The organism is Corticibacter populi (assembly GCF_004217315.1).
Lineage (GTDB): Bacteria > Pseudomonadota > Gammaproteobacteria > Burkholderiales > Burkholderiaceae_C > Lampropedia > Lampropedia populi.
Map to the genome: position 1 here is coordinate 171,131 of NZ_SGWR01000001.1, position 115,343 is coordinate 286,473.

Here is a 115,343-nt window from a genome sequence, read left to right on the forward strand (position 1 = left end):
AAAAAAGCGCCCCGCGCCGCCAGGAGCGGGCGCGGGGCTGCAGGGCATCGATCATCGCGGAATCAGGTCCGATGCATGGATGCGTGCGGCATTCACGGCAGGTTGCGCGCCGCTTCCGGCGTCAGCTCGTGCACGTGGGGCATCATGTTGGCGTCGAGGTGGTTCATGACCCACAGCGATCCGACCAGTGCGATCACCAGCACGATGACGGTGAAGATCAGCGACAGGAAGATCCAGCCGTGCTCGGACTTGGTGTTCATGTGCAGGAAGAACACCATGTGCACCAGGATCTGCACCACGGCAAGGCCCAGGATCCAGGCCACGGTGGCGGTCTTGCTGTCGAGCACATCCGCCATCACCAGCCAGAACGGGATGACGGTGAGGATGACCGATAGCACGAAGCCGATCACATATTCCTTGAAGGTGCCATGGGCGGCGCCGGTGTGAGCCGGCTGGGTGTGTTGTGCGTGGCTCATCTCACGACTCCCATCAGATAGACATACGAGAAAACGGCGATCCAGATCACGTCCAGGAAGTGCCAGAACATCGACAGGCACATCAGGCGGCGGCCGTTGGCCTCGATCAGGCCGTGCTTGCGGATCTGGAACACCAGCACGATCAGCCAGATGATGCCGAAGGTCACGTGCAGGCCGTGCGTGCCGACCAGCGTGAAGAAGGCCGAGAGGAAGGCGCTGCGTTGCGGTGTGGCACCCAGGTGTATCAGGTGGTTGAACTCATAGAGTTCGATGCACAGGAAGGCCAGGCCGAACAAGGCGGTCACCAGCAGCCATGCGATGGTGCCCTTGGTGTCGCCCTTGTAGGAGCGCAGCATCGCAAAACCGAAGGTGATCGAGGAGAACAACAGCATGAAGGTGTTGACCAGGATCAGCCAGAGGTTTTCCTCGAACAGCGCGGCAGGGGAGGGACCCGCCGCGTAGTTGGTGCCGACGACGGCGAAGACGGCGAACAGGATGGCGAAGATGAGGCAGTCGCTCATCAGGTACATCCAGAAGCCCAGTGCCGTGCCGTTGTTGGAGTGGGCGTGCTCGTCGTGGCCATGGGCCGCGTCGTGCGCGTGCGGGTCTTCCGCCACGTGGTAGATGCGCTCACCGGTGGTGGCGCTTGCGGTAGCCGATGTCATTGCTAGGTTCACTCCATGCGGTTCAGTTGGCGGAAGCGGGCGCGGAGGCCAGCAGGCGCGTGCGTTCTTCTTCGGTCCTGGCGACTTCGTCGGCCGGGATGTAGTAGTCCCGCTTGTAGTCGAAGGTGTGGTAGATCGCATAGCCGATCAAGGCCACGAAGGACACCGCAGCGAGCCACCAGACATACCAGATCAGCGCGAAGCCCAGCACGATGCTCAGGCCCGAGAGGATGATCCCGGCGCTGGTGTTCTTGGGCATGTGGATCGGCACGAAGCCTGTCAGTGGCCGCTTGTAGCCGTGCTTCTTCATGTCCCACCAGGCGTCGATGTCATGCACTACCGGGGTGAAGGCGAAGTTGTAGGCAGGCGGCGGCGAGGAGGTGGACCACTCCAGCGTGCGGCCATCGCCCCAGGAGTCGCCGGTGAGGTCGCGCGTTTCGTTGCGCTTGAGCCAGCCGACTACGATCGAGAGCACGAAGGCTCCGATGCCTGCAGCCACCAGCAGCGCACCGCCCAGCGCGATGACGAAGTAGATGTTCAGCGAGGTGTCCTCGAACTGGCTGATGCGGCGCGTCACGCCCATCAGGCCCATGATGTACAGCGGCGTGAAGGCAACCCAGAAGCCGACGAACCAGCACCAGAACGAAACCTTGCCCCAGAACGCATTGAGCTTGAAGCCAAAGGCCTTGGGGAACCAGTAGACGATGCCGGCGAACAGGCCGAATACCACGCCGCCGATGATGGTGTTGTGGAAGTGGGCCACCAGGAACAGGCTGTTGTGCAGCACGAAGTCGGCAGCCGGCACGGCCAGCATCACGCCGGTCATGCCGCCGATCACGAAGGTGAGCATGAAACCGATGGTCCAGTACATCGGCACTTCCATGCGGATGCGGCCCTTGTACATGGTGAACAGCCAGTTGAAGATCTTCGCGCCCGTGGGGATCGAGATGATCATGGTCATGATGCCGAAGAAGGCATTGACGCTCGCGCCCGAACCCATGGTGAAGAAGTGGTGCAGCCAGACCAGGTAGGAGAGCACCGTGATGGTCATGGTGGCCCACACCATGGAGGTGTAGCCGAACAGGCGCTTCTTCGTGAAGGCGGGCACGATTTCCGAGAAGATGCCGAAGGCCGGCAGCACCAGGATGTACACCTCGGGGTGGCCCCAGATCCAGATGAGGTTCACGAACATCATCGGGTTGCCGCCAAGCTGGTTGGTGAAGAAGTTGGTGCCCAGGTAGCGATCCAGCGTCAGCAGCACCAGGGTGGCCGTCAGGATCGGGAAGGTCGCCACGATCAGGATGTTGGCGCCCACGGCTGTCCAGGTGAACACCGGCAGACGCATCCAGTGCATGCCCGGCGCGCGCATCTTGACGATGGTCACCAGCATGTTGATGGCCGAGAGGGTCGTGCCGACGCCGGCGATGTTGAGCGACCAGAGGTAGTAGTCGACCCCGGTTCCCGGACTGTAGTCGATGCCCGAGAGCGGCGGATAGACCAGCCAGCCGGTCTGCGCGAACTCACCGACGAACAGCGAGATCATCACCAGCACGGCACCAGCGGTGGTCATCCAGAAGCTGAAGTTGTTCAGGAACGGGAAGGCCACGTCGCGCGCACCGATCTGCAGCGGCACCAGGTAGTTGAAGAACCCGGTCACCAGCGGCATGGCCACGAAGAAGATCATGATCACCGCGTGAACGGTGAAGACCTGGTCGTAGTGGTGTGCGTTGAGGTAGCCCTCGGTGCCGCCAGAGGCCATGGCCTGGTGCAGGCGCATCATGAAGGCGTCTGCGAAGCCGCGCAGCAGCATGATGATGCCCAGCACCATGTACATGATGCCGATCTTCTTGTGGTCGATGGTGGTGAACCATTCGCGCCACAGGTAGCCCCAGACGCGGAACTTGGTCAGCAGCGCCAGAACCGCCAGACCCCCCAGTGCCACCGCGATGAAGGTGTACAGGATCACCGGCTCGTGAAGCATGGGGAAGGTGTTGTGATCAAACGTGATCCGCCCCAGCAAAGGATGCGTGTTGTACTCGATTGCAGACATTATTGACTTCCGGAAAATCAGAGTGTTGGTGTGCCCGCGGCGGCATCGCTGCTGAGGCTGATGCGCAAGGTCCTGCCGGCCGCGGCATCCAGGTCCGATGCCACCGAGCGGCTGGTGCAGACGTAGTCGCCGGGCATCACGCCGGAGAACTCGGCCAGATCGATCTGGGCCTGCTGTGTGCGGCGGCGGTCATAGCGCAGGCGCTTGACGTTGTCGATGCCTTCCACACCGGCGCCGCCGGCCATGTCGATGTGCATCATCTCGTCCATGCACATAGCGCCAGGCGTCACGCACATGTTCAGGATGGCGTAGTAGAGCTGCGGGTCGACCTGGCCATAGTGGCGTGTGCCGAAGTACTTGACGTGGCCCTTCTCGTCCTTCTGGTCGAACTGGTCGAGCGCCAGGTATTCGGCACGGTCGAGCACGTCGCCGGAGCCGCGCACCTTGGCGGCCCAGTCGTCGAAGCCGGCCTGGCTCAGGCCATGAAACTGGAAGTGCATCTGGCTGAAGCCATGGCCGGTGTAGTTGGCCGAGAAGCCCTTGAACGCGCCCTCGTCGTTGATGACGGCGTGCAGGCGCGTCTGCATGCCTGGCATGGCGTAGATCTGGCCTGCCAGCGCCGGGATGTAGAAGGAGTTCATCATCGAGGCCGAGGTCAGCTTGAACTCGATCGGCACATTGACGGGCGCAGCCACTTCATTGATGGTGGCAATGCCTTGCTCGGGGTAGATGAACAGCCACTTCCAGTCCAGTGCAGCGACCTCAATGACCAGCGTTTCGACATTGGCGGTCGCCGGGCTGTCACTGCGCTTGGGGTCGATGACGGCGTTGGTCAGGCGCTTGACGGCGCCGAGGTTTTCCTCGGTGCCGGCGATCTGCGTGGCGCTGTCGATGCGCGTGAGCGGACGATACGGATCGAGCAGGTGGGTCGAACCCCAGGTGATGGTGCCCAGCACCAGGATGATGGCGATGGGTACGCCCCATACCATGAACTCCAGCTTGTTGGAGTGGTAGAACTCGGGGTCGTACTCGGCCTGCTGGTTGCCGGCGCGGTACTTCCATGCGTAGTAGCAGGTGAAGAACATCACCGGCACGATGATCAGCAGCATCAGCACCACCGAGAAGATCAGTAGATTGCTTTGCTGCTTGGCGACGTAGCCGGAGGGGTTGATCACTGTCCAGTTACAGCCGGACAGCAATACCCCGGCCAGCAGGGCAGGCAGTGGGGAACACAGTTTTTTCATGCACACCTCGGGTTCAGGTTCAAGTCGTTGGCAGGGCGGGCGCTGCGGCACAGGCGTTTCCTATGCTGGGCAAAGGCGGCCGATCCATTGGCTGGCTGCTGGTGCTGTCGCAGCAAGAACAGCGTGGCTCTGGAACGGTTCGCGCAGAAATGCGGCACCCGCCGTGGGCGCGCCAAAGCGCACGCGCGGCAGAGGTGCGGCAAGCGGTGCAATTCTATAGCTTTTCGAGATTTCAGGATTTAATGAAGGCTCCGCGCAGCCGATAAAACGGGAAATTTGTCCTTGCGTGTCGTCAAGAAAACAAACCGGTCAGGCAAATGTTAACCGTCGACCGTGGATCGGGCTCCGGTGCCTGTATGGCGCAGCTTGGGAGGGCGTCATCCGCAGGAACTCATTCGTTCCAGTGCTCGGCGATCCAGCGCGCCGGCTCGATGTGCCGCCAGCGACGGTTGCGCCGGCCAGCCAGCGCGTCTGGCGGATTGCACTCGCCATGGAAGATCACCACCCTCGCGCCATCGGGGATGAAAGGCGGCTTCCAGTAATTGCTGGGCCAGGCCGGGATACCGTGGTACTTGAAGCTCGGGCACCATGCCTCGGGCCAGTAAGCCAGCAGGCCCTGGCGGTGGAGGAAGTCCGACAGGTAGGCCTGTTCGTTGCGAAAGCGCTGCTGCACCTCGACCACATGTTGCTGGAAATATTCCAGCACGTCGGGGTGGGCACCGAGCTCGAAGCGGTACACCGAGGAGTTCCCGGTGATGCGGCGCTTCTTCCAGGGTCGCGCATAGTCATGGATGATGCGAAAGGCCCCCGGCAGCTCGAAGAACCCATCCAGGCTGCCGACCACCACCACGTCCAGGTCCAGAAACAGCGCCGTGCCTTGCAGCCCGTATTTCTCATGGAGGTCGGGCGAGAAGGTCGCGAGTTTCTTCCAGGCGCGGTCGGGCTGGTCGGGGTAGCGCTGCCAGTCCAATTCGGGAATCGGGAAGCACTCGACCTCGGCGCGGATGCCGCGCGTGTCGTCGGTCAGGCAGACGAAGCGAAAAGGCCCCCCTTGCAGGTGGCGGCGTGCCATGGCATAGAGCCGGTTGACGTATTCGGGCCCGTACTTGGTGCCCCACTTCATGCACAGGATGTGGCGTGTGCCCGCCACGGCGGCGTTCTGCAACTCGGGCATGGCAGGGGTCAGCCCAGATTCCGCTTCTTGACCGACGTCTTGCGGGGCTTGGCCTTCTTGACATTGCCGCCAGCAGTCAGGCGCTGGTTGCCCAGCACGCGCAGGTACTGGATCTCGGGCTTCTGACCGGGCAGCTTGCTGTTCTTGACGACCTTGACCTCGCTGGGGCCGCGGCCACGTTCACCGCCCTCAGCCTTGGTCTTGGGCGGGATCGGGCGCCACAACACCAGCAGCTTCCCGATGTGCTGCACGGACGCGGCATTGAGGGTGTCGGTCAGCGTGGCCAGGATGGCCTCGCGGTTGCTGCGCTCATCGCTGAAGACGCGCACCTTGATCAGGCCATGGGCATTGAGGGCCGCATCCACCTCCTTGGTGACGGCGGGAGTGAGGCCATCACTGCCGATCAGCACGACAGGATTGAGATGGTGGGCGTCAGCGCGCAGGCTGCGGCGCTGGGAGGGATTCAAAGGGATTTGCGGCATGGGGCTATTATCCGTGATGCGCCGCCGGTCGCCGCTTTTGCGCGCTGGTGAAGATGCGTCCGAAGGGTTATGCGGGCCTGGCACATCCCTACAATGGCGCCTCGCCGGTCAGTCGGTCATTGCTGCTGCTGTGGCCGCGGTGGGCGCCGATCGACCGTACCACAGGACAAGTGTGTGAACAGGTTCTAACAGGCTCTGAACGGACGGCAAGGCAACGCATGACAGGTAAAGGCAAGAGTGGCAAGGTGGGCGGCAAGGTCAACAAGACGTGGCTGCACGACCACATCAATGACCCCTACGTCAAGCTCGCGCAGAAAGAGGGCTACCGCGCCCGGGCGGTGTACAAGCTGCAGGAGATCGACCAGACTTTCCACATGCTGCAGCAGGCACGCACGGTGGTCGACCTGGGCTGCGCGCCGGGGGCCTGGTGCCAGTATCTGAGCCGCAGTCTGAAACTCGGCGAAGGCGCTGGCGGTGATGCGCTGGTCGTCGGAGTCGATCTGCTGCCGATGGAGCCGGTGCCAGGCGTGCACTTCATCCAGGGCGATTTTCAGGACGACGCGGTGCTGGCACAGATGCAGGTGCTGCTGGACGGACGCACTGTCGATGCGGTGGTCTCGGACATGGCGCCCAACCTCAGCGGCCATGCTGCCACCGATGGTGCGCGGGTGGCCAACCTGGTCGAGTTGGCCGTGGACTTCGCTCGCCACCACCTGCGGCCGCAAGGGGTGATGGTGGCCAAGGTATTCCACGGGCCCGGCTATGATGACCTGGCCGCGCTGTTTCGCGAGACCTTCGTGCAAAGCCGGCCCTACAAGCCCAAGGCCTCGCGCAGCCGCTCGTCCGAGGTCTTTCTGGTGGGCCAGGGTCTCAGAGCGTGATCGCGCGGGCAGGGGGAGCGGCGCGGCGGCAGCGACCGCAATAACCCAGCGGGCCAATAACCATTCAGGGCGTCCCCCTGCTTGAAAGTCATAAAATGAGCCGCATATCTACCTGCATCCGCAGGGCATGCCGCATGCGTTGGGCCTCCGGGGCTGGCGTGGAGTGTCAGGCTTTCCATGCCAGGGTGGTGTTTCAGGTATCGCATACCGCAGGTGCAAAGGGAGCAAAGGCTTGAACAATCAATGGATTTCCAAGATCGCGATGTGGCTGGTTTTCATCGTGGTCTTGTTCACTGTTTTCAAACAGTTCGATGGCGGCAGCAGTGCCGGCGCCAACCAGGTTCCCTATTCGGAGTTCCTGAACGCGGTGCACAACCGCCAGATACGGAACGTCGTGATCCAGGAAACCGGGGTCGGCGGGGCCGAGATCATGGCGACCACCAGCGATGACCGCCGCATCCGCACGACGGGAACCTACTTCGACCGCAGCCTGATCGACGATCTGGTCAACAACGACGTGGAGTTCAGCGTCAAGGAACGCGAACAACGCTCGTTGCTGAGTTCCATCCTGATCAGCTGGGGGCCGATGCTGCTGTTGATCGGCGTGTGGATCTATTTCATGCGGCAGATGCAGGGCGGCGGCAAGGGCGGCGCCTTCAGCTTCGGCAAGAGCAAGGCGCGCATGCTCGACGAGAGCAACAACACCGTGACCTTCGCCGACGTCGCTGGTGCCGACGAGGCCAAGGAAGAGGTCAAGGAAGTCGTCGACTTCCTCAAGGATCCGCAGAAATTCCAGCGACTGGGCGGTCGCATCCCGCGCGGCCTCCTGCTGGTGGGCCCGCCGGGCACCGGCAAGACGCTGCTGGCCAAGTCGATTGCCGGTGAGGCCAAGGTGCCGTTCTTCAGCATCTCCGGCTCCGATTTCGTCGAGATGTTCGTGGGCGTGGGCGCGGCCCGTGTGCGCGACATGTTCGAGAACGCCAAGAAGAACGCACCCTGCATCATCTTCATCGATGAAATCGACGCGGTCGGTCGCCAGCGGGGTGCGGGCCTGGGCGGCGGCAATGACGAACGCGAGCAGACCCTCAACCAGATGCTGGTCGAGATGGATGGCTTCGAGACCAATCTCGGCGTCATCGTTGTGGCCGCCACCAACCGGCCGGACATCCTGGATGCCGCGCTGCTGCGCCCTGGCCGCTTCGATCGCCAGGTCTACGTGACGCTGCCGGACGTGAAGGGCCGTGAGCAGATCCTGACTGTGCACATGCGCAAGATCCCGGTTGGCCAGGACGTCAATGCCAACATAATCGCACGTGGCACGCCAGGCATGTCCGGCGCCGATCTGGCCAACCTCTGCAACGAGGCCGCGCTGATGGCTGCACGCCGCAACGCCCGCGTCGTCGAGATGCAGGACTTCGAGTCTGCCAAGGACAAGATCTTCATGGGACCGGAGCGCCGCTCCGCCGTGATGGATCCCGAGGAGCTCAAGAACACGGCCTACCACGAGTCCGGCCACGCCCTGATCGGCCGCTTGCTGCCCAAGTCTGATCCGGTGCACAAGGTCACCATCGTGCCGCGTGGCCGCGCCCTGGGCGTGACCTTCACGCTGCCAGAGAAGGATCGCTACGGCTATGACAAGGAGTGGGCGCTGAACCGCATCGCCATGCTGTTTGGCGGCCGCATCGCCGAAGAGGTGTTCATGAACCAGATGACCACCGGCGCCTCGGACGACTTCAACAAGGCCACCCAGCTGGCGCGTGACATGGTGACGCGCTATGGCATGTCCGACGAGTTGGGGCCGATGGTCTACGCCGAGAACGAGGGCGAGGTGTTCCTGGGCCGCTCGGTCACCAAGACCACCAACGTCAGCGAGGCGACGATGCAGAAGGTCGACACCGAGGTGCGCCGCATCATCGACGAGCAGTACGCGCTGGCGCGCCGCCTGATCGAGGACAACAAGGACAAGATGCACGCCATGGCCAAGGCCCTGCTGGAGTGGGAGACCATCGACGCCGAGCAGCTCGACGACATCATGGCCGGGCGCGAACCCAAGCCGCCCAAGGGCTGGGTGCCCAAGCACCCCTCGGTCGGTGGCGGCAATTCCGATGGTGGTTCGCCCTCGGTGAAGACCGATCCTTCGCCTTCGGCTGCCTGATCCGGCGCGACGCAACCAACCACGGGGCCATTGGCCCCGTTTTTTCGCATGACAGCATCCTCTTCCATTCCTTTCGCGGCGAGTCAGGCGGAGCCACCTGTCTGGCAGACCAGCCGCTTTCGCATCGATCTGGCCACCCCGGTGGTCATGGGCATCGTCAACCTCACGCCCGACTCGTTCTCCGATGGTGGCCGGCATGCCTCGGTGCCCGCAGCGCTGCGGCATGCCGAGCAGTTGCTCCAGGAGGGCGCCGCGATCCTGGACCTGGGCGCGGAGTCTACCCGCCCGGGCAGCCCTGCGGTGCCGCTGGAGGAGGAACTGCAGCGTTTGATGCCGGTGCTGCGCGAAGTGGTGCGGCTGGGGGTGCCGGTGTCGATAGACACCTACAAGCCCGAGGTGATGCGGCAGGCGCTGGAGGCGGGCGCGGACATCATCAATGACATCTGGGCGCTGCGCCAGCCCGGGGCGCTGGAGGCAGTGGTTGCGCACCCACGCTGCGGCATCTGCCTGATGCACATGCACCGCACGCCGCAGTCGATGCAGGTCCAGCCGATGGCGGGCGATGTGCTGGAGCCGGTGCGCAGCTTCCTGGCTGAGCGGACACAGGTGCTGCACCAACATGGCATTGCGCGCGAGCGCGTGGTGTTGGACCCCGGCATCGGCTTTGGTAAGACGGTGGCACAGAACTTCAGCCTGCTGGCGCGGCAGCAGGCCTTGCTGGCGCTGGGCTACCCACTGCTGGCGGGCTGGTCGCGCAAGTCCTCGCTGGGGGCTGCGACCGGGCGCGACGTGGCAGAACGACAGGCAGCCAGCGTGGCCGCAGCGCTGATCGCCGTGCAGCGCGGCGCTGCGGTGGTACGGGTGCATGACGTGGCCGCCACGGTGGATGCACTCAAGGTCTGGCAGAGCGTGCAGGCGGCCGATGCCGTTCCTCGGGCGGACGCATCCTGAGCGGCTGAGCCGCGCGGCCCGCGGAGACTGTTGCCGCGGAGGACGCCGCCGTCATGCGCGATCTTTCCCATGCCGATGCGCTGGCGGGATGGCGCTCAGGCCATCGAATAGGCGGTCTTAACGGTGGTATAGAACTCCTGCGCATAGCGGCCCTGCTCGCGCGAACCGTAGCTGGAGCCTTTGCGCCCGCCAAATGGCACGTGGTAGTCCACGCCCGCGGTGGGCAGATTCACCATCACCATGCCGGCCTGGCTGTGGCGCTTGAAATGGCTGGCGTACTTCAGGCTGGTGGTGGCAATGCCCGCGGAGAGGCCGAACGGGGTGTCGTTGGCCACGGCCAGCGCTTCTTCGTAATCCCTGACGCGGATCACGCTGGCTACGGGGCCAAAGACTTCCTCGCGGTTGATGCGCATCGCCGGTGAGGTATCGGCAATCAGGGCAGGACGCATGAAATAGCCCTCGTCGCCGCTGCCGGTATGGCAGGCCACACGCTCGCCGCCCGAGAGCAGCGCGCCGCCCTCGGCCTGGGCGATGGCGACGTAGCTGAGATCCTGCTCCAGCTGCGCCTCACTCACCACCGGCCCGATGTCGGTGCCCGCAGCCAGCGCGGCACCGACCTTGATTCTGGCCAGCCGCTCCTGCATGGCCTGGATGAACGCGGGGTAGATCCCGTCGGTGACGATCAGCCGGCTTGATGCCGTGCAACGCTGGCCGGTGGAGTAGAACGCGCTCTGCGCGCTCAGTTCGACGGCTTGGGCCAGGTCGGCATCGTCGAGCACCACCTGCGGATTCTTGCCGCCCATCTCCAACTGCACCTTCTTGCCTGCTTCCACGGCCTTTTGCGCAATGCCGCGGCCCACGCCGACCGAGCCGGTGAAGCTGATGGCGGCCACGTCGGGGTGATTCACCAGCGCCTCACCGATCACGCGGCCCCGGCCCATGACGAGGTTGAAGACGCCCGCCGGAATGCCGCTGCGATGGATGATCTCGGCCAGCGCCCAGGCCGAGCCGGGCACCAGATCGGCGGGCTTGAGCACCACGCAATTGCCATAGGCCAGTGCCGGCGCAATCTTCCAGGCCGGAATGGCGATGGGGAAGTTCCAGGGCGTGATCAGGCCGACGACGCCGATGGGCTCGCGGGTGATCTCCACGCCGACGCCCGGGCGCACGGAAGGCAGCACTTCGCCGGCACCACGCAGGCACTCGCCGGCGAAGAACTTGAAGATCTGGCCGGCGCGGGCGACTTCGCCAATGGCCTCGGGGCGGGTCTTGCCCTCCTCGCGGGCCAGCAATTCACCAAGCTCTTCCTTGCGCGCGAGGATTTCATTGCCGATCTTGTCTAGGGCATCGTGGCGGGCTTGGATGCCGCTGGTGGACCAGGCGGGAAAGGCGGCTTTGGCAGCGGCGACTGCGGCATCGACGTCGCTGGCGTCGCCCTGGGCGTATGCACCGATCACGTCGGCGAGGTTGCTGGGGTTGATGTTGGCGGCGGTGCTCTTGCCGGCGACCCAGTCGCCGTTGATCAGGTTGGAGTGTGTCATGCGGTCTTTCTGTGACGGGTTCAGGGCGTTCAAGGCGTTCAGCGCACCATGCACGGGCGCTTGTTGTCGAAGGTCCAGTTGGGGATCAGGTACTGCATGGCGATGGCGTCGTCGCGTGCGCCCAGGCCGTGCTCCAGGTAAAGGCGGTTGGCGCGCTCCAGCGCAGCGCGGTCGATGGTCACGCCCAGGCCCGGCGTCTTCGGTACCTCGACGAAGCCGCCCTTGATCTGCAACGGGTTCTGCGTGAGGAACTGGCCGTCCTGCCAGATCCAGTGCGTGTCGATGGCCGTCACCTTGCCCGGCACGGCGGCGGCCACGTGCGTGAACATGGCCAGCGAGACGTCGAAGTGGTTGTTGGAGTGCGAGCCCCAGGTCAGGCCCCAGTCGCGGCAGGTCTGGCCCACGCGCACGCTGCCGGCCATGGTCCAGAAATGCGGGTCGGCCAGTGGAATGTCCACCGATTGCAGCGACAGTGCGTGCACCAGTTGGCGCCAGTCGGTGGCGATCATGTTGGTGGCGGTCGGCAGGCCGGTGGCGCGGCGGAATTCGGCTATCACCTCGCGGCCCGAGAAGCCGCCTTCGGCGCCGCAGGGGTCTTCGGCGTAAGCCACCACACCGCGCATGCGCTGGCCCAGGCGGATGGCGTCCTTGAGCAGCCAGCCGCCGTTCGGGTCGAGCGTGACGCGCGCTTGCGGAAAGCGCTGGTGCAGCGCGACGACGGCGTCGACTTCGTCGTCGCCGGCCAGCACGCCGCCCTTGAGCTTGAAGTCGTTGAAGCCGTAGCGCGCATGGGCGGCTTCGGCCTGGCGCACGATGGCCTCGGGCGTGAGGGCGCTTTGGTGGCGTACCTGCGCCCAGTCGTCCGTGCCAGGGTCTTCGCCGGGTTTGACGTAGGGCAGATCGGTCTTGTCGCTGGGGCCGACGAAGAACAGGTAGCCCAGCATCTCCACGCGCTCGCGCTGCTGGCCTTCGCCCAGCAAGGCCGCCACCGGCACGCCCAGGTGCTGGCCCAGCAGGTCCAGCAGCGCCGATTCGACGGCGGTGACGGCGTGGATGGCGATGCGCAGATCGAAGGTCTGCAGGCCGCGCCCGCCGACGTCGCGTTCGGACAGGGCGCTCTGCACCTGTTGCAGCAGTTGCAGGTGGTTGCCGACGCTTTGCCCGAGCAGCAGCGGCTTGGCGTCTTCCAGCGCCTGGCGGATGCCTTCGCCACCCGGTACCTCACCGACGCCGGTGCGTCCGGCGCTGTCGTGGATCAGCAGGATGTTGCGGGTGAAGTAGGGGCCGTGCGCGCCGCTGAGGTTGAGCAGCATGCCATCACGGCCTGCGACGGGGATGACTTCGATGGACTGGATGGTGGGAGTGGTGGCCATGGCAGGAAGGGCGGGCAATGGGAATGAGGGAGAGGACAGGGATCGTGGCCGGTCAGTTTGCGGTGATGCCGCGTGCCTGGATCAGGTCTTTCCAGCGCTGGAATTCCTGCGCCTGGAAGGCGGTGAACGCTTCCGGCGAGTTGGCCAGCACTTCCATGCCCTGTTCCTCGAAACGCGCCCTGATGGTGGGCTCCTGGATGGCGGCGATGGCGGCTTCGGCCAGCTTCGCCTTGACATCCGCCGGCAGCCCTTTTGGCGCCGCCATGCCTTGCCAGGAATACATGTCGGCACCTTGTACGCCTGCCTCGGCCAGCGTTGGCACTTCTGGCAAAACGGCAGAGCGCTTGGTGCCGGTCACCGCGATGGCCTTGAGGCGACCAGCCTTGATGTAGGGCAGCACGGCATTGACGTTCTGAAAGGAGAAGTCCACCTGTCCGCCCAGCAGGTCGTTGATGGCCGGTGCACCGCCGCGATAGGGAATGTGCATGCCGGAGGTGCCGGTTTGCTGCCAGAACAGCTCGGCCGAGAGGTGGTCTGAGGAACCACTGCCTGACGAGGCAAAGCTGACGGAGCCGGGCTTGGCTTGCAGCAGTGCGATGACCTTCTCGACCGTGTCGGCTGCTTGCGCGGGCGGCGCCACGAGGACGTTGGGCGCCTGCACCGGAATGCTGATGTAGTCGAAGTCGGTCAAGGCGTTGTAGGGGGTGTTGGACAGCAGATGGGGGGCGACCACGTAGGTGCCCAGCGATGCCACCATGATCGTGTAGCCATCTGGCGCAGCGCGCGCGACCTGGTTGGCGCCGATGGTGCCGGTGGCGCCAGGGCGGTTGTCGACAACGAAGGACTGGCCCAGGTTTTCACCCATCTTTTGGGCCAGCGCTCGCGCCACCGTGTCGGTGGAGCCGCCGGCGGGAAAGGGCACGACCAGGCTGACGGGTTTGGTGGGCCAGGCCTGGGCGAAGGCGGACTGCGCCAGCACACCAGTGGCGGCCAGGGCAATGAGCAGTTTTTTCATGGTGTTGTCTCCTTGCAAGGATGGAAAGGGCGCCGCTTGCCGCTGGGCATTGCGGCGCAGGTGGCGTCAGGCCTTCTCGACCTTGCGCACCAGTTCGGCCAGCAGCTCGACTTCCTCGCCGGTCAGGTCGCTCAATGGCGGGCGCACCGGGCCGGCGTCGTGGCCAGCGATCTTGGCGCCGGCCTTGACGATGGAGACGGCGTAGCCTTCCTTGCGGTTGCGGATCGCCAGGTAGGGGAGGAAGAATTCCTTGAGCAACTGGTGCTGGGTGGCGGTGTCGTCGTCGCGCACGGCTTCGTAGAAGCGGATGGCGGTGGCAGGGATGAAGTTGAACACTGCCGACGAATACACCGGCGTGCCCAGCGCCTTGTAGGCGGCGGCATACACTTCGGCCGTGGGCAGGCCGCCCAGGTAGGCCAGCCGGTCGCCCAATGTCAGGTACATGGCCGACATCGCTTCGATGTCGCCCACGCCGTCCTTGAAGCCGACCAGGTTGGGGTTGCGCTCGGCCAGGCGTGCGACGGTTTCGGGCTTGAACTTGCTGATGCCGCGGTTGTAGATGATGACGCCGAATTTCACGCTCTTGCAGACGGCCTCGACGTGCGCGGCCAGGCCTTCCTGGCTGGCCTCGGTCAGGTAGTGCGGCAGCAGCAGGATGCCGTGTGCGCCAGCCTTTTCGGCGGCCTGGGCGCATTCGATGGCAAAGCGGGTGGTGCCGCCGGCGCCGGCGATGATGGGCACTTTGCCCTTGCAGGTGTCGACCGCCGTTTTGATGATGCTGGGATATTCCTTGCTGTCGAGCGAGAAGAATTCGCCCGTGCCGCCTGCGGCGAACAGGGCGCTGGCGCCGAACGGAGCCAGCCACTCCAGGCGCTCGGCATAGCCCTTGGGGTTGAAGTTGAGGTCCTTGTCGAAGTCCGTCACCGGGAAGGACAGCAGGCCGGAGCTCATCACGTCTTTGAGGATTTGCGGTTCCATGGTCATAGTGCTTTCAATGCAAAAGAGAGGGTGGGGGGAGGCGGAGAAAGGGGCAGCCAGGAAGGCGAAAAGCGGTGTTCAGTCCAGCGTCAGGCCGCTGTCTTGCACCACTTTCTGCCAGCGGGCGCGCTCTTGGTTGAAGAAATCGTTGGTTTGCGCCGGCGTCATCGATGCGATCTCGGCGCCTTGCTCTGTCAGGCGCTTGGCGGTCGCGGGGTCTTGCGTGGCCTTGGCGAAGGCGTCGTGGATGCGCTGCACGACGGTGGCAGGCGTGCCGGCGGGCACCATCAGGCCTTGCCAACTGCCGGTCTCGAAGCCGTCGGCGCCCTGCGAGGCGAGCGTGGGCAAGTCCTCGAAGCCTTGCATCGGGGTCTTTTTCGACAGGCCGATCAGGCGCAGATTGCCGCTTTTGACCTGCGGGTACGTGGCCAGCATGCCGTTCATCAGCACTTGCGTCTGGCCTGCCACCGTGTCCTGCACCGATTGGGCGCCGCCTTTGTAGGGCACGTACACCCATTCGCCGCCTGCGATCTGCTGCAGTGCGATGCCCGCCAGGTGCGGCGCGCTGCCGCTGGCGGTCACGGCGAAGTTGAGATCGTTTTGCTTGGAGTGGGCAATCAGCTCCGGCAGCGTCGTTGCCGGCACCGAAGGGTGCACCACCAGCAAGTGTGGCGTGTACACCAGCATCGACACGCCGGTCAGATCTTTGGACGGATCGAAGCGCAGGTCCTTGTACAGCGACGGCGAGATCGCCAGCGCGCCCAGATCGGCCAGCAGCACGGTGTAGCCGTCGGGCTTGGCGCGGGCGACCTGGCCGGCGCCGAGATTGCCGTTGGCGCCGGGGCGGTTTTCCACCACCACCGTCTGGCCGATTTCCATGGAGACCAGCGGCGCCAGCACACGCGCAATCAGGTCGGAGCTGCCGCCGGGCGGATAGGGCACGATCACCTGCACCGGTTGCTGGGTGGGCCAGTCGCTGGCCAACGCCGCCGCCGGGGTGATGGCAATGGCCGCCAACATGGCGAGCGCGCAGCGGGTAAAGGTCTTGCGGGTAATCACGTTGCGTCTCCTTGATATATGTTGTCTGACAACTATAGCGAGACGTAGTGCCGATGGAGGTTTTTTCTTCTAAGTGTTTTCCCTTGGTTTGGCGCGGCGCGTGCTCAGCCGTTGGTGGGTGGTGTGCTCAGTTGTTGCGCCAGCCGCAGGCGCTCGCGTGAGTTGGTCAGGTGGATGCGCATGGCGGCGCGGGCGGAGTCGGCGTCCTGGCGCTTGATGGCGTTGTAGATCTCCTCGTGTTCGCGGTTGACGCGGCGCAGGTAGTCTGGTTCGTGTTCCGAGGCCTGGATGGAGGGGATGCGCGTGCGTGGAATCAGCAATGTGCCGAAATGCGCAAGGATGTCGCGGAAGTATGGGTTTCCGCTCGCCTGCGCGATGCCTAAGTGGAAAGCCATGTCGTGCGCAATGGTGTCGTCACCGGATACCGCGTTGCGCTCGAAGGCGGTCAGAGCCTCCCGTAGCGTCTGCAGGTTTTCCGTGCTGCGCCGCTGTGCGGCGAGGGCGGCGGCCCCGGTCTCCAGGCTGATGCGCAACTCCAGCATGGCCAGTACGTCGACGGATTCGCTGAACTCGCGCGCGTTGAGCGTCAGGCTGGCGTTCTTGTGCGTGGGCTGCACGAAGGTGCCGATGCCGTGGCGTGTTTCCACCAGGCCGGCGGCCTGCAGCTTGGAGATCGCCTCGCGCACCACGGTGCGGCTGACGTCGTAGCTGCGCACCAGCTCCGATTCGGTGGGGAGTTGGTCGCCCTCGCTGAGCAGGCCTTGACGAATCTTGTGGGCGAACTCCTCCGAAAGGAGATTGGCCAGGCTGCGCCCGTTGCGGCCCGCCTTGCCCCGCAGCGACGAGGTGAATGGGGTGGCGGCTGTGCGGGCTTCGGGTAATTCCGTGGACGGCATTTTCATGCCTGCCATGATAATGCCTGCCTAGTTGTAATATGACATATGTCATGTTGGCGGGCTTGTGGCCTTTATGGTGGCGCGCTTTATCTACCTTGCCTGTCCATGACAACCACTTCGCACGCGATCAGCCACATCCGCATCACCCCCATTTGTCTTTCGCGACCCCCTCGTTCTGGCTGTCGAGTTCGCGCTGGCAGAAGGAGGCTTCGCGCGGTCTGCGGCAGAATCTGTTGCAGTTCCGGTGCCAGGGCCGCAAAGCGTTTGTGGTTCATCACGACATGATCTGCATGACCGCGTAGGCATGGCGGCTGAGTGTCAGGTGCTTCTGGGCCTCGTGACACTGCCCGCCCATGTGGCGGAGATCGGGTGTTCCTGCTGTCGACCGTGTCGCCCTCCAGCGCATGGTGCGGCCCGCCGTATGGCCGCGGCTTCGGGTTCGCTTCCAGCAGGCGGAAGGCCAGAATGTGAGACGGATTGGGCGGGATGCGAATTTTCAGCCCGCATACATCCTCGGGCACGCGCACCGGTCGGTTGCGCGTGGTGATGCAGAGAACGCCCATTTCGAACCAGCCCAACCCCTGCAACTGATGCGCCTGCACGCGCTGCAGCAGTCCGTCGCCGATGCAGCCGCCCAGCGCAATCAGATCGGGCAGCTTGCCGGCCGCGTCCGCAGGCTCCATCTTGAAGTAGGCCATGTGCTCGATTTCCCGTGCCATGCGTGCCAGCAATGCGGGCGGCAGCGGCGTGCCTGCGGCGGGCGTGTCCTGATGCAGGATGAGAATATCCACCGCATCCGACAGGCGGGTGATGAACTCAAACACCCGTGCTTCGCCGAAGCGGTGGTAGCGCCGTGGTAGGGTGGCTGCAGCCGCTGGCGACGGCTTTGCTCGCAACAGCCATCCAAAGCCTTTAATCCGGATCCACAGGCCGGCGACATCTGCAGAAGGTCATCCGGGCCGATCGCCGTTTGAGTTCCAGACGGAATGCCGCACTACACTAGGAGGGCTCTGTCCAACCTATGGTGACGCATCGTCCGACAGTTGCTGTGGTCCATCGCTGCGGCATAAACCGCAACAACTGCCGCGCATGGCATCGACTGCGGAGGCTCACACCCTCTGTCGTAGTCGGCAGGGCTTGCCTGGGCATGCCATCCATTGGCATGTGCCTGGCTGGTATACGTCTTTCAAGAATCACCGTGATCATGACAAAACAGTACTTTGGCACCGACGGCATTCGGGGCACGGTGGGCTTGTCGCCCATCACACCGGATTTCATGCTGCAGCTTGGCCACACGGTTGGGCGCGTCCTCCGGCGGGCCAATGGCGCGGCGCCGGCGACGGTGCTGATCGGCAAGGACACACGCATCTCCGGTTACATGCTCGAGAGTGCGCTCGAGTCGGGCTTCAACTCGGCCGGTGTGGATGTGGTCCTGCTCGGCCCGATCCCCACGCCGGCGGTGGCCTACCTCACGCGGGCCCTGCGGGCCGACCTTGGCGTGGTTATCAGTGCCAGCCACAACCCGTTCGAGGACAACGGCATCAAGTTCTTCAGTGCGATGGGCACCAAGCTGCCCGACGAATGGGAGGAAACCGTCGAGGCCGGGCTGTCCGAGCCTCCGCAATGGGCGCACTCGGCCGGGCTGGGCAAGGCGCGGCGCCTCAATGATGCGGTGGGACGGTACATCGAATTCTGCAAGAGCACCTTTCCGCATGCGCTCAGCCTCAAGGGGTTGAAGCTGGTGGTCGATGCTGCCAATGGCGCCGCCTACCAGTGCGCGCCCTGGGTCTTCCACGAGCTGGGTGCGGATGTGCACACCATCGGCTGCGAGCCTGATGGCTTCAACATCAACAAGGGCTGCGGTGCCACCGCGCCGGCGGCTTTGGTGGCGCGGGTGCGTGAGCTGGGGGCCGATTACGGCATTGCCCTCGACGGCGACGCCGACCGGCTGCAGATGGTCGATGCCAGCGGGCGCCTCTTCAATGGCGATGAGCTGCTCTACCTGATGGCCACCGACCGGCTGGCGGCCGGACAGCCCGTGACGGGGGTGGTGGGCACGCTGATGACGAACCTGGCCATCGAGAAGGCCTTCGAACGTCTGGGCATTCCGCTGTTGCGTGCCAAGGTCGGCGACCGCTACGTGCTCGAGGCGCTGGAGCAGCATGGCTGGGTGCTGGGAGGGGAGAGCTCGGGCCATTTGCTGGCGCTGGACAAGCACACCACGGGGGACGGCATCATCAGTGCCCTGCAGGTGCTGCAGGCGGTGGTGCGCAGTGGGCAGCCGATGGCCGCTGCGCTCGCCGGTGTGCCGCTTTATCCGCAGACCATGATCAATGTCCGCCTGGCCGAGCGCGATAGCTGGCGCAGCGATGCCGCGTTCGCGGCCCGGATGCGGGAAGCCGAGGCCGCCTTGCAGGGGCGCGGCCGCCTGCTGGTGCGCCCCAGTGGCACCGAGCCGGTGCTGCGCATCATGGTTGAGGCCGAGGATGCGGCCACGGCCCGGCAATGGGCCGAGGCGCTGGCAGCCACGCTGCAGCCGGGTTGACGCGCCGGGCATCGGGGGCGAAGGCCCGATGCGCATGCATGTGATGCGCGCATGTCTGCAGGCCGTCTGAATGGTTGCCGCCCTGCCGGTTGCAAAAGATCGTAAAGAGTTTGCAGTAGGTCATGCAGGCGGTGCCCAGAGCCTCCGGAATTTTTCGCTTTGTGGCACACTCGGGCGCTTTGCAGAACAGCAGAGTCTCATGTCCGCGGCGCTTCAAGATCCCAGCATCCAGCAGAAAATCAACCAGGTCATCGCCAGGGAACTGGGCGCAGTCAGCCGGCAGGTCGATGCGGCGGTGGCCTTGCTCGACGACGGAGCCACCGTCCCCTTCATCGCGCGCTACCGCAAGGAGGTCACCGGAGGCCTCGATGATGTGCAGCTGCGCACGCTGCACGAGCGCCTGGGCTATCTGCGCGAACTGGAAGAGCGCCGCAGCGCGGTGCTCAAGAGCATCGACGAGCAGGGCAAGCTCAGCCCGGCGCTGCAGGCAGCTATCGGCCAGGCTGGCACCAAGCAGGAGCTCGAGGATTTGTACCTGCCTTACAAGCCCAAGCGCCGTACCAAGGGACAGATCGCCCGCGAGGCCGGGCTGGAACCGTTGGCGGAGCTGCTGTTTGCCGAGCCGGGACGCGATCCGCAGCAGGAGGCCCGGGCCTTCGTCCAGCCAGCCAAGGGCGAGGACGGCAGCGATTTCACTAGTGTGCCTGCGGTGCTCGATGGCGCGCGCGACATTCTGGCCGAGCGCTGGGCCGAGGACAGCGCGCTGCTGCAGGCCATGCGCCAATGGCTCTGGCAGACCGGCCTGCTGCTCAGCCGCCTGGCCGATGGCAAGAATCAGGAGGATCCGGAGATTGCCAAGTTCAAGGACTATTTCGAGTACGACGAGCCGATTCACCAGGTGCCTTCACACCGCGCGCTGGCGGTGTTCCGCGGCCGCGGCCTGGACATCCTGACTGTGCGCCTGGCGCAGGAAATCGAACCCGAGCCCGGCAAGCCGAGCCTGGCTGAGGGCCGCATCGCCGGCCACCTGGGCTGGAGCCATGCCCAGCGGCCGGCCGACGACTGGATCCGCAAGGTGGTGGCCTGGACCTGGCGCGTCAAGCTCAGCCTCTCGCTCGAGCGCGACCTGTTCGCGCGCCTGCGCGAGAGTGCCGAGACCGTGGCCATCAAGGTCTTCGGGGACAACCTGCGCGACCTGCTGCTGGCCGCGCCGGCCGGCCAGCGCGCCGTGATGGGGCTGGACCCGGGCATTCGCACCGGTGTGAAGGTGGCGGTGGTCGATGCCACCGGCAAGCTATTGGAGACGGCGACCGTGTACCCGCACGAGCCGCGCCGCGACTGGAATGGCGCACTCCACACCCTGGCCGCGCTGTGCGCCAGGCACAAGGTCGAGCTGGTGGCGATCGGCAATGGCACGGCCAGCCGCGAGACCGACCGGCTTGCCGGCGAAGTGCTCAAGCTGCTGGCCGACAAGGCGGACCATGCGATGCAGAAGGTGGTGGTCAGCGAGGCCGGAGCCTCGGTGTATTCGGCCAGCGCCTATGCCAGCGAGGAAATGCCGGATGTGGACGTGAGCCTGCGCGGCGCTGTCAGCATTGCGCGGCGCCTGCAGGACCCGCTGGCCGAGCTGGTCAAGATCGATCCCAAGTCGATCGGCGTCGGCCAGTACCAGCACGATGTCAACCAGGCCGAACTCGCGCGCACGCTCGACGCCGTGGTGGAGGATTGCGTCAACGGCGTCGGCGTTGATCTCAACACCGCCAGCGCGCCACTGCTGGCGCGTGTCTCGGGGCTCTCGAACACCGTCGCGCGTGCCGTGGTGCGCTGGCGCGAGTCCAACGGCGCGTTTCGCAACCGTCAGCAATTACTCAAGGTCTCCGGCCTGGGCCCGAAGGCTTTCGAGCAGAGCGCTGGGTTTCTGCGCATTCGCGGCGGTGACAACCCGCTGGACATCACCGGCGTGCACCCGGAAACCTATCCGGTGGTCGAATCCATCCTGCAGGCCACTGGCCAGCGTGTCGATGAGCTGATGGGCCATTCGGCACTGCTGCAGAGTCTCAAGCCCGAGCAGTTCGCCCGCGATGGTTTTGGCGCCATCACGGTCAGCGATATCCTCGGCGAGCTGGAAAAGCCCGGCCGCGATCCAAGGCCCGATTTCGTCGTGGCCCGCTTCAACGAAGGCATCGAGGACATCGCCGACCTCAAGCCGGACATGGTGCTTGAAGGCACCGTGAGCAATGTGGCGCAGTTCGGTGCCTTCATCGACCTGGGTGTGCATCAGGATGGCTTGGTGCATGTCAGCCAGCTGTCGAACCGGTTCGTCAACGATGCGCGCGAAGTTGTCAAGACCGGTCAGATCGTCAAGGTGAAGGTGCTGGAGGTGGACGTGCCGCGCAAGCGCATCAGCCTGAGCATGCGGCTCGACGTGAGTGCGGCGCGTCATGCCCAGGGGCAGGACAACCGCTTCGAGAGTGCCGGACGCAATGCCCGCCATGCCGGCAAGGGCCGCGGCCAGGAAGCGGCGGCACCATCGGCCATGCAATCGGCCTTTGCCAAACTGCAGCAGCTCAAGCGCTGAGCATGAACGAAACAGGCATTCCATCCGCTTCTGCTGGCCAGCCTGCATCAACCTCCTGGTCCGATGCCGGGATGGTGGTCTCGAACGCCGCGCTGCAGGTGCTGCAGCTGCCGTTCCTGGCCCGGCTGATGGGCCTGTTGCTGCAGGAGCTGGCGCAGCCCGAGCCACGCTTGGGTGTGGTCAATGCCCTGCTCGGGCACGATCCGGCCTTGACGGCGCTGATCCTGCAGCGCGTCAATGCAGACCATCCTGGCGAGACTTCCTGCACGGCGATGGCGCTGGGGCAGCTCAGCTGTGCCGAAATCGTGCAGACGTTGCGCTCGACCACTGCCTTCCCGTATACCCGCAAGCCCGAGCAGGGTTTCGACCTGATGGGCTGGTGCCAATACAGCGTGCAGGTGGCACGCATCACGCGCTCGCTCGCCGGCGGCCTGCACCTGGATGCCCGTTCGGCCTATACCGCCGGCCTGTTGCACGCGGTGGGCATGTTGCCGATGCACCGCCAACTGATCGTGGCGGGACAGGCAAAGACCAGTTCGCCGGTGCTCGATTGGGGCCATTGGCTGGTCGAGAAGAAGGTGCTGGGTTATTCGGCCGCGGCCCTGAGTGCGCACATGGCCCGGCAGTGGCAACTGCCGGCGCTGCTGGTGCAGTGCATTGCCGACCATGAGGAGCCGTTTGTCCAGGGCAATTTCGAGCCGCTCTCCAGCGTCTTGCACTTGGCGGTCTGGCGCGTCAGAACCGAGCAGAGCAGGCGCCGGGATGCGCTGCGAGCCAGTACCTACCCCGCCGAGGTGGCATTGGCCCTTGGCCTGGACATGGACATGGTGCTGCAGCGCGACCCATTCGACTGGATGCAGCAGGCGGGCGAGGGTGGCGCGCCGGGCTGAGCGATGCTCCGGTCGGAACGGGGCACCAGACAGACCAAGCATGCCGCAGCATGCAGAACAAAGCCGCCCATTGGGGCGGCTTTGCTGTTCTTGAGGGGAAAGACCGGCAGCAATTGCCGCCGGTTTCGTTTCAGCGCTTGAGCAGAGCCTTGAGCGCCGCCTGCAGGCGGCGGGCGCTGGCATCGTCGGCCGCACCGGCCAACACCTGAGCCGTATCGGCCTGCCAAGTCTCGAGCGGCGTGGCGGCGTGCTTTTGCGTCAGCAACTGCAGTTGCAGGGCGCGCCGATCGATCAGGGCCTCGGCCGGGGTCGGCACTTCGGCAGCAATCTCGAGCCGCAGCAAGGCCTGCGCCGCGCCGGCCGAGGCGGTGGCTGGCGCGCCCAGTGCCGTTTGCCAGGCCGACCATTGGGACGCGCTGACGCGCTTGCCGAGCTGGCTGGCCGGGGGCAGGGCTGCGGCATCCCGCTGGCGCCAGGCTTCCAGCAACTGCACCAGGGCTTCGCCGTGCGCCTGCGAAGAGAGCTTGCGCAAGGCTTGCTGGGCGGCCTCGAGGGCCTGACGCTGGGCCCGGAAGGCTTTGTCGCCCAGGCGGGGGACATTGCCGCGTTCAGCCCGCTCGACACGTTCCGGGCGCTCCGGACGGCGTTCGCGGTCACGCGGCCCAGGCCGGGTGCTGCCCTTGGCTGCGGAGGCGGCGACAGCGGCATCGCGGCGCTGCGCACCAGGCCGGTCATCGCCGCGCACGGCAATGACGGGTTTGGCAGCGGGTGGAGGCGGGGCCACCGGAGCGGGTGTGCTGTCTGCCGCCGGGCTTTCATCCGCTTCCGGCACTTCGGCCGGTTCGTTCGACTCGGCGGCCGGAGCCGTGTCTGCGCCGGTCGCGACTGCCGCATCGGCCTCGGCCGAGTTGGTGGCAGCCGTCGCATCCGCGCGGGCTGCGGGTGCGCCAGCGCCAGGCGTGGCAGGAACCTGGCGAACCGCCTGTTCCAGCGCATCCATGGCAGCGCGGATGGCTGCGGCATCGCTGGCGTGGGAGGCCTGTTCAAGCTGTTCGGCCGCCTGCAGCACGGCCTGGTCGTGTGCGGAGAGGGCTGCGCTGGCCTTGCTGCGCTGCTCGCTCTTGCGATTGAAAGCGGCATCGAGCGGCTGGCGGAAGCTGTCCCAGAGTTTTTGTTCGAGCTTGCGCTCGAGCGGCACCCCCTGGGCTTCGGCCTGCCAGCGTTGCTGCAGGCGCTTGACGGCGTTGATGTCGAGCTCGGCGGCTGCGGCGAGTTCCTGGGCCTCGGCGATCAGGGCGCGGCGCGCGGCCACGCTGGCCTTGCGGGCCTGGTCCAGCGGCGCGGCCACGGCGTCGTAGGCGCTCTTCCACTGCTCCTGCAACTGGGTGTAGAGCTTGTCGCTGACGTGGCCGGCATTGCGCCAGCGGTTGGCAAACTGCTGCAGACCGCGCTGGAGGTCCTTGAGACTGCCTTTGAGGTCGTCACCGGCCTGCTGGGCGTGGGCCTGGCCCCATTGCTGCAACTCGTCGATCAGGGCCTGGCGCTCGGCCTTGTGGGCCTGGGTCTCGGCCTTGACCTTGCCAAGCCATTCCTCGACTACGGCATGGGCCTTGTTGGCGGCTTCGTCGAAGCGCTTCCAGAGATGCGCGTTGGGCGGGCTGGAGCGGTCGACCTGGCGCCACTGTTCGCGCAGTTCGCGCAGCAGGGTCTGCAATTGCTTGCCGGCTGCAACGGCGCGGCCGCTTTCGGGCTGCAACAGCTTCTCGGCGCGGGCGATGAGTTCCTCGCGTACCTGGTTGGCACCCCAGCGCTGCCAGCCCTGCAGGTCGCCGGCGTCGATCAGCGCGCGGTTGATGCGCTGCTCCAGCCCGGCATCGGCGACGCCACCGATGGCCTTGAGCTGTTCGCGCAAGGCGGCTGCTGCACGGTTGCTTTGCTTGGCCTGACCGCTCTTGACGCTGGCCTCGAGCTCGGCCAGCGCCGTCTCGATGCCGGCGAGCTGCTCGGGACTCAGGGGCGCGGCGGCTGGCGCGTCGGCAACGGCGGCGGGCACTTCCTGGTGGCCATGCAGAGCGCGCAGTTCATCGGCCCAGACCTGCACCTTGGGCAGTGGTGCCTTGGGGTCTTCGGCAGCGGCCTTGGCCTGTGCCAGCGCCTCGGAGAAGGCTTCGAAAACCTGCACCAGCTGCGTTTCAGAGCTTTGCAGCGCGTTGGCGTGGCGCGGCTCGACGCTGCTCCACAGCGCGGCGCCGGTGAGTTCGGCGGCGTTGGCACGCCACTTGTCGATGTCCTGCGCCAGGCCGGCGGCGGCCTCGGCGGCATGCTGCCAGGGCTTGGTCGAGAGCACGTCGATGCGCTGTGCCAGCAGCACCGCCGCCTCCTTCTGCACCATGGCCTTGTGCTGCAGGTCTTCGAGGGATTTGATGGCCTCGGCAATGCGGCCGCGCAGGGAGGCCAGCGGCTCCTTGGAGAGCGGCGCGCCGGCCTTGGCGGCGTCGCGCTGCCAGGCCATGCCGTCGGCCAGGTGGAAGGTGGGAGCGGCGAGGATCTTCTCGGCCTTGGCGGCCCAGTCCTGGCTGGTGGCTTCCTGTTGCTTGTCTTGGCGGATGTCGTTCATACGTTGGCGAATCGGTTTGGCAGCGCCTTTGTCACGGGCGCTGAGGGCTTTGTAGACTTTCTGGAGCGAATCCATGTCGGGCTGGCTGGCCAGCCACTGCTCCACGCGCAACTGGCGTTCGGCCGAGTTGGCGGCGGAGAACACGCCGCCACTGAGCGCATCGAGTGGATGCGGGGCTTGGGGCTCGGCAGGGGCGGTGGGCGGCGTGTCAGGCTCGGCCGGCGTCTTGTTGCGGGACAGGAAGGCGAACATGAGCAATTCACACGGGGTTGCAAAAACCACTGTCCGGGCTGGACGTGGTCCATGGACTGCGGGGCAGGTGGCTCCAAGTATAGGCAGTTCATCGCCGGCGCGGCAGACTTCCGTCCGATCAAGGCGCGGTGTGCGCGCTGCCGATGTGACTGCCGGCTGATTCGTTGGCGGCTCCGGGGCGGCTTGCATGATGGCCGGGCAGGGCGTCGGGCCGCCCGTTTGCCACAACTCGGCCGCCCGCCTTATTCCGCCGCTGCCGCCGGTGGGCGCAATGACAGCACCTGCTGCAGTTGCTGGCTGCGCTCGCGCACCAGGGCCTTGTCGCCCGCACCGGCGAACTTGCTGTACTTGCCGAGGATGGGCACGAGCTGGCCATAGATGCGCGGCGGCGCGGCCATGCATTCGCGCTGCTCCATGAAGTCGGCCTCGCCGGTGAAGTTGCCGACCAGGCCGCCCGCCTCGGTCACCAGCAGGCTGCCGGCGGCCACGTCCCAGATGTTCAGGCCGGTTTCGAAGAAGCCGTCGGAAAAGCCCGCGGCCACATAGGCCAGGTCGAGCGCGGCGGCGCCGGGCCGGCGCAGTCCGGCGGTGCGCTGCGACAGCTCGGCGAACACCTGCATATACTGGGCGAAGTCGTCGCCGGCGCGGAACGGGAAGCCGGTGGAGATCAGGCAGTCCTGCAGTTGCACGCGCTTGCTCACGCGGATGCGCCGTTCGTTGAGGAAGGCGCCGCGGCCCTGGGTGGCGGTGAAGAGGTCGTTGCGGGTCGGGTCGTAGACCACGGCCTGCTCGACGCGGCCCTTGACGGCCAGCGCGATGCTGATGCAATAGACCGGAAAGCCATGGATGAAATTGGTGGTGCCGTCGAGCGGATCGATGATCCAGATGTGGTCGGACTTCGGATTGCCGTGCTGCTGGCCGCTTTCCTCGGCCAGGATGCCATGGCCGGGGTAGGCGCCCAGCAGGGTCTCGACGATGGCCTGCTCGGAGGCGGTGTCGATTTCGGTGACGAAGTCGTTGATCTGCTTTTGCGAGATGCGGACCGCCTCCACGTCCAGTGCGGCACGGTTGATGATGCTGCCGGCCGTGCGCGCGGCCTTGATGGCCACGTTCAACATGGGGTGGAGGCTGGTGGAGGTGGTGCTCATACGGTCTTGGCGAAGTGGGGGCGCGGCGGCTTTGGAGTGGGCGCAGCGGCAAACCCTGTATTCTATCGCGCTTCACCAGCGCCGATGCCGGCCCTTCTCGCCTGGGCCCGCCCCCGGGCCACCGTCCATTGCAATGAAAACCCGTTTCATCCTGATCCATACCAGCCATGCCGGCAATGTCGGTGCGGCCGCGCGTGCCATCCGTACCATGGGCTTTGACGAACTGGTGCTGGTGGCGCCGCGCTGGCCCGACGTGCTGGAACGCGAGGAAACCATCGAGCGCGCCAGCGGTGCCTTGGACGTGCTGGCCAAGGCCCGCGTGGTAGGCAGCCTGGACGAGGCGCTCGATGGCATGCAGCATCTGTGCGGGACGGCCATGGTCCCGCGCGATTTTGGGCCGCCCACGCGCACGCCGCGCCAGCATTTCGACTGGCTGTGCCAGATCCAGACCCGCGCGTGCCAACCGTGTGCGGATGCGGATGGGGATGCGGATGGGACCAATGACGGGCCTCCTTCGGAGGCGCCGGCCGGTGACCTGCCGCAGGGGGTGGCCTTTTTGTTCGGCAGCGAGCGCTTTGGCATGCGCAATGAGGATGTGTACCGTTGCCACGTGGCGCTGCAGATCCCGAGCGACCCGGAGTTCGGCTCGTTGAATTTGGCGGCGGCGGTGCAGCTCATCGCCTACGAATGGCGGCTGCACCTGGAGGCCCTGGGCCTGGGGTATGCCGGCAGTGGCGCGTTGCAGGGGGCGCAAGCACCGCAGGGCGCCCAGCCCGAACCACTGGCCGATGCGCAGGCCACCGCGGCGATGCTGGTGCACTGGCAACAGGCGCTGGAGGCCATCGGCTTTCTCGATCCGGCGGCGCCCAAGAAGCTGATGCCCAGGCTTGGCCAGCTTTTCAACCGGGCCGGTCTCACCGAGCCGGAAATCCACATCCTGCGCGGCATCGCCAAGACCATGCTGCAGACCAGGAGAGCGCCGCGGTCATGACGGCGTCAGAACCTTTCCGTCTTTCGATGTGGCCTGGCACGGCATGCCGCTACCCGCGCACGTTCCGTGCACTTGCCATGCTTTTGCGATAATCCGCAGTTTCCCCCATTGCCGAGGCGGCGCTTCCGACCCGAGCGCGCCGCCCGCGCCACCCAAAGCCATGTTTGACCGTTTGCGTGCCGACATCCAATGCATTCTGGAGCGAGATCCCGCTGCCCGCAGCCAATGGGAGGTGGTGACCTGTTATCCGGGCCTGCACGCGATCTGGGCACACCGCCTGGCCAACTGGTTCTGGCGCCACCACCTGAAGTGGCTGGGCCGTTTCACCTCGCACTTGACGCGGGCCTTCACGGGCATCGAGATCCATCCCGGCGCACGGCTGGGCCAGCGTGTCTTCATCGACCACGGCATGGGCGTCGTCATCGGCGAGACCGCCGAGGTTGGCGATGACGTCACCATCTATCAGGGCGTGACGCTGGGCGGCACCTCGCTGCACAAAGGCAGCAAGCGCCATCCCACACTGGGCAAGGGGGTGGTGATCGGTGCCGGGGCGCAGGTGCTGGGCGGCTTCGTCGTGGGTGACGGCGCGAAGGTCGGCAGCAATGCGGTGGTCACCAAGCCGGTGCCGGCGGGAGCGACGGCGGTGGGCAATCCGGCGCGCATCATCCAGGCCGAGAGTGATCGCAGGCGCGAGGAGGCTTCCGCCCGCATGGGCTTCAGCGCCTATGGCGTGACCCAGAACGACGATCCGGTCTCGCAGGCGCTGCGCGGGCTCATCGACACGGCTGCCAGTCATGAGGAACAGGTGGCGTCGCTGTGGCTGGCCATCGAGAAACTCGCGGCGGCCCAGGCCGGGCGCACGGGACTGGACGCGGCGGTGGCACCGCCACCGGCTGCGCAGGTGGCGGCCGATGAGGCCGAACTGCGCAAGCTGCGCGATCTGGTCGACGAATAGCCCGACCCGGCTGGTGGCCATGGGCTGGCCTGCCGCAACGGCCTGGATACAGGTTCGTTTGGGCCGGCTCCTGCGGCGTCTGCCATTCCCGCGAGGCTTGCGGATTCTGCGCTGGTGCGGGCCCGGGCGCCACTTTGTGCGGCTGCGGCCGGTGCCAGTCGTGCATGCGACAGAATGCGGCGCACGCATAGGACTTACCCCCATCGCGGCATGGCACTGCGCCGCTAATCTTGGCCCTGTCCTCGATTCCACCGAACCTCACTCCAATACAAGGCGCCTATGCACAGCTTCATACCCCCTGCATGCCCGCCACCGGCACGCGTATTCCCATCGCACCATCGACAGGCCTATGGTGTGCCATCAAATCCGGCCATGCTTTTCCGTGATGGGGAACATGAAACGCAGATACGCCCAGCCCCGCATTGCTCCGAGCGCATGCTTGTTCCTGGCTTCAACTGATGGACGGATTCCTTCATGAGTTTTGAGTTTTTCATTATTTCGCTGCTCAACGGACTGAGCTACGGACTGCTGCTGTTCATGCTCAGTTCGGGGCTGACGCTGATCTTCAGCATGATGGGCGTGCTCAACTTTGCGCACGCGAGCTTCTACATGCTGGGCGCCTACTTGGCATATGCCGTCTCGCGCGTGGCGGGCTTCTGGGTGGCGCTGGTGCTCGCGCCGCTGCTGGTGGGGCTGCTGGGGGCGCTGTTCGAGAAATACAGCCTGCGGCGCGTACACAAGTTCGGCCACGTGCCGGAACTGCTGGTGACCTTCGGGCTCTCGTACCTGATCCTGGAAGTGGTGCAGCTGATCTGGGGCCGCGCCTCGGTGCCCTACGGCCTGCCGCCTTTTCTGCAGGGGCCGCTCTTCACCCTGTTCGACACCCAGTTCCCGAAGTCGCGCGCCTTCATCATGCTGGTGGCGGTGCTGATGCTGGTGTCGATCTGGCTGGTGCTCACGCGCACCCGCATCGGGCTGGTGATCCAGGCGGCGCTGACGCATCCGGACATGGTCGAGGCGCTCGGCCACAACGTGCCGCGCGTCTTCATGCTGGTGTTCGGTGGCGGTGCCGCGCTGGCCGGGCTGGCCGGCGTGATCGGCGGCAACACCTACATCACCGAGCCGGCCATGGCCATGTCGGTGGGCTCCATCATCTTCGTGGTGGTCGTCGTCGGCGGCATGGGCTCGCTGGCCGGCGCCTTCATCGCCTCGCTGCTGATCGGCATCGTGCAGACCTTTGCGGTGGCGCTCGATTATTCGCTGCTGGGCATGCTGCGCAGCCTGGGCGTGGCCGCGGGCCCGGACACCTTCGGCTACCCGGTGCTGCGCCTGACGGTCTCGCAGGTGGCCCCCATCCTGCCATACCTGCTGCTGGTGCTGATGCTGATCTTCCGCCCGCGCGGGCTGCTGGGCACACGGGAGGGCTGACATGAACCACACCACCACAACCACCACCACCAACAACGCAACAACCGCGCCCGCAAGCAAACCGGGCTCGCCGGGCAAGCCCGCATCTGCCGTCTCCCATCCGCTGCAGGCGGCAGCGCGCGTGCCGAGGCTGGGCAAATGGCGCGTCCTCATCTGGGGCCTCTTCGCGCTGGCGCTGATCGTGCTGCCGAAGCTCTTCACCAGCGGCCTGGCGCTGACCATGCTCTCGCAGATGGGCTACCTCATCATCATCTGCCTGAGCTACAACATACTGCTTGGCCAGGGCGGCATGCTCAGCTTCGGCCATGCGGTCTACGTGGGCCTGGGGGCGTTCATCGCCATCCACGTGCTCAACCGCGTCGGCGCTGGCGCCTTCTTCGTGCCGGTGAGCCTGATCCCGCTGGTGGGCGGTTTCGCCGGCGCGTTCTTCGCGGCGCTGTTCGGCTATGTGACGACCAAGAAGGCCGGCACCACCTTCGCGATGATCACGCTGGGCATTGGCGAGCTGGTGGCGGCGATGTCGCTGATGTTCCCCGAGTTCTTCGGCGGCGAAGGCGGCATCTCCACCGACCGCGTGGTGGGCGAGCCGTTCCTCGGCATCAGCTTCGGCCCCTCGATCCAGATGTACTACCTGATCGCCGCCTACTGCTTCGTCTGCACGGTGCTGATGTTCGCGTTCACGCGCACGCCGCTCGGGCGCATGCTCAACGCAGTGCGCGACAACCCGGAGCGCGTCGAGTTCATCGGCTACAACACGCAGCGCGTGCGCTACTTCTCGTTCATCATCTCGGGCTTCTTCGCCGGCATCGGCGGCGGCCTGATGGTCATGCACTTCGAGATCATCACGGCGATGGACAGCCTCAGCGCGCTGCGCTCGGGCGCCTATCTGCTGTTCACCTTCCTGGGCGGCGCGACGCTCTTCTTCGGGCCCATCATCGGCGCGGTGCTGATGGTGTTCGCCACCATCCTGCTCTCGGAGCTGACGCAGGCCTGGATGCTTTATCTGGGGCTGGTGTTCCTGTTCATGGTGATGTTCGCGCCCGGTGGCGTCGCCGGCATCATCATGCTGAACGTGCGGGTCATGCAGTTCAGGCGCTTCGGGCCGCTGCTGCTGCCCTACGTGGCGCTGTTCGTGGCGCTGACGCTGGCATTCGTCGGCGTGGCCGCGCTGATCGAGATGGTTTACCACCTGCAGATGAACGCGGTGATGAGCACGCGCTTCCAGTTCATGGGGCAGACGCTGGATGTGGCCAGCCGCACGCACTGGGTGGCCGTGGCCGGCTGGGCCGTGCTGGCCAGCGCCCTCTTCGAGTGGGTGCGGCGCGGCTTCGTGCGCCGCTGGCACCGCCAGCAGGAGCTGATCGAGGCCGACATCCGTCAACGGCATGAAAGGGGAACTGCATGAGCGCGACGACACCTGCGACACCTTATGCGCTGGAGCTGCGTGAGCTGCGCAAGAGCTTCGGCAAGACCGAAATCATCCGTGGCGCCAGCCTGGCGGTGCAAAAGGGCGAGCGCGTGGCCATCATCGGCCCCAATGGCGCGGGCAAGTCCACGCTGTTCAACCTGATCAGCGGACGCCTGACGCCCAGCAGCGGCGAAGTGCTGCTGGGCGGCCAGCGCATCGATGGCAGCAAACCCTACGAGATCAACCGCCTCGGGCTGGCGCGCAGCTTCCAGGTCAGCAACCTGTTCTCCAAGCTCAGCGTATTCGAGAATCTGCGCTGCGGCCTGCTGTGGAGCACCGGCTACCGCTACACCTTCCTGCGTTTCCTGGCCAATCTGCACGATGCCAACGAACGCACCGAGCAACTGCTGCGCATGCTGCAACTGGAGAAGCGGCGCGACGATCTGGCGATGAACCTGACCTACGCCGAGCAGCGCGCGCTGGAGATCGGCATCACCATTGCCGGCGGCGCCGACGTGATCCTGCTGGACGAGCCGACGGCCGGCATGAGCAAGTCGGAGACGGCGCACTTCATCGCGCTCATCAAGGAAGTGACGCGCGGCAAGACCTTGCTCACGGTCGAGCATGACATGGGCGTGGTGTTCGGCCTGGCCGACAAGATCGCGGTGGTCGTCTATGGCCAGGTCATTGCCTTCGACACCCCGGAGAAGGTGCGCGCCAACCCGGCCGTGCAGCAGGCCTACCTGGGCTCGGTGCTGGCGCAGAACCAGGCCAATGCGGGGCTGCAGGCCGCCGGTCACCAGATGGAGGGAGCAGAGCATGCTGCACATTGAGAACCTGCAGGCCTATTACGGCAAGAGCCACATCCTGCATGGCGTGCACTTCGAGGTGCGCGAAGGGGAGATCCTGGCGCTGCTCGGGCGCAACGGCTCGGGCCGCTCGACCACCGCCAAGGCGATCATGGGCCTGGTGCAGTGCGAGGGCACGATCGCCTGGAGCGCGCCGCGCAGTGGCGGCGAGGCGGTCAACCTGGTGGGCAAAAAGGCTTACGAGATCGCCCACCTGGGCATCGGCTATGTGCCCGAGAACCGCGAGATATTCCCCAAGCTCACGGTGCACCAGAACCTGCTGCTCGGCGAGAAGCATGGCAGGCGCAACTCCCGCTGGTCCTTCGAGGATTCGTACCGGCTATTCCCGCGCCTGCGCGAGCGCCAGCATACCGAGGCGGGCGTGCTCTCGGGCGGCGAGCAGCAGATGCTGGCGCTGTGCCGTGCGCTGATGGGCGATCCGGACCTGGTGCTGATCGACGAGCCCACCGAGGGTCTGGCGCCAATGATCGTCGAGCAGGTGGCGCAGTTCCTGCTGACGCTGCGCGAGCGCGGCATGTCGGTGCTGCTGATCGAGCAAAAGCTCACCATCGCGCTGGAGATCGCCGACCGCTGCCTGCTGATGGGCCATGGCAGCATCGTCTTCGACGGCACGCCCGAGCAACTGCGCGCCGATGCCGCCATCCGCAAGGAGTGGCTGGAGGTGTAACAGGCGCGAGACCCGGATGAAAAAGCAGCCACTGACCTGTGCGGGTCAGTGGCTGCTTCTGCTTTGGCATTGACGGCAGGCGGCCAGCCTGCCCGTTGCGCAGCGGATCAGGCCAGGTCGAAGCGGTCGAGGTTCATCACCTTGGTCCAGGCCGCCACGAAGTCGTCGTAGAACTTCTGCGTGGCATCGGCACTGGCATAGACCTCGGCCAGGGCGCGCAGCACCGAATTGGAGCCGAACACCAGGTCGGCGCGGGTGGCCGTCCACTTCAGGTCGCCGCTGCTGCGTGCATGGCCCTCGTACACGCCCCGGCCTTCGGCGGCTGGCTTCCACTCCGTGCCCATGTCGAGCAGGTTGGCGAAGAAGTCGCGGGTCAGCGCCCCGGGCGTGCCGGTGAGGACGCCACGGTTGGAGCCGTCGGCGTTGATGTTGATGGCGCGCAGGCCGCCAATGAGCACCGTGAGTTCGGGGGCTGTCAGCGTCAGCTGCTGGGCCTTGTCGATCAGCCGGTGCTCGGCATCGGCGGCGGCGGTATCCCTGGCCCAGTTGCGGAAGCCATCGGCGGCGGGCTCGAGTGCCGCGAAGGAGTCCACATCGGTCTGCGCCTGGGTGGCGTCCCCGCGGCCCGGTGCAAATGGCACGGTCACCGTGCGACCCGCGGCACGGGCGGCCGCCTCGATGCCGGTATTGCCCGCCAGCACGATCAGGTCGGCCAGCGAAATCCGCTTGCCGCCGGTGGCCGAGGCATTGAATGCCGCCTGGATACCTTCGAGCGTGCCCAGCACCCGGGCCAGCTGTGCGGGCCGGTTGACGTCCCAGTCCTTTTGCGGAGCCAGGCGGATGCGAGCGCCATTGGCGCCGCCGCGCTTGTCGCCGCCGCGGAAAGTGGAGGCAGAAGCCCAGGCGGTGCCAACCAGCTCGGCAACGGACAGGCCCGAGGCCAGCACCTGCTCCTTGAGCCCGGCGATGTCGGCCGCGTCCACCAGCGGGTGGTCGACAGGTGGGATCGGATCCTGCCAGATCAGGTCTTCCTTGGGCACCTCCGGGCCGAGGTAGCGGGCCTTCGGACCGAGGTCGCGGTGGGTCAGCTTGAACCAGGCGCGGGCAAAGGCCTCGGAGAACGCCTGCGGGTCGTTGAGGAAGCGGCGCGATATCTTCTCGAATTCAGGGTCGAAGCGCAGCGTCAGGTCGGTGGTCAGCATGGTCGGACGGCGCTTCTTCGACGGGTCGAAGGGATCGGGAATGATCTCGGGTGCGTCCTTGGCCACCCATTGGATGGCGCCAGCGGGCGAGCGTTCCTGCTCCCATTCGAACTTGAACAGGTTCTCGAAGAAGTTGTTGCTCCACTGCGTGGGCGTCTGGCTCCAGACCACCTCCAGCCCCGAGGTGATGGCGTCGCCACCCTTGCCGCTGCCGTAGCTGCTGGACCAGCCCAGGCCCTGCTGTTCAAGCGGCGCGGCTTCCGGGTCGGGGCCGACGGCGGTGGCCGGGCCGGCGCCGTGGGTTTTGCCCAGGGTGTGGCCGCCGGCGATCAGGGCCACGATCTCCTCGTCGTCCATGGCCATGTTGCCGAAGGTGGCGCGGATGAACGGCGCGGCCGAACGCGGGTCGCCGCTGGCCTGCGGGCCTTCGGGGTTCACGTAGATCAGGCCCAGTTCGCTGGCAGCCAGGTTGCTGCCTTCCAGCGCCTGCGATTCGCGATGCGCCAGCCATTCCTTCTCGTCGCCCCAGTTGACGTCGTTGTCGGGCTCCCAGGTGTCCTCGCGGCCGGCTGCGAAGCCGAAGGTGCGGAAGCCGCTGTTTTCCAAGGCCACGTTGCCGGCCAGGATCATCAGGTCGGCCCAGGAGATCTTCTGCCCGTATTTCTGCTTGAGCGGCCACAGCAGGCGGCGTGACTTGTCGAGGCTGACGTTGTCCGGCCACGAGTTCAGTGGCGCAAAGCGCTGTTGGCCGCGGCCGGCGCCACCACGGCCATCGCCGATGCGGTAAGTGCCGGCGCTGTGCCAGGCCATGCGGATGAAGAGGCCGCCGTAATGGCCCCAATCGGCCGGCCACCAGTCCTGGGAGTCGGTCAGCAGGGCCTTCAGGTCGGCCTTGAGGGCGGCATAGTCGAGCTTCTTGAATTCCTCGCGGTAATCGAACTTTTCACCGAGAGGGTTGGATTTTTCCGAGTGCTGGCTGAGCAGGTCGACGCGCAACTGCTTGGGCCACCAATCCTTGTTGGTGGTTCCGCCGCCGGCGATGTTCTTGGCGGCGCCGGAGAACGGGCATTTGCCTTGTTGGGGGGTGGATTCGGAAGTCATCGTGGGGCTCCTTTCAATGGTGCGAAGGAATTGCTTGGAGATTCATCGCAGGGCGCTTACATGGTAGGTCTTGCCGATGGCAGAGGCAGTCAGTCGGGATTGACGGTCGGGACCCTCTCACTGGACTGGCTGGGCGACTGATAGCGGGTATCAATCGATCTGCCATGGGAGATAGTTTATATAGTTTTTTGGCATTAAATACGATTTTTCGATTGGTTTTTCCTAAATGGATGATAGCGAGGCGATGGTGACGTGTGGATCGCGTGCTGCACGGCCCGGTATCCGTTTGTCCCTGCCGGCCTATGGCACGCCTACAATGCGCGCAGCCTTCTTCTCCACTTGCAGCTTCTCATTGCACCATGACCACCGACACACTCCCCGTGGCTTCCGTGACCACCAAGGCCAACATCTATTTCGACGGCAAATGCGTCAGCCATGATCTGCGCACCGCCGACGGTCAGCGCAAATCGGTAGGTGTGGTGTTCCCGGCCGAGTTGACGTTCGGCACGGCTGCGCCCGAGCGCATGGAGTGCGTGGGTGGCGCCTGCGAGTACCGGCTGGAGGAGGGAGGCGCCTGGCTGCGTTGCGAACCGGGACAGTCTTTCAGCATTGCCGGCGATTCGCGCTTCAACATCCGTGTCGCCGAGGTATTCCACTACATCTGCCACTACGGCTGAGGCGGTGACTGCCGCTGGCGGCGCGCCGACTGCAATCTTCTGGCTGCGCCGCGACCTCCGCCTGCACGATAACGCCGGCCTCTGGCATGCGCTGAATGAGCATGCACGGGTGCAGCCGGTGTTCATCTTCGACACCGACATCCTCGGTGCGCTGCGCAGCCGGGCCGACCGCCGCGTCGATTTCATCCACCAGGCGCTGCGGCAGCTCGATGCCGCCCTGCGCCGGCATGGCAGTGCGCTGCGCGTCTACGTCGGCACGGCAGAGGAGGCCTTTGGCCGCATCCTGCAGGACTTTGCCGTCAGCGCGGTGTATGCCAACGAGGACTACGAGCCCGTCGCCGTGGCGCGCGATGCCCGCGTGCAGCGCCTGCTGGCCGCGCGAGGCGTTGCCTGGCACGGTAGCAAGGATCAGGTGGTCTTCGCGCAGCGCGAGGTCGTCAAGGACGATGGCCAGCCCTACACCGTGTTCACGCCCTACAGCCGCAAATGGAAGAGCCGGCTCGATGCCTCCCATCTGCAGCCCTGGCCGAGTGAGCAGCATCTGGCGAACCTGGCGCCAGCCGATCCGGCCGACTTCGCCGCGCCAGCCGGCGGGGGCCTGCCGGAGCTGGCCGCGCTGGGCTTCGAGCCCACCGGACTGGTGTATGCGCCGCCCAGCGTGCCGGCGAAGCTTTTGCGAGCCTACCAGGCCGAGCGGGATTTCCCGGCCGCGGCCGGTACCTCGCAGCTGGGCGTGCACCTGCGTTTTGGCACCGGCAGCATTCGCGCATTGGTGCAGACGGCGCGGGGCTTGAGCGAGACGTTTCTGAACGAACTGATCTGGCGCGAGTTCTTCCAGATGCTGCTGTGGCATTACCCGCAAACCGTGGACAAAGCCTTCAAGCCGGCCTACGACGCCATTGCCTGGCGCAACGATGTGTCGGAGTTCGAGCGCTGGAAGGTTGGCACGACCGGCTATCCGCTGGTCGATGCCGGCATGCGGGAGCTCAATGCCACCGGCTTCATGCACAACCGCGTGCGCATGGTGGTCGCCAGCTTTCTGTGCAAGCACCTGCTGATCGACTGGCGCTGGGGCGAGGCGTATTTCGCCGCGCAACTGCTCGACTACGACCAGTCCGCCAATGTCGGCAACTGGCAGTGGGCGGCCGGTTGCGGTGCCGATGCGGCGCCGTACTTCCGCGTCTTCAACCCCGAGCTGCAGGCGGGCAAGTTCGACCGGGATGGCCGCTACATCCGCCATTGGGTGCCGGAGTGGGGCAGCAGCGCCTATCCGTCGCCCATGGTCGAGCATGCCGCGGCGCGCCAGCGCTGCCTTGATGCGTATCGGAAAGCCTTAGAATCAGCCGATTGAGGACAGTGCCTGCGAGCACTGTGCCTGAGCAATGGCATGCCAGGCCGTTGCTGCAGCTGTTCCTGTCAAGAGTTCTTCGGAATTCTCGTTCGATCCGTTTCCGCACCTGATTCACGTTCCGTCATGTCCAACACCATCCTGCAATCCATTCCCGCCGGCCAGAAAGTCGGCATCGCCTTCTCCGGCGGGCTCGACACCAGCGCCGCGCTGCTGTGGATGAAGCAAAAGGGCGCCTTCCCCTATGCCTACACCGCCAACCTGGGCCAGCCGGACGAATCCGACTACGAGGCCATTCCCAAGAAGGCGCTGGCCTACGGCGCCGAACAGGCCCGCCTGATCGACTGCCGAAAGCAACTCGTGCACGAAGGCATTGCCGCCATCCAGGCCGGCGCTTTCCACATCAGCACGGCCGGCGTGACCTACTTCAACACCACGCCGCTGGGGCGCGCCGTCACCGGCACGATGCTGGTGGCCGCGATGAAGGAGGACAACGTCAACATCTGGGGCGATGGATCGACCTTCAAGGGCAACGACATCGAGCGCTTCTACCGCTACGGCCTGCTCACCAACCCGGCCCTCAAAATCTACAAGCCCTGGCTGGACCAGACCTTCATCGACGAACTGGGCGGACGCAAGGAGATGAGCGAATTCCTCATCGCCAACGGCTTCGACTACAAGATGTCCACCGAGAAGGCCTACAGCACCGACAGCAACCTGCTGGGTGCCACCCACGAGGCCAAGGACCTGGAATTCCTCAATTCCGGCATTCGCATCGTGCAGCCCATCATGGGCGTGGCATTCTGGAAGCCGGAGGTCGACGTCAAGGCCGAGGAAGTCACCATCCGCTTCGAGGAGGGCGTGCCAGTCGCCCTCAATGGCCGCACTTTCAGCGACAGCGTCGAGCTGCTGCTGGAGGCCAACCGCATCGGCGGACGCCACGGCCTGGGCATGAGCGACCAGATCGAGAACCGCATCATCGAGGCCAAGAGCCGCGGCATCTACGAGGCCCCGGGCATGGCGCTGCTGCACATCGCCTACGAGCGTCTGGTGACCGGCATCCACAACGAGGACACCATCGAGCAGTACCGCGTGAGCGGTCTCAGGCTCGGCCGCCTGCTCTACCAGGGCCGCTGGTTCGATCCGCAGGCCATCATGCTGCGCGAGACGGCCGAGCGCTGGGTGGCGCGTGCCATCACCGGTGAAGTGACGCTGGAACTGCGCCGCGGCAACGATTACTCGCTGCTCAATACCGAATCGCCCAACCTGACCTATGCGCCCGAGCGCCTGTCGATGGAGAAGGTGGAGGACGCGCCGTTCAGTCCGGCCGATCGCATCGGCCAGCTGACCATGCGCAACCTCGACATCGTCGACACCCGCGCCAAGCTCGGCATCTACACCCGCACCGGCCTGCTGACCAACAGCACCGATGGCGGCGTGCCGCTGCTGGGCAGCGACGGAGGGAAGGCCTGACGCGACACCGGCGTCGTGATGCCGGTCCATCGGCCGCACCGGGGCTGGCCGAGTGGGCCGGTGGCAGGCACGCCATGAAGAAAGCCGTCTTCGGCCAATCGACGAAGGCGGCTTCTTGCTGCTTGTCAGGCCGCTCGCCGGGGGTCATGCCGGCAGGCGCGGATGGCTTGTCGCGGGGCCATCGCGCATTGCGGCGTGGCGGAAGCAGTGGACCTCATGGTCATTGGCGATGCCCACCGCTTGTAACCAGGCATGGACGATGGTGGGGCCCACGAATTTGAAGCCACGGCGCTTGAGGTCTCTGGAAACCCGCGCGCAGAGCGGTGTCGAGGGCTGGCCCGCAGTGCCGACGATGGACTGTCCATGCGTGAATGACCAGCAGTAGTGCGCGAAATCCTCGCCGCGTGCCAGCATGGCCAGGTAGATTCGCGCGCCGAGAATGGTGGCCTCGATCTTGGCGCGGGCACGCACGATGCCCGGATCGTCCATGAGCCGCGCCACATCGGTTGGCCCGAAGGCGGCAATCTGCACGGGATCGAACTGGCAGAAGGCCCGCCGGAACGCCTCGCGCTTGCGCAGGATGATTTGCCACGACAGGCCGGCCTGGAAGCCTTCGAGCATCAGCGTCTCCCAGAGCAGGCGCGCGTCATGCACCGGCACGCCCCATTCGGTGTCGTGGTAGGCCTGCATCAGCGGATCAGCCTGGGCCAGCGGCAACGCGGCAGGGCTGCGGTGTCGCCGCCGTGCTCGGGCCATGCGGCGGCCATGCTCAGCCCTGCGGCACGATGTTGCGGCGGTCGAACTGGTAGAGCCAGGTCTCGGTGAGCGGCTTGCCGTCGAGCGCCAGGTACATGCGCAGCTCGGCGATCTGGTCGGGTGCCACCGCCAGGTCGAAGGTGGCGCGCCAGACATTGCCTCCCGGCACCGGCTCGGCAAAAGCGCGGATGACCCGGCCGCTCGAGGCGCTGACCACCACTTCGGGGAAGACGCCATAGGGAATCTGCCGCATCACGCTGGGGCGGTCGAATTCGACGACGAACTTGTACTCGTCGGCCGGGCGCGGCTTGCCCGGCTCGCCGCCCCGGCCGACGCGGGTGGCGATGGTCTGCGCGATGTTCTCGGCCGGGTAGGGCTCCAGGTTCTGCCAGTGCAGGCGGTAATGCAGCTGATAGTGGCTGCCAGCCCTGGCCGCGCCCTCGGGCACCCAGAAGGCACCGATGTTGTCGTGGATCTCGTCGTCGGTGGGAATCTCCAGCAGTTGCACCTGGCCCTTGCCCAGCGGCGCCAGCGGCTCGACCCAGAGGCTTGGGCGCCGGTCATACATCACGCCATCCTGGTAATGGTCGAAATTGCGGTCGCGCTGCAGCAGTCCGAAGCCCTGCGGGTTGTCGTCCTGGAAGGCCGAGATGGTGGTGAAGGGCGGGTTGTTCAGAGGCCGCCAGATGCGCTCGCCAGCACCGTTCCACAGTGCCAGACCGTCCGAATCGTGCACCTCCGGGCGCCAGTCGTTGATGCGCTCGCGGCCGTATTCGCCGTACCAGAACATCGAGGTCAACGGCATCAGGCCCAGCCGTGCCACGTCCTGGCGCAGGAACAGCTGCGACTGCACCTCCATGGTCACGCCCTGGCTGCGGTCGAGCCCGCGCGTGAGCGCGAAGCGGTAGGCGCCGGTGATGCTGGGGCCGTCGAGCAGGGCATGGATGATGACCGGCTCGCGCGGATCGGGCTGCTCCTCGATATAGAACTCGGTGAAGTCCGGGAATTCCTCGGGCACGTCGGGCACGGCCGCGTTGATGACCACGCCGCGCGCCGAAAGCCCGTACTGGCCCGCGGCGCCGATGGTGCGAAAGTAGGAGGCGCCGAGAAAGGCTACCCAGTCCTGCGTGCGCCAGTCCGAGGCGCCGTTCCATTCCTGTAGGCGAAAGCCGGCAAAACCCGAGTCGCGCGGCAGCCCGTGCGCCGGGCTGTCGGCCGGCATCTCGAAGAGGTCGGGACTGTAGGCGAACTCGCGCGCCACGCCGCCTTGCACCAGGTGCATCTTGACGGTCTTGGGGAAGAATTCGCCCAGGTGGAAGAAGGTCACCGGATAGGCGCCGCCCTGGCCGAGTTCGGCAAAGGGGGCTTGATCGGTCTTGAAGCGCAGCTTGCCATGCTCCTCGTAGTTGATGCGCTGCACCACCTCGGGGGCCGGGCGACGCGGTGACACATAGGGCTGGCCGGCGGCATGGCGGGCGCGCTCGACCAGTTGCTTGAACGAGAAGGGCTGGCCTTCGCCGGCCGCAGGTCCGGCGGGCCGGGCGGCGCGGCTGGCCCCGATGGGGGCGGTGGCCAGCACGGCCAGGCCGGCGGCCGATTGCAGGATTTCGCGACGGGTCAGTCGATTCATGGTGTTTTGCATACCTTTGCTTCTGTGCGGAGCCTCGATTTCAGCACGAACCGGGCGGGTGCGATGTAAGAACCTGCTGACGATCTGCCTCGGGTGTGATGCTGGGTCATGCCGTGTGATGGCCGGCGGTGTTCGCGGTTCATCCACAATCGCGGTGGAAAAAGCTGTGGACAAGTTGTCGGTGAACCAGGGATGGCCCTCTGTGTGACGGTTCCGTGATGAAAATTCAGGCAGGTTCAGATGCGCATCGCCCGCAGCCGCAGCGCATTGCCGATGACGCTGACCGACGAGAGCGACATGGCTGCGGCCGCGAAGACCGGCGAGAGCAGGATGCCATAAGCCGGGTAGAGCACGCCAGCTGCAATGGGCACGCCTGCCAGGTTGTAGACGAAGGCGAAGACCAGATTCTGCCGGATGTTGCGCATGGTGGCTTGCGAGAGCCGGCGCGCCCGCACGATGCCACCCAGATCGCCCTTCAGCAGCGTGATGCCGGCGCTCTCGATGGCCACGTCGGTGCCGGTGCCCATGGCGATGCCGACGTCGGCGGCGGCGAGCGCCGGCGCGTCGTTGACGCCATCGCCGGCCATGGCCACGACGCGGCCTTCGGCCTTGAGGCGCTGCACGACTTCGCTTTTGCGTTCGGGCAGCACGTCGGCCTCCACCTCGTCGATGCCCAGGCGCCGCGCCACCGCAGCGGCGGTGGTGCCGTTGTCGCCGGTGAGCATGACGATGCGCAGGCCCTGGGCATGCAGCGCCTGCAGCGCGGCCGCCGCGCTCGGCTTGATGGGATCGGCCATCGCGAAGATGCCGCCGGCCTGTCCGTCGATGCCGATGTAGATGGCGGTGGCGCCATCCTGGCGCAGCACGTCGGCTTGCGGCGCCAGCGCGGTCGTGTCGATGCCATGCTCGGCCAGGAAGGCCGCGTTGCCCAGCACGATGCGCCGGCCTTCGACGGTGCCCAGCACGCCCTTGCCGGTGGGTGAATCGAAGTCGGTCACTGGCTCTGCGGCGAGCTGACGCTGTGCGCCGGCCTGCACGATGGCCTGCGCCAGCGGATGTTCGGACGCCCTTTCGACGGCGGCGGCGAGCCGCAGCAGTTCGTCCCCGGCAAAGCCGGACGCGGGGACGACGCCGGTGACGCTGGGCTTGCCCTCGGTAAGGGTGCCGGTTTTGTCCACCACCAGCGTGTCCACTTTTTCCATGCGTTCGAGCGCCTCGGCGTTCTTGATGAGCACGCCGGCACCGGCGCCTTTGCCGACGCCCACCATGATGGACATTGGCGTGGCCAGCCCCAGTGCGCAGGGGCAGGCGATGATGAGCACCGAGACGGCCGCGACCAGTGCGTGCGCCAGGCGCGGTGCAGGGCCCCAGACGCCCCAGGCGATGAAGGCCAGCACGGCCACGCCGATGATGGCCGGCACGAACCAGCCCGACACCTGGTCAGCCATGCGTTGGATGGGCGCGCGCGAGCGCTGCGCATCGGCGACCATCTGCACGATGCGCGCGAGCATGCTGTTCTTGCCGATCTGCACGGCGCGGATGACGAGGGCGCCGCTCTGGTTGAGCGTGCCGCCGATCACGCGGGCGCCGGCGCCGCGTGCTACCGGCATGGATTCGCCGGTCAGCATCGATTCGTCCAATGTGGAACGGCCGGATTCGACGGTGCCGTCGACCGGCACGGTCTCGCCCGGGCGCACGCGCAGGCGGTCGCCAACTTGCACGGCATCAACCGGCACGTCGGTTTCGCTGCCATCGGCGGCGAGGCGGCGCGCGGTGCGCGGCGCCAGGTCCAGCAGCGCCCGGATCGCACCCGAGGTGCGCTCGCGCGCGCGCAACTCCAGCACCTGCCCGAGCAGCACCAGCACGGTGATGACCGCCGCCGCCTCGAAGTACACCGCCACCGAGCCGTCGGCGGCGCGGAAGGCCTGCGGGAACAGGCCGGGCGCCAGCGCGGCAACCATGCTGTAGCTCCAGGCCACGCCGGTGCCCATGGCGATCAGCGTGAACATGTTGAGGCTGCGGTGCCGCAGCGAGGCCCAGGCGCGCTCGAAGAACGGCCAGCCGGCCCACAGCACCACCGGTGTCGCCAGGATCAGCTGCAGCCAGACCGAGACGGCGTGCGGCACCATGTGGTGCAGCGCCGGCAAGAGATGGCCGCCCATCTCCAGCACGAACACCGGCAGCGCCAGGGCCAGGCCGATCCAGAAGCGTCGCGTCATGTCGGCCAGCTCCGGGCTGGGGCCGGCTTCGGCGCTGGCCATCACGGGTTCGAGCGCCATGCCGCAGATCGGGCAATGGCCGGGGCCGCTTTGGCGGATTTCGGGGTGCATCGGGCAGGTCCAGACCGTGCCGGCCGGCACTTGCGCCGCCGCTGGCAGGGCCGACGCGGGGGAGGGCACATGCGCTGCTCCGTGGTGATGGCTCGCGTGCTGCCCATGCTCGGGAGCGTGTGGCGTTGCGGAGGGTTGTGCGCCACTGTGCGCATGGCAGTGCGCGGCATGGCTGGCCTGGTCGGACTTGTGCGGGTGTGCCTCGGCGGTGTCCGCTCCCGTGGCCATTCCCATGTAGCGAGCGGGATCGGCCGCGAACCTGGCCTGGCAAGCCGGTGAGCAGAAATACCAGGTGGCACCGTCATGCTGCAGCTGGTGGCGGGCCGTGGCCGGGTCGAGCAGCATCCCGCACACCGGGTCCTTCACTTTTTGCCCGCCGGGGCCGGCAGCCGGCGCGTGTGCGGCGCTGTTTTGAGGGGCATCGGTTGGCGTGCCATGCGCCGCATGTGCGTCATTCACCTCGTGCGCTTCATGGGGTTCATGTGCGCCATGCGCAGGTTGTTCGGAAGCCATGTGTGCAACTCCTTATGGATCGGCGACACCTTAGCACTGCCGGACCATCGCTGCTGCCATGGTGGTGTCCTCGTGATGCACCGGGGCACTTGGAGGGGCCGGCTCTCAGCGGAGTGTCTGCGCCACCCACGCGCCGAAGTCATGCACCATCTGCGCGTTCAGTCCGTGGTCTTCATCGTAGGCGCGCAGGGTACAGGGCACCCCCAGCTTTTGCAGCAAGGCCGTGGATTCCTCGGCATGGGTGAATGGCAGCTTGGAGTCCTGCCGGCCATGCATCACCAGCGCCTGCGGCGGGCGTTTGGCCAGGTCGGCAGGCACCAGCGGTGCGATCTCCGGCAGGATGCGGCCGCTGAGCAGGCCGAACCCGGCCACCAGCTGCGGGTCTGTCAGTGCCACGCTGGCGCTCATGATGCCGCCCTGGCTGAAGCCGGCCACCAGTGTTTGCGCAGGCGCCATTCCCAGGCGCTGCTGCGCTGCGGCGATGAAGTCGATCAGGGCCACGCGGCTGGCTTCGGCCTGCTGCGGGTTGATGACCGGCCCTCGCGGGCCGAACGCCACCTGGAACCAGGCATGGGCACCGGGGCCGAGTGTCAGCGGCCCGCGTGGCAGCAGCACGGTGAGGTCCGGCGCCTGTGCGGCGGCCAATGTGGCCAGGCTGCGTTCGTTGGCGCCCACGCCATGGAGCAATACCAGCAAGCCGCGTGGCGAGCCTTGTGCGGACCTTTCGATGGCATGCTGGATGGACATGTCGGTGCCTTGGGCGTTCATGCGGCCTCCTGCAGTTGCGGCTGCGGCTGTGGTTGCGGGCCGAGCGCGCCGTCGAAGCGGTAGATGTCCATCGCCAGGAAGCCCATGTCGACGCCGGCCTCGATGCGGCTGGCACCCAGTTGCGCATCGCCGGCAGCACCCATGGCGAAGTACAGCGGCTGCAGGTGCTCGTCGCTCGGATGGGCACGCTCGGCAAAAGGCGCTTGGCGGCGATAGTCCAGCAACGCCGGGAGATTGCTTTTCAGCAGTTGCTGCTCCATCCATTCGGTGAAAGGCCGTACATAGGGGGCTTCCTGCTGCGGGCTGTAGCCACGGCTCCAGTCATGCAGGTTGTGGGTGATGCTGCCCGAGCCGATCAGCAGCACGCCTTCATTGCGCAGCGGCGCCAGGGCGCAGCCCAGTTCATACTGGTGCAGCGGCCCCAGGCGGGGCTGGATGGCCAGCGGGACGACCGGGATGTCGGCGGCAGGATAGAGCAGGCGCAGTGGTACCCAGACGCCGTGATCCAACCCTGCTTGCGGGTCGACGCGGGCGGCCAGACCGGCGTTGCCAAGCAGCCCGGCGATGCGCTCCGCCAGCTCCGGTGCGCCCGGGGCGGGGTACTGGATTTCGAACAAGGCGCGAGGAAATCCACCGAAATCATGGATGGTGTCTGGCTGCGCGGCACCGCCGACCCGCGCCTCGCGCGTCAGCCAATGGGCCGAGGCCACCACGATGGCGCGCGGGCGCGGCAGTGCGGCAGCCAGCTCGGCCAGCCGTTCGCCGACCTGCCCTGGCTGCAGCGCCGTCATGGGCGAGCCGTGCGAGATGTAAAGGGATGGCAGGCGCTTGTCGTTGGACATGATGAACTCCTCTTCTTTTCTTGCCTGTGCGGGCCGGTGGCCGCACGATGCAGGGACTTTCTCTGCGCGCTTTTTCGCATCTGAACCTTGCGGCAGCTTGCGGTGCCGGCCGGCGGCAAACCTCGGCTCAGCGCGAACGCAGCGCGAAGCGGCCATCGCCAAGCAGGAACTGCACCAGCAGCGCCAGCGCCCAGACCGCCGGGTATTCCCAGCCGCCGCCCTGGTTCGAGAAGCCGAAGCCGTTGGCGCCATGCACGGTGACGATGGTGCCCAGCAGCAGCGGGATGCCGATCAGGCCGACCCAGCGTGCGTAGATGCCCAGGATCAGCGCGGCAGCCAGGATCAACTCCAGCGCGATCGTCACATAGGCCAGCAGCGGTGGCAGCCCCAGCGACTGGAAGTAGCTGGCGGTGCCCGCCGGCGTGAAGACCAGCAGCTTGGTCAGCCCATGCACCAGGAACAGCACGCCCAGCGTCACGCGCAGCAAGGTGGCGCCATAGGGGGCTAAAGACGAGAGAGTGTTTGGGGAGGATGTGGTCATGGCAATGCTCGATTCAAGAAGCAAAAGGAAAGTGTCGATGTCTTCAATGTATTGCGTTATCTCTCGCATTCAAACAGCGCTGGCGTTGACGGTTTGTTTCGATTATCGAAATAGATGGCTCGGCGATCACCGCACATGCCTGCCAGGCATGCCTTCATGCCCGGTTCGCCATATATAAATAAGTATTTATTTGTTATTGCTTTATGTGTTTTTCAATACATTTGCCTTCACGTATCGATCAAGCCCAACGAAAGGAAACTACCCATGCACGCAAACCTTCAATCCTGGCTGCGCATCTCGGCCCTGAGCAGCACCCTGGCCGTCGCCGGTCTGGCGCATGCCGCATCGGCCGTGCCCGAGGGACCGTTGGTCTCCACCGAATGGCTTGCTGAAAACCTGGATAGCGACAAGGTGCGCGTCATCGAGGTCAGCGTCAACCCCGGCGTCTACGAGCGTGGGCACATCCCCGGCGCGGTCAATTTCTCCTGGCACACCGACCTGAACGACCGGACCCGCCGCGACATCGTGAGCAAGCAGGACTTCGAGAAGCTGCTTTCGCAGGCCGGCGTGGGTGACGACACCACCGTGGTGCTGTACGGTGACACCAACAACTGGTTCGCGGCCTGGGGCGCCTGGGTGTTCGACATCTACAACGTGCAGAACGTCAAGCTGCTCGATGGCGGCCGCGTCAAGTGGGAGGCCGAGAGCCGCCCGCTCAACAACCGCGTGCCCGAATACGGCAGCACCAGCTACACGGTCAGCAGCGTCAACACCAATCTGCGCGCCCGCCTGAGCGATGCGCTGGCGGTGGCCGAAGGCCAATCCGACGCCAAGCTGGTCGACATCCGTTCGGCCGACGAGTACAGCGGCAAGATCTTCGCGCCCTCGGGCGTGCCGGAACTGGCGATCCGTGCCGGCCACATCCCGACGGCCGTCAACGTGCCTTGGGGACAGGCCGTCAATCCGGATGGCACCTTCAAGTCCGCGGAAGACCTCAAGAAGGTCTATGGCGCGGTTGGTCTCGATGGCTCCAAGCCCATCATCACTTACTGCCGCATTGGCGAGCGTTCCAGCCATACCTGGTTCGCGCTGCGCAAGATCCTCGGCTACGAAGTGAAGAACTATGACGGCTCCTGGACCGAATACGGCAATGCCGTCGGCGTGCCGATCGACAATCCGAGCGGCACGGTCTGGGCGGCCAAGTAAGCACCGGCCCGCAAGCCGGCCGTCAAGGCCACGAAGATCCGGGCGTGCACACACGCAGTCATTGAATACAGATTCGGCATCCTGGTGGTCGGGGCAGGGCAGCCTTTGATACTCCGCCGCAGGCCAGGATGAGCAGCGCTTTCATGTCGATCCTTTGAGCAAGGTGTACTTGCGCCCACTACGGTGGGCGTTTTTTTGCCTGGATGAACCGGTTATAAGAGCGGAGTCGGTACGGACGCAGGGCGCAGGCATACGGGGCCTGTCCCGGCACCACGAGAATTTCAGAACAGGAGTTGTTTCATGCAAAAAGTGGCATCCGTGCTGGTGCTGGCCGGCCTGCTGGCCTGGGGTGCCTGGCTGCAGGCGCAAGGCGGCGGCAACACGCTGGTGTTTGCGCTGGCCTGCGGTCTGGTGCTGGGGGTGGCGCTGCAGCGCAGCCGCTTCTGCTTTTATTGCCATGCGCGCGACTGGTTCGAGGACCGTGATCCGCGCGGCCTGCTGGCCATCATCCTGGCGATGGCCATCGGCCTGGTGGGCTACACGGTGGTGCTGGGCGGATGGATTGCCGTGCCGGCACCGGGCCGCCTGCCGCCGGACATGCACATTGGTCCGGTGAGCTGGGCACTGGTGCTGGCCGGTGTGGCCTTCGGGCTGGGCATGGTGATTTCCGGCTCCTGCATCAGCGCGCACTGGTACCGCCTGTCGGAAGGTTCCGCGGCCTCGCCATTCGCCCTGCTGGGCACGGCGCTGGGCTTCATCCTCGGCTTCAAGAGCTGGAATGGCCTCTACAGCCTGACGATTGCCGATGCACCGGTGGTGTGGCTGCCCGCGCACCTGGGCTATGGGGGGGCCTTGTTGCTGCAACTGGCCGTGCTGGCTGCGCTGGCGGCCTGGTTGTGGCGCGGTTTTGGCAGCGCGGCTTACCTGGCCAAGCAGGGGGGCAATCAAGGCGCCGGGCAGGCAGGGGTGGGGGCAAGCGGTGACGTGGCTGGCGCCGGCGTGCCCAGCCTCGGCCAAGTCTGGCAACGGCTGTGGCAGGGCCGCTGGAGCTACTGGACGGGCGGCCTGATCGTCGGCCTGGTCGGCGCCTTTGCCATTGTGCGCATGCGGCCACTGGGCGTGACGGCCACGCTGGGCTCGGCCGCGCGCCAATGGGCCGACGCGCAAGGCTGGATTCCGGCCACCATGCATGGGCTGGACGGCTTTGCCGGCTGCGCCACCACGCCGCAATCGACGTTTCTGACGCCCAATGCGGTGCTGCTATCGGGCATTGTCGGCGGAGCGTTCTTCGCGGCCTTCATGAGCCGGCAGTTCGTGCTGCGCCTGCCCGGCTGGCGCGATGTGCTGCGAGGCCTTTCGGGAGGTGTGTTGCTGGGTTGGGGCGCCATGGTGGGGTTGGGCTGCACGGTGGGCACACTGCTTTCTGGCAGCCAGGCCGGGGCCTTGTCGGGCTGGGTATTCGGCGCGGCGATGTTCCTGGCCATCTGGGGCGGCTTGCGCATCAAGCGGCTGGTGCTGCGGCCGGCCGCCTGAGTCCCGGGAGCGCGCCGAATCAGGGCATGGTGTGGAGCGGAATGTCGTGCTGCGCCGCCAGCGCATCGAGCTCGGTGCGGCGGTGGCGTGCGCAGAAACCGGCAATGACCTGCCGGGTCTCGTCCGCCAGCATGTCCGCTGCCTGCTGCGCCAGGCTGTCGCCGCTGGCCTGCTGCCACAGCCGCAGCGCGAAGTGGGGCTCCAGTGCGGCCAGCGCCACCCGCCCGTCGGCGCATGGGTAGACACGGTAACCGGCATGGGCGCCGCCGGTGACGCCTTCGGGCAAGGTCATTCCCCATTGGCGCGGCAGCGCGAGCCACTCTGCGCCCTCGAACAGCGCTACTTCGATGTGCTGGCCGCCCTGACCGGTCAGGCGCGCAAGCTGGGCCTGCAGCACGGCTTCGCTGGCAAGCAGCGCGCCAGCCATGTCGGCCAGCAGTGAAGGCGGCATGTCCAGCCCGGCGACCAGGCCTGCCTCGGCCTGGTAGGTGAGGTCGTGCCCGGCCTCGTCGGCACGGTGCCCTGCGGCGCCGACGATCTGCACCAGCGCCAACTGCGGGTAGCGCGCATGCAGGCTCGGCCAGTCCAGCCCGAGCTTTTGCATGGCCGTGGGGCGGAACGAGGTCAGCAGGATGTCGGTCTGGCCCAGTATGTCGGCAAGGCGCTGCTGGCCGCTGCCGGTTTTCAGGTCTGCATGAACGATGGCGACGCCCTGGTGCATCCGGGCATGGGCGGCAGGGCAGTATTGCGCCATCGGGTCGCTGCTGTCCGTGCCGGGACGGGGCGGCGCTTCCAGCTTGGCGCACTGTGCCCCCATGGCCTGCAGGCGCATCAGTGCGGCGGGGCCGGGCAGGTTGAGCGCCAGGCTGAGAATGCGCACGCCGGCGAGGATGGAACGAATGGGCATGGTGTGTGGTCTCCTGTGCGGTTTTGGGCTTGTTCTGGCTTCTTTTGCGTAGCGCAGGTCGCGAGGATTGTTGCGCGTGCCGCGACACTGCATCGCGTGGATGGAGATATCGTATCGCCGCGTGCTCTCTAGAATGTCCGTCTTTGTCTCGGGAAGACCGCATGATGATGACGCGCCGACGCCTTGTTGCCAGTTTGTCCGGCCTGCTGGGCGCATCCACGGTGCCGCAGTGGCTCCGGCCCGTGACGGCGGCGACGGTGGATGCGGCCTTCGGCGGGCTCCGGCCTTCGGCGCGGCAGCCGGTGCTTTTCGTCGGCCACGGCAGCCCGATGAACGTGCTGCCAGGCAATGCCTGGCGGTCCGGCTGGGAAGAGCTTGGCCAGCAACTGCAGGCACGGCCCGAGCCGCCGCAACTCATCCTGTGCGTTTCTGCGCACTGGCTCACGCAGGGCGGCTGGTACCTGACCGGTATGGCGCAGCCGCGCACCATCCATGATTTCAGCGGTTTTCCGCAGGCCTTGTATGCGCAGCAGTATCCGGCTCCTGGCGCACCGGCTGCGGCCCGGGCCCTGGCGGCTGACCTGCATGAACCGGCACGGCACGGGCAGCCACTGGGACTCGACGATCGTGAATGGGGTCTGGATCACGGGGCCTGGTCGGTGCTGTTGCCGATGTTTCCGCTGGCGCGCATTCCGGTGGTGCAACTGAGCATGGATTACGCGCGCCCGCTGGCCGAACACTACGCGCTCGGCGGGCAGTTGCGTCGCTGGCGCGAGCGCGGCGTGATGATCGTCGGCAGTGGCAACATCGTGCACAACCTGCGGCGTGTGCGCAGGGATGCATCGGCAGATCAGGCCTATGACTGGGCGGCGCATTTCGACCAGCATGTGCAGCAGCGCATCGCGCGGGCCGAACTCGGCGCATTGCCGCAGGTGCCGGCGCTTGGCGAGCTGATGCGGCTGGCGCATCCGAGCCACGAGCACTACCTGCCGCTGCTTTATGCAGCCGGTGCCGCGCATGCCGATGAGACGCCGCGGTTTTTCAACCAGGGCTTTCAAGCCGCCTCGATCTCGATGCAATCGATCATCTGGGGTTGAAGGCCGGAAAGCAGAAAGCGCCTTCGCCAGGCGCTTTCTGCTTGGAGCGAATGGCCCGGCCCCCTTCGGACGCAAGGGCCGGGGCGGCGGGTCAGAGCACCTTGGCGATGGACTCGGCCACGTAGCCGACGTTGTTTTCGTTCAGCGCTGCCACGCAGATGCGTCCGCTGTCGGTGCCGTAGACGCCGAACTCGCTGCGCAGGCGCAGCATCTGTTCCTTCGACAGCCCCGAGTAGCTGAACATGCCGACCTGGGTGGTGATGTACGACAGGTCTTGCTGTACGCCGGCGGCCTTGAGGCCATCGAGCAGCTTCTGGCGCATGGCCTTGATGCGGGTGCGCATCTGGCCCAGCTCCTCTTCCCACAGGGCGCGCAACTCGGGGGTGCTCAGCACATAGGCCACCACGGCCGCGCCATGCGTGGGCGGGTTGGAATAGTTGGTGCGGATGGTGACCTTGAGCTGGCTGAGCACGCGCGCGGCTTCATCCTTGCTCTTGGTGACCACCGACAGCGCGCCGACGCGCTCGCCATACAGGCTGAAGCTCTTGGAAAAGGAGGTCGAGACCAGGAAATCCAGGCCCGCGGCAATGAACTTGCCGACCACCGCGCCGTCTTCGGCCAGGCCCTGCGAGAAGCCCTGGTAGGCCATGTCGAGGAAGGGGGTGAGCTGGCGGGCCTTGACGACCTCGATCACCTGATCCCACTGCGCGGGCGTGAGGTCGTAGCCGGTCGGGTTGTGGCAGCAGGCATGCAGCACGACGACAGTGCCTTCGGCGGCGGCTTTCAGATCGGCCAGCAGGCCGTCGAAGTCGATGCCGCGCCTGGACGCGTCGTAGTAGCTGTAGGTGCCGACCTCGAAGCCGGCGTTCTGGAAGATGGCACGGTGGTTCTCCCAGCTCGGGTTGGAGATCAGCACCTTGGCGCCGGGTTTGAGCTTGCGCAGGAAATCGGCGCCGACCTTCAGGCCGCCGGTGCCGCCCAGGGCCTGGATGGTGGCCACACGGCCGGAGGTGACGGGCTCGGAGTCCTTGCCGAACACCAGTTCCTTGACGGCCTGATCATAGGCGGCCAGGCCGTCGATGGGCAGGTAACCGCGCGCCTTGGGCGTGGCCTGCAGCGCGGCCTCGGCCTTTTGCACGGCCTGCAGCAGCGGGAGTTTGCCGTTCTCATCGAAATAAACGCCGACGCCGAGGTTGACCTTTTTGGGGTTGGTGTCGGCGGCATATTGCTCGTTGAGACCCAGGATCGGGTCGCGGGGGGCCAATTCGACAGCGGTAAACAATGACATTCAAAGTCCTTGAGGGTTGGGATGATGACGTGGCAGCCCGTGCTGACAGGTTGTCAACCCGGCATTCTAGAACAAGCATGGGGCGGCCTCCGATGAGGCCGGCGCCCATGGCGGTGCCCGCGCGGCAGGTGGCTGGAGGATGGACGGATCGGGCCTGGAAATCCGTCCACCTTGTCGGGAACCGTTGCCGCGCGCCGGTGCTCCGTTAGACTGCCTTGAGAGATTGACAGTCAACCCCGTGCACATGGAAAGGCTTTGATGGCTTCAGGAGGTCACCCGGATTCGCCGCGGCCACAGGCTGGTGCCCGCGATGAGAGCCATGTCGCAGCCTCCGCGAGGCCTGCCTGGCATGCCGATTCGGTGGCCCAGGCCTGCCAGCAACTGCAGGTGGACGCGCAGCAGCTCGCCGCAGGCCTGGCGCAGGATGAGGCGCGGCAGCGCCTGCAGCAATACGGCCCCAACCGGCTGGCACCACCCAAGCGCCGCAGCGCCTGGTTGCGTTTCGTGCTGCAGTTCCACAACATCCTGCTTTACGTGATGATGGTGGCGGCGCTGGTGACGGCGCTGCTGGGACACTGGGTCGACACCGGCGTGCTGTTGGCGGCGGTGCTGGTCAATGCCATCATTGGTTTCATCCAGGAGGGCAAGGCCGAGGCCGCGCTGGATGCCATCCGCGGCATGCTGTCGCTGCAGGCCATGGTGGTCCGCGACGGCCAGCGGCAGGTGATCGACGCCGAGGCGCTGGTGCCAGGCGATCTGGTGCTGCTGGCCTCGGGCGACCGCGTGCCGGCCGATCTGCGCCTGGTCGCCGTGACCGAGCTGCGCGTGGAAGAAGCGGCACTGACGGGCGAGTCGCTGCCCGTCGAGAAACAGACGGAGGCGGTGCCAGCCGATGCCTCGCTGGGAGACCGCAGTGACATGGCTTTCTCCGGCACCCTGGTCGTCTATGGGCAGGCCCGCGGACTGGTGGTCGGCACCGGCAGCCAGACCGAGCTGGGCCACATCAACACCATGCTCTCCAACGTCGACGTGGCCACCACGCCGCTGCTGCGGCAGATCAATGGGTTTGGCCACAAGCTGGCGCTGGTCATCCTGGTGATGGCCGTGCTGACCTTTGTGCTGGGCACCTGGCTGCGCGGCATACCGGCGACGGAGATGTTCCTGATGGTGGTGGCCCTGGTGGCTTCGGCCATTCCCGAGGGGCTGCCGGCCATCATGACCGTGACACTGGCGCTGGGGGTGCAACGCATGGCGCGGCGCAAGGCCATCGTGCGGCGCCTGCCCGCCGTGGAAGCGTTGGGCGCGGTGACGGTGATCTGCTCGGACAAGACCGGCACGCTCACGCGCAACGAGATGACGGTGCAGCGCGTGGTCTGCGCCGATGCGCGCTATGTGGTCGAAGGCGCGGGCTATGCGCCCGAGGGGCGCTTCCGGCTCGGCGAGACCAGGGTTGACCCGGCCGATGCGGCATCCGCTCCGGTGCTGGCGCAGGCCATTCGCGCCGGCGTGCTGTGCAACGACGCGCGCATGCGCTTGCTGGACGATGGCCAGTGGCAGGTCGATGGCGATCCGACCGAAGGCGCGCTGCTGGTGCTGGGCAGCAAGGCCGAGGCCGTGGGCATGCAGCAGGCGGATGCGCGCACGACACACGTGGCACAGGAAGTTCCCTTCAGCCAGGACGCCCTGGCCGAATGCTGGCCGCGCGTGGACGTGATCCCGTTCGAGTCGGAACACCGCTTCATGGCCACGCTGCACCACGCCGTACCCGCCGGGGTTGGCGAGGGTGCGCCCCACTGGATCTGCGTCAAGGGTGCGCCCGAAGTCATTCTCGACTTCTGCGCCACCCAGTTGACGGCGCAGGGCCCCGCGCCGCTGGACGTGGACTACTGGCGCCGCATGGCCACCGACCTGGCCGCACAAGGCCTGCGCGTGCTGGCGCTGGCCGGCAAGCCCGGCGGCGCTGCGGGGGCCAAGCTGACCCATGCCGACGTGCGGCAGGGCTGCACGCTGCTGGCACTGGTGGGTATCGTCGATCCGCCGCGCGGCGAGGCCGTGGTGGCGGTGCGCGAATGCCACGATGCCGGCATCCGCGTCAAGATGATCACCGGCGACCATGCCGAGACTGCCCGCGCCATCGGCGCGCAACTGGGCATCGGCGTGGGCAAACCCGCGCTCACCGGCGCCGAGGTGGCCTTGCTCGACAACGCCGCGCTGCGCCGCACGGCCGGCGAGATCGACGTGTTCGCCCGTGCCAGCCCCGAGCAGAAGCTGCGGCTGGTGCAGGCGCTGCAGGACAACGGCCAGGTGGTCGCCATGACCGGCGATGGCGTCAACGACGCCCCAGCGCTCAAGCGCGCCGACGTGGGCGTGGCCATGGGCCTCAAGGGCACCGAAGCCGCCAAGGAGGCTGGTGACATCGTGTTGGCCGACGACAATTTCGCCACCATCGCGCATGCGGTGGAGGAGGGCCGGGCGGTCTACGACAACCTGCGCAAGTTCATCCTCTTCATGCTGCCCACCAATGGCGGCGAGGCGCTGATCGTCATTGCCGCCATCCTGTTCCAGCTCACGCTGCCGCTGACGGCTGCGCAGGTGCTGTGGATCAACATGGTCACATCCAGCGCACTGGGGCTGGCACTGGCCTTCGAGAAGGCCGAGCCCGGCATCATGGATCGGCCGCCGCGCCCGCCAGGCCAGCCGCTGCTCGACGGCCTGGCGGTCTGGCGCATCGTGCTGATCTCCATGACCATGATGGCGGGCGCGCTTGGCCTTTTCCTCTGGGAATTGCAGCATGGCGTCTCCGTCGAAGTGGCGCGCACCATGGCTGTCAACAGCGTGGTGCTGGCCGAGATGTTCTACCTGCTCAACAGTCGCCACATCACCGACAGTGTGCTCAGCCGCGAAGGTCTTTTGGGCAACCCATATGTGCTTCTGTCGATCGCGGCATGCGTTCCGCTGCAACTGGCCTTCACCTACTGGCCGGTGATGCAGACCCTGATGGGCTCGGCCGCGCTCGATGGCTTGCAGTGGCTCAAGGTGCTGGCTGCCGGCAGCCTGGTGTTCTTCGTGGCCGAACTGGACAAGCTGGCGTGGCGCCGGGCGAAGACAGTTGAAGGAGGCGAGACGGCCGGTAGGTGAGGAGGCCCCCTACGCCGCCGATGCCCTGCACGCCAAGATCGCGCAGCACCTGCAGCGATGTGACGCAGTTGTGCATCCGGTCTGCAGGGGGCGTTGATATTGACAATTGTTCATCAGCTTGCCTGCTTCCATTTGTCAAGTTTGTTGCAAACTTCTGCGGCTTAGATCGTGTCTCCTGCCAGTGGTGCACGGTTTGGAGATCACAGCGATGGTTGTTAAGCCATCGAGAAAGATGAGCCGATGACGAACTACCTGCCCCGGGCCCCTCAGCTGGAAACAACGGGAACTGCCCCTTCAAGCCCTTCTCGATCCGGGCGATTCACCACTCTCGGGAAGCGACTCCTTTCAACATGGGGCCCAACTGCCCTGGTTGCCGCGTTGGTGTCCGTTCCCTCCCTGTCACAAGCGCAGATCGTGGTGAATGAAACCTTCACCACTGGCAGCGCGGCTGGGTGGACTTTTCTGGGTGCGGCGGCGCTGACCGGCAATGGCACGACCGATCCCGTGGGCGATGGGTGGCTGCGCCTGACGCCCTATGTGGGCAACCAGGCAGGGCTGGCGGCCTATACCGGAGGCACCCCCTTTACCTCCGCCAACGGTGTTCTGGTTGAGCTTGAATATGCCAGTTGGGGCAGCACGTTGAATGCCGGTGCCGATGGCCTGTCCGTCTTTCTGTATGACGCGACGAAGGACATGGATGGAGTCAGGCCCGGCGGATCGCTGGGCTATTGCTGGGGGGCAGGGGGCTATCTGGGCATCGGCCTGGATGAATGGGGCAATTTCACCAGCACCGACGATTTCAACAGGTGTTCGAGCGTGAGCGGGGATGGCGTTGGCACCGGTCGCCATCCGCAACGGGTGGTCATCCGCGGCCCGCTCAGAAGCGATGGGACGGGCAATCCTTATGTGACCAGCGTGGTGGTCAGCCCCAATGTGGATGAAAACAGTACGACGCGCCCGGCCATCAGGCGCAGGGTCCGTTTTTCGCTGGTTCCGAATGGACTGGGCGGTTACCGGGTCTCGGTTGCCTATGGCTACAGCGATGCGAGCAGTCTCGCTGACGTCATTACGCTGCAGAACTTCAATTACGTCGCGCCCAGCCAGTTGCGCCTCGGGTTCGCCGCATCCACCGGGGCGAATATCAACTACCATGAAGTTCGCAACGTCACGATCAGGACGCCTGCGGATGTGCGCGTGACGAAGACCGTGGATGCCCCGCAGGTGCTGCGCGGGCGGAATGTGAGCTACACCGTTGTCGTGTCGAACCAGGACATCAACCCCACCGATGCCGGCAATCAGAGTCCCGACATCATCGGACCGACGCATACCCCCGCCATCAATGACGATGTTCCTTCCGCATTGGAGAGTGGCACGGTCACGTGGACCTGTGTCGCCAGTACCGGTTCGACTTGCCCTGCGGATTCCGGCACGGGCAGCCTGAGCGGGCTCACCAACTACACGTTGGCCTCGGGCGGCACGCTGACCTTCACGATCACCGGACGCGTGGCCACCACCAACAGCTGTGGGGCGACCGTGGTGAACACGGCCAGTGCGATCTTTCCGGCGACCAGTGGCTTCGCCGACATGAACCCGGATGACAACAGCGCCAGCGCCAGTTTCGAGGTGATCTGCCCAACCGTGCAGATTCGGAAAATCAGCACAGACGGGGTCGGAACCTTCAGCTTCCAGGGCTCCAACGGCATTGCCAGCCATGTCATTACCACAGTCACGGCTGGCGCGGCTGCGGCAGGCAACGTGCAGACGCTGCTGGAAGCTGGCACGGCCACCACCATCACCGAAGATGAGCCGCCGGCTGGTTTCGTGCTCGACAGCGCCAGTTGCTCCAACCTGGGCAGTGATGGTGCCACGGATGGTGTGGCCACGTTTGATGCGGGCACCCGAACCATCACGCTGGACGCGGCCGCCACCATTCAGGCCAATGGCAATCCGATCGTCTGTACCTTCACCAACCGCATCAGGTCTGCCGACCTGTCCCTCCAGAAGACGGTCAATGGTGGTGACAGCATCGATGCAAGCGCGGGCTCCACCGTCGATTTCACCATCGTGGTCCGGAATGGCGGGCCCGACGACGCCGATGGTGCGGTCGTTGCCGATCCGGCCGTCTCGGGCCTGGCCTGTTCCGCTGCAAGCTGTTCATCGACCGATACCGCTCTGGCCGCCTGTCCAGGCGCCACGGGAGCCGCCTTGGTCAGCGCCTTGCAAACGGGGGTGGCCATCACGCCGTTCAGGAATGGGGGCGAACTGAGCTTCTCGTTGACCTGTACGGTGGAATGACGGGCATGTGGCACCCGGGACGGTCCGGGGCAGGCCGCCTGGCGGCCTGTTCCGGGTGACCCGGGATTGCACTCCCGGAGTGCACTCCCCATTCACTCTCCGGGCGACAGCGTGCGCCTGCGGTTGAGAATGTAGGCGACCGCCAGCATCACGAACCACAGCGGTGTCACCGCCAGGGCGATGGCCGTGTCGGGCCGCTGCGACATGGCCCACAGCACGAAGGCGAAGAACAGGAACACCAGCGCCACCGAGAACAGCCCGCCGGGCAGCTTGAATGTGGACTGTGCGTGCAGCTCGGGGCGCTTGCGGCGGTATTGCACGTAGGAGGCCAGGATGATGGACCAGACGAAGATGAACAGCAGCGCCGAGATGGTGGTCACCACCGTGAAGGCCTCGATGATGCTCTTGCCGGCATAGAGCAGCGCCACGCCCGAGAGCAGGAACACGCAGGAGAAGAACAGTGCGTTGACGGGGACCTGGCGGCGGCTGAGCCTGCCGAAGGCGGCCGGCGCCTGGCGCGTGAGGGCCAGGCCGAAGACGATGCGCGAGGTCGAGTAGATGCCCGAGTTGGCGCTGGAAGCTGCCGAGGTCAGCACCACGAAGTTGACCACGCTGGCGGCAATGCCCAGGCCGGCGAGGGCGAACATGGCGACAAAGGGGCTGTTGGCGGGATCGATGCGGTTCCAGGGCATCACCGTCATGATGACGAACAACGCCCCCAGGTAGAACAGCACGACGCGGATCGGGATCGAGTTGATGGCCTTGGGCAGGTTGCGTTCGGGGTTCTGGGTCTCGGCGGCGGCGGTACCCACCAGCTCGATGCCGACGAAGGCAAACACGGCGATCTGGAAGCCCGCGACGAAGCCCATGAAGCCGTTGGGAAAGAAGCCGCCATGCGCCCACAGGTGCGAGACCGAAGCGGGTGTGCCGTCCGGCAGGGCGAAGCGGCTGGCAAGCATCCAGCCCCCCACCAGGATCAGCGCGATGATGGCAACGATCTTGATGAGCGCGAACCAGAATTCGATCTCGCCGAAGTTGCGCACCGAGGGCAGATTCAGCACCAGCAGCAGCACGATCAGGCCCAGCGCAGGAATCCACGGCGCCAGCTGCGGGAACCAGAATTCGACGTAGCCGGCCACCGCCACGACGTCTGCCACGCCGGTGACGATCCAGCACAGCCAGTAGGTCCAGCCGGTGAAGAACTTGGCCCAGGGACCGAGCAGGTCGCCGGCGAAATCGGCGAAGGTGTGGTAGTCGAGGTTGGAGAGCAGCAGCTCGCCGAGGGCCCGCATCACGAAGAACAGCATGCAGCCGATGACGGCGTAGACCAGCAGGATGGAGGGGCCGGCCAGCGAGATGGTCTTGCCCGAGCCCATGAAGAGGCCGGTGCCGATGGCACCACCGATGGCAATGAGCTGCAGGTGACGGTTGCTGAGGTTGCGCGCAAGACGCGTGTCGGGCGCGCCTGTGGTGGAGGCTGGGGAGGAAGGCATAAGCTCGAAGGCTGGCCGAAAGGCCTGCCGTGGGTGGAGAAAAACACAAAGGACGGGCGCATCGAGGCCGCTGTGTGCATGGGCCGCACGGCTTTCCGGCGCCGTTCCTGTGGATGCAGGCAATGGCATGGAAAGGGTTTGGCACCGAAATGGCGCAAGATGCCGGGTTGCCTGATTATGGTGCGAAAAGTACCGCACCAATGTGGGGTGGCATGTGGCGACGAGGTGCGGCATTGCCTGCCGTGAAAACGGTGGATGCAGTACAGTGGCAGATTGCCTCCGAGCCCGCGCAGCCCCTGTGCCAGATGCCATGACCGATACCCTCGTCGCCAGTTCAGACCCCGCCGCCGAACCCCAGCAGAAAGGCCGCTTCGTCACCTATGACGGTTCGCCGTTCCAGCTCTACCAGCCCTATCCGCCGGCCGGCGACCAGCCCGCCGCCATCGATGCGCTGGTCGAGGGCGTGGAGGACGGCGAGGTGTTCCAGACCCTGCTGGGCGTGACCGGTTCGGGCAAAACCTTCACCATGGCCAATGTGATCGCGCGGCTGGGCCGCCCGGCCATCGTGTTCGCGCCCAACAAGACGCTCGCCGCGCAGCTCTACAGCGAGTTCCGCGAGTTCTTTCCGAAGAACGCGGTGGAGTACTTCGTCAGCTATTACGACTACTACCAGCCCGAAGCCTATGTGCCCCAGCGCGATCTCTTCATCGAGAAGGACAGCGCCATCAACGAGCACATCGAGCAGATGCGCCTGTCGGCCACCAAGAGCGTGCTCGAGCGTCGCGACGTGGTGATTGTCGCCACCGTCTCGGCCATCTACGGCATCGGCGCCCCCGAGGACTACACCGAGATGCGCTTCATCCTGCGTCCGGGCGATCAGGTCAACCAGCGCGACGCCATCGCGCAGCTGGTGCGCATGCAGTACACCCGCAGCGACATGGACCTGGCGCGCGGCACCTTCCGGGTGCGCGGCGACACCATCGACGTGTTCCCGTCCGAGCACTCGGACCTGGCGCTGCGCATCGAGCTTTTCGATGACGAGATCGAGAGTCTGCACCTGTTCGATCCGCTCACCGGCCGGGTGATCCAGAAGGTGCTGCGCTTCGCCGTTTATCCAAGCAGCCACTACGCCACGCCACGCGACAAGGTGATGCGCGCCGTCGAGACCATCAAGGAGGAGTTGCGCGAGCGCCTGGCCGAGCTGACGGCTGCCGGCAAGCTGGTGGAGGCGCAGCGGCTGGAGCAGCGCACCCGCTTCGACCTGGAGATGCTCAGCGAGGTGGGCCACTGCAAGGGCATCGAGAACTACAGCCGCCACCTCTCGGGCGCGCGGCCGGGCGATCCGCCGCCGACGCTCACCAACTACCTGCCGCCCGATGCGCTGATGTTCCTCGACGAGAGCCACCAGATGATCGGCCAGCTCAACGCCATGTACAACGGCGACCGCGCGCGCAAGCAGACGCTGGTGGAGTATGGCTTCAGGCTGCCCTCGGCGCTGGACAACCGGCCGCTCAAGTTCGAAGAGTTCGAGCGGCGCATGCGGCAGGTGATCTTCGTCTCGGCCACGCCGGCGGCCTATGAGCAGACGCATGCCAGCAATGTGGTCGAGCAGATCGTGCGGCCTACCGGCCTGGTCGACCCGGAGGTCGAGGTGCGCCCGGCCACGCATCAGGTCGACGACGTGCTGCAGGAAATCCGCAACCGCACCGAGCAGGGCGACCGCGTACTCATCACCACCCTGACCAAGCGCATGGCCGAGCAGCTCACCGAATACCTTGGCGAGAACGGCGTCAAGGTGCGCTACCTGCACAGTGACGTCGATACCGTCGAGCGCGTCGAGATCATCCGCGACCTGCGCCTGGGCGCCTTCGACGTGCTGGTGGGCATCAACCTGCTGCGCGAGGGCCTGGACATTCCCGAAGTGTCGCTGGTGGCCATTCTCGATGCCGACAAGGAAGGCTTTCTGCGCGCCGAGCGAAGCCTGATCCAGACCATTGGCCGCGCCGCCCGCAACGTGCGTGGCAAAGCCATCCTGTACGCCGACCGCATCACCGATTCGATGCGGCGGGCCATGGACGAAACCCTGCGCCGCCGCGAGAAGCAGATTGCCCACAACCTGGAGCACGGCATCACGCCGCGCACCATCCAAAAGGAAGTGCGCGACCTCATCGACGGGGTCTACAGCGAGAAGGCCACCAGGGACATGGAGGTCAAGGCGGCGCAGGCCGCCTACCAGGCCGAGCTGCTGGAGATGAGCGAGAAAGAGGCTTCGCGCGAGATCAAGCGGCTGGAGAAACAGATGCTCGAACATGCCCGCAACCTGGAGTTCGAGCAGGCCGCGCAGCTGCGCGACAAGCTGCAGCAACTCAAGGCGCGGCTGTTCGGCGCAGGCGGCGCGTGAACCGATTCTGGGACCAGTAGGCCGGCATGCCATCGCAGCACAGCAGTCCGCAGAACATCTACGACGACCCGGTCTTCCATGCCGGCTACAAGGCGCTGCGCCAACAGGACACGGGACTCAATGGCGCACTGGAGGTGCCGGCCCTGCTGGCACAGCTGCCGGATCTCTGTGGCCTCGCCGTGCTTGATCTCGGTTGCGGTTTTGGCGATTTTGCGCGCCATGCGCGGACCCGTGGCGCAGCGGGCGTTGTCGCCGTGGACGTCTCGGCCAGCATGCTGGCCGAGGCGCGGCGCCTGAGAACCTGTTGACGATCTTTTCGCGGGCCACGTTGCCCCGGCAGGCGATGCGATGCAAGGCGCAAACCGCAGTCGGGCCGGTGGCCCGGCGAGGATTTGTCACACCGCAGCGCGCGCCTGCCGGGGCAACCCGAAGGGCTGGAGGTCAAAAATGCACAGGGCGGCGTTGCCCGCCTTGCCCAGACACCCAGTCTGGGCGGCGACGGGCGTCTTGCCCACCGCATTTTTGACCTCCTGCGTGACCCACGAAAAGATCGTCAACAGGTTCTGAGTGACGATCCGGGCATCCGCTATGTCCATCAGTCGATCGAGGACCTTCAATCCGAGGATGCGGCTTTCGACCTGGTCGTCTCATCCATGGCCTTGCACTATGTCGATGACTACGCCGCGGTGGTTCGCAAGGTTTTCGCCGCGCTGAGGCCCGGCGGCCGCTTCGTCTTCTCGGTCGAGCATCCGGTCTGCACCGCCCATCCCGCCGGCTGGGTCCGCAACGCGCAGGGCGAAGCGTTGTACTGGCCGCTTGACGACTACCAGCGGCAGGGCCGACGCAGCACGGCCTGGTTCGTCGATGGTGTCGTGAAGTTCCACCGCACGGTGGAGCACTACGTCAATACGCTGATCGAGAGGGGTTTTCGCCTGGAGCACCTGGGCGAGCCCCGGCCATTGCCGGCCTGCTTGGCCGAGCGACCGGCACTGCAGGAAACCATGCGCCGGCCGCCGGTCCTGCTGCTGGCGGCGTGCCGATAGGAAGGCAGGGGCGCGGCAGCGCAGCGGCTGGCGCCCGGGGAAACCCCGTCACATGCATGTCCGAAAACGGCCAGCGCGGCTGCGGGCCCGGTGGTAATCTGCCGTCATGCACGCCACCGAACCCCGACACCAGCCGCTTGACCCGCAGCTTTGCGAACAAGCCCGCCTGAGCCGTGATGCGCGTTTCGATGGCGTCTTCTTCACGGCGGTGACCAGCACCGGCATTTACTGCCGCCCGGTGTGCCCGGCGCCGGTACCCAGGCGCGCCAATGTGCGCTACTACCCCACGGCTGCCGCCGCCGAGGAGGCAGGCTTTCGGCCCTGCCTGCGCTGCCGGCCCGAACTCTCGCCCCAGGACGGCCATTGGCATCGGGGCGATTCGGCGCTGGCGCGCGCGCTCAAGTTGCTGGACGGCGGTTTTCTGGATGCGCATTCCGTGACCGAACTGGCTGGACGTGTCCACCTGGGCGAGCGGCAATTGCGCCGGCTGTTCGTCGAGCGGCTGGGAGCGCCGCCGTTGCGCGTGGCCAGTACCCGGCGCCTGCTGTTTGCCAAGCAGTTGCTGACCGAGACGCGGCTGCCCATCACCGAGGTGGCGCTGGCCAGCGGCTTTGGCAGCCTGCGGCGCTTCAATGCCGCGGTGCAGGGCAGTTGGCGGATGCCGCCAGGGCGCATGCGCCGGCGCGGCGGGACGCAGGGAATCGAGGCCGCCGGCGCGCAGGGGAGTGCGCTGGTGCTGCGCATGGCCTACCGGCCCCCTTACGATTTTGCCGGCGTGCTGGATTTTCTGCGGGCGCGGGCGGTGACCGGCGTCGAGCGGGTCGGGCCGGACAGTTACTGCCGCACAATCGATACGGGCGTGGCTGCGGATGCCGAACCCGTCTGGTTTGCGCTGCGCCCCTGGCCGGGCGGGCAACAGGCCCTCCAGCTCCAGTTGCACGGCCTGGCCGCCGAACAATTACCCGAGGTGGTGCGGCGCATTCGCCGCATGTTCGACCTGGATGCCGACCCGCGCAGCATCCACGCGGTGCTGGCGCAGGATGCGGAGCTGCAGCCGCAAGTGGCGGCGCACCCTGGCCAGCGCATTCCCGGTGGCTGGGACGGTTTCGAGATGGCGGTGCGTGCCGTCCTCGGCCAGCAGGTGAGCGTGGCTGCGGCACGCACGCTGGCCGTGCGGCTGGTGCAGCGCTGGGGCGCGCCGCTGCAGGCGAGTTCCGCAGCGCGCAGCGGTGTGCCAGGGGAAGGTCTCACGCATCGTTTCCCCAGGCCCGAGGTGCTGCGCGATGCGGATTTGACGGCCATTGGCCTGCCAGCCGCCCGCGCCCGCACCATTCGTGCCGTGGCAGGGGCACTGCTGGATGGGCAGCTGGACTTCCGGCCCGATCAGACATTGGAAGCCTTTGTGGAGCGCTGGTGTGCATTGCCGGGCATTGGTCCCTGGACGGCCCATTACATCGCCATGCGCGCGCTCGGGCATCCGGATGCCTTTCCGGCGGGTGATCTGGTGCTGCAGAAAACGTTGGCCGCTGCCGGCGCACGGTTGACCGCAGCCGCGCTGGAAGCGCGCGCACAGGCGTGGCGGCCCTGGCGCGCCTATGCGGTCTTTCATTTGTGGCGGTTGGCGGCAACCAGAGCCAATGCGACAGCCAGCGCCAGGGCGGGTTTGCCGCGCCAGCCCATCCCATCCTTCCCGAATCCGGAGACTCCATGACCATCTTCCACACCGCGATCGACAGCCCGGTCGGTCCATTGCTGCTGGCCGCAGGCGATGCAGGCCTGTGCCTGATCCAGTTTGCCGGCACGCGGCAGCCCCGGTCACTGCCAGCCGACTGGCAGCCGGGCAGTCATGCCGTGCTCGATGCCGCCGCCGCGCAGTTGCGCGCGTATTTCGAAGGGCGCCGCCAGCGTTTTGACCTGCCGCTGGCGCCCCGGGGCACGGAATTCCAGCGGCAGGTCTGGCGGCAACTGGCCACCATCCCCTATGGCCGTACCGTCAGCTACGCCGAACTGGCCGCGCAACTGGGCCGGCCGCGTGCCGTGCGTGCCGTCGGCGCGGCCAATGGCCGCAATCCCCTGCCGATCGTGCTGCCATGCCACCGGGTGATCGGCAGCGACGGCAGTCTGACGGGCTTTGCCGGTGGCCTGGAGACCAAGCGCTGGCTGCTGGCGCTGGAAGATGCGCTGCCCACTGGCAGCAACCTGGCATTGCCATTGGGCACGGCTCCGGCTTTGGGTGCGGGCCGGCCCGATCAGTGTCTGTCGCCGGGCCGGTCCAGACCCTGATCGGCATGTGAGCGCGGGTCTTCGGCCGGTTCGAGGTGGGTGGTGATGTGCAGTCGCGGCAGGGCCTGCTGCAATTCGGCTTCGACGCGCTCGACGAGGTCATGCCCGTGCTGTACCGTCCAGTCACCCGGCACCAGCACATGCACCGAGGCAAAGGCACGCATGCCGGCCTGGCGTGTGCGCAGGGCATGAAAATCGATGCCTTGCGCGCGGTAGCGGCTCAAAACGGCCTCGATGGCCTGCAGGTCCTCATCCGGCAAGGTCTCGTCCATCAGGCCGCCAGCCGAGCGTCGCACCAGTTGAAAGCCGGTCCAGACGATGTTGAGCGCGACTCCGAGTGCCAGCAGCGGATCAAGCCACCACCAGCCCGTTGCCCAGGCGGCGAGCAGGCCGAGCGCCACGCCGGCCGATGTCCAGACATCGGTGAGCAGATGGCGGCCATCGGCCTCCAGCGTGATCGAGTGGTGTTTGCGCGCCGCACGCAGCAAGACCAGCCCGACGGCCAGGTTGACCAGCGACGCCAGCACCGAGACCAGCAGGCCGGGCCCCAGCGCCTGCAAAGCTTGCGGCGCCAGCAGCCGCTGCGCCGCGGCATAGACGATGCCGCCGGCGGCGGCCATGATCAGGAAACCTTCGAAGCCACTGGAGAAGTATTCGGCCTTGCCGTGGCCGAAGGCATGGTCCTCATCGGCCGGACGCGCTGCGATCGAGAGCATCCACAGCGCCATCAGTGCGCCCGCCAGGTTGACCCCCGATTCCATGGCATCGGAGAGCAGGCCGACCGAGCCGGTCAGCCACCAGGCCCAGGTCTTGAGGCCAATCGTCAGCAGCGCTGCGGCCACCGACAGCCAGGCGTAGCGGGTGAGGGCGGGAGCATGCATGGGGTTTCAGCGCTTGCGCTGTCTTGAACAGGTTCTTGGTGAAGCCTGGCAAAAGAAAGGGGCCCGAAGACCCCCTGGCACCCAGGCCATGTTCATTCAGGCCGGATTATTTGAGCACGGCTTCGGCCGACGCGTAGTCGGGCTCCTGCGCGATCTCGGGCACCAGCTGGCTGTACAGCACCTTGTCGTTCTCATCGAGCACCACCACGGCGCGCGCGGCAAGGCCAGTGAGTGGCCCGGAGGCGATGGCCACACCATAGTCCTTCAGAAAGGCCGGGGAGCGAAAGGTCGAGAGCGTCTTGACGTTCTCCAGGCCCTCGGCGCCACAGAAACGGGCCTGGGCAAACGGCAGGTCGGCCGAGATGCACAGCACCACGGTGTTGGGCAGTTTGGCGGCATCGGCATTGAAGGTGCGCACGGAGGTGGCACAGGTGGGGGTGTCGATGCTGGGGAAGATGTTGAGCACCTTGCGCTTGCCGGCCAGGCTGGCCAGTGTGAGTTCGGCCAGGTCCTTGCCTGCCAGCGTGAAGGCCGGCGCCTGCTGGCCCGCTTGCGGGAAGGTGCCGGCGATGTCGATGGGATTGCCCTTGAGGGTGACTTGGGACATGGGTTCTGCTCCTGCGTGATGATGAAAACTCAGCGGCCAGTATATGTACAAGCCCCGGCCCGTGCCGCGACGCCCGCGCGTTGCCCCAGGTGCCGTGGGGCCATGCATCGCCTGCTGACCGGAAGATCACGAACAGGCTCCCAGGCCGGCTTTTCAGCCACGTCCGACGAATGGCATCTTGGTCGCCATCACGGTGTGGAAAAGCACATTGGCCTGCAGCGGCAGATTGGCCATGTACAGCACGGACTGGCCGACGATGTCCACATCCATCATCGGCTCGACGGCGATCTCGCCATTGGCCTGCGGCACCCCGCTGGCCATGCGCGAGGCCAGCTCCGTCATGGCGTTGCCGACGTCGATCTGGCCGACCGCGATGTCGTACTGGCGGCCATCGAGCGAAGCCGTCTTGGTCAGGCCCATCACCGCGTGCTTGGTGGCCGTGTAGGCCATGGAGTTGGGACGCGGCGCGTGCGCGGAGATCGAGCCGTTGTTGATGATGCGTCCGCCCCTGGGGGTCTGCTGGCGCATCACGCGAAAGGCCTGCTGCAGGCAGTAGAACATGCCGTTGAGGTTGACGTCCACGACGTCCTTCCACTGTGCAGCCGTCCAGTCCAGGAAGTCGCCGGGCGGGTTGCTGCGCCCGGCGTTGTTGAACAGCAGGTCGACCCGGCCATGGGCTTCGACGGCGCGGGCGAACAGGCGCTCGACCTGGGCCGGATCGGTCACATCGGTGGGGACGGCCAGTGCGCTCTCCTCGTCGCTGCCGGTGCTGTCACTGCTCTTGCCACTTTGGCTTCGGGCATGGGCGGCGCGCGCCAGGGCGGCGACCTCGTCCAGCAATTCGGCGCGGCGGCCGGCCAGCACGATGCGATAGCCGTCGGCAGCCAGCGCCAGCGCAACGGCCTTGCCGATGCCCGAGCCCGCTCCCGTGATGACGGCGACTTTTCGATGATTCATGGCGTTCTCCATAAAACGATTATCATTCATAAGTTTTGCGCAATCGGTTTCATCCCGTCACCGTCGTGTGACGCAGCGTCTGAGAACCCCGTTTGCATGCGCTCTTTTGATGGCCCATGAAAAGAGCGCGTGCAGGTTTTGAGCATTTCTCAGCCAGCGACGCATTTCCTTCCCATGACTTCCACTGATCCACGATACCTTTTTCTGGAGTATCGCGCTGAGCTGCTGATTTACCTCTCCCACAGGCTGGGCGATGCGGAGCAGGCCGAGGAGCTTGTTCAGGAGATGTACATCCGCTTCTGCCAGTCGCCATCACTGGGAGGCATCGAGAATGTCAGGGCTTATCTTTTCGGGATGGCCCGCCACATCATTGCCGATACCATCTCGGCCAGGAGCCGCTCGCGCACGGAAAGCATCAGCGACATGGAGCTTGACGAGTATGCCAGCCCATACCCCGGCCCTGATGCCAACGCGGCAGCGAGGCAAATGCTCGAACATCTGGCGGCGGCGCTGGATGATTTGCCGGAGCTGACCCGCCAGATTTTCACATTGAACCGCCTCTACCAATACAGTCACCAGGAGGTGGGCGACAGGCTGGGCGTCTCGTCCAGTACCGTGCAAAAGCATCTGGCAAGGGCGCTCGCCCATGTGGCGGCCCAGATGCGCGAGCATTGATTGGTGAGCACTGCCTGTGCCCGCCTCCTGAATTACCGGAATTTGCGCGCAAAACAGACATCCAGAATATCAGCCCTGACCGTCGCCCCTTCGAAGCCCTGCCATGATCGAGAACCAGCCAGAACGCCACAAACAGAACACGGCCGCGTCCGTGCGCAGTGTCCATCGTCCGGATGCCGTTGAACAGCAGGCCGCCGAGTGGCTGGTGCAGCAGGATGCCGCCGACTGGAGCGAAGAAAAACAACGCGAATTCGAGCGCTGGCTTGGCAGCGCCCCCGGACATGCCAGCGCATACCGGCATGTGCGAAAAACCTGGCAGGCTCTCGGGCAGCTCATCGACGCACCGGAGCTTTATGATTCCGGCCTCGGCCAGAGGCATACGCCTCCAAGGCAGGAGGTGCCGCCATATCCCTATCCCGCTCCCGCCCGGCCCATGCAGGCTGGAGAGGGTGCGCACGTACCGGGTGGCGGACGGGCGGGACCGGGGAGCATCCGTTTTTTCCGGCAGGGCTCTCGCAGCACCATCACCTGGTTTGCCAGCTTCGGCATGCTCATGCTGCTTGCGGTCGTTTTTCTGGTCTTGCCGCAGGGAGCGCAAAATCCCCTGATCGCGCTGCGCGCGGATTACCTGACCAAGCCGGGCGAGTTGAAGGCCATCGCGCTGCCCGACGGCAGCCTGATGGAGCTCGATGGCAACAGCGCCATTGCGATTGGCTACGACGGCCGGCAGCGCCAGGTCAGGTTGCTGCATGGACAGGCGTGGTTCCACCCCAGGCCGGTCGTGCCGGCTGGTGGCGCGGCAGGGGCGGAAGAGCGGCCATTCGTGGTTGCCGCGGATAACGGCCATACCCGTGCACTCGGCACGCAATTCATCGTGCAGAAGAAGCGCAATGCTGTCCTGGTCGCCGGCATAGAGCATCAGGTCCGGGTCAGTCTCGACCAGGCGGCGGGTCCGGTCACCCTCCTGCCGGGTCAGGCCGTTCAGTATGGCGCGGACGGGTTCGGGCCGGTCGTCGCCGCGGATGTTGACTTGGCGCAGGCTTGGCGCAAGGGGCGGCTGGTTTTTGAACACGAGGAGTTGCGGGATGTGGTTGCAACCCTCAACCGCTACAGCAAGCGGCCCATCGTGTTGCGCGGTGGTGAGGCCGTGGCACGGCGCAGCTTCAGCGGCGTGTTTCCCAGCGCAGATCCCGAGAGGATCATCCAGGTCATGGAGAGGGAGCTGGGCCTCAAGAGCCTCCGGACGCCGCTGGCCATTTTCATCTATTCCTGATTGATGGACGCGGTGTGCGGGGCAGGCATCGGCGGAGCAGGGCCAGAGGACTCCGGATACCGTGGCGAGACGAGAACGCGCATGCCAATGACGGCAATCCATCCGGTATGAAAAATTAATATCATTCCCGTTACTGAATTTTTCTTCCAGATCCGACTACATGGGGAGCGGTCCGCCAAAGCAGGCAGGGCCGATTCCGGCAGGACTGGAAGGAGAATCAATGCCGCGCAAGATCGACAAGCCGACGCACCCTCATCAAGACCGAGACGAGACAGCCACAGCCACAGCCCAAAAGTATTCGCCAAGGCCCGCGAGCCCTGCGTCCCTTATGGCACTGCTTGTGACTGCAGGCCTGACGGCCGGCCTTGGCCTGCATGGGTCCGCCGCCAGGGGCCAGGAGCGTCTGCCTGCTGCTGACGCCGGTTCGGCCTCGCAGGTCTGGCAGTTCAACATCCCCGCGGGCCATCTCGACAGCGCGCTCATCAGCGTGGGCAACACCACCGGCCTGGAGATCGGTTTCGATCCGCAACGGCTGCAAGGCCTTCGCAGTCCTGGTCTGCAGGGCGGCTACACCGTGCAGCAGGCCTTGCAATTGCTGCTGCAGGGCAGCCCCTACACCGTGGAGCTCAGCGGTGCCAATCGCGCACGCCTGGTTGAACTCGATCCGCAACGGCAAGGTAGTGCGCCTGATGGCTCGGTCTCCATCACGCGTGCGGCGGATGCCGGCACCGGTGGCAACATCCTCCCCGAAGTCGTTGTCAGCTACGCGTCGCCGCAGGTCCAGTCATCCACCAATTACACCGTCAGCCAGAGCAGTTCCGCCGCCAAGCTTGACCTCGCCCTCAAGGAAACGCCGCAGTCCATCAGCGTCTTCACCGAAAAGCTGATCCAGGACATGAACCTCACCAGCATCAGCGACGTGCTCGCCGCCACCCCCGGCGTGACCACAGTCGAAAACGGCATCCCCGGGGCGGGGCGGGTCGAATACTACTCGCGCGGCTTTGCCATCAACAGTTTCCAGATCGACGGCCTGATGACCGATGGCGCTGCCTTCGGCGCGCAGAACAACGCATCCAACCGCACTGCCGTCGGTATGCAGGACCCATTCCTGTACGAGCGCATCGACATCATCCGCGGCTCCACCGGCCTGACCACCGGCCAGGGCGATCCCTCGGCCAGCCTCAGCTTCGTGCGCAAGAAGCCCCTGCGGGAGCGCCAGATCCTGGCCAATCTGCAATACGGCAGCTGGTCCACCAAGCGCGCCGAACTGGATTTTTCCACCCCGCTCAACGAAAGCGGCACCTGGCGCGGCCGCGTTGTCGCCACCGGGGACCATGGCAAGGCCTACGTCGACCGCGTCAAGCAGAAGGGCACGGCCCTGTATGCCATCACCGAACTGGATGCCACCCCCAGCACCCGCCTCACCCTGGGCGGCACCCAGGCCAAGCGGCGCCTCGATGGCACCGGCCCGCACGGCATCCGGCGCACCACCAACATCCACAGCCCCAACACCGAGCTGGACCGCAGCTACAACAACGCCACCCGCTGGAGCTACCGCGACTTTGACTACAACAACGTCTTCGCCAGCATCGACCATGCTTTCGCCAACGGCTGGCAGATCGTTGGCGCCTACAACCACTTCAGCACCAAAAGCGACCGCCTTTACGGCGTGATGGGCACCACCTTTTACATGCCCCAATGGGACGTTGCCAGTTACGTCTGGGGCCGCGAGCGCTACGACAACGCCACCAACGCCTTCGACGTGTACCTCAAGGGCGACTTCGAACTGCTCGGCCGCCAGCATGACTTCGTCATCGGCGTGAACCAGACCAAATCGGACCGTACCAACTACAACTACCTGCCCGAGCTGAGCGACGTCATCCGGCCCAATTCGCAATCGCAGGTGGATGATCCCAGTAACAGCATGTGGCGTTCCGAACGCTGGATGCGTCCCAGCCAGTGGAACGATGGCGACATCGGCTTGCCCGCGCTCGACCTCCCCAACTGGCAGCTGATCGGGCTGAACGCATCCTGGGACACGCCCTACAGCATCTACAACTTCAAGCGCGAGCAGAAGGGCATTTATGGCTCCGTGCGTCTGCGCCCGCTCGAACACCTGCAGGTCATCCTCGGTGCCCGCTACGGCAAAGGCGAAAAGTTCGAGAGCCAGCCCAGCACCTTTCAGCCCTACGGCGGCCTGATCTACGAGCTGACGCCCAGCATCAACGCCTATGTTGGATACGCCCGTGTCGAAAAGCCCAACACGCTTGAATTGGCCTTTCCCCTTGACGTCAACGGCAACTGGCTCGACCCGCTCAAGGCCAACACCATCGAGGCCGGCCTCAAGGGCGGCTTCTTCGACAATCGCCTCAATCTCGCGGCAACGTACTTCACGATGACGCAGGACAACTATCCCATCGAGACCAACCGCTACGTTGCGAACCCCCTTTATCCCGGCACCTACAGTCCGGCGTATGTCGGCCTCGACGGCTACAAGGTCTACGGTGTCGAGCTGAATGCGGCAGGCCAGATCACCCCGCACTGGCAAATCATGGGTGGCTACGTGCACCAGCGCCAGGAAATACCCACGGATTTCTGGGGCATCGAAACCGGCGAGGATTTCGAGGCGCAGTTCTTCTTTCCGAAAAACTCGTTCAAGATTTTCACCAGCTACGATTTTGGCAGCCGCCGCCAATTCACCATCGGCGGTGGCACTTACTGGCAATCCGCCGGGCGCAACAATGTGCAATACGTCCGGGACGATGGCAGCAATTATTACTGGTGGCAAGGCAGCTACGCCCTCTACAACCTGATGGCCCGCTGGCGAATCGATAAAAACACCACCATCGGCGTCAATGTGCGCAACCTGTTTGATAAAACCTACTTCACCAATTCCAGCGCAGGCAATTACGGTGCGCCGCGCAGCATTACCGCCAGCCTGAACATGAAATTCTGATGAATGCTTGCAAAGTTTTGGCACGCTTGCCGTTGTGCCTGAAAAATCGTGGCACAGAGGAACAGCACATGCCTGAATGGTCGTATAGGCTTTCTTCCTGAGCTGTGCGCGCCAGCAGTCACGCTGGCACCCACTCTCGATAAAGGCACACCCGGCCTGAGGTCCAAAGATATATTTAGAGTATTCACATCATCATGCGTACATAAAGCGTTCATGAAGCGGTCTGAAAACCGTTGAATATCTCGCACTGCAAAATACGAAGCTGTCCAGCCAGCCTCGCGGATATTTGTTGATGTTTTGAAAATATCAATATCCACATTATTTTCATGGAATATCTGAAAATTCTGCTGATTGATTTAAAGTATATGAACCGCAGTCAACGGAAAATGCCGAAAATACCAACGCAAACAGCGGCAGCCACGCACCCAGCCAGTCCGCACATACCCCCACGCGTAAAGAATTGAAGCAACCCGGCATGGCGGCATTTGCCGCATGCCAGGCTGCCCCGGAGTTTGATGCCTGAAAAGGCGTCAATCAGTCGCCCGTGGAATGCTTGCAAACCGCCGGGCATTTTGTTGGTATCTCTCTTTCAAGGAGAAATCGTATGCAACGGAAATCAGTTCGCCTGTCTCTGGTCGCCATGGCCGCCTTTGCCGCCATCGGTTCGGCGCAGGCCCAGTCCTACCTCAACGTCAACTTCAACGGCACGCAGAACATCGCGGGCGACACCCCGGCGTTCCGCGGCTCGTTCACCTATAACGGCGTGGTCTATGGCCCCAGCTCTGCGGTCGCCAGCGCCGATGGCTCTGTGACTGCGCCCACGGTCAACAGCCTGAATCTGGCAACCTTCGACGAGGACACGTTGGTTTCGACCGATGAAAACGGCGTCAAGCTCGGCAACACCGGCACCTACAAGTACAGCGATGGCACCCGCGGCAACGCCGTGGTGTACCGCTTCTACCGCCAGCAATATTCCGGTATCGCCGGAAACCTGACCAAAGGGGCGAACAACGAGCAGGAAGAGCGCAAGCACTTCGTCAAGGCCATCGTCGGCCAGGGCACTGACTACGATGACCTGCCCTCCAGCGGCAACTACATCTACGAGGGCATTGCATTCAGCAACTTCCCGACAGGTGATTTCACCTACACGGTCAACCTGGCCAGCAAGACCGGCTCGGGCTCGTTCACGCTGGACAACATCCTGGTGCCTGCCGCTTGGGTTGGTGAATCCGGCGCGGCCAAGCGCCTGGATGTCGGCGGCACGCTGAACACGGCCAGCCTGGTGGCCGATGCCAACGGCATCGTCGGCTCGGCCGGTGTTGAAGGCGGTAGCGTAACGGCCGGCGCGCAGAATCCCGGCGATGCCTCCCAGGTCGCCCTGTGGAACGCCATTGTCAGCAACAGCACCACCACGGTTGATCCCAAGTACTACCTCAATCTCTTCGGCACCAGCAGTGGTACTGACGTGGCCAGGGAAGTCGCGGGCACCATCATCGGTCTGCCCGAGCGCATCGGCGGCGTAGCCATCATCGGTACCCGTTGATCGGCGCATGAACCCCACGGTCCCGCTGCCCGTCCAGGTGCGGGGCCGTTTCCGGCATTCCGGCACACAACCCCACAAACCGCATTCATCTTCATCCATCAAAACCATGAACCGTTTCATGAACCATCCGACTTCCCGCCCTGGCGCAAAGACGCTCACTTCCCTTGCCATTGCGCTGATGCTTGCAGCCTGCGGTGGCGGAGGTGGCAGCGATGATGTTGCCGATGGCGGCACCGACCCCACTTCCCCCACCGACACCACCCATACCCTGACCGTGCGGGTCGATGGCCTGCCCGAAGGCGCGACCCTGCCCGTCACCTACGGCAGCAGCAGCGACAGCCTCTCTGCCGCTAGCGACAGCCTCGCCATCAAAGGCAGCGGCTCCACCAGCATCGCGCTGGGCAAGCTGGTGTTGGCCACCGAGCAGCCCTACCTGGTGCAATGCGCATTTGCCGAGCCCCTGGCAGGCGCGCTGCAATCCGATGGCAGCCTGCAGGCCAGCTTCAGCGCGGATGCCACTCAGGCGGTGCAGTGCGGCCAGAAGATTGCCGTGGTGCTGGAGCAAAGAAAAGTCTCGGTGCTGCCAGCCACCAAAGGCAGCGGCCTGAACGTGCTCACCGCCAACCTTGATGGCTCGCAGGCCCAGTGGCTCTCTCCTCCGCTGATGGTTTACAACAGCACTGCCAACAGCGTATCCGCGCTGGTAAGCAACGAGTTGTATGTGTCGGCCAAGGACGATGACGTCAACAGCGCCACCGGCTGGGAACTGCGCGCCACCGATGGTGCAACAGCCCGCCTTGTCAAGGACATCAATACGACTGTGACGGCCGGCGTTGGCGCAGGCTCCTTGCCAGCGAATCTGGTGGCGTTGGGCAGCAGGCTTTATTTCTCGGCAAACGATGCATCGGCATCAAGCAGTTCACTCTGGGTCAGCGACGGCACCGAGGCCGGCACGCAACAAGTGCTGTTGCAGGGGAGTGCATTCGACACCCCTGGAAACCTGACCGTTGCGGGCGGCAAGCTGTTCTTTCGCTCGCAGGCCAAGGTGTACGCTATCGACGACAGTGGTGCGGTGACGGATCTGGGCCTGACCCAGACCACCGGCAGCTTCAGTGTCGTGGGCGACCGGGTTTTCCTGACGGATGACAATGGCTCGCAGTGGTTCAGCGATGGCACGGTGGCAGGCACTGAGGAATTCACTGCTGCAACGATCAACTACATCACCGAACTTGATGGTTCGATCTACTTTGCGGGCACCGCAATCGGCGCCAGATGGTGGGCCAACTCGATCTACAAGACCGACGGAACGGCTGCTGGCACGCAGGTTGTCGTGGACGGCACGTCCATCGAACCTTCGCGTGGTCGCACTGAAATGGGCTTTCTCCAGACCGTGAACGGCAAGCTGATCTTCTCGGCCTACGACGGCACAGGCTCGCATCTCTATGCCAGTGATGGCACGCCAGCGGGCACGCAAGCCATCCACGCGCCCACCGGTCTCAACACAAACGTTTTCAATCTTGGCATTCGTCTGGTCTTTCGCGACCAGGAAAACGAAAGTGACATTTCTGCCTCCACCCTCTGGACAACCGATGGCACTGCTGCGGGTACGCAACGGCTGTCGGCTGAAGGCGTTGCATCCTTCATCACGAAAACCGGATTGCAGCAAGTGGGCCCGGACCGGCTGGTGTTCACCATTCACAAAGGCGACTCGACCAGCCTGTCCGGCAATGTTTGGATCACCGACGGCACCGTCATCGGCACCAAACAGCTGCAAGACGAGGATGATGCGCAGATCGAGGTCTATGAGGCAGGCACCAATGCCATTTGATGCAGCAGTCTGAGCGTCCGTACCCTGACGCGCCGAACTGCATCCCCATCTTCCACTCGATGGATTGCCCTTCATGTGCTTAAAGACCTGGCCGCTGGCCTTTCCCGCGTCATGTGTGCTGCTGGTCGCCGTGGCACAGGCGCAGCCTGCAGCGCCAGTGGCCCCTGCCGCGCCGCTGGCGCTGCCGCAGGACGACACACGCCTGCTGCAACAGCAGCCGCAGCTGCAGCGCAGGCCGCAGCCGGGCAGGCCGAGCATGGGCAATCGGGATGGCGGTGCGCCAAGCCTGCCCCAGGCCACGGATGATGACCTGCGACGCGACCGGTCCCTGACCGAGCGCGTCATCGAACAGGCCATGCTGAGCGGTGACTGGGCCACGCTGGAGCATGTGATGGGTTTCTACCCCGGCATGCCCGGGGCCGACCCGTTGCTGGTGGATTTCGTGCTGGGGGCGCTGGCCCGGCGCGATGGCCGCCATGCGGAGGCGATCATGCGCTACCGGCGCATGCTCGCGCGCGATGCCACGCTGAGCTATGTGCGGCTTGACCTGGCGGGCATGCTGATGGAGGACAAGCGCTACCAGGAATCGGCCCGCGAGCTGAGCGCGGTGCTGAGCGACATGCGTCTGGCGCCCGCGGCCCGCGCCAGGGCGCTCCAGGAGCAACAGGCGCTCGCCGGCCAGCAGGGCTGGTCCGGCCGCGTGGCGCTGGGCTGGGGCATCAGCAGCAACCAGAACCAGGGCACGGACAATGATGCGTTGTACCTGCCGGTGGGCACGCTGACGGACGGCACGCCGCTGCTCTGGGAACTGCTCAAGGATGCCAGGGACATGCCGCACGGCTCCGGCGGCCCGCGCCTGGAGGCGGGCGCGGGGCGCGATTTCAACATTGCGGGCCACCACTACCTGACGCTGGGCGCGAGCCTGGATGGCGTGGCCTGGCTGCGCGATTCGGACTTCGACCGCGTGAACACGAACCTGCGCGCCGGCTACAAGTGGCAGAACGTGGATTCGTGGCTGGGTGCGTCGCTGATCGGCAGCCGCATGTGGCTCGGCGGCAGGCCCTACAGCAGCGGTGCGGGCCTGAGCCTGGACGCGGGCCGCTGGCTGACGGGCACGGCGCAGGCCAGCGGCAGCCTGACCTGGCTGAGCCGCCGCTACGACAGCGAGCGCTATGCCAGCTACGAGGGCCATTTGCGCGCAGTGTCGGCCAACCTGACCAAGGTGTTCTCGCGCAGCCTGATCGCCTTTGCCGGCGTGGCGCTGCAGGATGAAGACGCGCGCGGCGGCGAGGAATCGTCATTGCGGCGCACCATCCAGCTCGGTGGCCTGTATGCATTCGACAGCGGCCTCACCGCCCGTGCCTCGGCCCGCTACACCCGCCGCCGGTTCGACGCGCCGTATTCGCTGTTCCTTTGGCAGGAGCGCCGTGACCGCGAATACGCGTTCGATGCCAGCTTCTGGAACGATCATTGGCAAATCGCCGGCTTCACCCCCAAGATCACGCTGAACTATCTGCGTGTCAAAAGCACGCTTTATGCCTATCCACGCACCGAGAGAGAAGTTTCGCTGATGCTGGAGAAAACGTTTTGAGCTGTATGGCTTGGCGGTACGCCTCTGTCCATGCAATGAGAAATCGTGGCCCCTGATGCTGAGCGCGGATCATGCGCCGCGCACTGGCACGAGACTGGCCCCGTCATTTTTCCGCGCGATATGGATAGGCGCTGTCTCCGACTGCCCATGGGCGAATTGCGCCACCTCTGGCGCAGTGCTTGTGCGCTGCAGGAGTCGCAGCGTGCGGGCCTGTGGATCGAGTTCGACGATGGACCCATGTGGCACGGCCTCGGTGATGTCGCAATCGAAGCCTGCCAGCATGGCGATGCCGGCCAGTGCTGCGCCCTGAACCAGAATAGGGTTGACCGTATTGAACACAATCGCGGCAGGAGCCATGTTGCGTGATTGCATTTCATGAAGCATCCAAGCACTGGCGACGCCGCCCTTGGCAGTATCGAGTACCAGAATCCGTCCCACGTAGGATTGGCCGACCAGTTTGTGGGTGGGGCGTGAGAACACGCCTTCCAGCCGATTCAGATCATAGCGGGCGGACAGCCCATCCTTGGCGACCAGGGCTTGCGCAGATACTTTGGTGCCAAGGCCATGGCGTGCCGTCCAAACATATTCGTCGCTCATGCCAGTTCTCCTGTGGTGGCGGCGTTGACACATTCTTCCATCGAGGCAAGCATTGGCGTGTAGCCATAGCCACCCAGAATATTCACCAATTTTGCGCTGTTGGTCGCCAGGGTCTTCCATCCCTTGGCTTCGGCCATTTCACGGGCGTATGACTGATAAAAGCACATGCCGGCGAGTACGCTTCCTCCTGCTTGCTCAATGCGCCGCGTATAGCCAAACCGCTCCGAGTCGGGCGCGACCTGTGGACTGGTGACGGCCAGCAAGGGCACCTTGAAGCGGCGGCCATCGCAAATCTCCGCGAGCGCGCGCAGTTCGAACAGGCTCAGCTGTGGTGCAGAGAAAACGACGACATCCACTTTCCTGGTTACCGCGTAGCTTGCCGCGAGCGCCTCGATGTGGCTGCGGCCGATGCGGTGGTGCACTGGCAGTGCATCGCCTCCGACATCTGCCAGGCGCGGCGCCTCTGGGGTGATGCCAATCATGTGGAAAAGGGCGATCGATCCAAAGCTGGCCATTGCTGCGCCGAAGTGCTTGAGCTGGTCGGATGTTGGTGCAGCTTCGATGCCTTCGATGACGGGCACCTGCCAGTAGTTGCCAGCCAGGCGGCCGATGACGCCACCGAGCGCTCCCCACTCATTGAGTGTCTGGGGCGTGTCGTCGACACGGAATCGCATGGTTGCCTGTCGGTTCTCATCGAGGTGATAGCCATAGCGTGGCGTTCGTCCCGTCAGGCCTGCCGAGAGCGCCGAAGGCCCCCCTTCGAAGTTCGAACGTGCGCCGTTCACCGAATTCGAATAGATGACCACTCCGGTATCGCCGAAAGCAACATGTTCCCCGCGCGTTGCCGCAAGCACCGTCTGATAGTTGATGCAGGTGTCCGTCATGCTGACGCCCAGGCGTACGAAGGCATTGATTGCGCGGCGTTCCAGTTCCAGCATCCAATCGCGTTGGCCCAGGTCGTTGGCCTTGCTGAAATCCGTGCCGCGTGGGTCGGTGATGGTGGGGATGCAGACGGTGTGGCGACCGTCGCAGGCCTCGGACAGGCTCTCGAGCCAGAGCACGCCGGCTTGACCAAGGCTTTCGGTGTCGGCCATCACGTGCGCTTGCGTGACAGGAACAAAGTCGCGTGCACCGAAAAAATCACCAACTGCCGCCTGGTGCTGCATTGCCTGCTGCAGCACTCTTCCGCACTCGCCATTGAGCATTGCGGTTTCTTCATCGTTGAGCAACATTCGCCATCTCCAATTGTTTTTCGTCAGTGGGGCTGTTCACGTCAAGAGTGGCTGGTGTCGCCAGTCACATCACCTCGTCAGGCAAAACTCAGGCGTGCCGTATGCGCATGTTGGTACCCGGAGCCCGGCCCTCGCTTCGCAGCACAAATTCATAGCGCTCAGGCCGCACCAGAAACAGTGCGCGCTCACACAGCGCACCAAGGGCATCATGCGATCTTCGGGAAAGCGTCAGCACGAATCCGCCGTTGCCCTCCAGGCCGAGGTGGCCTGCGGAAGTGAGGTCGGGAACCTTGGCACCAATGCTGCTCTCGGCGCTGACGATGCGCCGCTTCAGTCCCTCCTCGACAAGGCCGTAGATCGTCATTTGCTCCGCTGATTCACGCCCGAGCAGAAGGGCTTCGTCTGGCAGCCAGGCCTGCACCAGTGCGATGGGGGCGCCGTCCAGCCGGTACAGCCGTTCGAGCCGCGTGCCAAGGCCTTCCTCGTGAGCCTCGGAAGATGGCCCCCAAAAAAGCAGTTCTGTCTGTGGCGTCACACCCTGGCATACCAACTCGTCATAGAAGCCGCGGGCTTTTCCCAGGGCGTGGCGGACGTGGTCACTCGAGACATAGGTTCCCTTTCCTTGCCGCTTCTGGACTAGGCCGTCATCCGCCAGGAGCTGGAGGGCCTGGCGGGTCGTGACCCGGCTGATGCCGAAGCGCCGCTGCAAATGTGCTTCCGAGGGAAGGGCGCCGCCGTCGCCGTAGTGGTGGGCGAGGATTTCCCGGCGCAGCAATGCTGCCACCTGTACATAGAGGGGCGTGGCCTGATCGCGATCCAGCGCTTCAGTCAACCGATGCTCCGGATGTCTGGACTGCACGCTGCCACTTCGGCACCTCACTGTCGATGAAGCGCTTGAGCGCTGGTCCATCGCTGCCGATGGCTTCCAGTCCCAGCACGCTCAGATGCGCGCGCATATCGGTTGTCTGCATGACGCTGGCGGTGGCCGCTTCGAGTTTCTGCTGAATCTCGTCTGGCAGTCCGGCAGGAGCGAACAAAGCCCACCAGGCGCTGGTCTGATAGCCTGGAACGCCCGCTTCGGCGATCGTGGGCACGTCGGGCAGTACCGGACTGCGCTGGGAGCCCGAAATGCCAAGGGGACGCAAGGTGCCCGCGCGCAGGTGCGGCAGTGGTGATTGGACCGGATCGAACATGGCGGCAATCTGCCCTCCCTGCAGATCGACGATGGCGGGTGCGCTGCCTTTGTAAGGCACGTGCATTAACTGAATGCCGGCCATGTCCGCGAAGATCGCTCCTGACAAATGGCCGGGAGAGCCTGGCCCCGCCGAACCATACGTGAGACGACCGGGCTCCTTGCGTGCCAGCGCGATGAATTCCTCCACCGTGGTGGCTGGCACCGCAGGATTGACGAAAAGAGCCACCGGCGCGGCGGCCAGCAACGAGATGGACGTGAAGTCGTCAACAGGATCGAATGGCAGTTTGCTGTAGAGGCTTTGGTTGATGGCATGTGTTCCGACTGTGCCAATCAGCAGTGTGTACCCATCGGATGGGGCCTTGGCGACGATGGCCGCACCGATGTTGCCGCCAGCTCCTCCTCTGTTGTCAACCACCACCTGTTGATTCAGGACGTCGGACAAAGCCTTCGCGAGGGGGCGTGCGACGATGTCGGTCGGTCCTCCGGCAGGAAATGGCACGACCAACCGGATGGGCTGTGAAGGGTAGGGGGTGGATGCGTGAGCTCCCTGATGGAAAAAGAAAGGCAGCAGCGTCAGCATTACTGCTGACAGTGTTCTGGAACGCATGGTTCGATTCCTCAACTCAAGAATGAAAGGGTTCGACTTGCATCGCTGGCGAGATTGCGATGCACATGCTTGTATTAAGACGTATTGGATCAAATTGACAAAATACGAAGAAATAATTAGCTAATTCGATCGGTGCTGTTGAGGATTGTTGATGCAGCCGATGACACTGTCCGGATTGCTGGGCCTTGCCCATGATGGCGCGGTCTGGAGCCTGTCGTGTGGGTCTACCTGAAACCATTCGCGTGCAAGGCCTCCGTCCGAGCGCCAGCTGCGGACTACCTGAAATCCCGCGACCGGGTGCTCAGTGCCCCCAGCAGCGCGGTTCTGTCGTGCAGCCGGCTGGCGATCAGGTGCTGGACGCCATCGACGCATTCCCAGCGCCCGTCGATGAGCAGCAGCCGGGCGCTGACCAGCACGCGGCGCTGGGCGATCGCCAGGTCCGGCCAGACCACGGCATTGGTGATGCCGTCCTCATCCTCGAGCGTGACGAACACCGTGCCCTTGGCGGTGCCCGGACGCTGGCGCATGATGACCAGCCCGGCCGCGCGCACCCGGCTGCCGTGGGGGTGGTGCGTCAATTCGGTCGAGGATGCGCAGCGCTCCTTGCGCAGCAGCTTGCGCAGCAGCGCCACCGGGTGTGCTCCCAGCGTCAGGCCCAGGGTACGGTAGTCGGTGATGGCCTCCTCGCCGACATCCGGCACCGGCAGTTGCACGGCCGATTCCGGGGGGCTGCCATCGAGCAGCGGGCGCTGCGGTTCGATGCCGGCCACCGCCCAGCGTGCCGCGTGCCGGTGGCCGCACAGGCCTTGCAGCGCGCCGGCCTCGGCCAGCAGGGCGGCATCGCGCGCATCGAGTGCGGCGCGGGCGCCGAGATCGCCCGCATCGGCAAAGGCGCGTTGCGTGCGTGCGGCGCAGATGCGTGCGGCTGCGTCTTGGCTCAGGCCGCGAATCTGCCGCAGGCCCAGCCGGATGGCCGGCTGCGCGCCGCCGATGGTGCCGCCCTCGAGCGTGTTGTCCCAATCGCTGCAACGCACATCCACCGGCTGCACCTGCACGCCATGGCGCTGCGCATCCTGCAGCAGCGTGCTGGCCGAGTAGAAGCCCATCGGCTGGGCGTTGAGCAGGGCGCAGGTGAAGGCAGCCGGCTCGTGGCACTTGAGCCAGCAGCTCACATAGGTGATGAGGGCGAAGGAGCAGGCATGGCTTTCCGGGAAGCCATAGCTGGCAAAGCCCTTGAGCTGCTCGAAGATCTGCGCGGCGAATTCGGCGCTGTAGCCCCTTTGCTGCATGCCGCCGATGAGGCGCTGGCGGTGCATTTCCATGTCGCCGTGGCGGCGCCAGGCGGCCATGGAGCGGCGCAGCTGGTCGGCCTCGCCCGGCGTGTAGCCGGCGGCCACGACGGCCAGGCGCATCACCTGTTCCTGGAACAGCGGCACGCCCAGCGTGCGCTCGAACACCTCGCGCAGGTCGTCGGACGGGTAGCTCACGGGCTCCTTGCGCTGGCGGCGGCGCAGGTAGGGGTGCACCATCTTGCCCTGGATCGGCCCGGGCCGCACGATGGCGACCTGGATCACCAGGTCGTAGAAGCAGTTGGGCTTCATGCGTGGCAGCATCGACATCTGCGCGCGCGATTCGATCTGAAAGGTGCCGATGGTGTCGGCCCGCTGGATCATCGCGTAGGTCGGCGCATCATCGGGAGGGATGGTGGCTGGCGTCAGGTCGCGGCCGCGGTGGCGGCGCAGCAGGTCCAGTGCCCGGCGCACGCAGCTGAGCATGCCCAGCGCCAGGCAGTCCACCTTCAGAAGACCCAGCGCATCGAGGTCGTCCTTGTTCCACTGGATGATGGTGCGCGCGGGCATGGCGGTGTTCTCGATCGGCACCAGCTGCGAGAGCGGTCCGTCCGAGATCACGAAGCCGCCCACATGCTGCGAGAGGTGGCGTGGGTGGTCCTGCAGTTCGGCGGCCAGGTAGAGCAACCGGCGCATCAGCGGCGTCTCGGGGTCGAAGCCGGCTTCGCGCAGGCGCTGCTCGACCGGCGCCTCGATGCTCCAGCGGTCGAAGCAGGCGCTGATGGCATTGACCTGGTCCATCGCGAAGCCCAGTGCCCGCGCCACGTCGCGTGCGGCACTGCGATCGCGCCAGCAGATCACGTTGGCGGTGAGGGCGGCACGGGCACGGCCGTACTTGGCATAGAGGTACTGGATGACTTCCTCGCGCCGCTGGTGTTCGAAATCGATGTCGATGTCCGGCGGTTCGTTGCGCTCGCGGCTGATGAAGCGCTCCATCACCAATTGCGTGTGGGCGGGGTCGACCTCGGTCACGCCCAGCGCATAGCACACGGAGGAGTTGGCCGCCGAGCCGCGTCCCTGGCAGAGAATGCCCTGGCTACGCGCAAAGCGCACGATGTCGTGCACGGTGAGAAAGTAGGCCTCGTACTGCAGCTCGGCAATCAGCGCCAGTTCGTCGTCGATCTGCTGGCGGACCTTGGGCGGGGCGCCCTGCGGCCAGCGCCAGCGCATGCCTTGCTCGGTGAGGCAGCGCAGCCAGGAGCCGGGTGTTTCGCCATCGGGTACCAGCTCGCGCGGATAGCGGTACTGCAGCTGGTCGAGCCGGAAGCGGCAGCGCCCGGCGATCGCCAGGGTCTCGGCCAGCAACGGTGGAGGATAGATATCGGCCAGGGCCTCGCGCCGGCGCAGATGCCGCTCGCCATTGCGGAACAGCCAGGCCCCGGCCCCGGCCACCGGCACGTAGTGGCGCAGGGCCGTGAGCGTGTCCTGCAGGGCGCGGCGGCGTTTGATGTCCATGTGCACGTCGCCGGTGGCCACCGGGCGCAGGCCGGTGGCCCCGGCCAGCGCCAGCAGTTCGCGCAGCGCTTGGGCGTCGTCGCGGTCACGGTGCAGTTCCACGGCCAGCCAGGCCTGCGCGAAGGTCCGGGCCAGCCATTGGCCCTGCGCGGCATCGGGCCGGGGGCCCGGCAGCCAGAGGGCCAGCAGCCCGGCCAGGCCCGGCGGATCTGGCTGATCCGATGGCTTGGGCCGATCCGGCTGATCTGCAGTCGGGCCAGAGAGCGCTTCGACATCGGCGCGCGTGAGCAGGTAGTCGCCCTTGTCGGCGGAGCGGCGGCCGGTGGTGATCAGGCTGCACAGCATTTCATAGCCTGCCTGGTTCTCCACCAGCAGCACGAAGCGGGAGCCGTCCTCGAGCCTGAACTCGCTGCCGACGATCAAGGGAACACCAGTCTCGCGCGATGCCTCGAAGGCCCGCACGATGCCGGCCAGCGAGCACTCGTCGGTGATGGCCAGCGCCTGGTAGCCGCAGGCCTTGGCGCGCTGGAACAATTGTGCGGCGCTGGCGGCGCCGCGCAGAAAGCTGAAGTCCGAGACGCAATGCAGTTCGGCATAGTCCGGCAGGGTGCCCGGCGTCATGCAAACCACCCGTGCAGCATCCAGGGCCCGCGCCGGCCCACCGGAGTGAAGGCCCAGGCACGCTGGCCGCCCGAGGTCTCCAGCACGTAGTAGTCGCGGCGGGCATCATCGCCATCCCACCAGCCCGATTCCAGCCGTTCCGGCCCTGCGAGGATGCGCAACGCCGGGTCGTGCAGCGGTTGGGGTTCGGGCAGCAGCCAGTTCGGGCGCAGAGGCCAGTCGATGGCGCTTGCTCCTGAGCCCGCGCCCGTGGCAGCCATGCAGCGGTGCCAGGCATGCTCGGGGCGCGGGTCGGCCACGGGTTCGATCTGGTAGAGCGCCTCCTCGCCCAGGCGTGCGCGCAGGCGCTCGCGCAACTGCTCCCAGGGCATGGTGCCGGCCGGGCGTTCGTCGAAGAGGTCGCGCCCGGCTGGCACGAAGGGCGGCAACTGGGTTGCCAGCAGCCGCAGCGCCACCACCGGCATCGGCAGTTCCACCTGTTCGAGCCGGGTGCGCGCCAGCTCGAACAACAGGGCGGCGTCGCGCTCGGCCGTGAGCATGCCGATCTCCACGCGGGTGGCCGGGTGCTCGTCGTCATGTTCGAGCAGCAGCGCAAAGCGCTGCACGCCCGCGCCACGGCTGGCGGCAAATGTGGCCAGATCGGCTATCAGGCGGCGGACCGGAAACAGCAGCGGCATGTGGTTCTCCACATGAAAGGCCAGTTCGATGCGCAGGTCGAAGCGGGCCGGCGGCTCGAAGTGCTCCAGTGGTTCCGGCGCCAGGCCCAGCAGGCGGTCCAGGTGTTCGAGCAGTTCCAGGCCAAAGCGCCGGCGCAGGCCGTCGCGCGGCATCGCGAAGAGTTGCTGCAGGTGGCGCACACCGAGCCGGTGCAGGCGCTCGCCGGCATCGCCGGGGAGTGCGGCGCGGCGCACCGGCACCTGCTCTAGCACCTGCCGCATGGCCTGGCTGTCGAAGAGGCGGATGCCATCGCGCAGCCGGGCCAACACATGGGCGGCGCGCGGGGTGGGAGCGAGCGCGATGCGGTGCTGGAACTGCAGCGCGCGCAGGTCTTGCCGCAGGCGCTGCTCGAAGGACTCCCAGCCGCCCATCAGCTTGAGGCTGCTGCCGGCCTCGAGCACCAGCGCATCGGCCCAGCCGGCATGCACCTGGCCACTGTAGCGGCAGGCCCAGGTGGCCAGCAGCTGTTGCCAGCGCAGGCTCTCGCTGGGGTCGTGCGCGATTGTGCCGAAGGCCGGCGTGATGGCCTGGGCCAGGGTCAGTCGCTGGCCGGCCCGCAGGCCCAACCGCTGGGCTGCCGCATTGACGGCCAGCAGTTCGCGGCGCTGCGGATGGCCGCCAACGAGTGCCAGCGGCTGTTCGGGCGCCTCGTGCCGCCGCAGCACGCCATCGAGTGCCAGTTGCGGCAATGCTATGCACGCCCAGAGCATGGCATCACCTCGGGAGCGGTTGTCTGAACGGGGTTGGAGTTCACCGGCCGGCGTGCCAGGTCCGCATTGGCCGCCGGCATGGTCGCAAGCCGCAGCATTTGCGCAGGCGGCGGGCCGCCACGGCACTTGAGCACCTGAAGTTGGCCACCAGGCTGCAGTCGCAGCCGCAGGGCCACTGGCGAGGCCTGGCCGGCATGCCGCTGGTGACGCAGTGCGAAGCCGAGCGCCTGGCCGTGGTCGGCGGCGACCTGCAGGCGGCGCATGGCATGGTGGTCGGCCTGTTCGGGCCAGCCGATCACGGCGGCGCAACTGCCCGAGCGCAGGCATTGCTCGAAGGCCCAGAGGGCATCCTGCGCAGCGGTATCGATGATGTCCAGGCGGGCCAGGTCGATGCCGGCCCTGTGCCAGGCGATGGCGTAGGGGATGAAGGGCGGTGCCACCAGTACGACGCGGGCCTGTGCCGCAGTGAGGCGGGCGAGGGTGGGCATCAGCAGGCCGAGCTCGCCCACGCCCCAGGCCGGCAGCAGCAGCTCGCTCAGTGCTGCGCGTGGCCAGCCGCCCAGCGGCAGGGCGGCATCGAGTGCCGCAAAGCCCGTGGGAATGCCCAGCTGCGGCGTTGATGCGGCATGGCCCTGCCAGACCTGCCGGGTTGCCATCAGTTCATGAAGCGCCAATCCCCGTGCCATCTGCCTCTCCTGCGCGTGGTGCCTCTTCAGGCGCGCCGCAGCAGGCCGCAGTAAATGCCCTCGATGGCGAAATCCTCATGCACGGCGGGATCGATGGGGGCATAGGCGGCATTGCGCGGCAGCAGCCGGATCTGGCCGTCCTGATGGTGCAGCCGCTTGATGGTGATGCCTTCGCCGACCCGTGCGATCACGGTCTGTCCGTGTTGGGCGTCGGGCGTGGCTTTGCCGGCCACCAGATCGCCATCGAGGATGCCGTCCTCGATCATCGAATCGCCCTGGACGCGCAGCAGGAAATCGGGCCGGGGCTGGAACAGCCAGCGGTCGACGATCAGCCGGCGCTCGATGGCATGCATCGAGAGGACCGGCTCGCCAGCTGCCACACGGCCAACCAGTGGCAAGGCCAGCGTGTCCGCCGTGGTGGTACGACTCGTTTCCAGCGGCTCCAGCAGGCGAATGCCACGTGCCTTGTGCGGTGTCAGCGCGATGACGCCCTTGGCGGCCAGCGCCTGCAGGTGCTTGGCCGCGCCATTGGGGCTGGACCAGCCGAAGGCTGCCATCAGCTCGGCCATGCTGGGGGGCAGGCCCGTGGTCTGGATCTGCTGACGCAGGAAGTCGAGCACCTGCTGCTGGCGTGGGGTGAGGTTCATGGTGTAAATTATTACACCATTCATGAGTGGGCCGCAATGGCATCAGCGGCGGCGATCTTTGCGAGCGCCGGAGCAGCAGCGCACCCGCACTTGTGCCTACAATGCCGCCCTTTGCATGGGAATCGGCACGTGATGGACATCGTGGTCAAGGAAGAGCTCAAGGCCTATATCGACCCCTTGAGCGAGGATGAATACGCTGCGCTCGAGCGCAGCATTCTGGCCGAGGGCTGCCGCGATGCGCTGGTGCTATGGGGCAATGTGCTGGTCGATGGCCACAACCGCTACAGCATCTGCGAGAAGCACGGCCTGCCGTTCCAGACCGTGCAGAACACCCGCTTCCAGTCCATGGAGGACGTCTACCTGTGGATGATCGACCAGCACCTGGGACGTCGCAGCGTGTCCGACTTCCAGCGCGGTGTACTGGCCCTGCGCAAGCGCGAAATCCTGCAGGAGCGGCGCCACCAATACCACCAGCGGGGGCAGGGCCAGCCCGCCGATGCACATTCGCCGGATGCCAGCGATGCGGCCGGGACACCGCCGCAGGCGGATGCGGCCGTGCCGCCCTGGGAATCCGATGGTGCGCCGACACAGCCAGGCCCTGTGCCCGCAACTGCAGTTGCGCTTGCGGTCGAGCAGCAAGATGCCGAGACCCTGGGCAGCCGCGAGGCGCTGGCCAGGGCCGCGCGCCTGAGCAGCAGCCAGGTGCAGATGATCGAGAAAATCCAGCGGCAGGCCGCCCCCGAACTGGTGGCCGCCGTCAAGGCCGGCGAGATATCTCTCAGCGCTGCCGCCACCGTGGCCACGCTGCCCGAGGAAGAGCAGAAAGCCGCCGCCATCGCCGGCAGGGAAGAGCTCAAGCAGGCCGCCAAGCGGGTGCGCGAGGCCAAACGCAAGCCGCGTGTGGAGAGCCACGCGGACACCGAGGGTGCCACTGATGCAGCGCATGTCGAACTGCAGCTGCTGCGCCAGCGGGTGGCCGAGTTGAGCGAGGAAAATGCAGATCTGAAACGGCAGCTGCTTGTGCTGCGCGGGCAGATGCCATTGGCCGAGGGCTGATCAACCGGGCAGCCTTTGGGCCGGTTCCGTGGTTGGACCGGTCCTCATCGCGCGTCCCTGCCGTTCAGCGCCTGGAGCGTCAGTTTGGCACTCTTGGGCAAGTCCCACATGAATCGCCCCGGGTTCTTAAGGAGGACAAGCCTTGAGGGCTTCATGCAGATTGTGGAGAAAGAGGAAGAACAAAAGAGCTTCCGCAAGTACCTGAACCCGCTTCCTTGAATCACTCAATCAAGTGCAGACCATACCGGGTTGACTTTGCTTGGCATGGAGAAAAATAAAAAAGCCAAGTGAAATCAATCACTTGGCTTGTATTTGGCGGAGAGGGCGGGATTCGAACCCGCGGTGGGCTATTAACCCACACACGCTTTCCAGGCGTGCGACTTAAACCGCTCATCCACCTCTCCGGAACTCAGTATTCTATCTGCAAAAAATGCGACTTCCAGCTTGGTGGCAGCGGTTGGGCGAAATATTTGTTTTGGGTGGGGGTCCGCCCGTGGCGAGAGGAGGCGCGCCATCAAACCCAGCCCATGAAACGTGCCAGTGCCTGCTGCTTGGCCATCGCATCGGCATGGCCAAGCGCAATCAGGGCATCGATGAAACCAGGCTCGAACAGCAGGTAGCTGGCCAGTGCGGTGTGACCGAGCTGGCGGGCATCCTGGCCGGTGCCCAGCGCGCCGAGCAGGGCTTGGATGCTCGGCGGCAATTGCGCCAGGTGCTTGGCGGCGATGTGGTCGATGTTCTGCGTCGGTGTGAGGACCAGCAGGTCGATGGGGCGCAGGCCGCTGTGCTGTTGGCGCAGCGCGGGGTCGATCAGCGACAGGGTGTGATTGATGCGTTCAAGCCGCTCGATGTCGGTGGAGAGGGTGTCGAGGAAGATGCTGGTCAGCGCATGGCCGGCGATGTGCGCCAGCGATGGCGCCTGGGCATCCTCGCCATACGGCAGGGCCGGGTGGATCTGCTGACTGCGCCCGACGCCGATGACCAGGATGCGCTCGGCACCCAGGTGGATGGCCGGCGCCATCGGGGCGGTCTGGCGCATGGCGCCATCGCCGAAGTATTCGGTGTGGCCGCCCGGCATGCACACGGCCTGGGCCGGAAAGATGAAGGGCAGCGAGGCCGAGGCGAGTAGATGCGCATGGGTCAGCCGGGCGTGCAGGGCCTGGCGTTGCGAGCGCACCCAGGGCTGCAGCGGTGTGGCCGATTCGTAGAAGGTGGTGTGGCGTCCGCTGGTGTAGCTGGAGGCGGAGATGGCCACCGAGCGCAGGTGTCCGCGTGCGATCAGGCGCGGGATCCGCTTCATCGAAATATGGGTTTGCAGCAGTGCATGCAGCGGTGTGTTGTCGAGCAGGGCGCGGGGCTGGCCGCGGCTCCAGCGTGCCAGCGCCCAGCCGGTCGAGAGCAGCCGCAACCAGCGCGCACCGGTGCGGATGACACTCCAGGAGTCGGCCCGGTAGACCTGCTCGACGTGCAGCTGGCGCCAGGTTTGTTCCAGCCGCGCCACGGCTTGCTCGAAATGGTCCGCCCGGCTGGCGAGTGCGGCGATGTTCAGGGCGCCGGCCGAAGTGCCGCTGAGGATGCCGAAGGGACTGGGCCTGCTGTGGCGCAGATATTGGCGGCGCAGGGCGCACAAGGCCTTGAGCACGCCAACCTGGTAGGCCGCCCTGGCACCGCCGCCGGCACAGACCAGCGCGGTATGCGCGGCATGCTCGGCGGGGTGGGGCGGACGCGCGGGCGGCATGGTGTCGTGGTGTGCGCTGGCTCAGCCCAGTGGTTTCTTGCCGAGCAGGAACAGTGCGAGCGCATCACCCTGCCAGATCTGGATGTTGTGCTCCCTGGCAAAGCGCTGTGCGGGGGGACTGATCTCGCCGCCGGTTGCGATGTAGAGACCGTGGCCGGTTTCGCTCGCCTGCATGGCCTGGGCGAGCTGGCGCATCGGCTCCAGCCCGTGCACGGCGGCCTTCCAGCGCCGCGCGCTCACCAGGGTGATGCGGCCTTCATCGACAATGCGCCAGTCCGCCCCGGCATGTTCCGGCGCGGTGGCCGGGATGCCGAGCATGCGCCAGCGCTCCTGCAGCTGGCGCGAGAAATCGGGCCAGCTCATGCGTTCGGCCTCGGCCAGGATGGCGGCGCGGCGCTCTTCACTGGGGGTGCGCAACTGGCGCCATGCGGCGATCAGGCCGACGAGGACGATGGGAAAGGTGCCGACGATGGCGAAGAAGGCGTATTCCCGCGGTATCAATGCGGCCATCAGGCCGGCCAGCGCGGCTGCCAGCATAATGCTGACCCACCACGGGGAACGAAGCAGGAAACCGAAGAGCGAATGGCGGGGAATGCTGAATTTCACGGCAGAAAACAGATCGTTCGGATCGTTGGCGAGCCCGGCCTGGCACAGGCCGGTCGGGATGGCGCGGCGTGTGGCGATCCCTCATCGATGAATCAAAGACAAAGGCAGCAATGGCATTGACGGAGCAAAGCCTGCTCGCAGCATTGGCGAGTGTAAGAGATATTTATACCGGGGAAGAACTGGTCGCGGCCAGGCGCATCGTCGATGTGCACATCGGTGCGGACGGTGCGGCGGCCTTTACGGTGCTGATGCCGTATCCGGCCGCCTCGCGGCAGGCGGCCCTGCGCGAGCAGTTGGTTCAGGCGACCAGCCAGGCCGGCGCGACCAGCGTGGACATCGCATTCCGCCTGCAGGTGCAGGCCCATGCGGTGCAAAAGGGCGTGCAATTGTTGCCGCAGGTACGCAACATCATCGCCGTTGCCTCCGGCAAGGGGGGGGTGGGCAAGAGTACCACGGCGGTGAACCTGGCCCTGGCGCTGGCGGCCGAGGGGGCCTCGGTGGGCATTCTCGATGCCGACATCTACGGCCCCAGCCTGCCGATGATGCTGGGCATCGACCAGCGCCCCGACAGCAGCGACGGCAAGACCATGCAGCCATTGGAGCGCCACGGCGTGCAGGCCATGTCGATCGGCTTTCTGGTCAAGCGCGACGATGCGATGGTGTGGCGTGGTCCGATGGCGGTGCAGGCGCTCGAGCAGATGCTGCGCCAGACCAACTGGCGCGACCTGGACTATCTGATCGTCGACATGCCGCCGGGCACGGGCGACATCCAGCTCTCGCTGAGCCAGCGCGTGCCCTTGACGGGCGCGGTGATCGTCAGCACGCCGCAGGACATCGCGCTGCTCGATGCGCGCAAGGGCATTCGCATGTTCGAGAAGGTGGGGGTGCCGATCCTGGGCCTGGTGGAGAACATGGCGGTGCACGTGTGCAGTCAGTGCGGCCACCAGGAGCATATCTTCGGTGCCGATGGCGGCAAGCGCCTGGCCGAGGAGATCGGCATCGATTATCTGGGGGCCTTGCCGCTGGACATGCAGATCCGTCTGCAGGCCGATGGCGGAACCCCCAGCGTGGTGGCCGAACCGCAAGGCGCGGTGGCCGAGGCTTATTTGGAGATCGCCCGCACCGTGTCGGCCAAGGTGGCGCGTCAGGCCAAGGACTATACGCACAAGTTTCCGACCATCACCATCAGCCAGAAGACCTGACGGCGCGGGCGCGCCGACTTCGTGCGCCTCTCTCACAACCAGCTCCCGATCTTTTCGGGGGCAACTCCGAAGGGCAGAGGTCAAAAACGCACCGGGCGGCGTTGCTCGCGTTGCCCAGACGGCCAGTCTGGGCTGCGACAGGCGTCTGCCCACTGCATTTTTGAACGCTTGCGTGACCCACGAAAAGATCGTGAGCAGGTTCTCAGTAGAGGCGCGCGCCGATCATCCTGTAGGCGGTGTCGTCCTTCCAGATGCGGTGATGCACCACCACCATGGCGATGTGGCCGGCGATCAGGGCCAGCAGCGTCCAGGCCAGCAGGCCATGGGTCGAGAGGCCGAGCAGTTCGCGCGTGGCATTGGCCGGCACCGTCAGCCAGTCGATCTTGTCGCCGGCCGGGATGATCGGGATACTGCCGAACAGTTGCAGTCCGCGGCCCGAGCCATACTGGCGCATCAGGGCCAGGGTCGGCACCGCCAGCATCAGCAGATACAGCAGCACATGGCCGGCCCGTGCGGCCTGGGCCACCAGGCCGCTGCCATAGGAGGGGCGGTTGCGCAGGTTGATCAGCGCCCAGGTGCCGCGCACCAGCAGCAGCAGCCAGGCGATGAAACCGAAGCTGCTGTGGCTGCCGACGATCCACGAATCCCGCGGGCTCAGGCCCAGCGCGATCTTGAGCCCCATACCGACGAAGAGCCAGAGCAGCACCAGCGCCATGCTCCAGTGCAGCAGCCGGCTGATGCGGCCATAGCGCTGCGGGGTGTCGAGCCAGCGGCTGGGAGCGGAGGGGGTGGGTGTAACCATGGACTGCTGCTTGTCGCGAGTTTCAATACATGCCTTGATGACACAAGGCCCGGCTTTTCGCTTGTTGCGCCCGCATATTACCGGGTCTTTGGCCAAGGACAGTGGCAAGGCACAGCGGGATGCTCTGAAATCGCCCGGTTTCTGTTGCCCGGCGCGGGCAGTCAGCGCAGCGCCAGTGCCACCGCAATGCCTGCAAACAGCGTGAAGCCGATCCAGTGGTTCTGCGTGAAGGCGCGAAAGCAGCGGTTGCGCTCGCGCGTGCGGATCAGCCACCCGTGCCAGCCGATCTGCAAGACCGCCAGCGCCAGCGCCAGGTGGAAGGGCCAGCCGAGCTGGTAGCTGCGCAGGCCCCAGGCCCAGCACAGCAACAGCAGCGCGTAGCAGGCCATGATGCCCGCGACGTCCCAGCGGCCCAGCGTGATTGCCGAAGTCTTGATGCCGATTTTCAGGTCGTCGTCGCGGTCAACCATGGCGTATTCGGTGTCGTAGGCGATCACCCAGAACAGGTTGCCGGCCAGCAGCCACCAGACTTCGGCCGGCACCTGCTGGCGCACGGCGGTGAAGGCCATCGGGATGCCGATGCTGAAGGCCAGGCCCAGCACGGCCTGCGGCATGGAGAAGAAGCGCTTGGTGTAAGGGTAGAGCACGGTGATGGCCACCGCGAAGAACGACCAGTACACCGTCTTGGCATTGGTCGTGAGCACCAGCGCGAAGGCCACCAGCGTGAGCACCAGTGCCACCATCAGGGCTTCCTTGACGGAGGTGCGGCCGCTGGTGATGGGGCGCTCGCTGGTGCGCTGGACGTGGCGGTCGAACTCGCGGTCGGCCACGTCGTTGACGCAGCACCCCGCACTGCGCATGAGCACCGTGCCGGCCGTGAACACCAGCAGCAGGTGCCAGCCCGGAAAGCCATTCGCCGCCAGCCACAGCGCGCTGAGCGTGGGCCACAGCAGCAGCAGCCAGCCGGCCGGGCGGCTCCAGCGGATCAGGTCCAGGTAGTTGTGCAGGCGCATGGCCAGCGAAGAGGGGGCGAGGCTGCTTGTCGGCATGCGCCGAGCATATCAAATGCGAAGGACCATGGCGGGTTCGGAACAGCGGCGGTTCGGCGCCGTTGCCCGCATCAGGCTTCCAGCATGGCCGTGTTGAGGGCGCGCAGCAGGTCGGTTTGGGTGATGATGCCGATCAGATGCTGCCCGTCATCGAGCACCGGCACGTGATAAAGCCCGCCCTGGCACAGCAGGGGCAGGATATCGAGGATCGGCTGGCCGGCCCTGGCAATGGCGGGTGTGGGCACCATGGCGTCGCGCACCCATTGCGGCTGGGCCTCGCCGGAGGGTTTGCGGCGTACCAGGATGCGGCGGATTCTCTGCGGCAGGCTCGGTTGCGGCGCGGCCTGCTTTTGTTCGAGGGCGTCGAGCCACTGTTCCAGCCCGATCATGCCGACGAGGCGATGCTCCGCATCCACCACCGGCAGCAGGCGGCTGCTGGAGGCGCGCAGGATTGGCCAGACCCCGGCGAGCGGCAGGTCCGAGGCCACGCTGTAGACCTGGGGGGTCATGATGTCGGCGCAGCGCAGCTCGCCCAGATGGCGCTGGAAGGCCTCGCCGCTGGCTTGGCTGGCTTGTTGCAGCAGGTCGGCCAGGTCGGCCTGACTGATGGCCAGCACCTCGTTGTAGCGCGCCAGCGCGCGGTCCAGATCACCCTGGCTCAGGTGGTCGGCGGCAGTCTGGCTCGCCGTGCTGGCGATCTGGCGGTGCGGGTAGCGCCGTCCGGTGAGCCGATGGTAGGCCACGCCGACCAGCACGATCAGTCCCAGGCTGAAGAGAAAGGGAAACATCAGCAGGCGCGGATCGTGCAGATGCTGCAGCACCATGTACAAGGCCAGGCCGGCACCGGGCGGGTGCACGGCGCGCAGTTGCATCATCACCAGAATGGCCAGTGGTACCGCCACCGTCGCAGCCAGCAGGGGCGGGTCGATCAGCATGCCGCACAGCATGCCGACCATGGCGGCGGAGAGATTGCCCACCACCACGGCCCAGGGCTGCGCAAAAGGGCTGGAGGGCAGCGCGAAGATCAGCAGTGCCGTGGCCCCGAGCGAGGAAGAGTGCCAGAAGTGATCGACCGTGTCACCGGCCAGCCATTGGCTGCAGAACGCCGTGAAGAAAATGCCCAGCGCCGCACCCAGCGCCACGCGCAGGCGTTCGGCCGGTGCGACCCCGGTGGGAGCGGGTTGCAGATCACGCAGCGTTTGCTGCAGGCGTTGGCGAAAGGAAGAGGGCGCTGACATGGTGGGCGCCAATCATAGCGGCCTCGACCGGCACCTGCAGGCAGGCGCATGGGTCTGGCAGACCTTGCATGGCCGTCAAGGAGCGGGTTCAGACGCCGAGATAGCGCCCCGGCCGGTGATTGAGAGTGAGGATGGCGCCGATGGCCACCGCCCCCACCACCGACTGCATGACCTTGATGGGCGGCACCACGAAGAAGGCGGCCAGTACCACCAGCACGTCCACGCCCATTTGCACCTTGCCGGCGCTCATGCCGCGGGTCTCCTGCAGCCAGTGCGCCAGGATGTTGACGCCTCCGACGCTGGAGCGGTGGCGCAGCAGCGCCAGCAGGCCAAAGCCGATCAGAAAGCCGCCGAGCACCGAGGCCACCCACGGGTTGATGAACTCGAAGCGCACCACCTTGGGCGAGAGCGAGGTGAAGATGGAGACCAGCGCCACCGCCACGAAGCTCTTGAGCGTGAATTGGGGGCCCAGCCGGGCCCAGGAGAGCCAGAAGAACGGCAGGCTCAGCAGAAAGAACAGCAGTCCCAGGTTGATGCCGGTGGCGTAGCTGAGCAGGAAGGCCACGCCGGCGACGCCGCCCGTGAGCAGCCCGTCATGGGCAAACATGCACATGCCCAGGGCCACGAACAGTGCGCCTGCCACCAGGGCGTGCACGTCGTCCAGCCAGGAATGCATGATGGATTTCGGTTTTTTCGCTTCCACGGGAATCTCGGTAAGCAAAGTCTGTGCCTTGCGCCGTGCTGGAGTTCGTCGGATGGCTGCCTGAGCGCTTTCGCGCCCGCCATTGTGCGCCTGTCATGGCAGTCCTCACCCTTTGGTTGGGGCTTTTTTCTGCGAGCTCATCCTGCTCTCATTCATGGAAAAGCGCCCGCGCCTCGCCCAGGGTCTCGGCAATGCGGGTGATGTGCTTGGCCAGCCGCTCCAGCCAGCGCTGCGCAGTCAGTTGCTCCAGCGCCGCCGCCGGGGTGATGCGGTAGCTGGCGGCATCCTCGACCACCGTGCGGCGCGCGGCGGTCTGCTGCTCGTGCACCCATTCGCTGACCTGGCGCAATTCCTCCGTGACATCCTCGCGCAGCGGCAGGCTGTCATCGGCCAGCCACGCCGCGCTGCGCTCGAGCGGCGGCGCCAGCCGGGTCGCCAGATCCCACAGCGAAGACTGGGCGCGCAGCGCCTCGGCGTGGCCGATGGACTGCAGGTCGTCGCGCAGCACGCGGGTCTGGTCGAGCAGCAGCAACAGGTGTTTGAGACGCTGCTGGTCGCTGGCCGATTGCGGGACCGGCAGCCGGCTCAGGTAGTCATCCACCGCGGCCAGCAGCTTTTCCAGGCTCAGGCCACTCTTGCTGCTCGCCAGTGGCTGGCCCTGCAGGCGCTGCGCCAGCAGGTGGCAGGTGTCCGAGAGGCCCAGGCAGACGGTTTTCTCGGCAGCAGCGATGGCCAGTGCCGGCACCGATTGCAACGAGGCATCCAGGTAGCGCAGGCCGGGCGGGGCCGATTCGGGCACGAGCCGGCTGGCCAGGCGCGCCAGCAACTGGGCCTGCGGCAGAAAGACCAGGGCGCCCGTCACACTGAAGGCGGTGTGGAAGGCCGCCAGTGCCAGGGCCATGTCGATGCTGCCATGCCGCAGGCTCCACAGCCTGACCAGCTGGACCGCCAGTGGCAGCAGGATGAAGAATGCCAGCACCGCCGAGCCCAGGTTGAAGAGCAGATGGACCAGGGCGGTGCGTTTGGCGCTGGCGCTGCCGCCGGCGGCGGCCAGCAGCGCGGTGGCGGTGGTGCCGATGTTCTGGCCGATCACCAGTGCGGCGGCTTGGGCGAAATCGATCGTGCCGCTCGAGAGCGCCGCCAGCGTGGCTGCCAGCGCGGCGCTGGAAGCCTGCAGCAGCACCGTCATCACGATGCCGATGATCACCAGCACCAGCCGCGTGCTCCAGCCGGGACTGGAAAAGCGCGTCAGATCGACGTGCCCGGCCATGCCTGCCATGGCCTGCTGCAGGTATTCGATGCCGACGAAGATCAATCCGAAGCCCGCCAGCGCCAGGCCCGCCAGCGCCAGTTTGTCCCGGCCCAGCAGCTTCATGAGGGCGCCCAGGCCGATGATCGGCATGGCGACGCTGGCGATGGAGAACTTCATGCCCAGCAGCGCGACGATCCAGCCCGTGCTGGTGCTGCCGATGTTGGCGCCGATGATGACGCCGATGGAGTTCTGGAAGGTGAGCAACCCGGCGCTGACGAAGCCGATGGTGGCCATGGTGGTGGCCGTCGATGACTGAACGGCCGCGGTGGCACCCATGCCCACCAGCATGGCCTGGAAGGGTTGGCCGGTAAAACGCGCCAGCGCCGTGCGCAGCGACTCGCCAGCCATGGCCTTGAGGCTGTCGGACATCAGCACCATGCCCAGCAGGAAAAGGCCGATACCGCCGGCCAGCGTGCTCAGGGTCGCGAGCATGGCCCCTCCGCGCAGCCGCTCAGGCGCCCGCCGTTGCCTTCAAGGCCTGGACGATCAGGTCCTTGACCTGTTGCACGTCGGCAGGCAGCACCTGCACGCGCTTGGGCAGGCTCTCGATGCCCTCGAACTGCGGCGGTCGTTGCGGCTCGTGGCCCAGCGCCTCGGTGATGGTGGCGCTGAACTTCACCGCCAGGGCGGTCTCCAGCACGATCATTGGCACGGCATCGCCCCGCTGGTGGTACTGGCGCGCCACCTTCACGCCATCGGCGGTGTGGGTGTCGACCTCCTGGCCGAACTGCTGCCAGACGGCGCGGATGGTCGCCAGGCGGTCGGCGTGATGGCTGGTGCCGCTGACGAAGCCGAAGGTCTCGCGTTGGCGCAGGAAGCGCGGATCGGCGCTGAGGTCGAAGAAGCCCTGGCGGGGCAGGGTCTCGGCGAACAAGGTCCTGAGCTCGGCGGCATCGCGGCCGAGCAGGTCGAACACGAAGCGCTCGAAGTTGCTGGCCTTGGAGATGTCCATCGAAGGGCTGGAGGTCTCCAGCGTGTCGGCTGCCGGGCGCGGGCGGTAGATGCCGGTGCGGAAGAACTCGTCGAGCACGTCGTTTTCGTTGGTGGCCACCACCAGCTGCGCGATCGGCAGGCCCATCTGCCGCGCCACATGGCCGGCGCAGATGTTGCCGAAATTGCCGCTGGGCACGGTGAAGGAGACGGTCTGGTCGTCCTGCCCGGTGACCTGGAAGTAGCCGGCGAAGTAGTACACCACCTGGGCCAGCAGGCGCGCCCAGTTGATCGAGTTGACGGTACCAATGTGGTAGTGCTGCTTGAATGCCAGATCATTGCTGACGGCCTTGACGATGTCCTGGCAGTCGTCGAACACGCCATCGATGGCGATGTTGTGGATGTTCTCGTCCTGCAGGCTGAACATCTGCGCCTGCTGGAACGGGCTCATGCGGCCGTGCGGGCTGAGCATGAAGACGCGCACGCCCCGTTTGCCGCGCATGGCGTACTCGGCGGCGCTGCCGGTGTCGCCCGAGGTGGCGCCAAGGATGTTCAGCTCGGCCTGGCGGCGATCCAGTTCGTACTCGAACAGGTTGCCCAACAGTTGCATGGCCATGTCCTTGAAGGCCAGCGTCGGGCCGTTCGAGAGGCCTTCGAGCCACAGGCCATCCTCCAGCTCGCGCACAGGCGTGATGGCTTCGGTGCCGAACACGGCCTTGGTGTATGTCTTGTGCGCAATGGCGCGCAGTGCATCGGCCGGGATGTCGTCGATGTAGAGCGAGAGAATCGCAAAGGCCAGTTCGGCATAGCCTTGCTCGCGGTAGATGCGGCGCAGCTCGGGCAGACGGTCTGTGATCTGCGGATAGTGCTCGGGCAGGTACAGGCCGCCATCGGGCGCGAGGCCTTCGAGCAGGATGTCACAGAAGCGCTTGCGGGCGGGCTCGCCGCGGGTGGAGAGGTAGTGCATGACCGATGGTTCGGAAGAATGGTGCAGAAGTGGTGACGGGGCCGGGCGGGGTGGTGAATGCGGGGCGGTCGATATGGCAATGATGCAATGATAGTCAACGCCTCGGGCTACCGGCTCGATCGCTGGATGGGTTCACGGGCTTTCGCCGCCGTGAAAGACATGCAGGTAGACCAGCGCCGTCACGAACAGTACGACGGCAATGGCTGCCAGATAGACCTGGAGTATCTTCTTGCGCTGCGGCAGATAGCTGTGTTCGTCGATGAAGAAGGCGCTGAATACCTGGCTGCTGACACGCAGGTCGGGGCGAAAGGTCTGGATGCCGCGGATGAAATGCCCGAGAAGCTCGAGGCGATTGGTCGTGATCTGAAAGTCCAGGCCGAATTCCACCACACGGAATTCGGGCCGACCCCCGTCCTTCGACGGCAGGCAGACGGTCAACAGCGTCGGGCCGCGGTGAATCGTCTGGGTCCGCACATCGTGAAAGCCCTCGTATGTGCGCACCAGATCCTGGTACAGCAGCGCTTCGGTATCCCCATTGGAATACTGGTAGTGGATGCCGCTGGCATCGACCACGATGCCGCAGCACCTGCGGGCCAGTGCCTGCCTCATTGGCTGGACGATGGTCACTGCGGCCCACATCACGAACATGGTGGCCCCGATCAGCACCAGTTGCTCCCAAGCCGCCCCTCCTTGGCGCTCGAAAAGGAACGCAACGCCTGCGGCGAGTCCGGCCACCAGCGCGAGCGCCGCCAGCGCCCAAAATACGGCCTGCAGCCGCCGCGCCAGCCGCGGACAGGCGCTGGTTGCCGCCATGCTCGGAAAACCAGCGGACGCCAAGGCGGGCCTGTTGCCAGCCTGTCGTTGCTGGACCGGGCGCATGCGTTTGCTGCTCAGTTCAGCTCTTCCTTGCGGATGCGCACGATGGGCGCCAGCACCGATGGCAGTTGCTGGATCTGCTCCAGCGCGGCATTGAGCGTGCCCTCGCGGCTGTCGTGCGTGAGGATGATCAGGTCGGTCTGCGGCAGGGCGGCATTGGCCTCGGATTCCTGGTTGAACTCGCTGACTTCGTCGGCCTCGCGCTGCAGCAGCGCATCGACGCTGATGCCGGCATCGGCCAGGATGCTGGTGATGCGGGCGAGCACACCGGCCTCGTCGAGCACGCGCGCGCGCAGGTAGTAGCTGGTGGTGATCTCGCTCATCGGCAGCACTGGCAGGTCGGTGCTGGCGGCGCTGAGGGTGCTGCTCTGGAAGGCCAGCGCCGGCACCTGGTGCGTGACGTCGGCGCCTTGCAGGCGGGCGATGTCTACCAGGTCGGCAATCACCGCACTGGCAGTCGGCTCGGCGCCGGCACCCTGGCCATAGTAGAGCGTGGTGCCCACGGCATCGCCATGCACCACCACGGCATTCATGGCGCCCTCGACACTGGCGATCAGCCGCTTGGTGGGCACCAGGCTCGGGTGCACGCGCAACTCGATGCCGCGCTCGGTGCGCTTGGCGATGCCCAGCAGCTTGATGCGGTAGCCGAGTTGCTCGGCATAGCGGATGTCGGGGCGGTGCAATTGGGTGATGCCTTCGATGTAGGCCTTGTCGAACTGCACCGGAATGCCGAAGGCGATTGCGCTCATCAGCGTGATCTTGTGCGCGGCGTCCACGCCCTCGATGTCGAAGGTCGGATCGGCCTCGGCATAGCCGAGCTGCTGGGCCTCCTTGAGCACGGTGGCGAAGTCCAGCCCCTTGTCGCGCATCTCGGAGAGGATGAAGTTGGTGGTGCCGTTGATGATGCCGGCAACCCAGTTGATGCGGTTGGCCGCAAGCCCCTCCCGCAGTGCCTTGATGATGGGGATGCCACCAGCGACGGCGGCCTCGTAAGCCACGATCACGCCCTTGCGTGCGGCGGCGGCGAAGATTTCGGTCCCATGCACGGCCAGCAGCGCCTTGTTGGCGGTGACGACATGCTTGCCCGCCTCGATGGCGCCGAGCACCAGTGTTTTGGCAATGCCATAGCCGCCGATCAGCTCGATCACCACATCCACGTCCGGGCGTGCAATGACCTGCCGGGCATCGCTGACGACTTCGACGTCTTCGCCGACGATGGCGCGCGCGCGCTCGGTGTCGAGATCGGCCACCACGGTGATGCGGATGTCACGGCCGGCGCGGCGGCCGATCTCGGCCTGGTTGCGCTTGAGTACGTTGAAGGTGCCGGCACCAACGGTGCCAATGCCCAGAAGTCCCACTCGGATGCTTGTCATGTTTGTCGTCGGTTCGGGTTGGGAAATTGCGAAGGCCTGTGCGGCCGTGTACGGTTTGCAGCGCTGATGCGGGGCTTTCAGGCTGCCGAGGATGCCGAGACCACCAGTGTCGGGCGGGTGCGTTCGCGCACGGTCTTGAGAAAGCGCGCAATGCGCTCGATGGCTTCGCGCAGGTCCGGCTCATGCGGCAGGAACACGATGCGGAAGTGGTCGGGCCTGGGCCAGTTGAAGCCCGTGCCCTGTACCAGCATCACGCGGGTTTCCTTGAGCAGCTCGAGGAAGAATTCGCGGTCGTCGTGGATCGGGTAGACGTCCAGGTCGAGTTTGGGGAACATGTAGAGCGTTGCCTGGGGCTTCACGCAGGAGACGCCCGGAATGGCCGTGATCAGCTCATAGGCCAGGTCGCGCTGGCGGCGCAGCCGGCCGCCCTCGCAGGTCAGTTCGTTGATGCTCTGGTAGCCGCCCAGCGCGGTCTGGATGGCCCACTGGCCCGGCACGTTCGAGCACAGTTTCATGTTGGCCAGCATGTCCAGGCCCTCGATGTAGTCGCGTGCCGACTTCTTGTCGCCCGAGACGACCATCCAGCCGGCGCGGTAGCCGCAGGATCGGTAGCTCTTGGAGAGCGAGTTGAAGGTCAGCGTCAGCACGTCGGTCGAGAGGCTGGCCAGGGCGGTGTGCGTGTTGCCGTCGTAGAGCACCTTGTCGTAGACCTCGTCGGCGAGGATCACCAGGCCGTGCTGACGCGCGATCTCGACGATGCCCAGCAAGATCTCGAGCGGATAGATGACGCCGGTGGGGTTGTTCGGGTTGATGACCACGATGCCCTTGGTCCGCGGCGTGATCTTGCGGCGGATGTCATCGAGGTCGGGCGCCCAGTTGTTGCTCTCGTCGCACAGGTAGTGCACCGGCGTGCCGCCCGATAGATTGGTCACCGCCGTCCACAGCGGGTAGTCGGGCGCGGGAAGCAGCAGCTCGTCGCCATCGTCGAGCAGCGCGTTGGTGGCCATGGCAATCAGTTCGCTCGCGCCATTGCCGAGATAGATGTCGTCGAGCGTGACGCCGACGATGCCCTGTTTCTGCGTCTCGTGCATCACCGCCTTGCGCGCGGCGAAGATGCCCTTGCTGTCGGAATAGCCGGCCGAGGTCGGCAGGTTGCGGATCATGTCCTGCTGGATTTCCTCGGGGGCGTCGAATCCGAAGGGAGCCAGATTGCCGATGTTGAGCTTGATGATCTTCTGGCCGTCTTCTTCCATGCGGCGCGCCTCATCCACGATCGGTCCACGTATGTCGTAGAGGACGTGTGCCAGCTTGGCGGATTTCTGGATGGGCTTCATGGTGAAAACTGAAGGAAACGGAAAACCTATAATTTGACCACAGTTGCCGCGATGGTGGCGGGAAACCGCCGCCGCGTGCATCATGGGCCATGGCCGCGCTGGCTGGCCCGTCCGGGAACAGGCGGTGGCGGCCATTCCGCCATCGCCCCGCCCATCATGCCGCCATGCGGCCCGCCTTATGAAACTCTACGCCGATCAGCCCGAAACCACCTCCATCATCGCCTATGGCGAGGGCTGGCTGCAGCTGCCCCAGCAGCGCTTCGAGCAAAGCCTGATCCTGGGGGCCGACGGTCGCCAGGAGCCGTGGCCGTGTGATTCCTTCGAGACGTTGACGGCCGAACTGCTTGCGGACCTGGCTGCCAGCTGTGCCGATGCACAAGTCGTGCTGCTGGGCAGCGGGCGCCGCAACCGCTTTCCGCCGCCGGCCTGGCTGCGGCCCTTTGCGCAGCGCCAGCTTGGCCTGGAGACGATGGATACCGCGGCGGCCTGCCGCACCTTCAACGTGCTGGCCGGGGAGGGGCGCAAAGTGGTGGCGGCCCTGATTCTGGAGCGCTGACGCGGGGCTGGATCGAGCCGGCCGCGGCCGCCGGAAGCTGGCATGGACGCATGGTACGGACGCGCAGCAAAAAGGGCTGATGCAGGGATCAGCCCTCTACATGAGGCATATCAGGTACAATCGGTGGTTGCGCCGGACCTGTATTTGATTCGTCAAGGAAGTGTAGCGCGTGTTGCCAGCAGCGCGTATCTTTATTTCCAGTCTCTTCGCTGTCAAGCGGAATTTTGACAAATTGCGCCGGGTTCGACATTTTTCCAACGACACATTTGATTGAGAGATAGCATTAACATGGCGATCGTTGTTAACAAGCCCCTTCCCGAATTTGAAGCCAGCGCAACCGGCGGCGTGAACGTCACCAACACTTCCCACGCCGGGCAGATCCTGATTCTGTACTTCTACCCCAAGGACAACACCCCCGGCTGCACCACCGAGGCCCTGCAGTTCCGCGACAAGTACAAGCAGTTCGCCAAGCTCGGCGCGGTGATCTTCGGTGTCTCGCGCGACAACATGAAGTCGCACGACGGGTTCAAGGAAAAGCTGGATCTGCCGTTCGAGCTGATCGCCGACACCGAGGAAAAGATGTGCCACATGTTCGGTGTGGTCAAGAACAAGATCATGTACGGCAAGAAGGTCAAGGGCATCGAGCGCAGCACTTTCCTGATCGCGCCGGATGGCACGTTGGCGCAGGAGTGGCGCGGCCTCAAGGTGCCGGGCCATGTCGATGACGTGCTCAAGGCCGTCAAGGCACTCAAGGCCGAGACCGAGAAGCAGGTCGCCTGAGCACGGCACAGGCGGCCTGCGCCTGGCGCAGACAAGGGCAGCGGCACGAAGCAGTCGTGCCGCTGCCCTTGCGTACAATGCGCGCCATGTGCCAGCCTGCGGCGGCGCGTTGTGGTGCCACTGCCGCAGCCCATCTTCCATTCACTACAGCAACAGAAAACCATGTCTCTAGACAAAGTCTCTCCTGGCAGCAAGGTGCCGGAAACCTTCAACGTCGTCATCGAAATCCCGCAGAACGCCGATCCCATCAAATACGAGGTGGACAAGGAGAGCGGCGCGCTGTTCGTCGACCGTTTCATCAGCACACCGATGTTCTATCCGGCCAACTACGGCTACGTGCCGCAGACGCTGTCGGGCGACGGCGATCCGGTGGATGTGCTGGTACTGACACCGTATCCGCTGCTGCCGGGCGTGGTGGTGCCTTGCCGTGCGCTGGGCATCCTGCGCATGGAAGACGAGTCGGGCGTGGACGGCAAGGTGCTGGCCGTGCCGACCGCCAAGATCCTGCCCGCCTATGCGCACCTGCAAAGCCTCGACGACGTGTCCGAAAGCACGCGCAATGCCATCGTGCACTTCTTCGAGCACTACAAGGACCTGGAAAAGGGCAAGTGGGTCAAGGTGCTGGGTTGGGGCGGTCTGGATGAGGCCCACAAGGAAATCACCGACGGCATTGCCAACGTCAAGAAGTAAGGTCGGGGCTCGGCGACTCTGCCGGCCCGCCCGTATTCACGCCGCCATCGCGGCAGCGCAAAAAACCACCGGATTCCGGTGGTTTTTTGTTGGTAGCCATGGGTGCTGGGTGTCGGGCAGTGGGCGACAGATGGCTTGGGCTGTTCCACTCAGCCGGCCGCATGCAGCGGCTGCCGGCTGATGACGATGCCGTCCTCATCGGCATACAGCCAGTCGCCGGGCACCACCGGCACGCCCTGGATCAGTACCGGTACATCGGTCTGACCGGGGGTGGTGCGGTTGGTGGGCAGGGGGATCAGCCCCAGCGCGCGGATGCCGACACTGGCGGCCTGCAGTTCCGCCAGGTCGCGCACGCAGCCATCCACCACCAGACCGGCCCAGCCGTTGCGTTCGGCGGCGGCGGCCAGGTTGCCGCCGACCAGTGCGCGGCGCAGCGAAGCGCCGCCATCGACCACCAGCACGGCGCCATGGCCGGGAGACTCGACGGCGGCCTTGACGGGTGAATTGTCCTCATGGCACTTGACGGTGCGCACCGGCCCGTAAAAGCGCGACCGGCCACCATAGCTGTGGAACACCGGCGGCAGCACGCGAAACTCCTGTTGCGGAGGCGCGCTCTTGTGCTCGTCGCAGAAGTCGCAGGTGCTGAAGGCGATGGGGGAAGGGTTCACGGCATTCTCCTTTCTGACATGGGGTGGACACGGGTGGCGCGAACACGAGAATATGCGGACGGGGATGCGCCGATGCCTCCAATGATAGGCGGAGAAGGCGGTGGCCGTTGGGGAAGGGATTGCGCAAGGGAGGAGAGGGCTGCGCGGCCCGAGAGGCATGAAGGCCTGAGGAATAAGGTGTCTGCTTCGATCCGCCGAACCGTCAGCCTGAACCGGAGGGTCAGGTGGGTAAGGTCAGCCCGGCATTGGGTTCATCTGACGCGAGACGATCACGCTTGCCTGGCAATGTTCCAAACCCGGGCTCAATGAGCATTGGTTCAAGGAAATATAAAGTCCGGCGGGGAAGCAGACGGCCCCATTGTAAAACGACTACCGCCGCTTGGGCGGCGCATGTCATGGATTCGTCGCATCAGGCTGCAGCGCGTGATCGATTTTGGCGATCAGGCCCTCCAGCGTCTGCTGCAGTTCGGGGGAAGGCGCCTGCGGGTTGGCACTGGTACCGGTGCCGGTGGGGTCGCCGGCAAAGGCAATGCCGGTCGCGGGGTTTTGCACCTGCGCCTGCAGGTCCGCCAGCTCGTCGCGCAGGTCGTCGAGTTCGAACGCCAGATTCAGCGCGGCCAGCACCGCAATGCGCTCGCGCGCGCGCACCTTGCCCGCGTCATGGATGCGGGTCATGGCCTCGTCGACACGGCGCACCGCCTGCAGCAGGCGCTGTTCCTGACCGTCCTTGCAGGCCAGCAGGTAGCTTTGCTGCAGGATCTTGACTTCGACCTGGTTCATGACGGGTTGGCCTCCGTGGGGGTCGCATCGCCCGCCTGGGGCGAACTGGGGGGCAGGTGTTCGAGCAGGGCATCCACGCGTGCCCGCGCCGAGCGCAGCCGCTGCACCAGCGCATCGCGTTCGGCGGCCAGTGCCTCGGCCTGCTGCTGCAACTGGCGCTGGCTGTCCTCGGCCTGGGCAAGGCGTTCGAGCAGCCGGTCGATCTGCTGAGCCAGACGCTCGGTGGTGGAGGTGGCGTGTTCCTGTTCCATAAGCGAGCGATTGTAGTCCTTGGCCACCTCCGGGCATGTGAAGGCAGGTCTTTTGTGTTGCGACATTTTGCGCGCTGCCCGTGCGTGGTCCAGGCCCCTACAATCCCAGAGCTTCTGATGCATCAACCACACCCCATGCACACTTTCCTCTGGCACGACTACGAGACTTTCGGCGCCGACCCGCGCCGTGACCGGCCCGCGCAGTTCGCGGCTGTTCGCACCGATGCCGAACTGCGCGAAGTGGGCGAGCCGCTGGAGTGGTTCTGCAAGCCCCCGCTGGACTACCTGCCCGACCCGCAGTCGTGCCTGATCACCGGCATCACGCCGCAGCAGGCCTTCGAGCGGGGTCTGCCAGAGCATGCCTTTGCCGATGCCATTGCAGCCGAATTCTCGCAGCCGGGCACGGTGGGCGTGGGCTACAACACGATTCGCTTCGATGACGAGTTCACCCGGTTCCTGTTCTGGCGCAACCTGATCGACCCCTACGCGCGCGAGTGGCAAGGCGGCAATGGCCGCTGGGACATCCTGGACGTGGTGCGCATGACCTACGCGCTGCGCCCGGAGGGCATCGAATGGCCTGTCAACGGCGAAGGCCGGGTGAGCTTTCGCCTCGAACACCTCAGCGCCGCTAACGGCCTGGCACATGAGGCGGCGCACGATGCCGTCTCGGACGTGCGTGCCACCATCGCGCTGGCGCGCCTGCTGCGCGAGAAGCAGCCGCGCCTGTTCGACTTTGCACTGCAACTGCGCGACAAACGCACTGTGGCGCGCGAGCTGGGCCTGCCGGTGCAGCCCGGCCAGGCCCGCCCCTTCGTGCACGTCTCGGGTATGTTCCCGGTGGAGCAGGGCTGTCTGGCGGTGATGTGGCCACTCGCCAGCCACCCTGGCAACCGCAACGAAATCATTGCCTGGAACCTGGCCTTCGACCCGGCCGAACTGCTCGACCTGGACGCGGCGACGCTGCGCCAGCGCCTCTTCACCCGCCAGGCCGAGCTGCCGCCGGGCGTGCAGCGCCTCCCGGTCAAAAGCATTCACCTCAACAAGTCGCCCATGGTGGCGGGCAATCTGAAGGTGCTCACGCCGGCGGTGGTGGCGCGCTGGAACATCGACATGGAGCAACTGGCGCGGCATGCAGAGATTGCGCGTGCGCTGCCTGACATGAGCGGCATCTGGGCGGCCGTGTACGAGCGGCCGGGCCGAGCCGATGCCGACCCGGCCGACCCCGAGCAGGACCTGTACGGCGGTTTCGTCGGCGATGAGGACCGCCGCCGGTTGTACCGTCTCAAAGCGCTGAGCCCCGAGGAGTTGGCGCTGAACCAGCCCGGCTTCGACGACCCGCGCCTCGATACGCTGCTGTTCCGCTACCGCGCCCGCAATTACCCGGATACCCTCTCGCCCGACGAGCAGCAGCGCTGGGAGGCGCATCGGCGGGCCGTGCTCATCGACGGCGAGGGCGGCGCCCGCACTGCCTCGCAGCTGATGGCCGAGGTGGATGCGCTTTCCGACGATGCGAACGAGGCCGAGCAGGAGATTCTCGGCACCATCTACGACTGGGCCGAAGCCATCGCGCCCGAGGCCTGACGGCCCGGTTGCGCAAGCCTTGGCGTGGCGATGGCTTTCTTGCAGGCTCGCGATTCGTGGAACAATCCATCCATGCAAATCGACTTCACCAAGATGCAGGGCGCCGGCAACGATTTTGTCGTGCTCGATGAAACCCGCCAGGGCCTGGGCCTGACCGAGGCGCACTACCGGATGCTGGCTGATCGCCACTTCGGCGTGGGGGCCGACCAGATCCTCACCGTGCGCAGCGTGCCGGTGGCGCAACAGGGGCAGGCGGATTTCGAATACATCATCCACAACGCCGACGGCGGCGAGGTCGAGCAGTGCGGCAACGGTGCGCGCTGCTTTGCCCGCTATGTGTTCGACAAGGGGCTGAGTACGCAGCCGTGCATCCGCGTGCTGACCAAAGCGGGCATCATCGAGCCGGCGCTGCAGCCCGATGGGCGCGTGACGGTCAAGATGGGGCGGCCGCGCTGGCAACCCGAACAGATCCCGTTCGATCCCGCAGGTTTGGCCAGCGAGCAGGTCGGTGGCCTGACGCGCTGGTTGCTGCCGCCGGGCGGAGAGGAGGGGGACGGAAGGGGAGCGGCCTTCGAGCCGGTGTGGATCGGCGTGGTATCGATGGGCAACCCGCATGCGGTGCAGCTCGTTGCCTCGGCCGAGGCAGCGCCCGTGGCGCAGACGGGGCCGCTGATCGAGCGCAACCACCACTTCCCGCAGCGCGTCAATGCCGGCTACATGGAGGTGGTGGATCGCCACACCATCCGCCTGCGCGTCTACGAGCGCGGTGCTGGCGAGACGCTGGCCTGCGGCACCGGCGCCTGCGCGGCGGTGGTGTGCGGCATTCGCCAGGGCCTGCTCGATGCGCGCGTCGACGTGCACACGCATGGCGGGCTGCTGACCATAGAATGGGCCGGCGGCGACATGGATGAGGTGCTGATGACCGGCCCCGCCGTGACCGTATTCGAAGGACGCATCAATCTACCGGACTTGCCATGACGACCAAACCCCAACAGGCTGGCCTGACGAGCGAAGAGGACATCGCCAGCTACCTCATCAGCACCCCCGAATTCTTCGATCGTTTTGCCGAAGTGCTGAGCAGCATCCAGCTGCCCAGCCCGCACGGCGGGCGCGCCGTCAGCCTGCAGGAACGCCAGGTGGCCATACTGCGGGAGAAGATCAAGGGCCTGGAGGCGACCATCGTCGAGATGATGGGCTATGGCACCGAGAATGCCCAGATCATCCAGAAGGCGCACGACTGGACAGCCGCAATGCTCAAGGAGCGCAACGCGGCCGCCTTGCCCGGCGTGCTGGCCATGCAACTGCAAAAGCTCTTCGACGTGCCGCAGGTCTATCTGCGGCTGTGGGAGCTCGAGGCGAGCTATGCCGGTCTGCCGGAAGTGCAGCTGGCCCACCCCGACAACCAGCCCCACATCGCCACGCTGGAAAAACCCTACTGCGGCCCGCGCGGCAGCGTCGAGGGCCTGCAAAAGCTCGCCGGAGCCGAAGCCGATCTGTCCGCAGTGCAATCCATCGCCATCCTACCGTTGCGCGCCGGCCGCCATCCGGCGGCCCGGCTGACCTTCGGCTATTTGCTGCTGACCTCGCCCGACATGCACCGCTTTTCGCCCGCCATGGGCGTAGAACTGCTGGTGCGCCTGGCCGATCTGGCCAGTGCCGCCATGCAGCGCCTGCTGCCGCTGGCCACGCTCGAACGGCTGGAGCAGCAGGCCCAGGCCGCCGAGAAGGCTGAACAGGCCGAACAGGCAGAGCAGAACGCACGGGCAGAGCCGGCTGACCCTGCCGGCAAGACCGTGCCTGCTGCCGCCCAGGCCCCGGAAAGTCGCGACTGAGGCAGACCGAAGGAGCCCGCCCGATGGCTCGCAGTGCCACGTCCCATGCCCCGGCAGACGCCGGGGCGGTGCCGCGCGAGGTCGTGCTGGCCCCGGTGCTGCAACAGTATCTGGAGCATGTGCGGGTGGAGCGCCGTCTGGCGGCGCGCACCGTCGCCTTGTACACCGAGGACCTGCGCAAGCTTCAGGACGCTGCCGATGCGGAGCACACCGAGGTGCTGGCGCTGCAGCCCTTTCACATCCGCCGGCAGGTCGCGGCGATGCACAGCAAGGGTCGCAGCGGGCGCGGCATTGCGCTGATCCTCAGTGGCTGGCGCGGCTTCTTCCGCTGGGCCGTGCGCCAGGGACTGCTGGCGGCCAACCCGGTGCAGGACGTGCGCGCGCCGAAGGTCGGACGTCCACTGCCCAAGGCCTTGAGTGCCGACGACGCTGTGCAACTGGCGGCATTCCGGCAAAGCGCGGAGACCCTTGCGGCAACGCCGGTGCATGGCAGCGATGATGCCGCCGAGGCACGTTGGTTGGAACTGCGCGATGCAGCCATCACGGAACTGCTCTACAGCAGCGGCCTGCGTGTGGCCGAACTGGTGGGGCTGGATGTCATTGGCAGCGATGCGGCGGCGCAGGGTGGGCGCGGCTGGATCGACTGGCAAGACCATGAGGCGCAGGTGATCGGCAAGGGCGGCAAGCGCCGCAGCGTGCCGATCGGCGGCCCGGCGCTCGATGCGTTATTGGCCTGGCGCGCGGTGCGCGAGACACACCTCCCGCACCTTCCGATCCAGCCGCAGGGTGGTGCCATGGAGCCGGCGCTGTTCATCAACCGGCGCGGCCAGCGCCTGACGGCGCAAAGCGTGTGGCTGCGGCTGCGCCGGCGCAGCCAGCAGGCTGGCCTCGCAAGCACCGTGCATCCGCACATGCTGCGCCATTCCTTTGCCAGCCACGTGCTGCAGTCGAGTGGCGACCTGCGCGCGGTGCAGGAACTGCTTGGCCATGCCAACATCGCCACCACGCAGGTCTATACGCGGCTGGACTTCCAACACCTGGCCAAGATCTATGATGCGGCCCACCCGCGCGCGCACCTGGAGCGTGCGCGGAAGCCCGGTGACGAAAACCCGGTGGATAAGAAGAATGAGAAAAAAGGCGGGTCTGGCGACGAGCCGCGCGGCTCGGACTGAGCCCATCCAGCGCATGGGTTGGGCCCGGGCCTCTGGTAAGAGGCATTTGTATCAGTCCGGACCTCTATGCCTCTTCCGGCGAGGCGTCCGGCTGGCCCTGGCTGGCTTGCGGGGTCGAGGGAAAGCGCGCCGAGGCATAGCGCACCACCAGCACCGCCACTGCCAGCAGCAGGATGGCCGCCGAGATGTAGATGGCGCCCATGTCCGGGCGGTGGTGGTGCGAGACGTCCGAGATCAGAAAGCGTGTCAGCGCCGTGATGCCCACGTAGATCAGGAAGCGCACCGGCATGTGGTTGGTCTTGAAGTAGATGCCCACCATCGCGCCCAGCTCCAGGTAGATGAACAGCAGCAGAATGTCATCGACCGTGATGTCGCCCTTGTGCAGCATGTCCCAGCAGGTCAGCGCGCCGGCCCAGGCGGTGATGGCGCCGATGGCGAAGAGGCCGATGTAGTGGAAGGCTTCGACGAACAGATTGCCGAGCACATTGGCGTTCTCATGCAGCCGCTCGCGCAGCTTTTCCAGCGATTGCGTGTTCATAGGTTTGCAGGCCCTCACTTTGCTTTGTGATGCGCGCAATGGCAGCCGGAGGCGATGCCGGGATCGGGGTTTCGCATCGACTGCCGCGCGAAGGTCGTTATGGTAGGGCATCCTCGGCGCCTGTTGCCGTTTTGCGGGGCTGCGAGCACCATTGATCGCGCTGGCAACGCGGATCCGTGGCCGGGTTATGCTGCGCGCCAGCGCCTTGGGGCGGCGTGCAAAGTACAAATGGAAGGGATGGGTTGAGCGCAATGCTGGATTTTTTGCCGCTGCGGCGGCGCGCAGCCTTGATGGCTGCGGGGCTCGGTCTTTGGTCATGGCGCGGCGCGGACGCCTCGCCCCTCAAGCGCGACGAGCATGTGCTGCCGATTCCCGGACTCCTGTGCATGGACGCGAGCGGCGCCGCGCAGGCGGACATTGCCGTCTGGGTCTACGAGGACGAACGCCGGCCGGGTGCACGGTCGCTGTTTGCGCGCTACCTGGGTATTGATCTGGATGGCTTGAACGGGCCGCAGCGGGCGCTGTTCGAGACCCGCGCCCGCCTGTTCCTGAAGGATTCGGAGCGTGGCAAGCGTTTGACGGTGGTGATCGACGGTGCGGGTTCCGTGGCGCTGAACCCGACCGATCCGGCCGGCCGCAGCACCACCCGGGTGACGCTGCCCGGCACGGTCTGGCAGGGCGGTGCCGAACCGCTGCGCTACGCCGTCGTACGGCCCACGGCGCCATCGCCGGCCGATGCGGCGACGCACCGGCATGGGCAAGGCCAACTGTGGCCGGTGGCCGAAACGGGCCTGAGCATCGTCAGCGACATCGACGACACCATCAAGGTCTCGGAAGTCGGCAATACCCGGCAGTTGCTGCGCAACACCTTTCTGGAGGCGTTTCAGGCGGTGCCGGGAATGGCCGCATGGTATCGGCAGATGTGCAGTGCCGCACAGCAGGCTGTCGAACCAGTTGGAGCCTCCGCGGCCAGCGTGTGCTGCCACTACCTGTCCTCCAGTCCGCTGCAGTTGCTGCCAGTGCTCCAGCGCTTCATCGAGGAGGCGGGATTCCCGCCCGGGCCGCTACATTTGCGCGAGGCCACCGCATGGCGCAGCCTGCTGCCTGGCAGTGCCGATTCGGAGAGCCTCAAGCTGGGCCGGTTGCGGCAGTGGCTCGATGACTTTCCGGCGCGCCGCTTTGTGCTGATCGGCGACTCGGGAGAGGCCGACCCGGAAATCTATGCCTGCATCGCCAGGCAGTATCCAGGGCAGGTTGCCGCCATTTTCATCCGCGACGTCACTGGCGAGGATGCTGCCGCACCGCGCTACGCGCAGGTGTTCGAGGGTGTGCCCAGAAGCCGTTGGCACATCATCCGCGACGGGCATGACGGGCTTGCCATCACCGAGGCAGGCGGGCTGGTCACGGGGCTTGCACCGTGAAGCTGATGCGCTGCCGCTGCCAGTTGTCTGGTTTCAATGCGCGGCGGCCTCGGTGGTCCCGGAGGCATCAGCATCGGCCACACGTTGCTTGAGCAGGCGCAGCGACTCGGCTGTCCAGTCCGGAGGCGAAGACGTGCCTGAAATACCTGAGGCCGAGGACAAGGCGGCTGACGTAGCCAGTGGCGTGGTCAGACTGGCCCAGGCATCCGCATAGTGTTCGAAGGCATAGACATGGCCGTAGCCCTTGGGCGGCTCCACGGCCACCATCAGGTCGAAGGCCAGTTGGAGGAAACTGACCACCGGGATCCAGCGCATGTCGGGGGAGACGTCCGGGCCCAGTGGCGTCTGCATCCAGGCCGGGCGGCGCCACAGCGACTGCGGATCGAAGAAGGTCACCGCATCGCTGGCGTACTGCAGGAACACCACGCGGTACGCGCCCCAGGGTGTGGGCGCTTCGTCCAGCGTGTTCTTTTGCGCGGTGAAGCGCACCACCGAGCCATCGCCGAAGGTTGGCAGCCAGGCCGGCGAGCCGGGGTTGCGCGCCGCGGTGACCGAGCGCCAGGTCGGCGTGTTGAAGGGCGGGCCGGACCACAGCGCACCCTGGTACGGATCGCTGATGACCTGGTAGAGGTCGTGACTCTGGTCCGAGTTGAAGGCCCCCAGGCTGAGGCCGTGCAGGTACAGGCGCGGGCGCTGCGTGCGCGGCAGGCTGCGCCAATGGTCGTAGATCGTCGTGAAGACGGCCTGCGCGGTCTCGACCCCGTATTCCGGCACGCTGAGCATGGCCAGCCAGCTCAGCAGGTACGAGTACTGCACCGAGACGCTGGCCACATCGCCGTGCAACACGTATTCGAGGGCCTTCTGGCTCTCGGGGTCGACCCAGCCCGAGCCGGTCGGTGTGACGATCACCAGGTTGGCGCGCTCGAAGGCGCCGATGCGCTGCAACTCCCGCAGCGCCAGCTCGGCACGGGCTTGTGGCGTCTCGGCCGAATTCAGGCCCACGTAGACGCGCAGCGGCTCCAGCGCGACCAGGCCGGTGGCCTCACCGATCTGTGCGGCCGTCGGGGGGGCGGCAATGGCCCGCCGGCCCTCGCGCCCCAGCGTCTGCCAGCCGATCAGCGACTGGGGGCTGCCGGTTTTGTTCCAGGCCTGGGGGGCGGGTACATCGTCCTCGATCACTTCATCGAGCGCAGCGTAGATCTCGTCGGCCGACTGCAGCAGCTTCTGTGCCAGAAAGCCGTTGCCCACCAACCAGAACAGCGTGGCGGTGAGCAGCAGGGCCAGCAGTGCGGCGCTGGGGCTGGCCATCACCCGTCCGAGCGGCCGCGCCAACTGCCGGCGAATCCAGCCGAACAGGCGTGCCAGTGCCAGCAGCACCGCAAAGGTCGCCAGCGTCAGCGCGGCGATGGTCCAGGGGCCGGCGCTGTCGATGACGGGCATCTCCATCAGCGCGCGCAGCCGGTTCTGCCAGGCCGTGGCCCAGCGCAGCATGAGTACCACGGCTGCCGCGCAGGCCACCAGGCCCAGAAGCAGTGCAAGGCGATGGGCGCGTGGCGGCAGCGCGGGCAGCTCCAGGGCACGCCAGGCCCGCATCAGCAGCACGCCGAGCCCATAGCCGCAGGCGAGGCAGAAGCCGCCGAGCAAACCCTGAATCCAGGGCGCGCGTGGCACCAGCGAGGGCGTCAGCGAGGCGGCGAACAGCAGCGTGCCGAGCACCAGCCCGGTGCCGCACAACGAGAATATCGAAACAGGACGGGCTGGCATGGCGGCGTGGCGTTGCAAAGGTGGCGGGTGTCCGCAGCCGGGCGGCCGGGTTCAGTGAAAGCGCGTGGCGCGGTAGGGAGCAAGGTCGATGGGGGCCTGCCGGGCCAGCACCTGGCTGGTGATGATCTGCGCCGTCATCGGTGCCTGTGTGAGGCCCAGATGCCCATGGCCGAACGCATACAGCACCCGTGGCGAGCGGCTGGAGCGGCCAATCACCGGCAGGGAGTCGGGCAGGCAAGGGCGGTTGCCCATCCAATCGCTGTGCTGCGTGAGGGCCGAGGCGCGCAGGCCCGGGAAGATCTGCTGGCTGTGACGCACCAGCGCGTCAATGCGGCGCTGCGTGGGCGGTGCATCCAGGCTGGCAAACTCCACCGTGCCGGCCACGCGCAGGCCCATCTCCATCGGCACCGCGAAGCATTTGGCTTCTGCCGCCACCACCGGACGCTGCAGCGTCACGCCCGAATCTGGAAACACCACGTGGTAGCCGCGCTGCGTTTGCAGCGGGATGTGGTCACCCATCTGCTGCGCCAGGCGGTGCGACCAGGCGCCGGCGGCAATGACCACCTGCTGCGCCGACCAAGGGCCCTGCGTGGTCTCCAGCAGCAGGCCGGCCCCGGGCTGCTCCGACAGCTGTGTCACCGCGGCTTGCAGCAGCGTGCCGCCGGCGGCCACGAAGCGCTGGCGCACGGTGTGCAGCAGCCGCTGCGGGTTGACGACCATGCCTTCGCCCGGCACGAAGACCGCACGGGTGAATTGGGCCCCGACGGCGGGCTCCAGGTCGTGCAAGGCCGCACCGTCCAGTTCATGGATCTCGATGCCGCGTGCCCGGCGCAATGCCCAGCCG

General features: G+C 65.8%; 96 protein-coding genes, 1 tRNA gene and 1 pseudogene (2 of these 98 running past the window's edge). 41 read left to right on the top strand and 57 right to left on the bottom strand.

The features are described 5' to 3' along the window. The 7 genes from EV687_RS00765 to EV687_RS00795 form a co-directional block, all read right to left on the bottom strand. Positions 1-55: the start of an SURF1 family protein gene (locus EV687_RS00765; protein ID WP_122225983.1), read on the bottom strand. It extends 710 nt beyond the left edge of the window; 55 of the gene's 765 nt are visible here — the first part of the coding sequence; it begins with the start codon at positions 53-55; the stop codon falls past the left edge of the window. 37 nt (positions 56-92) lie between these two features. Beyond that, positions 93-476, bottom strand: coding sequence for a cytochrome o ubiquinol oxidase subunit IV (gene cyoD, locus EV687_RS00770; RefSeq protein WP_122225984.1), 384 nt, complete (start codon positions 474-476; stop codon positions 93-95). Continuing rightward, positions 473-1,141, bottom strand: coding sequence for a cytochrome o ubiquinol oxidase subunit III (cyoC, locus tag EV687_RS00775; RefSeq protein WP_122225985.1), 669 nt, complete (start codon positions 1,139-1,141; stop codon positions 473-475). The genes cyoD and cyoC overlap by 4 nt, the downstream gene beginning before the upstream one ends. A 22-nt stretch (positions 1,142-1,163) precedes the next feature. Further along, positions 1,164-3,191: a cytochrome o ubiquinol oxidase subunit I gene (cyoB, locus tag EV687_RS00780; protein WP_122225986.1), complete on the bottom strand. Its 2,028-nt coding sequence runs from the start codon at positions 3,189-3,191 to the stop codon at positions 1,164-1,166. 17 nt (positions 3,192-3,208) lie between these two features. Further along, positions 3,209-4,435 carry a ubiquinol oxidase subunit II gene (locus EV687_RS00785; RefSeq protein WP_122225987.1) on the bottom strand — a complete coding sequence of 409 codons (1,227 nt, stop codon included), beginning with the start codon at positions 4,433-4,435 and terminating at the stop codon, positions 3,209-3,211. A 391-nt stretch (positions 4,436-4,826) separates the two neighbouring features. Further along, positions 4,827-5,609, bottom strand: a complete 783-nt coding sequence (locus EV687_RS00790) for a glycosyltransferase (RefSeq protein ID WP_122225988.1) — start codon at positions 5,607-5,609, stop codon at positions 4,827-4,829. 8 nt (positions 5,610-5,617) lie between these two features. Next, on the bottom strand, positions 5,618-6,091 hold the full coding sequence (locus EV687_RS00795) for a YhbY family RNA-binding protein (protein WP_122225989.1): 474 nt from the start codon (positions 6,089-6,091) through the stop codon (positions 5,618-5,620). 218 nt (positions 6,092-6,309) lie between these two features. Here EV687_RS00795 and EV687_RS00800 point away from each other — a divergent pair, with 218 nt between their 5' ends. From EV687_RS00800 to folP, 3 genes are all read left to right on the top strand, one after another. Continuing rightward, positions 6,310-6,972, top strand: a complete 663-nt coding sequence (locus EV687_RS00800; RefSeq protein ID WP_122225990.1) for an RlmE family RNA methyltransferase — start codon at positions 6,310-6,312, stop codon at positions 6,970-6,972. 232 nt (positions 6,973-7,204) lie between these two features. Further along, a complete protein-coding gene (gene ftsH / locus EV687_RS00805) occupies positions 7,205-9,127 on the top strand; it encodes an ATP-dependent zinc metalloprotease FtsH (protein ID WP_122225991.1) in 1,923 nt (640 codons plus the stop codon). Positions 9,128-9,175: 48 nt separating this feature from the next. Next, positions 9,176-10,078, top strand: coding sequence for a dihydropteroate synthase (gene folP, locus EV687_RS00810; RefSeq protein WP_122225992.1), 903 nt, complete (start codon positions 9,176-9,178; stop codon positions 10,076-10,078). A gap of 95 nt (positions 10,079-10,173) precedes the next feature. Here folP and EV687_RS00815 read toward each other — a convergent pair whose 3' ends face one another. The 7 genes from EV687_RS00815 to EV687_RS00845 form a co-directional block, all read right to left on the bottom strand. Further along, positions 10,174-11,619 (bottom strand): aldehyde dehydrogenase family protein, encoded by a 1,446-nt coding sequence (locus EV687_RS00815; protein ID WP_122225993.1) that lies wholly within the window; start codon positions 11,617-11,619, stop codon positions 10,174-10,176. A gap of 38 nt (positions 11,620-11,657) precedes the next feature. Further along, entirely contained in the window at positions 11,658-12,992 is a 1,335-nt protein-coding gene (locus EV687_RS00820; protein ID WP_122225994.1) for an enolase C-terminal domain-like protein, read from the bottom strand. A 52-nt stretch (positions 12,993-13,044) separates the two neighbouring features. After that, positions 13,045-14,007 carry a Bug family tripartite tricarboxylate transporter substrate binding protein gene (locus EV687_RS00825; protein ID WP_122225995.1) on the bottom strand — a complete coding sequence of 321 codons (963 nt, stop codon included), beginning with the start codon at positions 14,005-14,007 and terminating at the stop codon, positions 13,045-13,047. 66 nt (positions 14,008-14,073) lie between these two features. After that, a complete protein-coding gene (gene kdgD, locus EV687_RS00830) occupies positions 14,074-14,985 on the bottom strand; it encodes a 5-dehydro-4-deoxyglucarate dehydratase (protein WP_122227069.1) in 912 nt (303 codons plus the stop codon). Between the two features lie 78 nt (positions 14,986-15,063). Beyond that, positions 15,064-16,005: a Bug family tripartite tricarboxylate transporter substrate binding protein gene (locus tag EV687_RS00835; protein WP_122227071.1), complete on the bottom strand. Its 942-nt coding sequence runs from the start codon at positions 16,003-16,005 to the stop codon at positions 15,064-15,066. Positions 16,006-16,148: 143 nt separating this feature from the next. Further along, positions 16,149-16,946 (bottom strand): FadR/GntR family transcriptional regulator, encoded by a 798-nt coding sequence (locus tag EV687_RS00840; protein WP_122225996.1) that lies wholly within the window; start codon positions 16,944-16,946, stop codon positions 16,149-16,151. Between the two features lie 80 nt (positions 16,947-17,026). Further along, the gene (locus EV687_RS00845; protein ID WP_207226357.1) at positions 17,027-17,764 is read right to left on the bottom strand and encodes a type 2 periplasmic-binding domain-containing protein; all 738 of its coding nucleotides are present in this window, start codon (positions 17,762-17,764) and stop codon (positions 17,027-17,029) included. Positions 17,765-18,144: 380 nt separating this feature from the next. Here EV687_RS00845 and glmM point away from each other — a divergent pair, with 380 nt between their 5' ends. The 3 genes from glmM to EV687_RS00860 all read left to right on the top strand — a co-directional run bounded on the left by glmM (position 18,145) and on the right by EV687_RS00860 (position 22,953). After that, the gene (glmM, locus tag EV687_RS00850) at positions 18,145-19,485 is read left to right on the top strand and encodes a phosphoglucosamine mutase (RefSeq protein WP_122225997.1); all 1,341 of its coding nucleotides are present in this window, start codon (positions 18,145-18,147) and stop codon (positions 19,483-19,485) included. A gap of 199 nt (positions 19,486-19,684) precedes the next feature. Continuing rightward, positions 19,685-22,063 carry a Tex family protein gene (locus tag EV687_RS00855; RefSeq protein WP_122225998.1) on the top strand — a complete coding sequence of 793 codons (2,379 nt, stop codon included), beginning with the start codon at positions 19,685-19,687 and terminating at the stop codon, positions 22,061-22,063. Positions 22,064-22,065: 2 nt separating this feature from the next. After that, on the top strand, positions 22,066-22,953 hold the full coding sequence (locus EV687_RS00860; protein ID WP_122225999.1) for an HDOD domain-containing protein: 888 nt from the start codon (positions 22,066-22,068) through the stop codon (positions 22,951-22,953). 130 nt (positions 22,954-23,083) lie between these two features. On the opposite strand, the gene EV687_RS00865 is transcribed toward EV687_RS00860, so the two are convergent. Both EV687_RS00865 and EV687_RS00870 read right to left on the bottom strand, forming a co-directional pair. Then, positions 23,084-25,822, bottom strand: a complete 2,739-nt coding sequence (locus EV687_RS00865; RefSeq protein WP_122226000.1) for a DUF349 domain-containing protein — start codon at positions 25,820-25,822, stop codon at positions 23,084-23,086. Between the two features lie 242 nt (positions 25,823-26,064). Then, positions 26,065-26,970, bottom strand: a complete 906-nt coding sequence (locus EV687_RS00870) for an inositol monophosphatase family protein (protein ID WP_122226001.1) — start codon at positions 26,968-26,970, stop codon at positions 26,065-26,067. A gap of 133 nt (positions 26,971-27,103) precedes the next feature. Between EV687_RS00870 and EV687_RS00875 the strand changes: the two genes are divergently transcribed. From EV687_RS00875 to EV687_RS00900, 6 genes are all read left to right on the top strand, one after another. After that, on the top strand, positions 27,104-27,961 hold the full coding sequence (locus EV687_RS00875) for an RNA methyltransferase (protein WP_122226002.1): 858 nt from the start codon (positions 27,104-27,106) through the stop codon (positions 27,959-27,961). 160 nt (positions 27,962-28,121) lie between these two features. Then, positions 28,122-28,916, top strand: a complete 795-nt coding sequence (gene cysE / locus EV687_RS00880) for a serine O-acetyltransferase (RefSeq protein WP_122226003.1) — start codon at positions 28,122-28,124, stop codon at positions 28,914-28,916. Positions 28,917-29,390: 474 nt separating this feature from the next. Then, entirely contained in the window at positions 29,391-30,344 is a 954-nt protein-coding gene (locus EV687_RS00885) for a branched-chain amino acid ABC transporter permease (RefSeq protein WP_122226004.1), read from the top strand. A gap of 1 nt (position 30,345) precedes the next feature. Then, on the top strand, positions 30,346-31,749 hold the full coding sequence (locus tag EV687_RS00890; protein ID WP_122226005.1) for a branched-chain amino acid ABC transporter permease: 1,404 nt from the start codon (positions 30,346-30,348) through the stop codon (positions 31,747-31,749). Further along, complete coding sequence (locus tag EV687_RS00895) at positions 31,746-32,585, top strand: ABC transporter ATP-binding protein (RefSeq protein WP_122226006.1); 840 nt, start codon at positions 31,746-31,748, stop codon at positions 32,583-32,585. The genes EV687_RS00890 and EV687_RS00895 overlap by 4 nt, the downstream gene beginning before the upstream one ends. Then, positions 32,572-33,288: an ABC transporter ATP-binding protein gene (locus EV687_RS00900; RefSeq protein WP_122226007.1), complete on the top strand. Its 717-nt coding sequence runs from the start codon at positions 32,572-32,574 to the stop codon at positions 33,286-33,288. The genes EV687_RS00895 and EV687_RS00900 overlap by 14 nt, the downstream gene beginning before the upstream one ends. Positions 33,289-33,395: 107 nt before the next feature. Here EV687_RS00900 and katG read toward each other — a convergent pair whose 3' ends face one another. Continuing rightward, the gene (gene katG, locus EV687_RS00905; RefSeq protein ID WP_122226008.1) at positions 33,396-35,591 is read right to left on the bottom strand and encodes a catalase/peroxidase HPI; all 2,196 of its coding nucleotides are present in this window, start codon (positions 35,589-35,591) and stop codon (positions 33,396-33,398) included. 359 nt (positions 35,592-35,950) lie between these two features. Here katG and ppnP point away from each other — a divergent pair, with 359 nt between their 5' ends. The 3 genes from ppnP to argG all read left to right on the top strand — a co-directional run bounded on the left by ppnP (position 35,951) and on the right by argG (position 39,089). Next, a complete protein-coding gene (ppnP, locus tag EV687_RS00910) occupies positions 35,951-36,268 on the top strand; it encodes a pyrimidine/purine nucleoside phosphorylase (protein ID WP_122226009.1) in 318 nt (105 codons plus the stop codon). Positions 36,269-36,272: 4 nt separating this feature from the next. Further along, positions 36,273-37,619 (top strand): cryptochrome/photolyase family protein, encoded by a 1,347-nt coding sequence (locus tag EV687_RS00915; RefSeq protein ID WP_122226010.1) that lies wholly within the window; start codon positions 36,273-36,275, stop codon positions 37,617-37,619. A gap of 123 nt (positions 37,620-37,742) precedes the next feature. Beyond that, positions 37,743-39,089: an argininosuccinate synthase gene (gene argG, locus EV687_RS00920; protein WP_122226011.1), complete on the top strand. Its 1,347-nt coding sequence runs from the start codon at positions 37,743-37,745 to the stop codon at positions 39,087-39,089. Between the two features lie 144 nt (positions 39,090-39,233). On the opposite strand, the gene EV687_RS00925 is transcribed toward argG, so the two are convergent. From EV687_RS00925 to EV687_RS00950, 6 genes are all read right to left on the bottom strand, one after another. Next, the gene (locus tag EV687_RS00925) at positions 39,234-39,845 is read right to left on the bottom strand and encodes a DNA-3-methyladenine glycosylase I (RefSeq protein WP_122226012.1); all 612 of its coding nucleotides are present in this window, start codon (positions 39,843-39,845) and stop codon (positions 39,234-39,236) included. Between the two features lie 13 nt (positions 39,846-39,858). Further along, positions 39,859-41,475: an OpgD/OpgG family glucan biosynthesis protein gene (locus EV687_RS00930; RefSeq protein ID WP_122227073.1), complete on the bottom strand. Its 1,617-nt coding sequence runs from the start codon at positions 41,473-41,475 to the stop codon at positions 39,859-39,861. Positions 41,476-41,711: 236 nt separating this feature from the next. Further along, positions 41,712-44,318, bottom strand: coding sequence for a heavy metal translocating P-type ATPase (locus tag EV687_RS00935; RefSeq protein ID WP_122226013.1), 2,607 nt, complete (start codon positions 44,316-44,318; stop codon positions 41,712-41,714). 105 nt (positions 44,319-44,423) lie between these two features. After that, complete coding sequence (locus EV687_RS00940) at positions 44,424-45,086, bottom strand: alpha/beta hydrolase (protein ID WP_122226014.1); 663 nt, start codon at positions 45,084-45,086, stop codon at positions 44,424-44,426. After that, positions 45,083-45,928 carry a DODA-type extradiol aromatic ring-opening family dioxygenase gene (locus EV687_RS00945; RefSeq protein ID WP_122226015.1) on the bottom strand — a complete coding sequence of 282 codons (846 nt, stop codon included), beginning with the start codon at positions 45,926-45,928 and terminating at the stop codon, positions 45,083-45,085. Before EV687_RS00945 ends, EV687_RS00940 begins: the two co-directional genes overlap by 4 nt. 127 nt (positions 45,929-46,055) lie before the next feature. Then, positions 46,056-46,469 carry a DoxX family protein gene (locus tag EV687_RS00950; RefSeq protein ID WP_122226016.1) on the bottom strand — a complete coding sequence of 138 codons (414 nt, stop codon included), beginning with the start codon at positions 46,467-46,469 and terminating at the stop codon, positions 46,056-46,058. A gap of 264 nt (positions 46,470-46,733) precedes the next feature. On the opposite strand from EV687_RS00950, the gene EV687_RS00955 reads away from it, so the two are divergent. Together EV687_RS00955 and EV687_RS00960 are read left to right on the top strand one after the other, a co-directional pair. Further along, positions 46,734-47,675 carry a sulfurtransferase gene (locus EV687_RS00955; RefSeq protein ID WP_122226017.1) on the top strand — a complete coding sequence of 314 codons (942 nt, stop codon included), beginning with the start codon at positions 46,734-46,736 and terminating at the stop codon, positions 47,673-47,675. Positions 47,676-47,975: 300 nt separating this feature from the next. Beyond that, entirely contained in the window at positions 47,976-49,208 is a 1,233-nt protein-coding gene (locus tag EV687_RS00960) for a YeeE/YedE family protein (protein ID WP_122226018.1), read from the top strand. Positions 49,209-49,227: 19 nt separating this feature from the next. Here EV687_RS00960 and EV687_RS00965 read toward each other — a convergent pair whose 3' ends face one another. Further along, a complete protein-coding gene (locus EV687_RS00965; RefSeq protein ID WP_122226019.1) occupies positions 49,228-50,115 on the bottom strand; it encodes a CoA transferase in 888 nt (295 codons plus the stop codon). Positions 50,116-50,444: 329 nt separating this feature from the next. On the opposite strand from EV687_RS00965, the gene ygiD reads away from it, so the two are divergent. Next, the gene (gene ygiD / locus EV687_RS00970) at positions 50,445-51,212 is read left to right on the top strand and encodes a 4,5-DOPA-extradiol-dioxygenase (RefSeq protein WP_242612497.1); all 768 of its coding nucleotides are present in this window, start codon (positions 50,445-50,447) and stop codon (positions 51,210-51,212) included. Between the two features lie 91 nt (positions 51,213-51,303). Here the strand turns inward: ygiD and EV687_RS00975 are convergent, their stop codons facing one another. Continuing rightward, a complete protein-coding gene (locus EV687_RS00975; RefSeq protein ID WP_122226021.1) occupies positions 51,304-52,500 on the bottom strand; it encodes an amino acid aminotransferase in 1,197 nt (398 codons plus the stop codon). Positions 52,501-52,758: 258 nt separating this feature from the next. On the opposite strand from EV687_RS00975, the gene EV687_RS00980 reads away from it, so the two are divergent. Together EV687_RS00980 and EV687_RS00985 are read left to right on the top strand one after the other, a co-directional pair. Next, a complete protein-coding gene (locus EV687_RS00980; protein ID WP_122226022.1) occupies positions 52,759-55,638 on the top strand; it encodes a cation-transporting P-type ATPase in 2,880 nt (959 codons plus the stop codon). 417 nt (positions 55,639-56,055) lie between these two features. Beyond that, entirely contained in the window at positions 56,056-57,933 is a 1,878-nt protein-coding gene (locus EV687_RS00985) for a prealbumin-like fold domain-containing protein (RefSeq protein WP_165392804.1), read from the top strand. Between the two features lie 92 nt (positions 57,934-58,025). Here the strand turns inward: EV687_RS00985 and EV687_RS00990 are convergent, their stop codons facing one another. Further along, positions 58,026-59,426 carry an amino acid permease gene (locus EV687_RS00990; RefSeq protein ID WP_122226024.1) on the bottom strand — a complete coding sequence of 467 codons (1,401 nt, stop codon included), beginning with the start codon at positions 59,424-59,426 and terminating at the stop codon, positions 58,026-58,028. Between the two features lie 310 nt (positions 59,427-59,736). Here EV687_RS00990 and uvrB point away from each other — a divergent pair, with 310 nt between their 5' ends. Next, positions 59,737-61,827, top strand: coding sequence for an excinuclease ABC subunit UvrB (uvrB, locus tag EV687_RS00995; protein WP_122226025.1), 2,091 nt, complete (start codon positions 59,737-59,739; stop codon positions 61,825-61,827). 26 nt (positions 61,828-61,853) lie between these two features. After that, positions 61,854-62,117, top strand: a pseudogene (locus tag EV687_RS01000) (class I SAM-dependent methyltransferase); the annotation flags it as partial. Positions 62,118-62,222: 105 nt separating this feature from the next. Here the strand turns inward: EV687_RS01000 and EV687_RS19080 are convergent. Further along, positions 62,223-62,444, bottom strand: coding sequence for a hypothetical protein (locus EV687_RS19080; RefSeq protein WP_242612519.1), 222 nt, complete (start codon positions 62,442-62,444; stop codon positions 62,223-62,225). Between EV687_RS19080 and EV687_RS01005 the strand changes: the two genes are divergently transcribed. The 3 genes from EV687_RS01005 (at position 62,430) to EV687_RS01015 (ending at position 65,153) form a co-directional block, all read left to right on the top strand. Then, on the top strand, positions 62,430-62,870 hold the full coding sequence (locus tag EV687_RS01005; protein WP_242612498.1) for a methyltransferase domain-containing protein: 441 nt from the start codon (positions 62,430-62,432) through the stop codon (positions 62,868-62,870). The two genes, EV687_RS19080 and EV687_RS01005, sit on opposite strands and share 15 nt — an antisense overlap. 106 nt (positions 62,871-62,976) lie before the next feature. Continuing rightward, positions 62,977-64,581, top strand: coding sequence for a DNA-3-methyladenine glycosylase 2 family protein (locus EV687_RS01010; RefSeq protein WP_122226028.1), 1,605 nt, complete (start codon positions 62,977-62,979; stop codon positions 64,579-64,581). Continuing rightward, a complete protein-coding gene (locus EV687_RS01015; RefSeq protein ID WP_122226029.1) occupies positions 64,578-65,153 on the top strand; it encodes a methylated-DNA--[protein]-cysteine S-methyltransferase in 576 nt (191 codons plus the stop codon). Before EV687_RS01010 ends, EV687_RS01015 begins: the two co-directional genes overlap by 4 nt. Here EV687_RS01015 and EV687_RS01020 read toward each other — a convergent pair. The 3 genes from EV687_RS01020 to EV687_RS01030 form a co-directional block, all read right to left on the bottom strand. Further along, positions 65,120-66,034 carry a cation diffusion facilitator family transporter gene (locus tag EV687_RS01020; protein WP_122226030.1) on the bottom strand — a complete coding sequence of 305 codons (915 nt, stop codon included), beginning with the start codon at positions 66,032-66,034 and terminating at the stop codon, positions 65,120-65,122. The genes EV687_RS01015 and EV687_RS01020 overlap by 34 nt on opposite strands. A 106-nt stretch (positions 66,035-66,140) precedes the next feature. Then, on the bottom strand, positions 66,141-66,641 hold the full coding sequence (tpx, locus tag EV687_RS01025; RefSeq protein WP_122226031.1) for a thiol peroxidase: 501 nt from the start codon (positions 66,639-66,641) through the stop codon (positions 66,141-66,143). Positions 66,642-66,794: 153 nt separating this feature from the next. Beyond that, positions 66,795-67,598, bottom strand: coding sequence for an SDR family oxidoreductase (locus EV687_RS01030; protein ID WP_423201056.1), 804 nt, complete (start codon positions 67,596-67,598; stop codon positions 66,795-66,797). A 129-nt stretch (positions 67,599-67,727) separates the two neighbouring features. Here EV687_RS01030 and EV687_RS01035 point away from each other — a divergent pair, with 129 nt between their 5' ends. The 3 genes from EV687_RS01035 (at position 67,728) to EV687_RS01045 (ending at position 72,502) form a co-directional block, all read left to right on the top strand. Further along, on the top strand, positions 67,728-68,273 hold the full coding sequence (locus EV687_RS01035; protein ID WP_130466400.1) for an RNA polymerase sigma factor: 546 nt from the start codon (positions 67,728-67,730) through the stop codon (positions 68,271-68,273). Between the two features lie 103 nt (positions 68,274-68,376). Next, positions 68,377-69,546 (top strand): FecR family protein, encoded by a 1,170-nt coding sequence (locus tag EV687_RS01040; RefSeq protein WP_122226034.1) that lies wholly within the window; start codon positions 68,377-68,379, stop codon positions 69,544-69,546. A 328-nt stretch (positions 69,547-69,874) separates the two neighbouring features. Continuing rightward, entirely contained in the window at positions 69,875-72,502 is a 2,628-nt protein-coding gene (locus tag EV687_RS01045; RefSeq protein WP_162846511.1) for a TonB-dependent siderophore receptor, read from the top strand. On the opposite strand, the gene EV687_RS01050 is transcribed toward EV687_RS01045, so the two are convergent. Next, positions 72,454-72,819 (bottom strand): hypothetical protein, encoded by a 366-nt coding sequence (locus EV687_RS01050; protein WP_130466401.1) that lies wholly within the window; start codon positions 72,817-72,819, stop codon positions 72,454-72,456. The genes EV687_RS01045 and EV687_RS01050 overlap by 49 nt on opposite strands. A 287-nt stretch (positions 72,820-73,106) precedes the next feature. Here EV687_RS01050 and EV687_RS01055 point away from each other — a divergent pair, with 287 nt between their 5' ends. The 3 genes from EV687_RS01055 (at position 73,107) to EV687_RS01065 (ending at position 77,464) form a co-directional block, all read left to right on the top strand. Then, positions 73,107-74,045, top strand: a complete 939-nt coding sequence (locus tag EV687_RS01055; RefSeq protein ID WP_130466402.1) for a factor H binding protein domain-containing protein — start codon at positions 73,107-73,109, stop codon at positions 74,043-74,045. A 106-nt stretch (positions 74,046-74,151) separates the two neighbouring features. Beyond that, entirely contained in the window at positions 74,152-75,873 is a 1,722-nt protein-coding gene (locus EV687_RS01060) for a hypothetical protein (RefSeq protein ID WP_122226037.1), read from the top strand. A 73-nt stretch (positions 75,874-75,946) separates the two neighbouring features. Then, complete coding sequence (locus EV687_RS01065; protein WP_122226038.1) at positions 75,947-77,464, top strand: surface lipoprotein assembly modifier; 1,518 nt, start codon at positions 75,947-75,949, stop codon at positions 77,462-77,464. A gap of 69 nt (positions 77,465-77,533) precedes the next feature. On the opposite strand, the gene EV687_RS01070 is transcribed toward EV687_RS01065, so the two are convergent. The 8 genes from EV687_RS01070 to lexA all read right to left on the bottom strand — a co-directional run bounded on the left by EV687_RS01070 (position 77,534) and on the right by lexA (position 87,280). Further along, the gene (locus tag EV687_RS01070; RefSeq protein ID WP_122226039.1) at positions 77,534-78,061 is read right to left on the bottom strand and encodes an aconitase X swivel domain-containing protein; all 528 of its coding nucleotides are present in this window, start codon (positions 78,059-78,061) and stop codon (positions 77,534-77,536) included. Beyond that, complete coding sequence (locus EV687_RS01075; RefSeq protein ID WP_122226040.1) at positions 78,058-79,293, bottom strand: aconitase X; 1,236 nt, start codon at positions 79,291-79,293, stop codon at positions 78,058-78,060. Before EV687_RS01075 ends, EV687_RS01070 begins: the two co-directional genes overlap by 4 nt. Before the next feature lie 88 nt (positions 79,294-79,381). Then, positions 79,382-80,125 carry a GntR family transcriptional regulator gene (locus EV687_RS01080; protein ID WP_162846512.1) on the bottom strand — a complete coding sequence of 248 codons (744 nt, stop codon included), beginning with the start codon at positions 80,123-80,125 and terminating at the stop codon, positions 79,382-79,384. Next, positions 80,118-81,095 (bottom strand): Bug family tripartite tricarboxylate transporter substrate binding protein, encoded by a 978-nt coding sequence (locus tag EV687_RS01085; RefSeq protein WP_122226042.1) that lies wholly within the window; start codon positions 81,093-81,095, stop codon positions 80,118-80,120. The genes EV687_RS01080 and EV687_RS01085 overlap by 8 nt, the downstream gene beginning before the upstream one ends. Positions 81,096-81,370: 275 nt before the next feature. Then, complete coding sequence (locus EV687_RS01090; protein WP_122226043.1) at positions 81,371-84,520, bottom strand: error-prone DNA polymerase; 3,150 nt, start codon at positions 84,518-84,520, stop codon at positions 81,371-81,373. After that, positions 84,517-85,947, bottom strand: coding sequence for a Y-family DNA polymerase (locus EV687_RS01095; RefSeq protein ID WP_122226044.1), 1,431 nt, complete (start codon positions 85,945-85,947; stop codon positions 84,517-84,519). Before EV687_RS01095 ends, EV687_RS01090 begins: the two co-directional genes overlap by 4 nt. Then, the gene (gene imuA, locus EV687_RS01100; RefSeq protein WP_122226045.1) at positions 85,929-86,633 is read right to left on the bottom strand and encodes a translesion DNA synthesis-associated protein ImuA; all 705 of its coding nucleotides are present in this window, start codon (positions 86,631-86,633) and stop codon (positions 85,929-85,931) included. Before imuA ends, EV687_RS01095 begins: the two co-directional genes overlap by 19 nt. Before the next feature lie 26 nt (positions 86,634-86,659). Next, entirely contained in the window at positions 86,660-87,280 is a 621-nt protein-coding gene (gene lexA, locus EV687_RS01105; RefSeq protein WP_122226046.1) for a transcriptional repressor LexA, read from the bottom strand. Between the two features lie 132 nt (positions 87,281-87,412). On the opposite strand from lexA, the gene EV687_RS01110 reads away from it, so the two are divergent. Continuing rightward, on the top strand, positions 87,413-88,336 hold the full coding sequence (locus EV687_RS01110) for a plasmid replication/partition related protein (RefSeq protein WP_122226047.1): 924 nt from the start codon (positions 87,413-87,415) through the stop codon (positions 88,334-88,336). Positions 88,337-88,649: 313 nt separating this feature from the next. Here the strand turns inward: EV687_RS01110 and EV687_RS01115 are convergent. The 3 genes from EV687_RS01115 to EV687_RS01125 form a co-directional block, all read right to left on the bottom strand. Then, positions 88,650-88,740: transfer RNA gene (locus tag EV687_RS01115), tRNA-Ser, on the bottom strand. A gap of 110 nt (positions 88,741-88,850) precedes the next feature. After that, positions 88,851-90,074 carry a patatin-like phospholipase family protein gene (locus tag EV687_RS01120; protein WP_122226048.1) on the bottom strand — a complete coding sequence of 408 codons (1,224 nt, stop codon included), beginning with the start codon at positions 90,072-90,074 and terminating at the stop codon, positions 88,851-88,853. Between the two features lie 21 nt (positions 90,075-90,095). Then, entirely contained in the window at positions 90,096-90,680 is a 585-nt protein-coding gene (locus tag EV687_RS01125; RefSeq protein WP_147474980.1) for a restriction endonuclease, read from the bottom strand. Between the two features lie 110 nt (positions 90,681-90,790). Between EV687_RS01125 and apbC the strand changes: the two genes are divergently transcribed. After that, positions 90,791-91,882 carry an iron-sulfur cluster carrier protein ApbC gene (gene apbC / locus EV687_RS01130; protein WP_122226050.1) on the top strand — a complete coding sequence of 364 codons (1,092 nt, stop codon included), beginning with the start codon at positions 90,791-90,793 and terminating at the stop codon, positions 91,880-91,882. 202 nt (positions 91,883-92,084) lie between these two features. Here the strand turns inward: apbC and EV687_RS01135 are convergent, their stop codons facing one another. The 9 genes from EV687_RS01135 to EV687_RS01175 all read right to left on the bottom strand — a co-directional run bounded on the left by EV687_RS01135 (position 92,085) and on the right by EV687_RS01175 (position 102,466). Further along, positions 92,085-92,684, bottom strand: a complete 600-nt coding sequence (locus tag EV687_RS01135; protein WP_122226051.1) for a cytochrome b — start codon at positions 92,682-92,684, stop codon at positions 92,085-92,087. A 161-nt stretch (positions 92,685-92,845) separates the two neighbouring features. Continuing rightward, a complete protein-coding gene (gene ubiA, locus EV687_RS01140) occupies positions 92,846-93,733 on the bottom strand; it encodes a 4-hydroxybenzoate octaprenyltransferase (RefSeq protein WP_122226052.1) in 888 nt (295 codons plus the stop codon). Positions 93,734-93,804: 71 nt separating this feature from the next. Then, positions 93,805-94,971, bottom strand: coding sequence for an HPP family protein (locus tag EV687_RS01145; protein WP_122226053.1), 1,167 nt, complete (start codon positions 94,969-94,971; stop codon positions 93,805-93,807). An 88-nt stretch (positions 94,972-95,059) separates the two neighbouring features. Next, positions 95,060-95,647 (bottom strand): DUF6198 family protein, encoded by a 588-nt coding sequence (locus EV687_RS01150; RefSeq protein WP_122226054.1) that lies wholly within the window; start codon positions 95,645-95,647, stop codon positions 95,060-95,062. 175 nt (positions 95,648-95,822) lie between these two features. Then, complete coding sequence (locus EV687_RS01155) at positions 95,823-97,418, bottom strand: Na/Pi cotransporter family protein (protein WP_122226055.1); 1,596 nt, start codon at positions 97,416-97,418, stop codon at positions 95,823-95,825. Between the two features lie 19 nt (positions 97,419-97,437). Continuing rightward, positions 97,438-98,883 carry a threonine synthase gene (thrC, locus tag EV687_RS01160; protein WP_122226056.1) on the bottom strand — a complete coding sequence of 482 codons (1,446 nt, stop codon included), beginning with the start codon at positions 98,881-98,883 and terminating at the stop codon, positions 97,438-97,440. 132 nt (positions 98,884-99,015) lie between these two features. Then, positions 99,016-99,696, bottom strand: coding sequence for a hypothetical protein (locus EV687_RS01165; protein ID WP_122226057.1), 681 nt, complete (start codon positions 99,694-99,696; stop codon positions 99,016-99,018). 77 nt (positions 99,697-99,773) lie between these two features. Beyond that, entirely contained in the window at positions 99,774-101,132 is a 1,359-nt protein-coding gene (locus EV687_RS01170; RefSeq protein ID WP_122226058.1) for a homoserine dehydrogenase, read from the bottom strand. Positions 101,133-101,209: 77 nt separating this feature from the next. Continuing rightward, positions 101,210-102,466: a pyridoxal phosphate-dependent aminotransferase gene (locus EV687_RS01175; RefSeq protein WP_122226059.1), complete on the bottom strand. Its 1,257-nt coding sequence runs from the start codon at positions 102,464-102,466 to the stop codon at positions 101,210-101,212. Between the two features lie 178 nt (positions 102,467-102,644). On the opposite strand from EV687_RS01175, the gene EV687_RS01180 reads away from it, so the two are divergent. The 3 genes from EV687_RS01180 to ppa all read left to right on the top strand — a co-directional run bounded on the left by EV687_RS01180 (position 102,645) and on the right by ppa (position 104,492). Next, on the top strand, positions 102,645-103,022 hold the full coding sequence (locus tag EV687_RS01180) for an Mth938-like domain-containing protein (RefSeq protein ID WP_122226060.1): 378 nt from the start codon (positions 102,645-102,647) through the stop codon (positions 103,020-103,022). A 288-nt stretch (positions 103,023-103,310) separates the two neighbouring features. After that, on the top strand, positions 103,311-103,802 hold the full coding sequence (locus tag EV687_RS01185; protein ID WP_122226061.1) for a peroxiredoxin: 492 nt from the start codon (positions 103,311-103,313) through the stop codon (positions 103,800-103,802). Positions 103,803-103,964: 162 nt separating this feature from the next. Beyond that, positions 103,965-104,492, top strand: a complete 528-nt coding sequence (gene ppa, locus EV687_RS01190) for an inorganic diphosphatase (RefSeq protein WP_122227079.1) — start codon at positions 103,965-103,967, stop codon at positions 104,490-104,492. Positions 104,493-104,641: 149 nt separating this feature from the next. Here ppa and rraA read toward each other — a convergent pair whose 3' ends face one another. The 3 genes from rraA to EV687_RS01205 form a co-directional block, all read right to left on the bottom strand. Then, on the bottom strand, positions 104,642-105,160 hold the full coding sequence (gene rraA / locus EV687_RS01195) for a ribonuclease E activity regulator RraA (protein WP_242612404.1): 519 nt from the start codon (positions 105,158-105,160) through the stop codon (positions 104,642-104,644). 393 nt (positions 105,161-105,553) lie between these two features. Continuing rightward, the gene (locus EV687_RS01200; protein WP_122226063.1) at positions 105,554-105,940 is read right to left on the bottom strand and encodes a cell division protein ZapA; all 387 of its coding nucleotides are present in this window, start codon (positions 105,938-105,940) and stop codon (positions 105,554-105,556) included. Continuing rightward, positions 105,937-106,191 carry a DUF904 domain-containing protein gene (locus EV687_RS01205; protein ID WP_122226064.1) on the bottom strand — a complete coding sequence of 85 codons (255 nt, stop codon included), beginning with the start codon at positions 106,189-106,191 and terminating at the stop codon, positions 105,937-105,939. The genes EV687_RS01200 and EV687_RS01205 overlap by 4 nt, the downstream gene beginning before the upstream one ends. 135 nt (positions 106,192-106,326) lie before the next feature. On the opposite strand from EV687_RS01205, the gene sbcB reads away from it, so the two are divergent. The 4 genes from sbcB to EV687_RS01225 all read left to right on the top strand — a co-directional run bounded on the left by sbcB (position 106,327) and on the right by EV687_RS01225 (position 110,776). Next, a complete protein-coding gene (sbcB, locus tag EV687_RS01210; RefSeq protein ID WP_122226065.1) occupies positions 106,327-107,772 on the top strand; it encodes an exodeoxyribonuclease I in 1,446 nt (481 codons plus the stop codon). A gap of 72 nt (positions 107,773-107,844) precedes the next feature. Beyond that, complete coding sequence (gene dapF / locus EV687_RS01215; protein ID WP_122226066.1) at positions 107,845-108,750, top strand: diaminopimelate epimerase; 906 nt, start codon at positions 107,845-107,847, stop codon at positions 108,748-108,750. Continuing rightward, positions 108,747-109,604 (top strand): DUF484 family protein, encoded by an 858-nt coding sequence (locus EV687_RS01220; RefSeq protein ID WP_122226067.1) that lies wholly within the window; start codon positions 108,747-108,749, stop codon positions 109,602-109,604. The genes dapF and EV687_RS01220 overlap by 4 nt, the downstream gene beginning before the upstream one ends. Positions 109,605-109,627: 23 nt before the next feature. After that, a complete protein-coding gene (locus tag EV687_RS01225; protein WP_122226068.1) occupies positions 109,628-110,776 on the top strand; it encodes a tyrosine recombinase XerC in 1,149 nt (382 codons plus the stop codon). A gap of 64 nt (positions 110,777-110,840) precedes the next feature. Here EV687_RS01225 and EV687_RS01230 read toward each other — a convergent pair whose 3' ends face one another. Next, the gene (locus EV687_RS01230; protein ID WP_122226069.1) at positions 110,841-111,314 is read right to left on the bottom strand and encodes a phosphate-starvation-inducible protein PsiE; all 474 of its coding nucleotides are present in this window, start codon (positions 111,312-111,314) and stop codon (positions 110,841-110,843) included. A 251-nt stretch (positions 111,315-111,565) separates the two neighbouring features. Here EV687_RS01230 and EV687_RS01235 point away from each other — a divergent pair, with 251 nt between their 5' ends. Beyond that, positions 111,566-112,735: a phosphatidate phosphatase App1 family protein gene (locus EV687_RS01235; protein ID WP_122226070.1), complete on the top strand. Its 1,170-nt coding sequence runs from the start codon at positions 111,566-111,568 to the stop codon at positions 112,733-112,735. Positions 112,736-112,768: 33 nt separating this feature from the next. Here EV687_RS01235 and EV687_RS01240 read toward each other — a convergent pair whose 3' ends face one another. Both EV687_RS01240 and EV687_RS01245 read right to left on the bottom strand, forming a co-directional pair. Next, positions 112,769-114,499, bottom strand: a complete 1,731-nt coding sequence (locus EV687_RS01240; RefSeq protein WP_242612405.1) for an alpha/beta hydrolase — start codon at positions 114,497-114,499, stop codon at positions 112,769-112,771. A 51-nt stretch (positions 114,500-114,550) separates the two neighbouring features. Next, positions 114,551-115,343, bottom strand: partial view of an NAD(P)/FAD-dependent oxidoreductase gene (locus tag EV687_RS01245; protein WP_162846513.1) — the 3' portion only. The gene runs 467 nt beyond the window's last position; only the last 793 of its 1,260 coding nucleotides appear in the window; its start codon lies beyond the right edge, outside the window; it ends in the stop codon at positions 114,551-114,553.

Excerpts from the sequence above, each read along its gene's own strand:
- EV687_RS01120 (WP_122226048.1), bottom strand. The coding sequence starts at position 90,074 with ATGCCGCCCGCGCGTCCGCCCCACCCCGCCGAGCATGCCGCGCATACC.
- uvrB (WP_122226025.1), top strand. The coding sequence starts at position 59,737 with ATGACCGATACCCTCGTCGCCAGTTCAGACCCCGCCGCCGAACCCCAG.
- cyoB (WP_122225986.1), bottom strand. The coding sequence starts at position 3,191 with ATGTCTGCAATCGAGTACAACACGCATCCTTTGCTGGGGCGGATCACG.
- EV687_RS00940 (WP_122226014.1), bottom strand. The coding sequence starts at position 45,086 with ATGAACGCCCAAGGCACCGACATGTCCATCCAGCATGCCATCGAAAGG.
- EV687_RS00820 (WP_122225994.1), bottom strand. The coding sequence starts at position 12,992 with ATGGCCACCACTCCCACCATCCAGTCCATCGAAGTCATCCCCGTCGCA.
- imuA (WP_122226045.1), bottom strand. The coding sequence starts at position 86,633 with ATGGCACGGGGATTGGCGCTTCATGAACTGATGGCAACCCGGCAGGTC.
- EV687_RS01150 (WP_122226054.1), bottom strand. The coding sequence starts at position 95,647 with ATGCATTCCTGGCTGGACGACGTGCACGCCCTGGTGGCAGGCGCACTG.
- EV687_RS00870 (WP_122226001.1), bottom strand. The coding sequence starts at position 26,970 with ATGAGCACCACCTCCACCAGCCTCCACCCCATGTTGAACGTGGCCATC.
- ppnP (WP_122226009.1), top strand. The coding sequence starts at position 35,951 with ATGACCACCGACACACTCCCCGTGGCTTCCGTGACCACCAAGGCCAAC.
- EV687_RS01185 (WP_122226061.1), top strand. The coding sequence starts at position 103,311 with ATGGCGATCGTTGTTAACAAGCCCCTTCCCGAATTTGAAGCCAGCGCA.
- EV687_RS01010 (WP_122226028.1), top strand. The coding sequence starts at position 62,977 with ATGCACGCCACCGAACCCCGACACCAGCCGCTTGACCCGCAGCTTTGC.
- EV687_RS00795 (WP_122225989.1), bottom strand. The coding sequence starts at position 6,091 with ATGCCGCAAATCCCTTTGAATCCCTCCCAGCGCCGCAGCCTGCGCGCT.
- EV687_RS01020 (WP_122226030.1), bottom strand. The coding sequence starts at position 66,034 with ATGCATGCTCCCGCCCTCACCCGCTACGCCTGGCTGTCGGTGGCCGCA.
- EV687_RS01070 (WP_122226039.1), bottom strand. The coding sequence starts at position 78,061 with ATGAGCGACGAATATGTTTGGACGGCACGCCATGGCCTTGGCACCAAA.
- EV687_RS01220 (WP_122226067.1), top strand. The coding sequence starts at position 108,747 with ATGACGACCAAACCCCAACAGGCTGGCCTGACGAGCGAAGAGGACATC.
- EV687_RS01110 (WP_122226047.1), top strand. The coding sequence starts at position 87,413 with ATGGACATCGTGGTCAAGGAAGAGCTCAAGGCCTATATCGACCCCTTG.
- EV687_RS00950 (WP_122226016.1), bottom strand. The coding sequence starts at position 46,469 with ATGACCACATCCTCCCCAAACACTCTCTCGTCTTTAGCCCCCTATGGC.
- EV687_RS00955 (WP_122226017.1), top strand. The coding sequence starts at position 46,734 with ATGCACGCAAACCTTCAATCCTGGCTGCGCATCTCGGCCCTGAGCAGC.
- katG (WP_122226008.1), bottom strand. The coding sequence starts at position 35,591 with ATGACTTCCGAATCCACCCCCCAACAAGGCAAATGCCCGTTCTCCGGC.
- folP (WP_122225992.1), top strand. The coding sequence starts at position 9,176 with ATGACAGCATCCTCTTCCATTCCTTTCGCGGCGAGTCAGGCGGAGCCA.
- EV687_RS00980 (WP_122226022.1), top strand. The coding sequence starts at position 52,759 with ATGGCTTCAGGAGGTCACCCGGATTCGCCGCGGCCACAGGCTGGTGCC.
- ppa (WP_122227079.1), top strand. The coding sequence starts at position 103,965 with ATGTCTCTAGACAAAGTCTCTCCTGGCAGCAAGGTGCCGGAAACCTTC.
- lexA (WP_122226046.1), bottom strand. The coding sequence starts at position 87,280 with ATGAACCTCACCCCACGCCAGCAGCAGGTGCTCGACTTCCTGCGTCAG.
- EV687_RS01055 (WP_130466402.1), top strand. The coding sequence starts at position 73,107 with ATGCAACGGAAATCAGTTCGCCTGTCTCTGGTCGCCATGGCCGCCTTT.
- EV687_RS01240 (WP_242612405.1), bottom strand. The coding sequence starts at position 114,499 with ATGCCAGCCCGTCCTGTTTCGATATTCTCGTTGTGCGGCACCGGGCTG.
- EV687_RS00965 (WP_122226019.1), bottom strand. The coding sequence starts at position 50,115 with ATGCCCATTCGTTCCATCCTCGCCGGCGTGCGCATTCTCAGCCTGGCG.
- EV687_RS00875 (WP_122226002.1), top strand. The coding sequence starts at position 27,104 with ATGAAAACCCGTTTCATCCTGATCCATACCAGCCATGCCGGCAATGTC.
- cysE (WP_122226003.1), top strand. The coding sequence starts at position 28,122 with ATGTTTGACCGTTTGCGTGCCGACATCCAATGCATTCTGGAGCGAGAT.
- EV687_RS00945 (WP_122226015.1), bottom strand. The coding sequence starts at position 45,928 with ATGTCCAACGACAAGCGCCTGCCATCCCTTTACATCTCGCACGGCTCG.
- EV687_RS01090 (WP_122226043.1), bottom strand. The coding sequence starts at position 84,520 with ATGACGCCGGGCACCCTGCCGGACTATGCCGAACTGCATTGCGTCTCG.
- EV687_RS00975 (WP_122226021.1), bottom strand. The coding sequence starts at position 52,500 with ATGTCATTGTTTACCGCTGTCGAATTGGCCCCCCGCGACCCGATCCTG.
- EV687_RS00860 (WP_122225999.1), top strand. The coding sequence starts at position 22,066 with ATGAACGAAACAGGCATTCCATCCGCTTCTGCTGGCCAGCCTGCATCA.
- EV687_RS01075 (WP_122226040.1), bottom strand. The coding sequence starts at position 79,293 with ATGTTGCTCAACGATGAAGAAACCGCAATGCTCAATGGCGAGTGCGGA.
- EV687_RS01180 (WP_122226060.1), top strand. The coding sequence starts at position 102,645 with ATGAAACTCTACGCCGATCAGCCCGAAACCACCTCCATCATCGCCTAT.
- apbC (WP_122226050.1), top strand. The coding sequence starts at position 90,791 with ATGGCATTGACGGAGCAAAGCCTGCTCGCAGCATTGGCGAGTGTAAGA.
- EV687_RS00885 (WP_122226004.1), top strand. The coding sequence starts at position 29,391 with ATGAGTTTTGAGTTTTTCATTATTTCGCTGCTCAACGGACTGAGCTAC.
- EV687_RS00990 (WP_122226024.1), bottom strand. The coding sequence starts at position 59,426 with ATGCCTTCCTCCCCAGCCTCCACCACAGGCGCGCCCGACACGCGTCTT.
- EV687_RS01145 (WP_122226053.1), bottom strand. The coding sequence starts at position 94,971 with ATGTCAGCGCCCTCTTCCTTTCGCCAACGCCTGCAGCAAACGCTGCGT.
- EV687_RS01065 (WP_122226038.1), top strand. The coding sequence starts at position 75,947 with ATGTGCTTAAAGACCTGGCCGCTGGCCTTTCCCGCGTCATGTGTGCTG.
- EV687_RS00840 (WP_122225996.1), bottom strand. The coding sequence starts at position 16,946 with ATGAAAATGCCGTCCACGGAATTACCCGAAGCCCGCACAGCCGCCACC.
- EV687_RS00895 (WP_122226006.1), top strand. The coding sequence starts at position 31,746 with ATGAGCGCGACGACACCTGCGACACCTTATGCGCTGGAGCTGCGTGAG.
- EV687_RS01155 (WP_122226055.1), bottom strand. The coding sequence starts at position 97,418 with ATGCTCGCGACCCTGAGCACGCTGGCCGGCGGTATCGGCCTTTTCCTG.
- dapF (WP_122226066.1), top strand. The coding sequence starts at position 107,845 with ATGCAAATCGACTTCACCAAGATGCAGGGCGCCGGCAACGATTTTGTC.
- cyoD (WP_122225984.1), bottom strand. The coding sequence starts at position 476 with ATGAGCCACGCACAACACACCCAGCCGGCTCACACCGGCGCCGCCCAT.
- EV687_RS00935 (WP_122226013.1), bottom strand. The coding sequence starts at position 44,318 with ATGGCTTCCGAACAACCTGCGCATGGCGCACATGAACCCCATGAAGCG.
- glmM (WP_122225997.1), top strand. The coding sequence starts at position 18,145 with ATGACAAAACAGTACTTTGGCACCGACGGCATTCGGGGCACGGTGGGC.
- EV687_RS01095 (WP_122226044.1), bottom strand. The coding sequence starts at position 85,947 with ATGCTCTGGGCGTGCATAGCATTGCCGCAACTGGCACTCGATGGCGTG.
- EV687_RS01170 (WP_122226058.1), bottom strand. The coding sequence starts at position 101,132 with ATGACAAGCATCCGAGTGGGACTTCTGGGCATTGGCACCGTTGGTGCC.
- EV687_RS00930 (WP_122227073.1), bottom strand. The coding sequence starts at position 41,475 with ATGAATCGACTGACCCGTCGCGAAATCCTGCAATCGGCCGCCGGCCTG.
- EV687_RS01175 (WP_122226059.1), bottom strand. The coding sequence starts at position 102,466 with ATGAAGCCCATCCAGAAATCCGCCAAGCTGGCACACGTCCTCTACGAC.
- EV687_RS00825 (WP_122225995.1), bottom strand. The coding sequence starts at position 14,007 with ATGAAAAAACTGCTCATTGCCCTGGCCGCCACTGGTGTGCTGGCGCAG.
- EV687_RS01205 (WP_122226064.1), bottom strand. The coding sequence starts at position 106,191 with ATGGAACAGGAACACGCCACCTCCACCACCGAGCGTCTGGCTCAGCAG.
- EV687_RS00855 (WP_122225998.1), top strand. The coding sequence starts at position 19,685 with ATGTCCGCGGCGCTTCAAGATCCCAGCATCCAGCAGAAAATCAACCAG.
- argG (WP_122226011.1), top strand. The coding sequence starts at position 37,743 with ATGTCCAACACCATCCTGCAATCCATTCCCGCCGGCCAGAAAGTCGGC.
- ubiA (WP_122226052.1), bottom strand. The coding sequence starts at position 93,733 with ATGCCGACAAGCAGCCTCGCCCCCTCTTCGCTGGCCATGCGCCTGCAC.
- tpx (WP_122226031.1), bottom strand. The coding sequence starts at position 66,641 with ATGTCCCAAGTCACCCTCAAGGGCAATCCCATCGACATCGCCGGCACC.
- EV687_RS01235 (WP_122226070.1), top strand. The coding sequence starts at position 111,566 with ATGCTGGATTTTTTGCCGCTGCGGCGGCGCGCAGCCTTGATGGCTGCG.
- sbcB (WP_122226065.1), top strand. The coding sequence starts at position 106,327 with ATGCACACTTTCCTCTGGCACGACTACGAGACTTTCGGCGCCGACCCG.
- EV687_RS00835 (WP_122227071.1), bottom strand. The coding sequence starts at position 16,005 with ATGTTGGCGGCCATTGCCATCACCCCGGCGGCGGCGTTGGCCAGCGAC.
- EV687_RS00890 (WP_122226005.1), top strand. The coding sequence starts at position 30,346 with ATGAACCACACCACCACAACCACCACCACCAACAACGCAACAACCGCG.
- EV687_RS01200 (WP_122226063.1), bottom strand. The coding sequence starts at position 105,940 with ATGAACCAGGTCGAAGTCAAGATCCTGCAGCAAAGCTACCTGCTGGCC.
- EV687_RS00800 (WP_122225990.1), top strand. The coding sequence starts at position 6,310 with ATGACAGGTAAAGGCAAGAGTGGCAAGGTGGGCGGCAAGGTCAACAAG.
- EV687_RS00785 (WP_122225987.1), bottom strand. The coding sequence starts at position 4,435 with ATGAAAAAACTGTGTTCCCCACTGCCTGCCCTGCTGGCCGGGGTATTG.
- EV687_RS00925 (WP_122226012.1), bottom strand. The coding sequence starts at position 39,845 with ATGGCCCGAGCACGGCGGCGACACCGCAGCCCTGCCGCGTTGCCGCTG.
- ygiD (WP_242612497.1), top strand. The coding sequence starts at position 50,445 with ATGAACGTGCTGCCAGGCAATGCCTGGCGGTCCGGCTGGGAAGAGCTT.
- thrC (WP_122226056.1), bottom strand. The coding sequence starts at position 98,883 with ATGCACTACCTCTCCACCCGCGGCGAGCCCGCCCGCAAGCGCTTCTGT.
- cyoC (WP_122225985.1), bottom strand. The coding sequence starts at position 1,141 with ATGACATCGGCTACCGCAAGCGCCACCACCGGTGAGCGCATCTACCAC.
- EV687_RS01135 (WP_122226051.1), bottom strand. The coding sequence starts at position 92,684 with ATGGTTACACCCACCCCCTCCGCTCCCAGCCGCTGGCTCGACACCCCG.
- kdgD (WP_122227069.1), bottom strand. The coding sequence starts at position 14,985 with ATGGAACCGCAAATCCTCAAAGACGTGATGAGCTCCGGCCTGCTGTCC.
- EV687_RS01165 (WP_122226057.1), bottom strand. The coding sequence starts at position 99,696 with ATGGCGGCAACCAGCGCCTGTCCGCGGCTGGCGCGGCGGCTGCAGGCC.
- EV687_RS00900 (WP_122226007.1), top strand. The coding sequence starts at position 32,572 with ATGCTGCACATTGAGAACCTGCAGGCCTATTACGGCAAGAGCCACATC.
- EV687_RS01085 (WP_122226042.1), bottom strand. The coding sequence starts at position 81,095 with ATGCGTTCCAGAACACTGTCAGCAGTAATGCTGACGCTGCTGCCTTTC.
- EV687_RS01030 (WP_423201056.1), bottom strand. The coding sequence starts at position 67,598 with ATGAATCATCGAAAAGTCGCCGTCATCACGGGAGCGGGCTCGGGCATC.
- EV687_RS00815 (WP_122225993.1), bottom strand. The coding sequence starts at position 11,619 with ATGACACACTCCAACCTGATCAACGGCGACTGGGTCGCCGGCAAGAGC.
- EV687_RS01040 (WP_122226034.1), top strand. The coding sequence starts at position 68,377 with ATGATCGAGAACCAGCCAGAACGCCACAAACAGAACACGGCCGCGTCC.
- EV687_RS01045 (WP_162846511.1), top strand. The coding sequence starts at position 69,875 with ATGGCACTGCTTGTGACTGCAGGCCTGACGGCCGGCCTTGGCCTGCAT.
- EV687_RS00960 (WP_122226018.1), top strand. The coding sequence starts at position 47,976 with ATGCAAAAAGTGGCATCCGTGCTGGTGCTGGCCGGCCTGCTGGCCTGG.
- EV687_RS00865 (WP_122226000.1), bottom strand. The coding sequence starts at position 25,822 with ATGTTCGCCTTCCTGTCCCGCAACAAGACGCCGGCCGAGCCTGACACG.
- EV687_RS01060 (WP_122226037.1), top strand. The coding sequence starts at position 74,152 with ATGAACCGTTTCATGAACCATCCGACTTCCCGCCCTGGCGCAAAGACG.
- EV687_RS01225 (WP_122226068.1), top strand. The coding sequence starts at position 109,628 with ATGGCTCGCAGTGCCACGTCCCATGCCCCGGCAGACGCCGGGGCGGTG.
- EV687_RS00790 (WP_122225988.1), bottom strand. The coding sequence starts at position 5,609 with ATGCCCGAGTTGCAGAACGCCGCCGTGGCGGGCACACGCCACATCCTG.
- EV687_RS01230 (WP_122226069.1), bottom strand. The coding sequence starts at position 111,314 with ATGAACACGCAATCGCTGGAAAAGCTGCGCGAGCGGCTGCATGAGAAC.
- EV687_RS01015 (WP_122226029.1), top strand. The coding sequence starts at position 64,578 with ATGACCATCTTCCACACCGCGATCGACAGCCCGGTCGGTCCATTGCTG.